The organism is Hyphomicrobium sp. 01T421, assembly GCF_056398805.1.
The window spans coordinates 1,437,701-1,552,244 of the sequence record NZ_JBFTQC010000001.1 but is presented as its reverse complement, the minus strand read 5'-3'; the positions used below and the strand labels follow the sequence as shown (position 1 = coordinate 1,552,244).

At 59.4% G+C, this 114,544-nt stretch carries 114 protein-coding genes and 1 tRNA gene (2 of these 115 cut by a window edge); 30 read left to right on the top strand and 85 right to left on the bottom strand.

From position 1 onward, the window contains the following. The 45 genes from AC1DK3_RS07030 to AC1DK3_RS06810 all read right to left on the bottom strand — a co-directional run. Positions 1-230: the 5' end (the start) of a cadherin-like domain-containing protein gene (locus AC1DK3_RS07030; RefSeq protein WP_477191527.1), read on the bottom strand. 424 nt of this gene lie to the left of the window's left edge; the window shows 230 of its 654 coding nt (coding positions 1-230); the start codon lies at positions 228-230; its stop codon lies beyond the left edge, outside the window. A gap of 171 nt (positions 231-401) precedes the next feature. Continuing rightward, positions 402-1,835 (bottom strand): Do family serine endopeptidase, encoded by a 1,434-nt coding sequence (locus tag AC1DK3_RS07025; protein ID WP_477191526.1) that lies wholly within the window; start codon positions 1,833-1,835, stop codon positions 402-404. Positions 1,836-1,929: 94 nt separating this feature from the next. Then, a complete protein-coding gene (locus AC1DK3_RS07020) occupies positions 1,930-2,958 on the bottom strand; it encodes an NAD-dependent epimerase/dehydratase family protein (RefSeq protein WP_477191525.1) in 1,029 nt (342 codons plus the stop codon). Between the two features lie 335 nt (positions 2,959-3,293). After that, positions 3,294-3,722, bottom strand: coding sequence for a 50S ribosomal protein L17 (gene rplQ / locus AC1DK3_RS07015; protein ID WP_339084476.1), 429 nt, complete (start codon positions 3,720-3,722; stop codon positions 3,294-3,296). Positions 3,723-4,023: 301 nt separating this feature from the next. Next, positions 4,024-5,046, bottom strand: coding sequence for a DNA-directed RNA polymerase subunit alpha (locus tag AC1DK3_RS07010; RefSeq protein ID WP_291166452.1), 1,023 nt, complete (start codon positions 5,044-5,046; stop codon positions 4,024-4,026). Between the two features lie 112 nt (positions 5,047-5,158). Then, positions 5,159-5,560 carry a 30S ribosomal protein S11 gene (rpsK, locus tag AC1DK3_RS07005; protein ID WP_045835898.1) on the bottom strand — a complete coding sequence of 134 codons (402 nt, stop codon included), beginning with the start codon at positions 5,558-5,560 and terminating at the stop codon, positions 5,159-5,161. A gap of 87 nt (positions 5,561-5,647) precedes the next feature. Next, positions 5,648-6,025 (bottom strand): 30S ribosomal protein S13, encoded by a 378-nt coding sequence (rpsM, locus tag AC1DK3_RS07000; RefSeq protein ID WP_477191524.1) that lies wholly within the window; start codon positions 6,023-6,025, stop codon positions 5,648-5,650. Between the two features lie 187 nt (positions 6,026-6,212). Then, the gene (locus AC1DK3_RS06995) at positions 6,213-6,806 is read right to left on the bottom strand and encodes an adenylate kinase (RefSeq protein WP_477191523.1); all 594 of its coding nucleotides are present in this window, start codon (positions 6,804-6,806) and stop codon (positions 6,213-6,215) included. Beyond that, positions 6,803-8,146, bottom strand: a complete 1,344-nt coding sequence (secY, locus tag AC1DK3_RS06990; RefSeq protein WP_477191522.1) for a preprotein translocase subunit SecY — start codon at positions 8,144-8,146, stop codon at positions 6,803-6,805. Before secY ends, AC1DK3_RS06995 begins: the two co-directional genes overlap by 4 nt. 137 nt (positions 8,147-8,283) lie before the next feature. After that, complete coding sequence (gene rplO, locus AC1DK3_RS06985; protein ID WP_477191521.1) at positions 8,284-8,841, bottom strand: 50S ribosomal protein L15; 558 nt, start codon at positions 8,839-8,841, stop codon at positions 8,284-8,286. A 5-nt stretch (positions 8,842-8,846) separates the two neighbouring features. Then, positions 8,847-9,038, bottom strand: coding sequence for a 50S ribosomal protein L30 (gene rpmD / locus AC1DK3_RS06980; RefSeq protein WP_339084480.1), 192 nt, complete (start codon positions 9,036-9,038; stop codon positions 8,847-8,849). 59 nt (positions 9,039-9,097) lie between these two features. Next, positions 9,098-9,673, bottom strand: a complete 576-nt coding sequence (rpsE, locus tag AC1DK3_RS06975; protein ID WP_477191520.1) for a 30S ribosomal protein S5 — start codon at positions 9,671-9,673, stop codon at positions 9,098-9,100. A 24-nt stretch (positions 9,674-9,697) separates the two neighbouring features. Next, the gene (gene rplR, locus AC1DK3_RS06970) at positions 9,698-10,060 is read right to left on the bottom strand and encodes a 50S ribosomal protein L18 (RefSeq protein WP_477191519.1); all 363 of its coding nucleotides are present in this window, start codon (positions 10,058-10,060) and stop codon (positions 9,698-9,700) included. Positions 10,061-10,071: 11 nt separating this feature from the next. Beyond that, positions 10,072-10,614, bottom strand: coding sequence for a 50S ribosomal protein L6 (gene rplF, locus AC1DK3_RS06965; protein ID WP_477191518.1), 543 nt, complete (start codon positions 10,612-10,614; stop codon positions 10,072-10,074). A gap of 42 nt (positions 10,615-10,656) precedes the next feature. Continuing rightward, a complete protein-coding gene (rpsH, locus tag AC1DK3_RS06960) occupies positions 10,657-11,055 on the bottom strand; it encodes a 30S ribosomal protein S8 (RefSeq protein ID WP_092866877.1) in 399 nt (132 codons plus the stop codon). A 12-nt stretch (positions 11,056-11,067) separates the two neighbouring features. Beyond that, a complete protein-coding gene (gene rpsN, locus AC1DK3_RS06955) occupies positions 11,068-11,373 on the bottom strand; it encodes a 30S ribosomal protein S14 (RefSeq protein WP_045835888.1) in 306 nt (101 codons plus the stop codon). A gap of 42 nt (positions 11,374-11,415) precedes the next feature. Further along, complete coding sequence (gene rplE / locus AC1DK3_RS06950) at positions 11,416-12,096, bottom strand: 50S ribosomal protein L5 (RefSeq protein ID WP_477191517.1); 681 nt, start codon at positions 12,094-12,096, stop codon at positions 11,416-11,418. 3 nt (positions 12,097-12,099) lie between these two features. Beyond that, a complete protein-coding gene (rplX, locus tag AC1DK3_RS06945) occupies positions 12,100-12,426 on the bottom strand; it encodes a 50S ribosomal protein L24 (RefSeq protein ID WP_477191516.1) in 327 nt (108 codons plus the stop codon). Continuing rightward, positions 12,426-12,794: a 50S ribosomal protein L14 gene (gene rplN, locus AC1DK3_RS06940; protein ID WP_013215056.1), complete on the bottom strand. Its 369-nt coding sequence runs from the start codon at positions 12,792-12,794 to the stop codon at positions 12,426-12,428. The genes rplX and rplN overlap by 1 nt, the downstream gene beginning before the upstream one ends. Positions 12,795-12,956: 162 nt before the next feature. After that, positions 12,957-13,187, bottom strand: a complete 231-nt coding sequence (gene rpsQ / locus AC1DK3_RS06935) for a 30S ribosomal protein S17 (RefSeq protein ID WP_092866881.1) — start codon at positions 13,185-13,187, stop codon at positions 12,957-12,959. Positions 13,188-13,201: 14 nt separating this feature from the next. Continuing rightward, positions 13,202-13,408, bottom strand: a complete 207-nt coding sequence (gene rpmC / locus AC1DK3_RS06930; RefSeq protein ID WP_477191515.1) for a 50S ribosomal protein L29 — start codon at positions 13,406-13,408, stop codon at positions 13,202-13,204. Between the two features lie 14 nt (positions 13,409-13,422). Then, the gene (gene rplP / locus AC1DK3_RS06925) at positions 13,423-13,833 is read right to left on the bottom strand and encodes a 50S ribosomal protein L16 (protein WP_045835883.1); all 411 of its coding nucleotides are present in this window, start codon (positions 13,831-13,833) and stop codon (positions 13,423-13,425) included. Positions 13,834-13,854: 21 nt separating this feature from the next. Continuing rightward, positions 13,855-14,697 carry a 30S ribosomal protein S3 gene (gene rpsC / locus AC1DK3_RS06920; protein ID WP_477191514.1) on the bottom strand — a complete coding sequence of 281 codons (843 nt, stop codon included), beginning with the start codon at positions 14,695-14,697 and terminating at the stop codon, positions 13,855-13,857. A gap of 1 nt (position 14,698) precedes the next feature. Continuing rightward, positions 14,699-15,142, bottom strand: a complete 444-nt coding sequence (gene rplV, locus AC1DK3_RS06915; RefSeq protein ID WP_477191513.1) for a 50S ribosomal protein L22 — start codon at positions 15,140-15,142, stop codon at positions 14,699-14,701. After that, entirely contained in the window at positions 15,142-15,420 is a 279-nt protein-coding gene (gene rpsS / locus AC1DK3_RS06910; RefSeq protein ID WP_045835880.1) for a 30S ribosomal protein S19, read from the bottom strand. The genes rplV and rpsS overlap by 1 nt, the downstream gene beginning before the upstream one ends. 23 nt (positions 15,421-15,443) lie before the next feature. After that, positions 15,444-16,268, bottom strand: a complete 825-nt coding sequence (gene rplB / locus AC1DK3_RS06905; RefSeq protein ID WP_477191512.1) for a 50S ribosomal protein L2 — start codon at positions 16,266-16,268, stop codon at positions 15,444-15,446. 12 nt (positions 16,269-16,280) lie between these two features. Then, positions 16,281-16,577: a 50S ribosomal protein L23 gene (locus AC1DK3_RS06900; RefSeq protein ID WP_339084486.1), complete on the bottom strand. Its 297-nt coding sequence runs from the start codon at positions 16,575-16,577 to the stop codon at positions 16,281-16,283. Beyond that, the gene (rplD, locus tag AC1DK3_RS06895) at positions 16,574-17,194 is read right to left on the bottom strand and encodes a 50S ribosomal protein L4 (protein ID WP_477191511.1); all 621 of its coding nucleotides are present in this window, start codon (positions 17,192-17,194) and stop codon (positions 16,574-16,576) included. The genes AC1DK3_RS06900 and rplD overlap by 4 nt, the downstream gene beginning before the upstream one ends. After that, a complete protein-coding gene (rplC, locus tag AC1DK3_RS06890; RefSeq protein WP_045837841.1) occupies positions 17,194-17,895 on the bottom strand; it encodes a 50S ribosomal protein L3 in 702 nt (233 codons plus the stop codon). The genes rplD and rplC overlap by 1 nt, the downstream gene beginning before the upstream one ends. 70 nt (positions 17,896-17,965) lie before the next feature. Continuing rightward, the gene (gene rpsJ, locus AC1DK3_RS06885; RefSeq protein ID WP_013215045.1) at positions 17,966-18,274 is read right to left on the bottom strand and encodes a 30S ribosomal protein S10; all 309 of its coding nucleotides are present in this window, start codon (positions 18,272-18,274) and stop codon (positions 17,966-17,968) included. Positions 18,275-18,349: 75 nt separating this feature from the next. Further along, positions 18,350-19,558 carry an elongation factor Tu gene (tuf, locus tag AC1DK3_RS06880; protein ID WP_477191510.1) on the bottom strand — a complete coding sequence of 403 codons (1,209 nt, stop codon included), beginning with the start codon at positions 19,556-19,558 and terminating at the stop codon, positions 18,350-18,352. Between the two features lie 115 nt (positions 19,559-19,673). After that, positions 19,674-21,764: an elongation factor G gene (fusA, locus tag AC1DK3_RS06875; RefSeq protein WP_477191509.1), complete on the bottom strand. Its 2,091-nt coding sequence runs from the start codon at positions 21,762-21,764 to the stop codon at positions 19,674-19,676. Between the two features lie 40 nt (positions 21,765-21,804). Further along, on the bottom strand, positions 21,805-22,275 hold the full coding sequence (gene rpsG / locus AC1DK3_RS06870; protein WP_092866899.1) for a 30S ribosomal protein S7: 471 nt from the start codon (positions 22,273-22,275) through the stop codon (positions 21,805-21,807). Positions 22,276-22,346: 71 nt separating this feature from the next. Continuing rightward, positions 22,347-22,718: a 30S ribosomal protein S12 gene (gene rpsL, locus AC1DK3_RS06865; protein WP_415069814.1), complete on the bottom strand. Its 372-nt coding sequence runs from the start codon at positions 22,716-22,718 to the stop codon at positions 22,347-22,349. A gap of 536 nt (positions 22,719-23,254) precedes the next feature. Then, positions 23,255-27,475 (bottom strand): DNA-directed RNA polymerase subunit beta', encoded by a 4,221-nt coding sequence (rpoC, locus tag AC1DK3_RS06860; protein ID WP_477191508.1) that lies wholly within the window; start codon positions 27,473-27,475, stop codon positions 23,255-23,257. Between the two features lie 108 nt (positions 27,476-27,583). Continuing rightward, positions 27,584-31,747 (bottom strand): DNA-directed RNA polymerase subunit beta, encoded by a 4,164-nt coding sequence (gene rpoB, locus AC1DK3_RS06855; protein WP_477191507.1) that lies wholly within the window; start codon positions 31,745-31,747, stop codon positions 27,584-27,586. A gap of 282 nt (positions 31,748-32,029) precedes the next feature. Then, entirely contained in the window at positions 32,030-32,401 is a 372-nt protein-coding gene (rplL, locus tag AC1DK3_RS06850) for a 50S ribosomal protein L7/L12 (protein WP_477191506.1), read from the bottom strand. A 107-nt stretch (positions 32,402-32,508) separates the two neighbouring features. Then, the gene (gene rplJ / locus AC1DK3_RS06845; protein ID WP_477191505.1) at positions 32,509-33,030 is read right to left on the bottom strand and encodes a 50S ribosomal protein L10; all 522 of its coding nucleotides are present in this window, start codon (positions 33,028-33,030) and stop codon (positions 32,509-32,511) included. Positions 33,031-33,358: 328 nt separating this feature from the next. After that, the gene (gene rplA, locus AC1DK3_RS06840; protein WP_477191504.1) at positions 33,359-34,108 is read right to left on the bottom strand and encodes a 50S ribosomal protein L1; all 750 of its coding nucleotides are present in this window, start codon (positions 34,106-34,108) and stop codon (positions 33,359-33,361) included. 4 nt (positions 34,109-34,112) lie between these two features. Further along, complete coding sequence (rplK, locus tag AC1DK3_RS06835; RefSeq protein WP_045835867.1) at positions 34,113-34,559, bottom strand: 50S ribosomal protein L11; 447 nt, start codon at positions 34,557-34,559, stop codon at positions 34,113-34,115. Between the two features lie 184 nt (positions 34,560-34,743). Next, the gene (gene nusG, locus AC1DK3_RS06830) at positions 34,744-35,319 is read right to left on the bottom strand and encodes a transcription termination/antitermination protein NusG (protein WP_477191503.1); all 576 of its coding nucleotides are present in this window, start codon (positions 35,317-35,319) and stop codon (positions 34,744-34,746) included. Positions 35,320-35,369: 50 nt separating this feature from the next. Then, a complete protein-coding gene (gene secE, locus AC1DK3_RS06825) occupies positions 35,370-35,567 on the bottom strand; it encodes a preprotein translocase subunit SecE (RefSeq protein WP_092866911.1) in 198 nt (65 codons plus the stop codon). Between the two features lie 92 nt (positions 35,568-35,659). Continuing rightward, positions 35,660-35,735 (bottom strand) — tRNA-Trp (locus AC1DK3_RS06820). A 101-nt stretch (positions 35,736-35,836) separates the two neighbouring features. Further along, positions 35,837-36,220 (bottom strand): YbjQ family protein, encoded by a 384-nt coding sequence (locus tag AC1DK3_RS06815; protein WP_477191502.1) that lies wholly within the window; start codon positions 36,218-36,220, stop codon positions 35,837-35,839. A gap of 135 nt (positions 36,221-36,355) precedes the next feature. Continuing rightward, a complete protein-coding gene (locus AC1DK3_RS06810; RefSeq protein WP_477191501.1) occupies positions 36,356-38,002 on the bottom strand; it encodes a putative bifunctional diguanylate cyclase/phosphodiesterase in 1,647 nt (548 codons plus the stop codon). Between AC1DK3_RS06810 and AC1DK3_RS06805 the strand changes: the two genes are divergently transcribed. Both AC1DK3_RS06805 and AC1DK3_RS06800 read left to right on the top strand, forming a co-directional pair. Continuing rightward, positions 37,992-38,315: a hypothetical protein gene (locus tag AC1DK3_RS06805; RefSeq protein ID WP_477191500.1), complete on the top strand. Its 324-nt coding sequence runs from the start codon at positions 37,992-37,994 to the stop codon at positions 38,313-38,315. The genes AC1DK3_RS06810 and AC1DK3_RS06805 overlap by 11 nt on opposite strands. 246 nt (positions 38,316-38,561) lie before the next feature. Next, positions 38,562-39,455: a TIGR01459 family HAD-type hydrolase gene (locus AC1DK3_RS06800; RefSeq protein WP_477191499.1), complete on the top strand. Its 894-nt coding sequence runs from the start codon at positions 38,562-38,564 to the stop codon at positions 39,453-39,455. A 9-nt stretch (positions 39,456-39,464) separates the two neighbouring features. On the opposite strand, the gene AC1DK3_RS06795 is transcribed toward AC1DK3_RS06800, so the two are convergent. The 3 genes from AC1DK3_RS06795 to mdoH all read right to left on the bottom strand — a co-directional run bounded on the left by AC1DK3_RS06795 (position 39,465) and on the right by mdoH (position 43,101). Then, the gene (locus AC1DK3_RS06795; RefSeq protein WP_477191498.1) at positions 39,465-40,478 is read right to left on the bottom strand and encodes a hypothetical protein; all 1,014 of its coding nucleotides are present in this window, start codon (positions 40,476-40,478) and stop codon (positions 39,465-39,467) included. A gap of 75 nt (positions 40,479-40,553) precedes the next feature. Next, positions 40,554-41,297 carry an FkbM family methyltransferase gene (locus AC1DK3_RS06790; RefSeq protein ID WP_477191497.1) on the bottom strand — a complete coding sequence of 248 codons (744 nt, stop codon included), beginning with the start codon at positions 41,295-41,297 and terminating at the stop codon, positions 40,554-40,556. Positions 41,298-41,301: 4 nt separating this feature from the next. After that, positions 41,302-43,101 (bottom strand): glucans biosynthesis glucosyltransferase MdoH, encoded by a 1,800-nt coding sequence (gene mdoH / locus AC1DK3_RS06785; RefSeq protein ID WP_477191496.1) that lies wholly within the window; start codon positions 43,099-43,101, stop codon positions 41,302-41,304. Positions 43,102-43,119: 18 nt separating this feature from the next. Between mdoH and AC1DK3_RS06780 the strand changes: the two genes are divergently transcribed. The 4 genes from AC1DK3_RS06780 to AC1DK3_RS06765 are packed head-to-tail and all read left to right on the top strand — an operon-like array spanning position 43,120 to position 46,441. Beyond that, positions 43,120-44,145 (top strand): zinc-dependent alcohol dehydrogenase, encoded by a 1,026-nt coding sequence (locus AC1DK3_RS06780; RefSeq protein ID WP_477191495.1) that lies wholly within the window; start codon positions 43,120-43,122, stop codon positions 44,143-44,145. 22 nt (positions 44,146-44,167) lie between these two features. Then, on the top strand, positions 44,168-44,572 hold the full coding sequence (locus AC1DK3_RS06775; RefSeq protein ID WP_477191494.1) for a 6-pyruvoyl trahydropterin synthase family protein: 405 nt from the start codon (positions 44,168-44,170) through the stop codon (positions 44,570-44,572). Beyond that, entirely contained in the window at positions 44,565-45,611 is a 1,047-nt protein-coding gene (locus AC1DK3_RS06770; RefSeq protein ID WP_477191493.1) for a glycosyltransferase family 4 protein, read from the top strand. The genes AC1DK3_RS06775 and AC1DK3_RS06770 overlap by 8 nt, the downstream gene beginning before the upstream one ends. Beyond that, positions 45,608-46,441: a class I SAM-dependent methyltransferase gene (locus AC1DK3_RS06765; RefSeq protein ID WP_477191492.1), complete on the top strand. Its 834-nt coding sequence runs from the start codon at positions 45,608-45,610 to the stop codon at positions 46,439-46,441. The genes AC1DK3_RS06770 and AC1DK3_RS06765 overlap by 4 nt, the downstream gene beginning before the upstream one ends. 15 nt (positions 46,442-46,456) lie before the next feature. Here the strand turns inward: AC1DK3_RS06765 and AC1DK3_RS06760 are convergent, their stop codons facing one another. Further along, complete coding sequence (locus tag AC1DK3_RS06760) at positions 46,457-47,056, bottom strand: cytochrome b (protein WP_477191491.1); 600 nt, start codon at positions 47,054-47,056, stop codon at positions 46,457-46,459. 3 nt (positions 47,057-47,059) lie between these two features. Further along, the gene (locus AC1DK3_RS06755; protein ID WP_477191490.1) at positions 47,060-47,815 is read right to left on the bottom strand and encodes a RibD family protein; all 756 of its coding nucleotides are present in this window, start codon (positions 47,813-47,815) and stop codon (positions 47,060-47,062) included. Between the two features lie 117 nt (positions 47,816-47,932). Here AC1DK3_RS06755 and AC1DK3_RS06750 point away from each other — a divergent pair, with 117 nt between their 5' ends. Beyond that, on the top strand, positions 47,933-49,708 hold the full coding sequence (locus AC1DK3_RS06750) for a glucan ABC transporter ATP-binding protein/ permease (RefSeq protein ID WP_477191489.1): 1,776 nt from the start codon (positions 47,933-47,935) through the stop codon (positions 49,706-49,708). Positions 49,709-49,733: 25 nt separating this feature from the next. Here the strand turns inward: AC1DK3_RS06750 and AC1DK3_RS06745 are convergent, their stop codons facing one another. The 5 genes from AC1DK3_RS06745 to AC1DK3_RS06725 form a co-directional block, all read right to left on the bottom strand. Further along, entirely contained in the window at positions 49,734-50,360 is a 627-nt protein-coding gene (locus tag AC1DK3_RS06745) for a GTP cyclohydrolase II (RefSeq protein ID WP_477191488.1), read from the bottom strand. Between the two features lie 286 nt (positions 50,361-50,646). Continuing rightward, positions 50,647-51,090: a CoA-binding protein gene (locus tag AC1DK3_RS06740; protein ID WP_477191487.1), complete on the bottom strand. Its 444-nt coding sequence runs from the start codon at positions 51,088-51,090 to the stop codon at positions 50,647-50,649. Continuing rightward, the gene (locus AC1DK3_RS06735) at positions 51,087-51,518 is read right to left on the bottom strand and encodes a VOC family protein (protein ID WP_477191486.1); all 432 of its coding nucleotides are present in this window, start codon (positions 51,516-51,518) and stop codon (positions 51,087-51,089) included. Before AC1DK3_RS06735 ends, AC1DK3_RS06740 begins: the two co-directional genes overlap by 4 nt. A gap of 1 nt (position 51,519) precedes the next feature. Next, positions 51,520-52,335, bottom strand: a complete 816-nt coding sequence (locus AC1DK3_RS06730) for an enoyl-CoA hydratase (RefSeq protein ID WP_477191485.1) — start codon at positions 52,333-52,335, stop codon at positions 51,520-51,522. 100 nt (positions 52,336-52,435) lie between these two features. Further along, entirely contained in the window at positions 52,436-53,035 is a 600-nt protein-coding gene (locus tag AC1DK3_RS06725; protein WP_477191484.1) for a hypothetical protein, read from the bottom strand. A gap of 398 nt (positions 53,036-53,433) precedes the next feature. Between AC1DK3_RS06725 and rplM the strand changes: the two genes are divergently transcribed. The 4 genes from rplM (at position 53,434) to argC (ending at position 56,267) form a co-directional block, all read left to right on the top strand. After that, positions 53,434-53,895 (top strand): 50S ribosomal protein L13, encoded by a 462-nt coding sequence (gene rplM / locus AC1DK3_RS06720; protein ID WP_339084520.1) that lies wholly within the window; start codon positions 53,434-53,436, stop codon positions 53,893-53,895. A gap of 5 nt (positions 53,896-53,900) precedes the next feature. Continuing rightward, entirely contained in the window at positions 53,901-54,383 is a 483-nt protein-coding gene (rpsI, locus tag AC1DK3_RS06715; protein WP_339084521.1) for a 30S ribosomal protein S9, read from the top strand. A 155-nt stretch (positions 54,384-54,538) separates the two neighbouring features. Beyond that, complete coding sequence (locus AC1DK3_RS06710) at positions 54,539-55,300, top strand: TerC family protein (RefSeq protein WP_477191483.1); 762 nt, start codon at positions 54,539-54,541, stop codon at positions 55,298-55,300. A gap of 1 nt (position 55,301) precedes the next feature. After that, positions 55,302-56,267, top strand: a complete 966-nt coding sequence (gene argC, locus AC1DK3_RS06705) for an N-acetyl-gamma-glutamyl-phosphate reductase (protein ID WP_477191482.1) — start codon at positions 55,302-55,304, stop codon at positions 56,265-56,267. Here argC and AC1DK3_RS06700 read toward each other — a convergent pair. Continuing rightward, entirely contained in the window at positions 56,242-57,360 is a 1,119-nt protein-coding gene (locus AC1DK3_RS06700) for a COX15/CtaA family protein (protein ID WP_477191481.1), read from the bottom strand. The two genes, argC and AC1DK3_RS06700, sit on opposite strands and share 26 nt — an antisense overlap. 123 nt (positions 57,361-57,483) lie before the next feature. Here AC1DK3_RS06700 and AC1DK3_RS06695 point away from each other — a divergent pair, with 123 nt between their 5' ends. Beyond that, a complete protein-coding gene (locus tag AC1DK3_RS06695) occupies positions 57,484-57,693 on the top strand; it encodes a DUF2842 domain-containing protein (protein WP_477191480.1) in 210 nt (69 codons plus the stop codon). Here AC1DK3_RS06695 and AC1DK3_RS06690 read toward each other — a convergent pair. Together AC1DK3_RS06690 and AC1DK3_RS06685 are read right to left on the bottom strand one after the other, a co-directional pair. Then, positions 57,646-58,773: a polysaccharide deacetylase family protein gene (locus AC1DK3_RS06690; RefSeq protein WP_477191479.1), complete on the bottom strand. Its 1,128-nt coding sequence runs from the start codon at positions 58,771-58,773 to the stop codon at positions 57,646-57,648. The genes AC1DK3_RS06695 and AC1DK3_RS06690 overlap by 48 nt on opposite strands. A 30-nt stretch (positions 58,774-58,803) precedes the next feature. Beyond that, complete coding sequence (locus tag AC1DK3_RS06685; protein ID WP_477191478.1) at positions 58,804-61,035, bottom strand: GumC family protein; 2,232 nt, start codon at positions 61,033-61,035, stop codon at positions 58,804-58,806. A gap of 194 nt (positions 61,036-61,229) precedes the next feature. Between AC1DK3_RS06685 and AC1DK3_RS06680 the strand changes: the two genes are divergently transcribed. Beyond that, positions 61,230-61,904: a polysaccharide biosynthesis/export family protein gene (locus tag AC1DK3_RS06680; RefSeq protein WP_477191477.1), complete on the top strand. Its 675-nt coding sequence runs from the start codon at positions 61,230-61,232 to the stop codon at positions 61,902-61,904. 52 nt (positions 61,905-61,956) lie between these two features. Then, positions 61,957-63,123, top strand: a complete 1,167-nt coding sequence (locus AC1DK3_RS06675; protein ID WP_477191476.1) for a glycosyltransferase family 4 protein — start codon at positions 61,957-61,959, stop codon at positions 63,121-63,123. On the opposite strand, the gene AC1DK3_RS06670 is transcribed toward AC1DK3_RS06675, so the two are convergent. Further along, complete coding sequence (locus AC1DK3_RS06670; protein WP_477191475.1) at positions 63,120-63,329, bottom strand: hypothetical protein; 210 nt, start codon at positions 63,327-63,329, stop codon at positions 63,120-63,122. The genes AC1DK3_RS06675 and AC1DK3_RS06670 overlap by 4 nt on opposite strands. A gap of 172 nt (positions 63,330-63,501) precedes the next feature. On the opposite strand from AC1DK3_RS06670, the gene AC1DK3_RS06665 reads away from it, so the two are divergent. Both AC1DK3_RS06665 and AC1DK3_RS06660 read left to right on the top strand, forming a co-directional pair. Further along, positions 63,502-64,866: a histidine kinase gene (locus tag AC1DK3_RS06665; RefSeq protein WP_477191474.1), complete on the top strand. Its 1,365-nt coding sequence runs from the start codon at positions 63,502-63,504 to the stop codon at positions 64,864-64,866. Further along, positions 64,863-65,480 (top strand): response regulator, encoded by a 618-nt coding sequence (locus AC1DK3_RS06660; RefSeq protein WP_477191473.1) that lies wholly within the window; start codon positions 64,863-64,865, stop codon positions 65,478-65,480. Before AC1DK3_RS06665 ends, AC1DK3_RS06660 begins: the two co-directional genes overlap by 4 nt. Positions 65,481-65,561: 81 nt before the next feature. Here AC1DK3_RS06660 and AC1DK3_RS06655 read toward each other — a convergent pair whose 3' ends face one another. After that, positions 65,562-66,092 (bottom strand): SRPBCC family protein, encoded by a 531-nt coding sequence (locus AC1DK3_RS06655; RefSeq protein WP_477191472.1) that lies wholly within the window; start codon positions 66,090-66,092, stop codon positions 65,562-65,564. 167 nt (positions 66,093-66,259) lie between these two features. After that, the gene (locus tag AC1DK3_RS06650; RefSeq protein ID WP_477191471.1) at positions 66,260-67,063 is read right to left on the bottom strand and encodes a response regulator; all 804 of its coding nucleotides are present in this window, start codon (positions 67,061-67,063) and stop codon (positions 66,260-66,262) included. Positions 67,064-67,311: 248 nt separating this feature from the next. On the opposite strand from AC1DK3_RS06650, the gene AC1DK3_RS06645 reads away from it, so the two are divergent. The 5 genes from AC1DK3_RS06645 (at position 67,312) to AC1DK3_RS06625 (ending at position 78,201) form a co-directional block, all read left to right on the top strand. After that, positions 67,312-67,551: a NepR family anti-sigma factor gene (locus tag AC1DK3_RS06645; protein WP_477191470.1), complete on the top strand. Its 240-nt coding sequence runs from the start codon at positions 67,312-67,314 to the stop codon at positions 67,549-67,551. Beyond that, positions 67,548-68,084 (top strand): sigma-70 family RNA polymerase sigma factor, encoded by a 537-nt coding sequence (locus tag AC1DK3_RS06640; protein WP_092866969.1) that lies wholly within the window; start codon positions 67,548-67,550, stop codon positions 68,082-68,084. The genes AC1DK3_RS06645 and AC1DK3_RS06640 overlap by 4 nt, the downstream gene beginning before the upstream one ends. Before the next feature lie 156 nt (positions 68,085-68,240). Next, on the top strand, positions 68,241-73,937 hold the full coding sequence (locus AC1DK3_RS06635) for a HAMP domain-containing protein (RefSeq protein ID WP_477191469.1): 5,697 nt from the start codon (positions 68,241-68,243) through the stop codon (positions 73,935-73,937). A 10-nt stretch (positions 73,938-73,947) separates the two neighbouring features. After that, positions 73,948-75,879 carry an HWE histidine kinase domain-containing protein gene (locus AC1DK3_RS06630; protein WP_477191468.1) on the top strand — a complete coding sequence of 644 codons (1,932 nt, stop codon included), beginning with the start codon at positions 73,948-73,950 and terminating at the stop codon, positions 75,877-75,879. A gap of 411 nt (positions 75,880-76,290) precedes the next feature. Beyond that, a complete protein-coding gene (locus tag AC1DK3_RS06625) occupies positions 76,291-78,201 on the top strand; it encodes a glycoside hydrolase family 15 protein (RefSeq protein WP_477191467.1) in 1,911 nt (636 codons plus the stop codon). Positions 78,202-78,210: 9 nt separating this feature from the next. On the opposite strand, the gene AC1DK3_RS06620 is transcribed toward AC1DK3_RS06625, so the two are convergent. Next, positions 78,211-79,308 carry an HWE histidine kinase domain-containing protein gene (locus tag AC1DK3_RS06620; RefSeq protein WP_477191466.1) on the bottom strand — a complete coding sequence of 366 codons (1,098 nt, stop codon included), beginning with the start codon at positions 79,306-79,308 and terminating at the stop codon, positions 78,211-78,213. Between the two features lie 290 nt (positions 79,309-79,598). Between AC1DK3_RS06620 and AC1DK3_RS06615 the strand changes: the two genes are divergently transcribed. The 4 genes from AC1DK3_RS06615 to otsB are packed head-to-tail and all read left to right on the top strand — an operon-like array spanning position 79,599 to position 83,801. After that, complete coding sequence (locus tag AC1DK3_RS06615; RefSeq protein WP_477191465.1) at positions 79,599-81,074, top strand: alpha,alpha-trehalose-phosphate synthase (UDP-forming); 1,476 nt, start codon at positions 79,599-79,601, stop codon at positions 81,072-81,074. Between the two features lie 11 nt (positions 81,075-81,085). Further along, positions 81,086-81,880: an ROK family protein gene (locus AC1DK3_RS06610; RefSeq protein WP_477191464.1), complete on the top strand. Its 795-nt coding sequence runs from the start codon at positions 81,086-81,088 to the stop codon at positions 81,878-81,880. Further along, positions 81,877-82,971 (top strand): carbohydrate kinase family protein, encoded by a 1,095-nt coding sequence (locus tag AC1DK3_RS06605; protein ID WP_477191463.1) that lies wholly within the window; start codon positions 81,877-81,879, stop codon positions 82,969-82,971. The genes AC1DK3_RS06610 and AC1DK3_RS06605 overlap by 4 nt, the downstream gene beginning before the upstream one ends. A gap of 14 nt (positions 82,972-82,985) precedes the next feature. Next, complete coding sequence (gene otsB, locus AC1DK3_RS06600; protein WP_477191462.1) at positions 82,986-83,801, top strand: trehalose-phosphatase; 816 nt, start codon at positions 82,986-82,988, stop codon at positions 83,799-83,801. Positions 83,802-83,811: 10 nt separating this feature from the next. Here otsB and AC1DK3_RS06595 read toward each other — a convergent pair whose 3' ends face one another. The 3 genes from AC1DK3_RS06595 to AC1DK3_RS06585 all read right to left on the bottom strand — a co-directional run bounded on the left by AC1DK3_RS06595 (position 83,812) and on the right by AC1DK3_RS06585 (position 88,523). Next, the gene (locus tag AC1DK3_RS06595) at positions 83,812-85,596 is read right to left on the bottom strand and encodes a hypothetical protein (protein ID WP_477191461.1); all 1,785 of its coding nucleotides are present in this window, start codon (positions 85,594-85,596) and stop codon (positions 83,812-83,814) included. Positions 85,597-85,730: 134 nt separating this feature from the next. Further along, positions 85,731-87,503, bottom strand: coding sequence for an ABC transporter ATP-binding protein (locus tag AC1DK3_RS06590; RefSeq protein WP_477191460.1), 1,773 nt, complete (start codon positions 87,501-87,503; stop codon positions 85,731-85,733). A gap of 150 nt (positions 87,504-87,653) precedes the next feature. Further along, positions 87,654-88,523 carry a glycosyltransferase family 2 protein gene (locus tag AC1DK3_RS06585; RefSeq protein ID WP_477191459.1) on the bottom strand — a complete coding sequence of 290 codons (870 nt, stop codon included), beginning with the start codon at positions 88,521-88,523 and terminating at the stop codon, positions 87,654-87,656. Between the two features lie 550 nt (positions 88,524-89,073). On the opposite strand from AC1DK3_RS06585, the gene AC1DK3_RS06580 reads away from it, so the two are divergent. Further along, positions 89,074-89,577, top strand: a complete 504-nt coding sequence (locus tag AC1DK3_RS06580) for a ferritin-like domain-containing protein (RefSeq protein WP_477191458.1) — start codon at positions 89,074-89,076, stop codon at positions 89,575-89,577. Positions 89,578-89,618: 41 nt separating this feature from the next. On the opposite strand, the gene AC1DK3_RS06575 is transcribed toward AC1DK3_RS06580, so the two are convergent. Both AC1DK3_RS06575 and AC1DK3_RS06570 read right to left on the bottom strand, forming a co-directional pair. Continuing rightward, positions 89,619-90,221 carry a YdcF family protein gene (locus tag AC1DK3_RS06575; RefSeq protein ID WP_477191457.1) on the bottom strand — a complete coding sequence of 201 codons (603 nt, stop codon included), beginning with the start codon at positions 90,219-90,221 and terminating at the stop codon, positions 89,619-89,621. Positions 90,222-90,252: 31 nt separating this feature from the next. Then, positions 90,253-91,482: a glycosyltransferase family 4 protein gene (locus tag AC1DK3_RS06570; RefSeq protein ID WP_477191456.1), complete on the bottom strand. Its 1,230-nt coding sequence runs from the start codon at positions 91,480-91,482 to the stop codon at positions 90,253-90,255. Between the two features lie 240 nt (positions 91,483-91,722). Between AC1DK3_RS06570 and nusG (AC1DK3_RS06565) the strand changes: the two genes are divergently transcribed. The 3 genes from nusG (AC1DK3_RS06565) to AC1DK3_RS06555 all read left to right on the top strand — a co-directional run bounded on the left by nusG (AC1DK3_RS06565) (position 91,723) and on the right by AC1DK3_RS06555 (position 94,593). Then, on the top strand, positions 91,723-92,238 hold the full coding sequence (nusG, locus tag AC1DK3_RS06565; RefSeq protein ID WP_477191455.1) for a transcription termination/antitermination protein NusG: 516 nt from the start codon (positions 91,723-91,725) through the stop codon (positions 92,236-92,238). A gap of 291 nt (positions 92,239-92,529) precedes the next feature. Continuing rightward, a complete protein-coding gene (locus AC1DK3_RS06560) occupies positions 92,530-93,333 on the top strand; it encodes a Hint domain-containing protein (RefSeq protein ID WP_477191454.1) in 804 nt (267 codons plus the stop codon). 597 nt (positions 93,334-93,930) lie between these two features. Next, positions 93,931-94,593 (top strand): class I SAM-dependent methyltransferase, encoded by a 663-nt coding sequence (locus AC1DK3_RS06555; RefSeq protein ID WP_477191453.1) that lies wholly within the window; start codon positions 93,931-93,933, stop codon positions 94,591-94,593. 74 nt (positions 94,594-94,667) lie between these two features. Here the strand turns inward: AC1DK3_RS06555 and AC1DK3_RS06550 are convergent, their stop codons facing one another. From AC1DK3_RS06550 to AC1DK3_RS06485, 14 genes are all read right to left on the bottom strand, one after another. Further along, positions 94,668-96,368: a hypothetical protein gene (locus AC1DK3_RS06550; RefSeq protein ID WP_477191452.1), complete on the bottom strand. Its 1,701-nt coding sequence runs from the start codon at positions 96,366-96,368 to the stop codon at positions 94,668-94,670. Between the two features lie 13 nt (positions 96,369-96,381). Continuing rightward, positions 96,382-97,131, bottom strand: coding sequence for a carbohydrate deacetylase (locus AC1DK3_RS06545; RefSeq protein ID WP_477191451.1), 750 nt, complete (start codon positions 97,129-97,131; stop codon positions 96,382-96,384). Positions 97,132-97,235: 104 nt separating this feature from the next. Further along, positions 97,236-98,456, bottom strand: coding sequence for a glycosyltransferase family 4 protein (locus AC1DK3_RS06540; protein WP_477191450.1), 1,221 nt, complete (start codon positions 98,454-98,456; stop codon positions 97,236-97,238). A 2-nt stretch (positions 98,457-98,458) separates the two neighbouring features. Further along, entirely contained in the window at positions 98,459-99,022 is a 564-nt protein-coding gene (locus tag AC1DK3_RS06535) for a WcaF family extracellular polysaccharide biosynthesis acetyltransferase (RefSeq protein WP_477191449.1), read from the bottom strand. A gap of 146 nt (positions 99,023-99,168) precedes the next feature. Continuing rightward, on the bottom strand, positions 99,169-99,969 hold the full coding sequence (locus tag AC1DK3_RS06530; RefSeq protein ID WP_477191448.1) for a glycosyltransferase family 2 protein: 801 nt from the start codon (positions 99,967-99,969) through the stop codon (positions 99,169-99,171). Further along, positions 99,966-101,138, bottom strand: a complete 1,173-nt coding sequence (locus AC1DK3_RS06525; protein WP_477191447.1) for a glycosyltransferase — start codon at positions 101,136-101,138, stop codon at positions 99,966-99,968. The genes AC1DK3_RS06530 and AC1DK3_RS06525 overlap by 4 nt, the downstream gene beginning before the upstream one ends. Before the next feature lie 9 nt (positions 101,139-101,147). Next, positions 101,148-102,545: a hypothetical protein gene (locus AC1DK3_RS06520; protein WP_477191446.1), complete on the bottom strand. Its 1,398-nt coding sequence runs from the start codon at positions 102,543-102,545 to the stop codon at positions 101,148-101,150. 189 nt (positions 102,546-102,734) lie between these two features. Next, positions 102,735-104,015 (bottom strand): glycosyltransferase, encoded by a 1,281-nt coding sequence (locus tag AC1DK3_RS06515; RefSeq protein WP_477191445.1) that lies wholly within the window; start codon positions 104,013-104,015, stop codon positions 102,735-102,737. A 59-nt stretch (positions 104,016-104,074) separates the two neighbouring features. Continuing rightward, the gene (locus AC1DK3_RS06510) at positions 104,075-104,824 is read right to left on the bottom strand and encodes an FkbM family methyltransferase (RefSeq protein ID WP_477191444.1); all 750 of its coding nucleotides are present in this window, start codon (positions 104,822-104,824) and stop codon (positions 104,075-104,077) included. Between the two features lie 49 nt (positions 104,825-104,873). Beyond that, entirely contained in the window at positions 104,874-105,866 is a 993-nt protein-coding gene (locus AC1DK3_RS06505) for a glycosyltransferase family 2 protein (RefSeq protein WP_477192884.1), read from the bottom strand. Positions 105,867-105,935: 69 nt separating this feature from the next. After that, positions 105,936-107,183: a glycosyltransferase gene (locus tag AC1DK3_RS06500; RefSeq protein WP_477191443.1), complete on the bottom strand. Its 1,248-nt coding sequence runs from the start codon at positions 107,181-107,183 to the stop codon at positions 105,936-105,938. Next, positions 107,180-108,232 carry a glycosyltransferase gene (locus AC1DK3_RS06495; protein ID WP_477191442.1) on the bottom strand — a complete coding sequence of 351 codons (1,053 nt, stop codon included), beginning with the start codon at positions 108,230-108,232 and terminating at the stop codon, positions 107,180-107,182. The genes AC1DK3_RS06500 and AC1DK3_RS06495 overlap by 4 nt, the downstream gene beginning before the upstream one ends. After that, on the bottom strand, positions 108,229-109,242 hold the full coding sequence (locus tag AC1DK3_RS06490; RefSeq protein ID WP_477192883.1) for a glycosyltransferase family 2 protein: 1,014 nt from the start codon (positions 109,240-109,242) through the stop codon (positions 108,229-108,231). The genes AC1DK3_RS06495 and AC1DK3_RS06490 overlap by 4 nt, the downstream gene beginning before the upstream one ends. Before the next feature lie 5 nt (positions 109,243-109,247). Then, positions 109,248-109,877 (bottom strand): hypothetical protein, encoded by a 630-nt coding sequence (locus tag AC1DK3_RS06485; RefSeq protein ID WP_477191441.1) that lies wholly within the window; start codon positions 109,875-109,877, stop codon positions 109,248-109,250. Between the two features lie 351 nt (positions 109,878-110,228). Here AC1DK3_RS06485 and AC1DK3_RS06480 point away from each other — a divergent pair, with 351 nt between their 5' ends. Then, positions 110,229-110,474, top strand: a complete 246-nt coding sequence (locus tag AC1DK3_RS06480) for a hypothetical protein (RefSeq protein ID WP_477191440.1) — start codon at positions 110,229-110,231, stop codon at positions 110,472-110,474. 46 nt (positions 110,475-110,520) lie between these two features. On the opposite strand, the gene AC1DK3_RS06475 is transcribed toward AC1DK3_RS06480, so the two are convergent. The 4 genes from AC1DK3_RS06475 to AC1DK3_RS06460 all read right to left on the bottom strand — a co-directional run. Continuing rightward, complete coding sequence (locus AC1DK3_RS06475) at positions 110,521-111,342, bottom strand: hypothetical protein (RefSeq protein ID WP_477191439.1); 822 nt, start codon at positions 111,340-111,342, stop codon at positions 110,521-110,523. 152 nt (positions 111,343-111,494) lie between these two features. Next, a complete protein-coding gene (locus AC1DK3_RS06470) occupies positions 111,495-112,454 on the bottom strand; it encodes a glycosyltransferase (RefSeq protein WP_477191438.1) in 960 nt (319 codons plus the stop codon). Positions 112,455-112,458: 4 nt separating this feature from the next. Further along, positions 112,459-113,679: a glycosyltransferase family 4 protein gene (locus AC1DK3_RS06465; protein ID WP_477191437.1), complete on the bottom strand. Its 1,221-nt coding sequence runs from the start codon at positions 113,677-113,679 to the stop codon at positions 112,459-112,461. Positions 113,680-113,796: 117 nt separating this feature from the next. Continuing rightward, positions 113,797-114,544: the 3' portion of an ABC transporter ATP-binding protein gene (locus tag AC1DK3_RS06460; RefSeq protein ID WP_477191436.1), read on the bottom strand. The gene runs 518 nt beyond the window's last position; 748 of the gene's 1,266 nt are visible here — the last part of the coding sequence; its start codon lies beyond the right edge, outside the window; the stop codon is at positions 113,797-113,799.

Sequence of the window (114,544 nt, the reverse complement as noted above, 5' to 3'; positions counted from 1 at the left end):
ATCTGGATGAGTTGCTGAACCCGCACATCGCCTTGGATGTGCCCGCGGATTTCGGCGGTGTCGGAATTGACGGTTCCGAAGAGCTGGCCGCCTTCCTGTACAACGACTTCGGACGCGGAAACCTTGCCCTCGACGTAGCCCCAGATTTCGACTTTCTGGCCGCCGCTCTTGACCTCACCCTTGAGGACAGCGCCCTCGCCGATGATCAGCACACCACGATTATCGGCCATCGGCGAACCCCCGTTACGCAAACTACTCTTTATCGCGGCATCGCCGCCCGGGCACCGTCGGCCATGAATTTGTCAGCTTATCGACGGACCGGGCCGTCGATAAGCCACACGGTTAACGAAACCTTACCGTGACGAGGGTTCTGTTCGGCACTTTCAGGCAGCGCACTTGTTTCAGCCGGGCACCTGGAGCTGCAGGACGCGCTCGCCGCGTTTGACCGAGATTTGCCATAGCCGTTTGCGGGTCGAGAGGGCCTTTTCCGCTTCGTCGACGTTGGCGATCTGATCCGTGCCGATTGCGGCGATGATGTCGCCCGGCTTGAAGCCGAACGTCTGGGCGGTCGATCCATCGCGCACGGAAGTGACGACAACGCCCTCCGACTGGTCGATCCCCAATTCGTCGGCGACCGACGGCAGGATATTCGAGATTCTCGCGCCATCGAGCGGATGATTGCCCGACAGGTTTTTCGCGTCGTCCTTGCCGGGCTTCGGCGCGCCGACGAGCGGCAGATTGACATCGACCGGCTTGTTGCTGCGCAGGACGGTCAGGCGGGCGCTCTGGCCAATGCCTTTCGTGGTGAGGCGATAGTAGACGCCGCGCGCGTCGACCACTTCGACGCCGTCGACGGCGGTGATGACGTCGCCCGCTTCCAGGCCGGCGTCGGCTGCAGGGCCCTTATCGTAAAGGCGGGTTACGACGGCGCCGGAAACGCGGTTGAGGCCGAGGCCTTGGGCGATGTCGTGGGACATGGCTTCGAGCTTCGCGCCGATCCACGGCCTTTCGACTTTCCGGCCTCCGGCTGCGCTGTCCGCGTAGAGGCGTACCAGGTTCGACGGGATCGCGAAGCCGATGCCGACGGAGCCACCCGATTGCGAATAGATCATCGTATTGATGCCGACGAGGCGGCCCGACATATCAACGAGCGCTCCGCCCGAGTTGCCCGGGTTGATGGCGGCGTCGGTCTGAATGAAGACTTGGCTATCGGATTGTCCAACCTCGGAGCGCGACAACGCCGATACGATGCCGCTCGTCACAGTCTGGCCGACGCCGAACGGGTTGCCGATCGCCAGCACCAGATCGCCGACCTCGAGGCTGTCGGAATCGTCGAAGCGAAGATAGGGGAAGCTTCCTTCAGCGCCGTCGATCTTCAGGACGGCAATGTCGGCTTTCTCGTCTTGAGCGATAACCTTTGCATCGAACTCGCGCTTGTCTGCCAGCGCGACGCGAATCGCCGTATCGCCGCCGCCCTTGATCACGTGGGTATTGGTTACGATCAGGCCCTCGGGACTGACGATGACGCCGGAGCCCAGAGAACTCATCACCCTTTCCGACGGACGGCCTAGCGCCCTGCCGAAGAACTGACGGAAAAAGGGATCGTTGGCGAACGGGGAGTCGAACGTCTGGACGCGGGTTCGGACATAGACGTTGACAACTGCGGGCGCCGCTTTTTTCACGATCGGTGAAAAAGAATACTGCGCGGCTTCGCGCGAGGGTGGCGGCAGCTTCTCCTGGGCAAAGGAGACCTCGGCCGGACTGAAGAGCTTCGGCGCGACACTCAGGCCCAAGATGGCTGCGGCGCAAACCAGAACGAGGTTTTTCATAGTCATCGATGAGTTCTTCCAGGTGGGAAACGTGGTGGTCAAATATCGCGCGGCCCTGATCTAGTTCAATCAGCCGGGAGAAATATGTCCGGGAGCCCGGCTAGATCAACTTGAGTTCTCGTAATGATCGGATCGCGGCCGTTGCGGCCTCGTCCGCAGGTCGCAGGTCGAGGCCAAGGCCCTTCCTTGCATTCTCGTTGCTGTAAGCCTTTTGCTCGCCGAGCTCGGGGAGAACTGTTCGCATCCTTTTGTCGACGGTGGAAAGGGCCCGCACGGCGAAATCGGGAAGCTCGAACTTCGGGACCTTGGAGGCGAGATCCGGCAACTCGCGCGCCACGATCCGGCCAAGCCCGTAAAGGCTCATCTGCCCTTCTCCGATCAGATAGCGGTTGCCCTCCGCCTCCGGCGTCAGTGCGCCTTTGACGTGCGCTGCGGCCACATCCCGCACGTCGGCAACCGGGAAACTGATCCTCGGGACGGCCGGATAGAGGCCCCGCGCCATGACGCGATAAAGCTCGTGCGACGTTGAAAGATCGCCGTCGAGCGCGGGCCCCTGCACGAAGCTCGGATTGATGACGACGAGCCCGGGGGCGCCAGGCTCGGATTCTGTGAAATCCCAAGCCGCTTTTTCGGCGATCGTCTTAGACTTTATGTAGGGCGTGAGATCGCGGCGCGTTTCATCCGTGACGTCGGCTTCCGAATAGATGTGCCCCTTGGGAACATCACTCGGATAGAAGATCGCAACCGTCGAAGAGGTCAGAACCACGCGCCGGACGGCGCCTCGCGTCGCGGCCTTCAACACGCGCAAGGTTCCGTCGACTGCCGGACGGATCACCTCTTCCGGATCGCTCGGCTGGGCGATCGGAAACGGCGACGCCGTATGAACGACGATTTCGCTGCCGGCGACGGCTTCATCCCAGCCGCCGTCCACTGAAAGGTCGGCAACGATAAATGACACCTTCTCGGGATCGCAGCCGAGCTTGGCCACCGCGCGACGGACTTCGTCCGCCTTCTCCATGCTCCGAAGCGTTCCCCGAACCGCGAAGCCGCGCCGCAGGAATTCGGCGATCGTATATTTGGCGATGAGGCCGCTTGCGCCGGTGACGACGACCGGAGGATTTGCTGCCATCCGCAAGACACCTATCGGCCGCCGGTGCGCCCCGTGCGCTCCGATCTATCGGATAATGTTGCAGAATGCGCCCGAATGGCAAGGGCAACAAAATGGCCCTGGAATTTCGGTTTCAGGCGCTGCCCTGCCCGGGACGCAACCCCGGCGGGAGCGCGTCACACGCCTGCAATAACAGGGGTCTTAGTGTGCGCCTCAGCTGAAGAGGGCACATCGTTGCGCGCATCGCCTGCAGACTAAATCCCGCGCCTGCGATCCGATCGCGCCAGAGCCCTCAAAGCAAAACCCCGGCGCTTTCCAGCGCCGGGGTTTTTAAAACTGGGACGAGCTTACGAAGCTCAGTTTGAAGCGGCCTGCTCGGCGAGCATCGCTTCGTGACGAGCCTTGTCCTCGGCGCCCTTCACGCTCTCGTCGCGATCGACGAGTTCTATGACGGCGCGGGGCGAGTTATCGCCGTAACGGAAACCGGCTTTCAGCACGCGCGTATAGCCGCCGTTGCGGTCTTTGTAACGCGGTCCGAGAATGTCGAAGAGCTTCTTGACCATGTCTTCATCGCGGAGACGGGCAATTGCCAAACGGCGCGAGTTCAAGTCGCCGCGCTTCGCGAGCGTGATGTACTTGTCGACGACGCGCTTCAGGTCTTTCGCCTTCGGCAGCGTGGTGACGATCTGCTCGTGCTTGATGAGAGCTGCGGCCATGTTCGAGAACATTGCCTGACGGTGACCGACGTGACGGCCGAAGCGGCGGCCAAGCTTCTTGTGTCGCATAGTGTCTTCTTCCTTACATTGTTGGCCCGCGGCACATGCCGCAAGGCTTGTATTGACCGTCGGCCTTCGCCATCCGGTTCGGCGCGGGAGGTTCTATGGCCTCACCTTCGCCTGTCTTTGATTGCGCTCGGCGACTCTCGTTCCGAGAGCCGGCCGCCGAGCGCAGCCATTCTTAGTTTGCGTTCGGCTTAGTTTGCGTTCGGTGTCTCTCGTTCCGAGAGTTAGCCGCCGAGCGCGGTAGTACTTAGTTTGCGGCTAGCGACTCTCCTCCGGAGAGCCGGCCGCTAGGCCCGGTAGTGCTTCAGTACTGGTCTTCGAAGCGCTTCGCCAGCTCGTCGATGTTGTCCGGCGGCCAGTTCGGCACTTCCATGCCGAGGTGAAGACCCATCGTCGCCAGGACTTCCTTGATCTCGTTCAGCGACTTCCGGCCGAAGTTCGGCGTGCGAAGCATCTCGGCTTCGGTCTTCTGAATGAGATCGCCGATGTAGACGATGTTGTCGTTCTTCAGGCAGTTCGCGGAGCGAACCGAAAGCTCGAGCTCGTCGACCTTCTTGAGCAGCGCGGCGTTGAACGCGAGCTCCGGATGACGCTGCTCTTCCTGTGCCTTCTTCGGCTCTTCAAAGTTAATGAAGACCGCGAGCTGATCCTGGAGAATACGGGCTGCGAGAGCGACCGCGTCCTCAGGACGGATCGAGCCATCCGTTTCAACAACCATCGTCAGCTTATCGTAGTCGAGGATCTGACCTTCGCGGGTGTTCTCGACCTTGTAGGAGACCTTCTTGACCGGCGAATAGAGGCTGTCGACCGGGATCAGGCCGATCGGCGCGTCCTCGGGACGATTGCGGTCGGAGGCAACGTAGCCCTTACCGATGTCGGACGTGAACTCCATGCGGATCGCTGCGCCCTGGTCGAGGTGGCAGATCACGTGCTCGGGGTTCAGAACTTCAACTTCGGATGATGCTTCGATGTCGCCGGCGGTGACGGGGCCTGCGCCTTCCTTCTTCAGGACCATGCGCTTCACGCCTTCCGAATGGATGCGGAGCGCAATTTCCTTGATGTTGAGGATGATGTTCGTCACGTCCTCGCGGACGCCCGGAACGGACGAGAACTCATGCAGCACGCCGTCGATCTGCACGGTCTTGATGGCGGCGCCCTGAAGCGACGACAGCAGCACGCGGCGCAGCGCGTTTCCGAGCGTCATGCCGAAGCCGCGCTCAAGGGGTTCTGCTACAACGGTCGCGATGCGTGAGCGGTCGCGGCCGGACTGAATTTCAAGCTTCGACGGCTTGATCAGATCTTGCCAGTTCTTCTGGAGAACATTCACGAGAAACCTCGTTAGTTTTGCGCGGACGGGGGAGCGGGCCGCGGAATCTCTTGGCGGTACTTATTCACAAGTGGCAGCGCGCCGAGCGGTCCCGGCGCGCGCAAAATTTCGTTTATACGCGGCGGCGCTTGCGCGGGCGGCAGCCGTTGTGCGGGATCGGCGTCACGTCGCGGATCGAGGTGATCTGGAAGCCGACAGCCTGGAGCGCGCGGAGTGCCGATTCACGACCCGAACCCGGACCGCAAACCTCGACCTCGAGTACCTTCATGCCGTGCTCCTGGGCCTTCTTGCCGGCATCTTCGGCGGCCATCTGAGCGGCATACGGCGTCGACTTGCGCGAGCCCTTGAAGCCCTTGGTGCCCGAAGACGACCATGCGATCGTGTTGCCCTGGGCGTCCGTGATGGTGATCATCGTGTTGTTGAACGACGCGTTGACGTGTGCGACGCCCGACGTGATGTTCTTCTTCTCGCGCTTCTTAACTTTGCCGCGTGCTGCCGCTGCTTCCTTGGCCATTACCGTCGTTGCTCCATGCCTCGTTCAAGCGGAGGCGTAAATCGTTGAGCGCGCCAGATGGCGCGCATGAAATCCGTTGGTGACGAACTACTTCGTCGCCTTCTTCTTGCCTGCAATCGGAACAGCCTTGCCCTTGCGGGTGCGAGCGTTCGTGTGGGTGCGCTGACCGCGTACGGGCAGGCCCTTGCGGTGACGGAGGCCGCGGTAGCAACCGAGGTCCATCAGACGCTTGATGTTCGTCTGGACTTCGCGGCGAAGGTCGCCCTCAACCGTGTAGTCGCGGTCGATCGCTTCACGGATCTGCAGAACCTCGGCGTCGGTCAGCTGGCTGACGCGGCGATCGGCCGGAATGCTGCACTTCTCGCAAATCTCTTTCGAGAATTTCGGGCCAATGCCGTGGATGTAACGAAGCGCGATCTCGACGCGCTTACCCGTTGGAATGTTGACGCCTGCGATGCGGGCCACTTTAGTCTCCTGCCTTTAAATCTCGAGCCGATTAACGATGCCGTTTTTGACGAATTCTCAAGTGCAAATAGGCGCAACGACCGCAGTACCGGGGTTTCGTTCCCTGGTCCGGATCAAGTTGAGCCCTAAAAGAAAGTTGTGTCTTCTACCTCGGGTCATCCCTTCCGTCAATCCGTGCTTCTTTGTGTCACGCATGCTGGAAATGATTCAAAACTTCGCCGATCTGCTGGCTGACTTCGGCGATCGGCGCCATGCCGTTCACCGTTTTCAGCAACCGATGAGCATAATAGAAGCCAATCAACGGCGCCGTTTCGCGGTAGTAGGCGATCAGGCGCGTTTTCAGGGCTTCGGGGTTGTCGTCGGCCCGAACGGTGCCGCCGGCCGCGATCGTCTCCCGGGCGCGACATTCTATCCGCTCGATGAGCTTGGTATCGTCAACCTTGAGTTCGATGACGCAATCGATGTGGCGGCCCTTGGATTTCAAAAGGTCGTCGAGCGCGTCGGCCTGGGCCAGCGTGCGCGGAAACCCGTCAAGAATGAATCCCTTGACGCAATCGGGCTCGGAAATCCGGTCGGCGATGATGCCGATGACGATCTCGTCGCTGACGAGACCGCCTTCAGCCATGATCTTCTTCGCCTTGAGGCCGACCGGCGAACCCGCCTTAACGGCGGCGCGCAGCATGTCGCCGGTTGAAAGCTGCGGCAGTCCGAGGCGCTCGGAGATCAGCTGAGACTGTGTACCCTTGCCCGCCCCCGGCGGTCCAAGCAGCATCAGGATCATCGACGCGCTCCGCGAAGCTTAGCCTTCTTGATCAAGCCCTCATACTGCTGAGCGATGAGGTGGCTTTGTACTTGGGCGACGGTGTCCATCGTGACGCTGACGGCGATAAGGAGCGAGGTGCCGCCGAAGTAGAGCGGAATACCGGCATACGACGTCAGGATCTCGGGCAGTACGCAGACCGCGGCCAGATAGAGAGCGCCGACGACGGTGATGCGGGTCAAGACATAGTCGATATACTCGGCCGTCTTTTCGCCCGGACGGATACCGGGAAGGAAGCCGCCGTACTTACGGAGATTATCCGCTGTCTCCTTGGGGTTGATCACAACCGCCGTGTAGAAGAACGCGAAGAACAGGATCAATAGCGCGTAGACGAGCATGTGGAGCGGCTGGCCGCTACCAAGTGCTGCGACCGCAGTGTTCAGCCATTCCGGTCCCTGCCCTGCCGTGAACTGCGCGGCCGTGATCGGCAGCAGGAGGAGCGAGGATGCGAAGATCGGCGGAATGACGCCCGAGGAGTTGAGCTTCAGCGGCAAATGCGAGGCTTCGCCCTGGAACATCTTGTTCCCGACTTGTCGCTTCGGATACTGGACCAACAGGCGTCTTTGCGCGCGCTCGAAGAACACGATCGCGGCGACGACGGCCAAAGCCAACGTCAGGAAGAACACGAGAATTCCAGGCGAGATCGAGCCGGTGCGCGACAGCTCAAAGAGCTGCACCAACGCTCCGGGAAGTCCCGCGACGATGCCGGCGAAGATGATCAGCGATGTGCCGTTGCCGACGCCGCGCTGCGTGATCTGCTCGCCGAGCCACATCAGGAAGACGGTGCCGCCGACGAGCGTGATGACCGTCGTCAAGCGGAAGAACATGCCCGGGTCCAGAACGACGGTGCCGGCCGCGTTTCGCGAACCTTCGAGACCGACGGCGATGCCATAAGCCTGGAGTGCCGCGAGAACGACCGTCAGATACCGCGTATACTGGTTGATCTGTTTGCGGCCGGCCTCGCCTTCCTTCTTCAAAGCTTCGAGCTTCGGCGAGATCGAGCTCATCAACTGCATGATGATCGACGCCGAGATGTACGGCATGATGTTCAGCGCGAAAATCGCCAAACGCTCGAGGGCGCCACCCGAGAACATGTTGAACATGCCCAGGATGCCGCCGGCTTGTGACTTGAAGGTTTCGGCGAATGCCGCCGGATTGATGCCGGGCAGCGGAATGAACGTGCCGAGACGGAAAACGATCAGCGCGCCAAGCGTGAACCATAGGCGCCGCTTCAAATCCTCCGCCTTGGCGAAGGCTGAGAAGTTCAGATTCGAAGCAAGCTGCTCAGCAGCGGAAGCCATTGGTCTCTTCTCCTAACCGTTGCGACCGCGCCAAAAAGCGCTATCGCAACCTGGGCCCGGATAGCGCCGTTTCCGGCGCCTTCCGGCCTCGAACGCCCGACTAGGCCGGTCCCCCAAGCCCGATCGACCGCCCGCTTTTATTCCTCTGACTTCGCGGCGCCGGCAGGCTTCTTGCCCTTCGCGGCCTTCTTGTCAGCCGACTTCTTGCGCTTTTCTTCGTCTGCGGCGAGAACTTTGCGCTCGATCACGGTGACGCTGCCGCCGGCCTTCTCGATCGCTTCCTTAGCCTTTGCAGACGCGTGATTGACGGTGATCGAGATCTTGGACTTGATCTCGCCGTCGCCGAGGAGGCGAAGGCCGTCTTTTGCACGGCGTACGATGCCAGCTTCGATCAGCGACGCCAGGTCGACAGGCTTCGAGCCATCGAGGCGCTTGTCCTCGATCGCCTGCTGCAGTGAGCCGACATTGATCTCGTTGAAATGCTCAGGGCGCCACTTGTTGAAGCCGCGCTTCGGCAGACGACGATGCAAGGGCATCTGACCGCCTTCGAAGCCGCCGATCGCGACGCCTGTACGAGCCGTCTGGCCCTTGCCGCCGCGGCCACCCATCTTGCCCATACCCGAGCCGATGCCGCGACCGATGCGGACGCGGGTCTTCTTGGCGCCTGGGTTATCTTTAATGCCGTTCAGCCGCATGGTGCTTATTTCCCTTCTTCGACCTGAACGAGATGCTGAACTTTTTTCAGCATGCCGCGTACGGCCGGCGTGTCTTCAAGCGTGGAGGTGCGACCGAGCTTGTTCAGCCCGAGGCCGATCAGCGTACCGGTCTGCCGCTCGGGGCGCCTGTTGGCACTCCGCACCTGCTTCAGCGTGATCGTCTTCTTCGTCGCCATATCGTAACCTCAGGTCCTTTGTGAAGCGGCAGGACGAGCCTGCGCTTCCATTATATTTTTCAGACGTCCGCACCAGCCTCGGCCGCGGCCGAGCCGTCGCGACGACGCGACACGATGTCGGAAACCTTCTTGTTGCGGCGAGCTGCGACGCCGCGCGGATTTTCCTGCGCCTTGAGGGCGTCGAACGTCGCGCGGACAACGTTGTAGGGGTTCGTCGAACCCATCGACTTCGCAACGATGTCATGCACGCCGACCATCTCGAACACGGCGCGCATTGCGCCGCCTGCGATGATGCCCGTACCGGCCGGAGCCGAGCGCAGGATGACCTTGCCGGCGCCGTGGCGGCCAACGCTGTCATGGTGCAGCGTGCGAGCGTCGCGGAGCGGTACGCGAAGAAGGTTGCGCTTTGCAGCTTCGGTCGCCTTGCGGATCGCCTCCGGAACCTCACGCGCCTTGCCGTGGCCGAAGCCGACGCGGCCTTTCAGGTCGCCGACGACGACGAGCGCAGCAAAGCCGAAGCGCTTACCGCCCTTGACGACCTTGGCGACACGATTGATATGAACGAGCTTATCGGAAAACTCGCTATCGCGCTCCTCGCGATCTCTGCCACGGTCTCTCTGGGGTCCACGTGCCACGTTTCGGTTCCTCTCGGGTATCTCTTAAAACTTCAGGCCGCCGTCGCGGGCGGCATCGGCGAGCGCCTTGACGCGCCCATGAAACAGGAAGCCGCCGCGGTCGAAAACGACCTCAGTGACGCCGGCTTTGACGGCGCGCTCGGCGACGAGCTTGCCGATAGCAGCAGCTGCTGCTTTGTCGGCACCCGTCTTGAGCGAGCCTTTGACGTCTTTTTCAAGCGTCGAAGCCGATGCGAGCGTTACGCCCTTCACGTCGTCGATCACCTGCGCGTAGATATTCTCCGACGAGCGGTGAATGGAAAGCCGGGGACGACCGTTCGAGGCGGCCCTGAGGCTTCTGCGAACACGCGCTTTGCGGTTCGTAAATTTGTAATTGATGTTGGCCATCGGTGCCGGTCCTACTTCTTCTTGCCTTCCTTGCGGAGGATGTATTCGCCCTTATAGCGTACGCCTTTGCCTTGGTAGGGCTCGGGCTTGCGCGAGGCACGGATGATGGATGCCACTTGGCCCACCGCCTGCTTATCGATGCCGGAGACCGACACCAGTTCGCTTTTGGCGCCGCCGACCTTTACGTCGATGCCCGCCGGGATCTTAAGCACGACGTCGTGGCTGTAGCCGACGGAAAGCGTCAGCGTGTCCTTGCCCTTCATCGAGGCCTTGAAGCCGACGCCGTGGATCTCGAGATCCTGGCTGTAACCGTCGGTCACGCCCTTTATGAGGTTCGCGATCTGAGTCCGCGACATCCCCCACTCGGAGCGTGCAACCTTCGTGTCTTCGAGAAGGCTGACGTCGATGCCTTCATCCGACCGCTGGACTTTCAAAGCGTCGGGAACCGTGAAGGCGAGCTCGCCCTTGGGACCCTTCATCTTGACGGTCTGACCGCTGATCGTCGCCGTCACGTTCGACGGGACCGGAACGGGTTTCTTACCGATGCGCGACATGGCTTATTCGAACCTTGTTTCGCCGAGGCCTGGGCCTCAGCCTTAGAATATGTTGCAGATGACTTCGCCGCCGACGTTGGCTTCGCGCGCCTTCGAGTCCGACATGACACCCTTCGGCGTCGACAGAATAGCAACGCCGAGGCCGTTGGCGACGATCGGAATTCCCTTTACTGCCGAGTAGACGCGACGGCCCGGCTTCGAAATGCGCTCGATCTCACGGATGGCCGGCTGGCCATTGTAATACTTGAGCTCGATTTCGAACTGGGGCAGTTCGCCCTTCAATTCGACGCGGCTGTAGCCACGGATGTAACCTTCCTCGGCGAGCACGTCGAGGACGCGGGCGCGGAGGCTAGAAGCGGGGGTGGCGACCTTCGGCCGGCGACGCATCTGCGCGTTCCGGATGCGGGTCAGCATATCGCCCAACGGATCATTCACGGACATTGATGCTTCCTCTTACCAGCTCGCCTTGACCATGCCCGGGATACGGCCCTGGCTCGCCAGCTCGCGGAGCTGGTTGCGGCACATCCTGAGCTTGCGGTAGTTGCCGCGGGGGCGGCCGGTGATCTCGCAACGATTGCGGATGCGAACCTTCGAGCCGTTGCGCGGCATCTCGGCAAGCTTAAGGCGCGCGGCGAAACGCTCTTCCGGCGTCTTCGTCCTGTCCTTGGCGAGTAGCTTCAAGCGCTTGCGCTTGGGAGCCTGCTCGGCCGTCATCTTGCGACGCCGGTTATTCTTTTCAATCGAACTGGTCTTAGCCATTTCATCTCCTCCAAAGGCCTTTCGGCTTTCTGCCGAGGTCCTCTAGCTACGGAACGGGAAGTTGAAGCCCTTGAGCAATTCACGGGCTTCTTCGTCAGTTTTGGCCGACGTGCAAACGATCACGTCGAGGCCCAATACGTTGTCGACCTTGTCGTAGTCGATCTCGGGGAACACGAGGTGCTCCTTGAGGCCGGTCGCGTAGTTGCCACGGCCGTCGAAGCTCTTCGGGTTCAGGCCCCGGAAGTCCTTCACCCGCGGCAGAGCGATCGTTACGAACCGATCAAGAAATTCGTACATGCGGTCGCCGCGCAGCGTCACCTTGGCGCCGATCGCCATGCCTTCGCGAAGCTTGTACGTGGCGATCGCCTTACGGGCCCGCGTGATAACCGGCTTCTGGCCGGCGATCAAAGCGAGATCCGATGCTGCGACGTCAACTTTCTTGCGGTCGTTGACGGCTTCGCCGACGCCCATGTTGATCACGATCTTCTCGAGACGCGGGATCTGCATCACGTTCGAGTAGCCGAACTTCTCTTTGAGAGCGTCGCGAACGACCTTCTCATAGTGAGACTTGAAGCGCGGCTTGTAGTCAGCGGGGCGCGGAGCCGCAGGCTCGCGCGGAGCTGCAGCAGCGGCCTTCTTGTCGGCCCGAGCCTTCTTTGCTTCGCCTGCGCCTTGCGGCGAGCCGCCCTGAGGCTTGGCGCCTTTTGCTGTATCTTTTGCCATGGCCTAGTTCTTCTCCGGGATCTGCTCGCCCGAACGCTTTGCGATGCGGACCTTCTTGCCGTCTTCAAGGAACTTGAATCCGACGCGCGACGGCTTGCCGTCCTTAGGGTCCTCGATCGCGAGGTTCGAGAGGTCGATCGGACCTTCCTTGGAAATGATGCCGCCTTCCTGCGACGCCGACTGGCGCTGGTGACGGCGCACCATGTTGACGCCGCGAACGAGTGCGCGGTGTTCCTTCGGGCGGATCTCAATCACTTCGCCCCGCTTGCCCTTGTCGCGGCCGGCGAGAACGACGACTTTGTCGCCCTTCTTGATTTTAAATGCCGACATCAGAGGACCTCCGGCGCAAGCGATACGATCTTCATATGGTTCTTCGCGCGAAGTTCACGCGTTACGGGTCCGAAAATACGCGTTCCGACAGGCTCGCCGTTGGCATTGATCAGAACGGCGGCGTTGCGGTCGAAGCGGATCAGCGAGCCATCGGCCCGGCGGATACCCTTCGCGACGCGAACGATCACGGCCTTCATCACCTGACCCTTCTTGACGCGGCCCTTCGGGATCGCCTCCTTGACGGAGACAACGATGGTGTCACCCACCGTCGCGTACTTGCGCTTCGAGCCGCCCAGCACTTTGATGCACTGAACGCGGCGCGCGCCCGAGTTGTCGGCGACGTCGAGATTGCTCTCCATCTGGATCATCGCGTCGTTCCTTCTTTCACGGCCTCAAGAGCCTTGCTCTCGAAGCCCATCTCTACATTTGCCGTTCTGGCTCGCGGGGTCTTGGGAAAATCTCCCAACTCTCCGACGGCTCGAAAGGCGGCTCCCGGCGTTCGATCGCTCGGCGAATCGAGGCTTATAACCTCAACTGGCTATCGCAATCCAACGTTTGTTCTTGGAAATCGGCCGCGTCTCTTCGATTGAGACCTGGTCGCCAACCTTGAACGAATTCTGTTCATCGTGTGCGTGATACTTCTTCGTACGGCGCACGGTCTTTTTAAGCAGCGGATGGGTGTAGCGACGCTCGACCTGAACGACGATGGTCTTGTCGTTCTTGTCGGATACCACGACTCCCTGCAGCACGCGCTTCGGCATAATCTCGTTCTCCCTTACGCGCCTTTTTTGACGCTGCCACCGCGCCGGGCAACGGCTGCGGTCTTCATGCGCGCGATATCTCGACGGACGAGCCGGATGCGCGCCGTGTTTTCAAGTTGGCCAGAAGCCCGCTGAAAGCGCAGGTTGAACTGCTCCTTCTTGAGCTTCGCCAGCTGTTCATCGAGCTGATCGAGCGACATGCCCTTTAAATTGTCGGCCATGACTATCACCTCGCCTATTCGATCCGCGTAACGACGCGGCATTTGATGGGCAGCTTGGCGGCTCCAAGAATGAGAGCTTCTTTCGCCACTTGCTGATTGACACCGCCGAGCTCGAAAATGATGCGGCCAGGCTTGACGCGCGCCACCCAAAGCTCGGGCGAACCCTTACCGGAGCCCATGCGGACTTCGGCTGGCTTCTTCGACACCGGCACGTCCGGGAAGATGCGGAGCCACATGCGGCCGGCACGCTTCGTGTGACGAGCGATGGCGCGACGCGCGGCTTCGATCTGGCGCGCCGACAGGCGCTCCGGCTCCATGGCCTTCAGACCCACTTCGCCGTAAGCGAGCGTGGTGCCCGACTTGGCGGCGCCGTGGATCCGGCCCTTAAACTGTTTGCGGAACTTCGTCCGTTTCGGTTGCAGCATGATGAGTTGCCTCTAGGATCCTTACGCTTCTGGCGTCGATGAGCCGGCATCCGAGGCCGCCGGCGCGTTACCGCCGCCGCCTGCACCACCGCCACCGCCTGGGCCACGTCCACCACCACGTCCGCCGCGTCCCGGACGACGGTCACGGCGATCGCCGCGGTCATCGTCACGACGGGGGCGCGGTGCGCCGGTCTCTTGCATTTCAGTGAGCTTCCGGTCGGAGGCCATCGGATCGTGCTCGATGATCTCGCCCTTGAAGACCCAAACCTTGATGCCGATGATGCCGTAGGCCGTACGCGCAACGCCGTAGCCGAAGTCGATGTCGGCGCGGAGCGTGTGTAGTGGCACGCGGCCTTCACGATACCACTCAGTACGAGCGATTTCAGCGCCGCCCAAGCGGCCGGCAACGTTGATACGAATACCGACCGCGCCAAGACGCAGCGCCGACTGAACGGCGCGCTTCATTGCACGGCGGAACGCGACGCGGCGTTCGAGCTGCTGGGCGATACCTTCGGCGATCAGCACAGCGTCGATCTCGGGCTTGCGGATCTCGAGGATGTTCAGGTGAACTTCCGAGCTCGTCAGCTTTGCGAGATCAGCGCGGAGGCGCTCGATCTTCTCACCCTTCTTGCCGATCAGAATGCCGGGACGGGCAGTCATGACCGTGACGCGGCACTTCTTGTGCGGGCGCTCGATGACGACCTTGGAGATGCCAGCTTCGCGCTGCTCTTTCATGATGTGAGCGCGGATCGCACGGTCCTCGTGCAACAGTCTGCCGTATTCACCGCGAGCGGCGAACCAGCGGCTGTCCCATGTCCGGTTGATACCGAGACGGAGGCCGACGGGATTGACTTTTTGACCCATATTACTTGGCCTCCTTGGCCGCCGCGGCGGGCTTCGACGCGGACTTCTTTCCGGCTTTCTTCTCGGTCTTTTCCTCTTCGACCTGGCGGACGATGACGGTCAGCTGCGAGAAAGGCTTCATGATCGAAGCGCCGCGGCCACGGCCACGAGCGTGGAAGCGCTTCATCACCAGGTTCTTGCCAACGAACGCTTCAGCAACGATCAGATCGTTGACGTCGAGCGAGTGGTTGTTCTCGGCGTTTGCAACGGCGCTCATCACGCATTTGCGGACGTCGCCGGCGATCCGCTTCTCGCTGAACTCGAGAACGGCCAACGCCTGATCAACCTTCTTACCACGGATCAAGCCCGCGACGAGGTTGAGCTTCTGCGGTGAAATGCGCAGCGACTTGAGAACTGCTTGGGCCTCGGTGTCGGGGAGGCGCCGCTCATGGCTTGGCTTGCCCATTATCTCTTCACCGCTTTCTTGTCGCCGCCATGCCCGTGGAAAATACGGGTTGGTGCGAATTCACCGAACTTGTGGCCGATCATGTCCTCCGTCACGTTGACGGGGATGTGCTTCTGGCCGTTGTGCACGCCGAAGGTCAGGCCGACGAACTGGGGCAGGATCGTAGAGCGGCGGCTCCAGATCTTGATAACTTCGTTGCGCCCCGATGCGCGCGACTTGTCCGCCTTCTTAAGGAGGTAGCCGTCAACGAACGGACCTTTCCAGACTGAACGTGTCAAAGTCGATCTCCTTCAGTTCGCCGCTACTTCTTCGCCTTTTGGCGCGAGCGTACGATGTATTTCGTGGTCGTCTTGTTCTTGCGAGTCTTGAAGCCCTTGGTCGGCTTGCCCCAAGGCGTCGCCCAGTGCTTGCCGCCCTTCGTACGACCACCGTTCGGGTGATCGACCGGGTTCATCGCGATCGAGCGAACCGTCGGACGGCGGCCCTGCCAGCGCGTGCGGCCAGCCTTGCCCGTGACGGTGTTCATGTGGTCGGGGTTCGAAACCGCGCCGACAGTCGCCATGCAATCGGCGCTGACCTTGCGTGTCTCGCCCGAGTTCAAGCGCAACACTGCATAACCAGAGTCGCGGCCGACGAGCTGAACGAACGAACCAGCGGAACGTGCGACCTGACCGCCCTTGCCGGGCTTCATCTCGACGTTATGCACGATCGTGCCGATCGGCATCGCCGAAAGCGGCATCGCGTTGCCGGGCTTCACGTCGACTTTCGGTCCCGCGACGACGCTGTCGCCAACGGCCAGGCGCTGCGGCGCCAGGATGTAGGCCTGCGTGCCGTCTTCGTACTTGATCAGAGCGATGAACGCGGTCCGGTTCGGATCGTACTCAAGGCGCTCGACACTTGCGGGCAAATCGAACTTCCGGCGACGGAAATCGATCCGGCGATAGGACTGCTTCGCGCCGCCGCCGATGTGGCGTGACGTGATGCGGCCATCGCTATTGCGACCGCCGGTCTTGGTCTTGCCCTCGACGAGCGTCTTGAGTGGACCGCCCTTCCAGAGCATCGAACGGTCGACCTGGATCAGGTGGCGACGTCCGGGCGATGTCGGGTTGTATGTCTTAAGCGCCATGGTGCGTTATCCTCAGAGCCCTGTCGTCACGTCGATGGAATGACCTTCCTCGAGCGTCACGATGGCCCTCTTCGTATCGCTCAAAAGCGCCTTGATGCCCTTGAACGTTCTCTGCTTGCCCTTGCGGACGATCGTATTGACGCCCTTCACCTTGACCTTGAACAAGCCTTCGATGGCCGACTTGATCTCGGGTTTCGTCGCGTCGCGCCTGACCTTGAAGATCACTTGGTTCGCCTCGGAGGCGAGCGTCGCCTTCTCGGTGATCACCGGCGCGACGATGACGTCGTAAGCGGATCGTTTGCTCGTCATTTGAAGCGCGCCTCCAGCGCTGCGACGGCGGCCCGGGTCAGCACCAGCTTCTTACGACGAAGAATGTCGTAGACGTTGATGCCCTGGATCGGGAGCACGTCGATGTTCGGGATGTTGCGAGCGGCGCGTGCGAAGGTCGGCTCGAGGTCGGCACCATCGATGATGAGCGCGTTCACGAGCGAGAGCTTGGCGAACTGAGCCTTCAGCGCAGCCGTCTTGCCTTCGGACGACGTAGCCTTATCGATGACGATGATCTCGCCGGCCTTGGCCTTCGAGGACAGCGCATGACGAAGAGCGAGTGCGCGCACCTTCTTCGGCATGTCGATCGCATGCGAGCGCGGCTTCGGGCCAAACGCCTTGCCGCCGCCGCGGAACTGCGGAGCCGACTTGTCGCCGTGACGGGCGCCGCCGGTGCCCTTCTGCTTGTACATCTTCTTGCCCGTGACCGCGACTTCCGAGCGGTCCTGAGCGTGATGCGTGCCGGCCATACGCTTCAGGGTCTGATAGCGCACCATGCGGTGGATGAGATCCTTACGAACCTCAAGACCGAAGATGTTGTCGGCAAGCTCAATATCGCCGGCGTTGCCGGACTCGAGGCTGGTGACTTCAGCTTTCATCACGCGCCTTCCTTCTTCGCTTCGCCGCGCGCCTTGAATGCGCCGGGCTTCGGAGCATCCGCGTGCGCGGCCTTCTTGACGGCGTCGCGAACGACGACCCAGCCGCCCTTGGAACCCGGGACCGCGCCTCGAACCATCACGAGACCACGTTCCTTATCGATCTTGGCAACGACGAGATTCTGCGTCGTGACGCGCTCGTCGCCCATGTGTCCGGCCATCTTCTTGCCTTTGAACACCTTGCCGGGATCCTGGCGCTGACCGGTCGAACCGTGGGCACGGTGCGTGACCGAGACGCCGTGAGTTGCCCGCAGACCGCCGAAGTTCCAGCGCTTCATGGCGCCCTGGAAACCCTTACCCTGGGTGGTGCCCGTCACGTCGACGAACTGGCCAGGCACGAAGTGGTCAGCGGTTATTTCCGCGCCAACATCGATGAGGTTCTCAGGACTGACACGAAACTCTGCCAACTTGCGCTTCGGCTCGACTTCAGCCTTCGCGAAAGTGCCGCGTTCGGACTTCGTCAGACGCGAGGGTTTCCTCGTGCCGCCGCCGACCTGGATTGCGGTATAGCCGTTCTTCTCCTCAGTGCGGTGCGCGAGAACCTGCAGGTTCTCCAGACGCAGCACCGTGACGGGAACGTGTTCGCCCGCGTCGGTGAAGATCCGGGTCATACCGATCTTCTGTGCTATCACTCCGGAACGCATTTGCATTCCTTCCTATCGTTGGGGCCGTTCGCGTTACCGCCAGAGGGCCCGTAAGTTCTGGTTCTGGTTTTTAGAGCTTGATCTCGACGTCGACACCGGCTGCGAGATCGAGCTTCATGAGGGCATCGACCGTCTGCGGCGTGGGATCGACGATGTCGAGCAAACGCTTGTGGGTCCGCATTTCGAACTGCTCGCGGCTCTTCTTGTCGATGTGCGGCGAACGGTTCACCGTGAAGCGCTCAATGCGCGTCGGCAGCGGAATGGGACCGCGAACCTCAGCACCAGTGCGCTTCGCCGTATTCACGATCTCGCGGGTCGACGCATCGAGTATTCGATGATCGAAGGCTTTGAGCCGGATGCGGATGTTTTGGCCGTGCATGGCTTTTTGCTTTCACTTCTCGCGAAAAAAGATTGGGGGAAGCGAACCGAAGGGACGCTTCCCCTGAAATGCCTGCTACTCGAGGATCTTCGTAACCACGCCGGCGCCGACGGTGCGGCCGCCTTCGCGAATGGCGAAGCGGACCTTCTCTTCCATTGCGATCGGCTGCACGAGCTCGACGGTTACCGAGACGTTGTCGCCCGGCATAACCATTTCCGTACCTTCGGCGAGCTTAACGGTGCCCGTGACGTCGGTCGTGCGGAAATAGAACTGCGGACGGTAGTTCGTGAAGAACGGCGTATGCCGGCCGCCCTCTTCCTTGTTCAGGATGTAGGCTTCGGCAGCGAACTTCTTGTGCGGCTTAACAGAGCCCGGCTTGCAGAGAACCTGGCCACGCTCGACAGCTTCCTTGTCGATGCCGCGAAGGAGGCAGCCGACGTTGTCGCCAGCTTCGCCAGAGTCGAGGAGCTTGCGGAACATTTCGACGCCGGTGACAACCGACTTCTGTGTGTCGCGAAGACCAACGATCTCGACTTCTTCGCCGACCTTGATGACGCCGCGCTCGATACGGCCGGTGACGACGGTGCCACGGCCAGAGATCGAAAACACGTCTTCGATCGGCATCAGGAACGGCTGATCCTTCGGACGCTCAGGGATCGGGATGAAGGTATCCATCGCCTCGTAAAGCTTGAGGATAGCTTCGTCCGCGAGCGGGCCCTTCTCACCGTTGAGGGCCTTGACGGCTGCGCCGCGGATGACCGGGGTGTCGTCGCCCGGGAACTGGTACTTCGAGAGCAGTTCGCGGACTTCCATTTCGACGAGATCAAGGAGTTCTTCGTCTTCGACGATATCGCACTTGTTCAGGAAGACGACGATCTTCGGCACGCCGACCTGGCGAGCGAGAAGGATGTGCTCGCGCGTCTGGGGCATCGGGCCGTCGACAGCGGAAACAACTAGGATCGCGCCGTCCATCTGAGCGGCACCGGTGATCATGTTCTTGACGTAGTCGGCGTGGCCGGGGCAGTCGACGTGTGCATAGTGACGGTTCGGCGTCGCGTATTCGACGTGCGACGTGGCGATCGTCAGAATCTTGGTCGGGTCGCGGCGGCCCTGGCTCTCGGAAGCCTTCGCAACTTCGTCATAAGCGATCGAAGTCGCTGTCCAGCCGCGGTCGGCTGAAACCTTCGTCAAGGCTGCGGTCAGCGTGGTCTTGCCGTGGTCGACGTGTCCGATCGTACCGACGTTGCAATGCGGCTTGTTCCGCTCGAATTTTGCCTTCGCCATCGTTGGCTCTCCTTAGTCCTACTATCAGGTCCCGCAATCTTCCGATCCGGGCATTCAGGCTTCGTTTCTTCGAGCTCGATGGCGAGTGATCTCGCCGGTCGGGCCCAACTTCTTATCAGGCGTACTTGGCCTTGACCTCTTCCGCCACATTGCGCGGAACTTCCGCATAATGCGCGAACTGCATCGTGTACTGCGCGCGACCTGTCGACATCGAGCGAAGCGTGTTGATGTAGCCGAACATGTTAGCGAGCGGCACGTAGGCACGAATGACGACCGCGTTACCGCGCATTTCCTGGTTACGGATCTGGCCGCGCCGGGAGTTGATGTCGCCGATGACGCCACCGACGAAATCCTGAGGCGAGACGACTTCGACATCCATGATCGGCTCGAGCAGCTTTACGCCAGCCTTCTCGCAGCCTTCCTTCATGGCGGAACGCGTCGCGATTTCGAAGGCGATTGCCGACGAGTCGACTTCGTGGAACGCGCCGTCATAAAGGGTGACCTTCATGTCGACCATCGGGAAGCCGATGAGCATGCCGCTGTCCCAAACCGAATTGACGCCCTTTTCGACGCCCGGAATGTATTCCTTCGGGATAGAACCGCCGACGATCGTCGTCGCGAACTCGTTGCCCTTGCCGGTTTCGTTCGGCTCGAGCTTCAGCTTGACGCGCGCGAACTGACCCGTGCCGCCCGTCTGCTTCTTATGCGTGTAGTCGATATCGGTCGGACGCGCGAGCGTCTCACGATAGGCAACCTGCGGAGCGCCCGTGTTGGCTTCGACGCCATAGGTGCGCTTCAGGATGTCGACCTTGATGTCGAGATGAAGCTCGCCCATGCCCTTGAGGATCGTCTCGCCCGATTCCGGATCGACCGAAACGCGGAAGGACGGATCTTCGAGAGCGAGCGTGTGAAGCGCGATCGCCATCTTTTCCTGATCGGCCTTCGTTTTCGGCTCGACCTTCATTTCGATAACCGGGTTCGGGAAGTCCATCTTCTCGAGAATGACCGGCTTCTGCGGATCGCAGAGCGTTTCGCCCGTGCGAGTATCCTTCAGGCCCTGAAGAGCGACGATGTCGCCAGCGAAAGCTTCCTTGATTTCTTCGCGGTCAGCGGCGTGCATGAGGTACATGCGGCCGGCGCGCTCTTTCTTGTCGCGTGTCGTGTTCGCGAGCGCCATGCCCTGCTCGAGCTTGCCCGAGTAGATGCGGCAGAACGTGATCGAACCAACGTGCTCGAAGCTCATGATCTTGAAGGCGATCATCGACAGCGGCTCGCTGTCCGACGGCTTGCGCAGAATTTCCAAGTCCGTCTTCGGATCGATGCCGGTGTAGGCTTCGCGATCGAGCGGCGACGGCAGGAAGTCGACGACGGCGTCGAGCAACGGCTGCACGCCCTTGTTCTTGAAGGCCGAGCCGCACATCATCGGATAGAAGGCGCGCGTCACCGTGGCCTTGCGGATCAACTTCCGCAAAGTGTCTTCGTCGGGCTCTTTGCCATCAAGGAAGGCTTCGAGAGCGGTATCGTCCATCTCGACGGCGGCTTCGATGAGCGCTGCGCGGAATTCGGCAGCCTTGTCGGCGAGGTCGGCCGGGATCGGCCCCTCGGTCATCACAGCTTCTTTGCCATCGCCATCCCAGGTGATCGCGACCATACGAATAAGGTCGACGACGCCGCGGAACTCGGATTCAGCACCGATCGGGATCTGCAGCGGCACTGCGCGTGCGCCGAGCTTGTCCTTGATGTCGGCGAGGCACATGTAGAAGTCAGCGCCCGTCTTATCCATCTTGTTGGAGAAGATAATGCGCGGAACGTTGTACTTGTCGCCCTGACGCCAGACGGTTTCCGTCTGCGGCTCGACGCCCTGGTTGGAGTCGAGAACGCACACGGCGCCATCGAGCACGCGCAGCGAACGCTCGACTTCGATCGTGAAGTCGACGTGGCCTGGAGTGTCGATGATGTTCAGGCGGCGCTTGCGACCGTCGCGACCGGGCCAGAAGCAGGTCGTTGCAGCGGACGTGATCGTGATGCCACGCTCAGCTTCCTGATCCATAAAGTCCATCGTCGCGGCGCCGTCATGGACTTCGCCGATCTTGTAGGACTTGCCGGTGAAATAGAGGACGCGCTCCGTAGTCGTGGTTTTCCCGGCATCAATGTGGGCCATGATGCCGAAATTGCGGTAGTCCTCGATTGCGTACTGTCGGGCCATCTGTGCCTCGAAATCCTTGTAACTTTGTCCTGCGTCCAGCCTACCAGCGGTAGTGCGAGAAGGCGCGGTTGGCTTCCGCCATCTTATGTGTGTCTTCGCGCTTCTTGACTGCCGTGCCGCGGTTGTTTGCGGCGTCGAGCAACTCGCCCGAAAGCTTGTCGATCAGCGTCGATTCATTCCGCGAACGAGCCGCGGCGATAAGCCAGCGAATAGCAAGCGCCTGACGGCGCTCGTTACGAACTTCGACCGGCACCTGGTACGTCGCACCACCAACGCGGCGCGAACGAACTTCAACCGACGGCATCACATTATCGAGCGCCTGACGGAAGAGGTCGATCGGATTCGCTTTGCCGCGCTGCTCCATCTTGTCGAACGCACCATAGACCATGCGCTCAGCAACCGACTTCTTCCCGTGCTCCATCACCGCGTTCATGAACTTGGTGACGACAATGTCGTTAAACTTCGGATCGGGGATCACTTCGCGCTTTTGCGCCGCGTGACGACGAGACATCCTGACTGACCCTTCGCTTCGAATTCTTCTTAAATCTTACAGGCCAGTTAAACCGGCCCAAACGAGACCGATTACTTCGGCCGCTTTGCACCGTATTTCGAACGACGCTGACGGCGGGCGGCAACGCCCTGCGTATCAAGCACGCCACGAATGATGTGATAGCGAACGCCCGGCAAGTCCTTGACGCGGCCGCCACGGATCAGGACCACGGAGTGTTCCTGAAGGTTGTGACCTTCGCCTGGAATGTAGCCGATAACCTCGTAGCCGTTGGTCAGCCGGATCTTGGCGACCTTACGCAAAGCGGAGTTCGGCTTCTTCGGCGTCGTCGTATAGACGCGCGTGCAGACGCCCCGCTTCTGCGGGCAAGCTTCCATATGGCGCGATTTCTCGCGGTAGACTGGCTTTACCCGGGGCTTCCGGATCAACTGTTGTATCGTCGGCATTCGCCCAATCCTGACTTCGCGACACATCTCCGAAGCGGAAATGCGCCAAGCAAACCTGCCAGGTGCGCGAAGTCCGCCCCTAGCAAGGAAAAAACCAGAGGATCGTGCTGCCCGGAGGGGAGCAGATCATGGCCCGTCGATGTGCTCTGCTTTATTGACGGGAGCGTTTAGGGCCAAAATTGGCGCTAAAAGCGCCGAGGGACCTACCACCAACCCGTGAGAGTGGGCGGAGCTATATACACACGCGCCATATTGGTCAACAGGCGCTCGAAGAGGTTGCGAAATTATTTTCGCCGAATGCGCTGCCACGGGGCAAAGTCGACCTGCGACCCGTTGTCGGGTTTCATGCTTAGCGCCTTTTCATGGCCGAGAAATAGCGTTCGGCGGCATTTCCCCAAGAATCAAATTCCCCAGGTGTCAAGCTGAGAATCAAACTTCGGAAGGCGCGCTCCGAGCTTAAAGACCAAAGCGGCCGCCCCCAGGTGGAGACGGCCGCTTTTCATTTCAACGCTGGATACCGAGAGGCAAGCGAAGTCTTACTCCGCAGCCTCCTCAGCAGGCCGCCGGCGGCGGCGAGCGGCAGGGCCGGCTCCCGCGTCGGGTGACGGCAGGTTGGTCGTCTTGGCCTTCTCCTTGGCGATCAGATCGTCACGCTGCGTCGCAATCTTACGGAGCTGGCGCAGCATGCCGCCGGTGCCCGCCGGGATGAGACGGCCGACGATGACGTTCTCTTTGAGGCCCTCGAGCGTATCCGACTTGCCGTTGACGGCCGCGTCGGTGAGCACGCGCGTGGTTTCCTGGAAGGACGCAGCCGAGATGAACGACCGGGTCTGCAGCGACGCCTTGGTGATGCCGAGCAGAACCGGTGTCGCCGATGCTGCGCGCTTGCCCGCCTTCTGAGCCAGCGCGTTGACCTCGTCGTACTCGATACGGTCGAGCTGCTCGCCCTTGATGAGCTCGGTCTCGCCCGCATCGGTGACTTCGACTTTCTGCAGCATCTGGCGAACGATCACTTCGATATGCTTGTCGTTGATCGTCACGCCCTGCAGACGGTAGACGTCCTGGATCTCGTTGATCAGGTAGTTCGCGAGTTCCTCGACGCCCTTGATGGCCAAGATGTCGTGCGGCGCTGGATTGCCGTCGTACACGAAGTCGCCACGCTCGACGCGATCGCCGTGCTGAACCGCAAGGCTCTTGCCGCGAGGGATCAAGTATTCGACCGCTTCCTGCGTCTCGTCATCAGGCTTGATCGTGATGCGCTGCTTGTTCTTGTAGTCCTTGCCGAACTCGACGGTGCCGGAGATTTCCGCGAGGATCGCGTGATCCTTCGGACGCCGGGCCTCGAACAGTTCCGCAACGCGCGGCAGACCGCCGGTGATGTCGCCCGACTTCGCGGACGCCGTCGGAATACGAGCAAGAACGTCGCCCGCCTTCACTTCCGTGCCGCGATCGACGGACAGAACGGCCTCGACCGAGAGCAGGTAGCGGGCATCGCCGCCACGCGCGACCTTGATCGGCTTGCCTTTCGAGTCCTTGATCACGATAGCGGGCTTCAACTCGTTGCCACGCGGTGACGTACGCCAGTCGACGATGACGCGGTTCGACGTGCCCTTCATCTCGTCCGTCTGCTCGCGGACCGATGAGCCTTCGATCAAGTCTTCGAAATCGACCGTACCGTTGGCTTCCGACAGGATCGGACGGGTGTAGGGATCCCACTGCGCGATCTTGGTGCCGCGCTTCACGGTATCGCCTTCGTCGACGAACATGCGCGAACCATAGCTGATCTTATGGGTCGCGAGTTCCTTGCCCGACGGGTCGACGATGATGACGGACATGATCCGGGTCATGGCGACGTTCTGGCCCTTGGAGTCCTTCGCAATGGCGCGATTCTTGAGCTTTACCGTGCCGTTGAAGTTACTCTCGATGAACGAACTGTCGACAAGGTTGGCCGTGCCGCCGATGTGGAACGTACGCATCGTCAGCTGCGTGCCGGGCTCACCGATCGACTGCGCAGCGATGACGCCGACAGCTTCACCGATGTTGACCGGCGTACCGCGAGCAAGGTCGCGGCCGTAGCACTTGGCGCATACGCCGTTGATCGTTTCGCACGTCAGCACCGAGCGGATGCGAATTTCCTGAATCTCGGACTTGCCGATCGCTTCGGACAGCTTCTCATCGATCAATTCGCCGTTCGGGACGATGACTTCGCCCGTGAGCGGATGCTTGATGTCTTCCTGAGCCGTACGGCCGAGTACGCGTGCCGCAAGCGACACGATAACCTGACCGGCGTCGACCACCGCCTGCACGTTGATGCCGGCGTCCGTTCCGCAATCGACCTCGGAAATGATGGCGTCCTGCGCGACGTCGACGAGACGGCGCGTCAAGTAGCCTGAGTTTGCCGTCTTCAAGGCGGTGTCGGCCAGACCCTTACGGGCGCCGTGCGTCGAGTTGAAGTACTCGAGAACGGAGAGGCCTTCCTTGAAGTTCGAGATGATCGGCGTCTCGATGATTTCGCCCGAAGGCTTCGTCATCAGGCCGCGCATACCGGCGAGCTGCTTCATCTGCGCCGGCGAACCGCGCGCACCCGAGTGGCTCATCATGTAGACCGAGTTGATCGGCTTGTCGCGACCCGTGACCGGGTCCTTATGAACAGCCGAGATCCGGTCCATCATCTCCTTGGCGATCAAATCCGTGCAGCGCGACCAGGCGTCCACGACCTTGTTGTACTTCTCGAGCTGCGTGATCAGACCGTCCTGATACTGCTGCTCGAAATCGCGCACTTCGACGTTGGTTGTCTCGACGATCTTTTCCTTCGTCTCCGGGATCAACATGTCGTCCTTACCGAACGAGATGCCCGCCTTGAACGCGTGATGGAAGCCGAGCGCCATGATGCGGTCGCAGAAGATCACCGTCTCCTTCTGACCGCAGTTACGGTACACGGCGTCGATCATGCCGGAGATGTTCTTCTTCGTCAGAAGCTGGTTGATCAGCGAGAACGTGACGTTGCCCGACTTCGGCAGATGCTCTGAGAGCAGCATGCGGCCCGGCGTCGTCTCGTGGACTTCAACGAGCTTCTCGCCGGCTGGCGTGTTGGATGTGAAGCGGCCTTTGACCTTGGCGTGCAGGGTCACCGACTTCGATTCAAGGGCGTGAAGCACCTCGTTGATCGAGCCGAGCAACATGCCTTCGCCGGGTTCGCCGTCGCGCATCATCGACAGGTAATAGAGACCCAACACGATGTCCTGCGACGGCACGATGATCGGCTGGCCGTTCGCCGGGTGCAGAATGTTGTTCGTCGACATCATCAGGACGCGCGCTTCGAGCTGCGCTTCGAGCGACAGCGGAACGTGCACGGCCATCTGGTCGCCGTCGAAGTCGGCGTTGAAGGCAGCACAGACCAGCGGGTGAAGCTGGATCGCCTTACCCTCGATCAGTTGTGGTTCGAACGCCTGGATGCCGAGGCGATGCAGCGTCGGCGCGCGGTTCAGCATCACCGGATGCTCGCGAATGACCTCGTCGAGAACGTCCCAAACTTCGGGCTTCTCTTTTTCGACGAGCTTCTTCGCCTGCTTGACGGTTGCTGCCTGGCCAAGCGTCTGCAGACGCGCGTAGATGAACGGCTTGAACAGTTCGAGCGCCATCTTCTTCGGCAAGCCGCACTGGTGGAGCTTGAGCTCCGGACCGACGACGATGACCGAACGGCCCGAATAGTCGACGCGCTTGCCGAGCAGGTTCTGACGGAAGCGGCCCTGCTTGCCCTTCAGCATGTCGGCGAGCGACTTCAGCGGACGCTTGTTGGCGCCCGTGATGACGCGGCCACGACGGCCGTTGTCGAACAGCGCGTCGACAGCTTCCTGCAGCATCCGCTTTTCGTTGCGGATGATGATGTCGGGCGCGCGCAGCTCCATCAGCCGCTTCAGGCGGTTGTTACGGTTGATGACGCGGCGATAAAGATCGTTCAGATCGGACGTCGCGAAACGGCCGCCATCGAGGGGAACGAGCGGACGCAGTTCCGGCGGGATGACCGGAACCTGCGTCAGGATCATCCACTCCGGACGGTTGCCGCTTTCCATGAAGGCTTCAATGACCTTCAGGCGCTTGCCGAGCTTCTTCGGCTTCAGCTCCGTCGTCGCTTCGGCGATTTCCTGGCGAAGATGGATCGCGATCTTCTGCAGGTCCATTGCGGACAAGAGTTCGCGGATCGCCTCCGCGCCGATACCGGCGGTGAAGGTGTCTGCGCCGTACTCATCGATCGCCTGGTTGTACGCCTCTTCCGAGAGGAGCTGTCTTTCGGCGAACGGCGTCGTGCCCGGCTCGATGACGATGTAGTTCTCGAAATAGAGAACGCGCTCGAGATCCTTGAGCGCCATGTCCATCAACAGGCCGATGCGCGAGGGCAGCGACTTCAGGAACCAGATGTGGGCAACGGGGGCTGCGAGCTCGATGTGGCCCATGCGCTCGCGCCGGACCTTTGCGAGCGTCACCTCGACGCCGCACTTTTCGCAGATCAGGCCCTTGTACTTCATGCGCTTGTACTTGCCGCACAARCATTCGTAATCCTTGATCGGTCCGAAAATGCGCGCGCAGAACAAACCGTCCCGCTCCGGCTTGAACGTGCGGTAGTTGATCGTTTCGGGCTTCTTGATCTCACCATATGACCAGGACAGGATGTCCTCGGGGGAAGCGATCGAGATCCGGATCTGGTCGAACACCGGAGCCGGAGCCTGCGACTTAAAGATGTTGGTGATTTCGTTCATCGGCTGTCTCCTCGGGGGCTCGGCGGGGGTAGCCGCGCCCGTGGAATCTAGTGGTCGAGTCGTGAAGACCTCCGCTCTCATCCGAGCGGAGGCCGTCTTGGATGTTCCTTATTCGGCCGCCGGCGGCAGCTGTGCCTGAGGTGGTTCCTCAGGCGCGACTTCGCGCTCGACCAGCTGAGGCGCTTCCGCCTCGCTATTGACGAGTTCGACGTTGAGGCCGAGTGCGCGCATCTCCTTGACGAGCACGTTGAAGCTTTCCGGAACGCCGGCCTCGAACGCGTCGTCACCCCTGACGATCGCCTCGTAAACCTTGGTTCGGCCCGCAACGTCGTCCGACTTGACGGTGAGCATTTCCTGAAGCGTGTAGGCGGCGCCGTAAGCTTCGAGTGCCCAGACCTCCATTTCGCCGAAACGCTGTCCGCCGAACTGCGCCTTACCACCCAGCGGCTGCTGGGTGACGAGCGAGTACGGACCAATCGAGCGAGCATGGATCTTGTCGTCGACAAGATGGTGCAGCTTCAGGACGTACTTGTAGCCAACCGTGACTTTGCGATCGAAGGGTTCGCCCGTGCGCCCGTCGAACAGCGTCGACTGGCCCGAGGTATCGAAGCCTGCGAGCTGCAACATCTCGACGATGTCCTTTTCGCGTGCGCCGTCGAACACGGGCGTCGCGATCGGAACGCCGGTCTTGAGGTTCTCCGAGATGCTGAGGAGTTCGTCGTCCTTCATGGACGGCTTGATCACTTCAGCGCCGTAAACCTTCGTCATCTGATCGCGGAGCGCCTTCGCCTGTCCACTCTCGTGGAACTGATGAATTGCGTCGTCGATCAGGCGGCCAAGGCCGCGGCACGCCCAACCAAGATGCGTTTCGAGAATCTGTCCGACGTTCATGCGCGACGGCACGCCGAGCGGGTTCAGAACGACGTCGACAGGCGTGCCGTCCTCCAGGAACGGCATGTCTTCCGACGGGACGATCATCGAGACGACGCCCTTGTTGCCGTGACGGCCGGCCATCTTATCGCCCGGCTGGATCTTGCGCTTCACGGCGACGAAGACCTTGACCATCTTCATCACGCCCGGCGGCAGCTCGTCGCCACGCTGAAGCTTGTCGACCTTGTCGGCAAAACGCAGACCCAAGCCCTTCTTGGCATCTTCGTACTGCTTCTGGATCGCTTCGACTTCGGCCTGCGCCTTCTCGTTCGCGAGTCCGATCTCCCACCACTGGCTGCGGGGGATATCGTCGAGGATCGCGGTGTCGATCACGGTGCCCTTGCGAGCGTTCTTCGGACCCTTGGCGACTTCCTTGCCCATCAGCGCATCTTTGAGGCGCGCGTAGACGTTACGGTCGAGGATCTGCAATTCGTCGTCGCGGTCCTTCGCGAGACGCTCGATCTCCTCGCGCTCGATCGCCATCGCACGTTCGTCTTTTTCGACGCCGTGACGGTTGAAGACGCGAACTTCGACGATCGTTCCGGAGACGCCCGGCGGCAGACGGAGCGAGGTATCGCGCACGTCGGACGCCTTCTCACCGAAGATGGCGCGGAGGAGTTTCTCTTCCGGCGTCATCGGGCTTTCGCCCTTCGGCGTAATCTTGCCGACGAGGATGTCGCCCGGGTGGACTTCGGCGCCGATGTAGACGATACCGGCTTCGTCGAGGTTCTTCAGCGCTTCTTCCGAGACGTTCGGAATATCGCGCGTGATTTCCTCGGGCCCGAGCTTCGTGTCTCGCGCCATGACCTCGAATTCCTCGATGTGGATCGAGGTGAACACGTCTTCAGAGACGACGCGCTCGTTCATCAAAATCGAGTCTTCGAAGTTGTAGCCCATCCACGGCATGAACGCGACGAGCACGTTCTTGCCGAGCGCGAGCTCGCCGAGTTCGGTCGACGGACCGTCCGCGATGATGTCGCCGGCCTTCACGATGTCGCCGACGTTGATCAGCGGCCGCTGGTTGATACAGGTGTTCTGGTTCGAACGCTGGAACTTGCGAAGACGATAGATGTCGACGCCCGGCTTCGAGGGATCCTGCTCTTCCGTTGCGCGAACGACGATACGGGTTGCATCGACCTGATCGACGATGCCGGTCCGGCGCGCGGCGATCGCGGCACCAGAGTCCTGCGCGACACGCTCTTCCATGCCGGTTCCGACCAGCGGCGCTTCCGCCTTGATCAGAGGAACGGCCTGACGCTGCATGTTCGAGCCCATCAGAGCGCGGTTGGCGTCATCGTTCTCGAGGAACGGAATGAGCGCGGCCGCGACCGACACGAGCTGCTTCGGCGAAACGTCGATGTAGTCGACCTTATCCGTCGGAACGAGCATCACGTCGCCGTTGTGGCGGACCGTGACGAGATCTTCCGTCAGCTTGCCCTTGGGGTCCATGACGGCATTGGCCTGCGCCACGTGATGGCGCATCTCTTCCATGGCCGAGAGGTAGGCGACCTCGTCGGTGACGCGCGCGTTGACGACCTTGCGATACGGGCTCTCGATGAAGCCGTACTTGTTGACGCGTGCGAAGGTCGCGAGCGAGTTGATCAGACCGATGTTCGGGCCTTCCGGCGTCTCAATCGGGCAGATACGGCCATAGTGCGTCGGATGCACGTCGCGGACTTCGAAGCCCGCACGCTCGCGCGTCAAGCCGCCCGGTCCAAGTGCCGAAAGACGGCGCTTGTGGGTGATCTCGGAGAGCGGGTTCGTCTGGTCCATGAACTGCGAGAGCTGCGAAGAACCGAAGAACTCGCGCACTGCAGCGGCTGCCGGCTTGGCGTTGATCAAGTCCTGCGGCATGACGGTGTCGATATCGACCGACGACATGCGCTCCTTGATGGCGCGCTCCATGCGGAGCAAACCAACGCGGTACTGGTTCTCCATCAGCTCGCCGACGGACCGAACGCGGCGGTTGCCGAGATGGTCGATGTCGTCGATCTCGCCCTTGCCGTCGCGCAAATCGACAAGCGTCTTCACGACCGCGAGGATGTCTTCCTTGCGGAGCACGCGCATCGTGTCGGGCGCGTCGAGTTCAAGACGCATGTTCATCTTCACGCGGCCGACGGCCGAGAGATCGAACCGCTCCGGATCGAAGAACAGGCCTTGGAACAGTGCGGTTGCCGCTTCGATGGTCGGCGGCTCGCCCGGGCGCATCACCCGGTAGACGTCCATCAGCGCTTCCTGCTGATTGGCGTTCTTATCGATATTTAGCGTGTTGCGGATGAACGCGCCGGTATTGATGTAGTCGATGTCAAGGATGTTGAATTCCTTGACCTTCTGTTCCTTGAACTCGGCCAGAAGTTCGGCGTCGAGCTCTTGGCCGGCTTCGGCGAAGATCTTGCCGGACTCGAGATCGACGATGTCTTCGGCGATGAAGCGGCCGGAGAGATCTTCCGCAGAGATCAGGATTTCCTTGACGCCGCTCTCGCCGATTTCACGCGAGCGACGCGCGGTAATCTTCTCGCCCGCACGTGCAATGACCTCGCCCGTCTTGGCGTCCGCAATATCCGACTGCGGAGTCACGCCGCGGAACTTCTCGGCGACATACGGCATTTTCCAGCCGCGCTTCGATTCCTTGATCGGGATGTGCTTATAGAAGTGCCCGAGGATTTCCTCGTCATCGAGGCCGAGCGCATACAGCATCGTCGTCACCGGCAACTTGCGCCGGCGGTCGATACGCACATAGACGTTGTCCTTCGCGTCGAACTCGAAATCGAGCCACGAACCGCGATAGGGAATGATGCGAGCCGCAAACAACAGCTTGCCGGACGAGTGGGTCTTGCCGCGATCGTGGTCGAAGAAGACGCCCGGAGAGCGGTGCATCTGCGAGACGATAACGCGTTCGGTGCCGTTGATGATGAAGGTGCCGTTCAACGTCATCAGGGGCATGTCGCCCATGTAGACGTCCTGCTCCTTGACGTCCTTGATCGACTTCGAGCCCGTCTCTTCGTTCACGTCGAACACGATCAGGCGCAGCTTGACCTTGAGCGGCGCTGCGTATGTCATATCGCGCTGCATGCACTCGTCGGTGTCGAATTTCGGCGGTTCGAACTCGTAGCTCACGAACTCCAGCGTCGACTTGCCGGCGAAGTCGGAGATCGGAAACACGCCACGAAAAACAGACTGCAGGCCGAAGTCGTCCAGCCTGCCGCCCGGAGGTTCCTTGACCATCAAGAAGTCGTCATAGGATGCTTTCTGAACCTCGATGAGGTTCGGCATTCTCGCGATCTCTCCGAGGTGTCCAAATTGCTTCCGGAGGCGTTTACGGCTGGTGAGGGTTTGAGCCATGTCGGTCCCTTCGTGCTCTCGTTTGCGGGGCAGACCCGCGATTCAAATTCGACGCGCTCAGGGTCCCTGGAAAACCGGGACCTCTTGAAACGGTTCACCGGAAGGTCCTTTTGAGGCTCTAGCGAACCCCGGGACCCTCCGGAAAACCGTCTTTTTTGCGCCTCCCGACTCCCCTGCGGGGAGCCGGCCGGAAGGCGCGGTATGTGTCAGTCACGCCCGGCCGCCGGGCGGGAAGCACGCATCGGCACCGGCCAGGAGGTCCTAGCCGGTGCCGATAGTCGATTACTTCACCTCGACGACTGCGCCCTGATCCTCAAGCTGCTTCTTGAGCTTCTGGGCTTCGTCCTTCGAGACGCCTTCCTTCACGGTCTTGCCGCCGGCCTCGACGAGGTCTTTGGCTTCCTTCAGGCCGAGGCCCGTGATGGCGCGAACTTCCTTGATGACGTTGATCTTCTTGTCGCCACCCGACTTCAGGATGACGGTGAATTCCGTCTGCTCTTCAGCGGGCGCTGCGGCAGCTGCTGCGGGTGCGGCAACTGCGACTGCTGCTGCAGCCGAGACGCCCCACTTCTCTTCCAGAGCCTTGGCAAGCTCTGCAGCTTCGAGCACGGTCAAGCTCGACAAGTCGTCAACGATTTTCTCGATCTTAGACATATATAGTGTCCTTACGGTTTGAACCTAGAGGTTGAATTGCAGCACCCCCGTTGGGCTGTGCTGCGTGTGGGTTTCGAGGGCTCAAAGGCCCCACAACTCGGCTTCGGCTAAGCAGCAGCCTCTTCCTTGGACGCCTTCGCCTGGATGACGCGTGCGAGCTGGGCACCGGGCTCCGCGATGGTCCGGACGATTTTCGTCGCCGGAGCATTCAAGAGGCCGATGATCTTCGCGCGCAGTTCGTCAAGCGACGGCAGATCGGCAAGGGCTTGCACGCCTTTTGCGTCAAGGATGGTTTTGCCCATCGCGCCGCCCAGGATCACGAGCTTGTCGTTACCCTTGGCATAAGCGACGGCCGCCTTAGCCGCGGCGATCGGGTCCTTCGAGAAGGCCAGAACGGTCGGCCCCTTCAAAAGATCTGAAAGCTTTTCGGCGTCGGTATCCTTGAGCGCGAGCTGTGCCAGCTTGTTCTTGGCCACTTTCACAGAGCCGCCTGCGTCTTTGACGCGCCTGCGGAACTCTGCGGATTGAGCAGCCACCATGCCGGTGTTGTGGGCGACCACAACCACGCCAGTGCTTTTCAGCTCTGTGTGGAGGCGATCTATGAGCTCACGTTTCGCGGCTCTATCCACGTCTCGTCTCCTTGCTGCGAAGCTTCATTACGAAGCTCCGCGGGTTGCACCTTTGCCGCCGTCTCCAAGTTAGGATCGGGCGACTCTAGTCTGTCCTCGTTCCCGTGGACCGCGAGTGATAAGCGGCACGGTGCTGACCCAGAAGGTTCAAACCGAACTCGGGGCTCTCGCCTCAAATCCGATCAACTTCTGTCTCATGCAGGCCTCTAGAAAGAGAGACTTAGGCTTCCCGGCGAACCGGAACGGCACCCGCAATCTCGGACAGTGCTGAACCGAAGCGCGAAGCCCCGGTTCAGGGTTTTCCGGGTTGCCCCGGAATGCTTCAAACTTAGACGACTGGTCCCGATGTGACGGTCGCCGCATCGAGCTTCAATCCCGGCCCCATCGTCGAAGACAGCGAAACCTTCTTGAGGTACGTGCCCTTCGAGCCCGTCGGCTTGGCCTTCACGACCGCATCGACGAACGCCTTGATGTTCTGGACCAGAGCTTCCTCGGTGAAGCTTGCCTTGCCGATGCCGGCGTGAACGATGCCAGCCTTCTCGACGCGGAACTCCACCGAACCACCCTTCGCACCCTTGACGGCGCTCACGACGTCCATCGTCACCGTGCCGACGCGCGGGTTCGGCATCAGGCCGCGCGGGCCCAACACTTTACCGAGGCGGCCGACGAGGCCCATCATGTCTGGCGTCGCGATGCAGCGATCGAAATTGATCGTGCCCTTCGAGACGATTTCAACGAGGTCCTCGGCTCCGACGATATCGGCTCCGGCGGCCTTGGCTTCTTCGGCCTTGGCGCCGCGCGCGAAGACGGCAACGCGAGCCGTACGGCCTGAACCGTTCGGCAGGTTGCAGACGCCGCGCACCATCTGATCGGCGTGCTTCGGATCGACGCCGAGGTTGACTGCAACCTCGATCGTTTCATCGAACTTCGCCTTGGCGCGATCCTTGATGATCTTCACGGCTTCGTCGACGCCATAAGACTTGCCGGCCGGAAGACCCTGCTTGATCGCTTCCATGCGCTTGCCACCGGCATCGCGCGTCTCTTTGATTTTCTCAGCGCTGATTTGAGCTTTTGCCATCGGACTACTCCACCACCTTCAGACCCATCGAACGCGCACTACCCGCAAGCGTGCGGGCGGCGGCGTCGAGGTCGTCGGTGTTCATGTCCTTGAGCTTGCCCTTGGCAATCTCTTTCAGCTGATCGATCGTCACCTGACCGGCGACGATACGGCCCGGCTCTTTCGAGCCCTGACCGCCTTTGCCCGTGGGGCGCAGGCCGGCTGCCTTCTTGATCAGATACGTCGCCGGAGGCTGGCGCATCTCGAACGTGAATGAACGATCGGAGTAGACCGTAATCTTCACGGGAATCGGTGTACCCTGCTCGAGGTCCTTCGTTTTCGCGTTGAAGGACTTGCAGAATTCCATGATGTTGACGCCGCGCTGACCAAGCGCGGGACCGATCGGAGGCGACGGATTGGCCGCCCCTGCCGGTACTTGAAGATTGATAAAGCCGTCTATTTTCTTCGCCATAGTTCCCCTTCAGCGTTAGAGCCCGCGCCGGATGGCCGGGCTCAGGGTTAGCGGTCAAACGGACCGGCCTCCGCAACGGATGGCTTGTCCTCCCGCACATCACCGCTCCGGAATTCAAATCCCGATGCGGTTTCCGGCGGCACAGCGCCGGAACACTTCTGCCTGCGGCACCGAAACGGCGACGTCAGGCAGCCACTTTCTCAACCTGCGTAAATTCGAGTTCGACCGGCGTTGGACGTCCGAAGATCGACACCGCGACCTTGACGCGCGAACGCTCCTCGTCGACCTCTTCGACGACGCCGGTGAACGAGGCAAACGGGCCGTCGGCCACCTTGACGTTCTCGCCGATCTCGAAGGTGATCGTCGGCTTTGGCCGCTCGACGCCCTCCTTGACCTGATTCAAGATGCGCATCGCCTCAGCTTCGGGGATCGGCATCGGCTTGTTGTCCGCGCCGAGGAAGCCCGTCACCTTGGGCGTGTTCTTGATCATGACGAACGCGGCGTCGGTCATCTTCATTTTGACGAGCACGTAGCCCGGCAGAAACTTCCGCTCGGTCGGGATCTTCCGGCCGCGCTTGATCTCGACGACTTCTTCCGTCGGCACGACGATCTCTTCGAAGAGATTATCGAGACCGCCCGCCTTGGCCCGCTCGCGTATAGCGTCGGCGACCTTGCGTTCGAAATTCGTGTAAGCATGCACGATGTACCAGCGCGTGCCGGCAACCGTAGCTTTATCTTCGCGTTCTTGCGCGACAACCATTCTTAAAGGCCCTCTGGCGCGTCACTCAAATCGAATATGCGAGCCGGTTTTCAGCTGGCCACCCCTAGGACGAAACGCACGATGTGGCTCAACGCTTGATCAACGAGCAAAAAGAAAACAGAGGCGAGCGCGACCATGATGAGCACCATCAAAGTCGTGATCCACACCTCTTTCCAAGTCGGCCAGGTAACCTTTGCGACTTCCTGCCGAACTTCCTGCATAAAGGTTATGGGATTGAACTTCGCCATCAAAACTGCTTTCCGTGCGCATAAGCGACAACATGCCGCACCCGACCGCGGTTTTTTACCGGGTCGGTCGGCAGATCAAACCGTCACGAGGCTGGCAGGGGCGGAGGGTCTCGAACCCCCGACCTTCGGTTTTGGAGACCGACGCTCTACCAATTGAGCTACACCCCTAACGCGATACGAGCGAAAACCCGATCGTCGAGCAGCCTCTTTCGGGGCGTGCACCCTTAACTGATGTTTTCGACCTTGTCAGCCCCGGCGACGCCTTTTTTCTATCGAACCGTCCGCGGGGCTGTCCAGGGTCCTCCTGTGTCGCTCGATGTCTCGCCCGAACCAGCGATCGGCTCGATGACGACGGCCGAGCCGTAGGCCAGAACTTCCGTCACCGCCGCGGCGATCTCGTTCGCATCATATCGCATAGCGATAACCGCGTTGGCGCCCATGCTTTGGGCGTGTTCGACCAGCAGGTCGAAAGCCTCCTGGCGCGTATGCTCGGCAAGGCGCGTATAGACCGAGATATTGCCGCCGAAGAAAATTTGGATCGCCGCGCCAATGTTGCCGACGACGCTGCGGGAGCGGACCGTCAGCCCGCGTACAAGCCCCAAATGACGGACAATGCGGTACCCTGGAATGTCGTTCGTTGTCACGACCAGCATGGCGCTCCCTTTCATCCCAGTCCGGCATGGCGCCGAACCTCCCCGATGAATCGCACGCTAACGCGAGATCCGCTTCCTTACGACCGCCGAAGCGATAATTCGGCGAATCTTCCCGCAAGCGTCGGACAGGATCCATCAGGCGCTCTTTTCGAGCGCCCGCGGGAAAATTTGCCAAACCCGGGTGATCGTCGCGGCGATTTCGCCGGCTGGGACCGGCCTGCCGAAAAGGAAACCCTGGACCTCTTCGCAACCCGCATTCGTGACCATGGCGAGCTGCTCTTTCGTCTCCACGCCCTCTGCGACCGTCGTCATGCGCAGGCGTTTTGCGAGTTCGGCGATGGATTGGACGATCGCTGCGCAATCGCGCTCGTTGGGCGTTCCAAAATCCCGCACGAAAGAGCGGTCGATCTTGAGCTTGTCGAACGGGAAGCTCCGCAGATAGCTGAGCGCCCCATATGCGGTCCCAAAATCGTCGAGCAGGATTTTGATACCCAGCGCGCGAAGCCGATGCAGAAGATCGTGCGTCTTCGGATGATCGCGCAGCAGGACAGATTCCGTCACCTCGAGCTCGAGCCGGTCTGCCGGCAAACCCGACGCGGAAAGTGCCGCGGCGACGGCGCCGTAGAGATCGCCTTTCTCAAATTGAACTGATGATAGATTGACGGCTACCTTTATCTCGGCCGGCCACGCTGCCGCATCTTTGCACGCGCGCGACAGCACCCAATTGCCAATCTCCACGATCCAGCCGCTCTCTTCCGCATACGGAATAAAATCGGCCGGCGAAACCATGCCGCGTTCTGGATGACGCCAGCGTATCAGCGCCTCGAAGCCGCTCACGCATTGAGCATGGATATCGACGATCGGCTGGTAATGAAGCTCGAATTGCTTCTTCTTCAAGGCGAGCTTCAAGTCGGCATCGAGCCGCTTCACGCGGCCGCTCTCATAATCGCGCTCCGGATCGTAAAATGCGTAGCTGCCGCGCCCCGATGTCTTCGCATAATGGAGCGCCAGATCCGCATTTTTCATGATCGTATCGGGCGTGCGGCCGTGCTCGGGGGCATGCGCGACGCTCAAGCATCCGGTGATATGTACCTTGCGACCCAGGAGCCTGTGTTCGGTGCCGATCGTTGCCAGCAGCCGCTGCGCTAAGCGTTCCAATTGTTCGTGCGTCGCTACGCCGAACCTTATCAGCGCGAATTCGTCGCCGCCGAGCCGTGCCAAAACATCGGTTTTGCGAACGACCCTGGTCAAGCGCCTTGCGACGCTCTTCAGCAACGCATCGCCGACCGGCTGACCGAACGTGTCATTGACACTATTGAAGCCGTCGAGATCGATCCAGAGAACAGCAATTTCGCTGCCGCCTGCGAGGGCGCCCTGAAGCTGTTGATGGAAGTAAGCACGATTATAGAGTTCAGTCAGCGTGTCATGGCACGCGAGCCATTCGATCCTTTTTTCTGTTTGCCGCTCCTCGGTGATGTCCTCGTGTATGCTGATCCAGCCGCCGTCCAACAAAGGCTGACTGGTGACGAGAACTATCCGGCCGTTCTTCAGATGTCTGACCTCGGAAAAAGTTTTGCCTTCCGCGAGTGCGGCCAGATGATCGTTGGTCCGTTGCTCTTGGATTGCGTGAGCTTCTTTCGCGGTATGACCGGCTTCATTCGACACGACATAGGCGACGATATCGGCAAATGCCGTCCCCTGCTCCGTCACCGCATCCGGCAAATCGTAAAGCTCGCGATAGAGGTTGTTGCAGACGACGAGCCGCTGTTCCTTGTCGAACATCGACAACCCGCGGATCATGGTATTGATGGCGCGAGCGAAGAGCCCGCTCGGTTTTTCGACGCGCTTTTTCCCCGACCTCGAGAACCCACGCGCCGCTCTAGCTTTGGAGGCTTTTGGACGGGAAGGGATGTTAGCGTTGCGTGGCGTAATAGGCTTAGAGGACGGACGGCCGCCGGGCTTCATCAAATTAATCCGAGAAATCGCGTCTTCGAAAATTCGTCAGTATGCAAATGAAGCAATAATTTTGCGTATGTTGTGTGTGTACGCGAGTCATGCAGCTACTGGCGCTTTAGCCAGTCACATCGCGGCATAAATGTTATGCTCAGCGTAGCGGGGCTTGCCTGCTTCACCAGACGGCTGCTTTCGAGCCTCAGGTTGAGCTGAAGCCATCCGGATACTGGGCAATATGCTGGGCAATCGGTTCATTTGGCTCATCCGAAATGAACTTGATTGCGAACTCGATGGCCTTTAACTCACCGGCTATCCCTTCGGCTCCAATCGAATCAATCAAAACCGCGTGTCTAGTTCACCTCACGCCAGCACATGAATGAGACAAAGCTTGTCAGCATCTTCGCCCCGCGTCGGGCCCAACGTTCCATCGATCTTGGCGCACGCCGGCCCGATCTTGACGCGTTACGACGTGATTTTCTGCGACGTCTGGGGCGTCGTCCATAACGGGCAAACGGCATTCGAGGGGGCCTGCCGGGCGCTCGAAAAATTTCGCGACGGCGGCGGCACCGTTATCTTCGTGACGAATGCGCCGGTTCCCAAGCGGCGCGTTGCCGATATGCTCGCGGCACGAAAGGTTCCGGCGAAAGCTTGGGACGATATCGTTTCATCAGGCGATCTTGCCCTCGACCATGTGACGGCACGCGGGTTTCAAGCGCTGCACTGCATCGGCCCTCAGGATCGCGACCAGGCTCTGTTCTCGGCGCTTCGCGCCCGTTCCGTTCCGCTTGCGGAGGCGGAGGCGATCATCTGCACCGGGCTCAATGACGACCGGAACGAGACGCCCAACGATTACCGGCCCCTTCTCGAGGATGCGCTCGCGAAGTGCCTGCCGTTCGTTTGCGCAAACCCGGATCTCGTCGTCGACGTCGGTGGAACGCTTTACTATTGCGCCGGCGCGATCGCAGACCTCTATGTCCACATGGGCGGCGAAGTCTTCTGGGCCGGAAAGCCGTATCTCAACACATACGAGACGGCGCATCAAAAGGCGGAAGCGCTTCGCAACGCCAACGTCGAGCGTGACAAGGTTCTGGTCATCGGCGATGCGCTACGAACGGACCTGAAGGGCGCGCAGAACTACGGTTGCGACGCGCTCTTCATTGCTTCCGGCATTCATCGCCATGAGACCGTCGAAGGGCTCGATCTCTCGGCAACGAAGCTTAGCGATTTGTTTGGACCGGGCGCGCCGCCGGCTCTCGGCGCCATGCTGGAACTCGCCTGGTAACTGTTCCGCTCACTCAGCCTTCGTTACGGGGAGCGGAGGCGGCGGCTCGCTTTTCGGGCGCTTCGGCGCCGGGCCATCCGAGAAGCTGTTGAACACGACATCGGGCGATGTCGTGTTGTGCTGGGACGGCACCAGCCGGCCGATCCAGATGTCGGTTGCGCGCGCGTGATCGAACTTCATGATGTTATCCTCGCGCCAGCCCTTGCCTCCGTGCTCGCGGACAGCGATGCGCGCCGTGTCGTTGTTGAATTCCGTGATGTACATCGATCTCAACATCGCGAACGGGCCGCCGCTGATCCCATGATCGAAGACGACGTCAATGGCTTGGCGATTGTCGTCGACGGAGACCATCCGTACGGACGCCGAGCCACCTTTCTCGAATTCGAGATTGAATGTGCGTGTTGCCGGATCGAACGACACTTCCTTGATTTTGACCAAGGGCCGGCCGTCATGCTCGATGGGGCCGACGATGAAGGACGAGCCATAGGCGGTATTGCGCATGGTTGACGGGGTCAGCGGGCGGGCGCGCCAGTAACCGTCCTGCGGATAGAGAACGAGCACTTCTTCGGCGCCATCGTCACGCTTCAACCAGACCTGCAACAGGTGGAGGCCGCTTTCAACGTGATCTCCAACGCGCACGGTCGTCACAGCAGGACGCCAGAAGGAGGGATACGTGAAACCGACGATCCAAAGCTTGGTGTCCTCATAAAGGGTCACCATTTTGGGCGGGTTAGGCGCCGCATAGCTCGGGTCCGACGCCATATCGCACGCAGTCCAGTCGGCTTCGACGTTTGCGCGCATGCTCGGGGTCAGATAAACCGGGTGGGCCGCTTCGACGCGAAATGCTCGTACGTTCTGGTTGGAGAACGAGACTGCGACGTTGTCCTTCTCGGCACAAAGCACCGGCTCGCTTTCGTTCACGACGTCGACGGCAAGACCGTCCAGCGACGCGGCGCGCGCGGGCATTAGTGGCGCCGCCATGAGCAGCAGCGCGGTGGCGATCAGACGAACGTACAAGGGCATTCCCCACTCCAATTTAATTCAACCAGATTTCGTGAAACGCGTTTGGCGTGACCCACTTCGTGCTTGCCCAGTCTATCACGGCTGAAGCACCGCATAGATGTCACCTGAGTTCGCGTCGTGCGGCAGATTGCTGAGATAGCCAGCCATCTCTTCATCAGAAAGCCAGCGATCGAATGACAAAGTCTGATTTTCGCCCAGCGCGACGTTGTAGCCATAGGTGCCAAGGGCCGACATCCGGTCGAAGCAGGCCATCGCGACATCGCGTGCAATCGTCGTGAACTCGAAGGACAGAGCCGTTATCGGCCGCGACAGGCCGCGCAGCACCGCGTCTTCGAAGCCTTCGACGTCGATCTTGACGAACGACGGCGATCCGTAACGCGCGACGAGGCCGTCGAGCGTCACGACTTCGATCGGGATTTGCCCGTCCCATATCTGGCCTTCCCAGCCCTTTGCGCCCTCTGCCTGGTGGACGAACTCTTCAGACAACGTGGAGACGGTCGGGTTTGCCGTGTTGATGAAAAGCTCGCGGGTGCCTGCTTCTGCGCCGACCGCACGGTCGATGATCTCGACCAAGGGGTCTCGCCCGTGGATGTGGGTTAGCGCGGAGAAGAGCAGCGGTTGCGGCTCGATCGCGATGACGCGGGCACCGAGCCGGCGAAATGAGGCTACGCGATCACCGACATGGGCGCCGATATCGAACACGAGATCGCCCGGTTCGACGAAACGGCGATAGAGCGCGTCCATGGCGCTGCGCGGAGCCTCAGGTCCGAGATAGATCCGCAGCGACCGGAATACGCCTTCGAGAGCCGGTGACGCCATCAGGTCAGTTCCCCGCCTGGATGGCTCGGATTTCGGCGGGCGGCGCGAAGTCCTCAGGGATTCCCGCTATGCCATGACGGCGGAAAAAGCGGCCGACTGCCGGGCTCGCGGTGAAAACGACGAAGGGAACCGCAAGCCCGTAACCCGCCGTCAGCGGCAAACTCCAAAGGAGGGCAGCGGGCGAAACGAGTGCGATGGCCGCGTAGAGCAGCACGCCGAAGAGGAGTTGCGGCCAAAGCCACCTTATGGCGTCGCCCCATGTCACGCCCCCGCCGTCGCGGCGCTGGCCGTTCCAGACGATCGTTCTGCCGAACAATAGCCCGACCATGAAAATCGACGTTCGTATCGTCGTCACCGCGCCAAGAATGAGCGAGAACAAAATCTCGATGATCGCGCTCGATGCAAATTTCAGGCGGCCACCGAAGCGGCTGATCTCGCCTGGCGTCAGGATGGCGTCCGCTATCCCCGCAAGCTTCGGTGCGAGATGCATCAACAAAAGGAGGCCGTATATCGTCTCGACGGCAAACCAGGGGAAATCGTTCTGGCGTTCCGCGCTCAGCATGGCGAGCGGCAGGATGGCGGCAAGCAGCGTCCATGCCGGAACGCCGAGAAACATCAGGACCGCCCATAAGAGTTGAAAGCGGCTCACCGGCTCGATGCCGGGCATTCCGATCAGACGCAGATACTGCATGTTGCCCTGACACCAGCGCGCGTCACGGCGCATGAATTCGAGCGCGTCGGGCGGATTGTCCTCGTAAGAGCCCGTTTCGACCGGCAGCACGCGCACCTCGTAGCCCGCCTTGCGCATGAGAACGGCTTCGACCTGATCGTGCGATAAGATCGTCTCGCTCTTCATCAGCCCCTTCAGGGCGCAATGCTCGACGTAGGGCGCGACGCGAAGAAGCGCGTTGTGGCCCCAGAACGGTCCGCAGTCTCCCACCCACCAGGCCTGGCCCATCGTGTAAGTCCGCATCCCGAGCCGCATGCCGAACTGGAAAATGCGCGCGAACGCCGACGACGACGGCGTGCCGACGACAAGGCTTTGCAGAATGCCGATGCGAGGATGCTTCTCCATGATGCGCACGAGCGTAACGATGGCTTCGCCCGTCATCAGACTATCCGCGTCGAGCGGCAACATGAACTCGTAATTGGAGCCCCAGCGCAGGGCGAACTCGCGGACGTTGCCGGCTTTGAAACCCGCATTGCCAATTCGCCGGCGATAGACGATCCGGTCGGGATCCTGGTCGGCTTGCTTCCACGCGGCGACTTCCGCCTCTTCGCGCTGGATGATCTCATCGCGATCGCTGTCGCTCAGCACGAAATAGGAGAAGCGACCTGCCTCCGCCATCCGATCGAGACTTGCCTTCACGGTTTTCAGACGCAGCAACGCCCGAGCCGGATCCTCGTTACGCAATGTCATCAAGACTGCGGTATTAACCGTAAGGGGCGACTGATCGCCCTTCGTTTCGTAATACGGCTCGGCGTGCGTTTTCCTTCTTGTCCCATGAAGCTGCCACAGGCCGATGACAGCATTCCAGAAACCAAGAACCGGCCAGGGGGCGCCGAGCGCCAAACAAATGACCATCGTGAGGCCGACGACAGTCCAGCCCCCGCTCGTGAAAATCGCGCCGGCGGCGAGCACGATGAGAAGCCACGTCGCAAGATTGAGAAAAAGGACGACGCGCCGCCGCTTGTTCAGCGTGGCTATTGCGTCCAGGCCTGCGGGAGTCGTAAGGCTTGGGACCTCGACGACAATCGTTCTGTTAATGTCCGACACCCCGTCGTGCTCGGCACCGATCGTCATTACGGACCATCCTTCGCAATGAGTGACCCGCAGAGCAGCTTCGACTCCAATGCCCAGCGCTTAAGGCGCAGCCAAGGCCAGATCGTGGTTGCCCGAGCCCTCTGGTACGTCAAACCCGGCATTGCGGAAGTTCGACCCGAACGCCTCTCTCCGCCTTCACCGGGTGAAGCACGCATCGCGACGGAGTATTCCGCAATCAGCCGCGGCACCGAACGTATGGTCGCGCTTGGCGAAATCCCTCGAAGCGAATGGGCACGAATGCGTGCCCCGCTGCAAGCCGGAGATTTCTCCTTTCCCGTTAAATACGGCTATTCCGCGACAGGGGTCGTGACGGCGGGTTCCGAGAGATTTGTCGGCAAGCGCGTCTTCGTGTTGCACCCACATCAGGATCATTTTCACGCTCCGGAAGCGCTGCTCGCAATCCTCCCGGACGACGTGCCATCGCGCCGCGCCGTGCTCGCGGCCAATATGGAGACAGCGCTCAATGCCCATTGGGACGCGGGCACGACGCTCGGCGACCGTGTTCTCGTCGTCGGCGCCGGCATCGTCGGATTGCTGACCGCCCATCTCGCGAGCCGAATTTCGGGAACGGATGTCACGATCACCGACATCAATCCGGCGCGGGCGAAATATGCCGAGAAGCTCGGGATCAAGTTTGTGTCCAACACGGACGTCCCCGCCGGCAACCGCATCGTGTTTCACGCGAGCGCCACGTCAGCTGGCCTCGAGACCGCGATCAACGCTTGCGCCTTCGAGGGCAGCGTGATCGAGATGAGCTGGTATGGGACAAACCCCGTGACCGTGAACCTCGGTGGCGCATTCCATAGCCGCCGCCTCAAGATCATTTCATCGCAGGTGGGGCACGTGGCGCCTCTCCACCGCAACCAACTGAAACACAAAGACCGCCTCGAACGGGCGATTGCCATGCTCGACGACGACCGTCTAGATGCGCTCGTCGCCGATGCCGTCAATTTCGAGGATCTGCCCTCCGCGCTTCCGAAAATCTGGTCGTCGTCCGACCTTCCGCCCATCGTCCGCTATTAATTCGCACAGGTTGAAGCCACCCATGTTCTCCGTCGAAGTTCGCGACCGCATCATGATCGCCCATTCGCTGCCCAATCCCTTTTTCGGACCGGCGCAGAACCTTCACGGCGCGACCTACGTCGTCGACGTTGCGTTCTTTCGTGAAAAGCTGACCGAGCAGAACGTCGTCGTCGATATCGGCGCGGCTTTGAGCGTGCTCGGCACGACGCTGCAACCGCTCGCCTATCAGAACCTCGACGTACTTCCGCAATTCAAGGGCGCCCTCACCACGACGGAATTTCTCTGCAAATATGTTTTCGACCGCATCGCGAAGGCCGCCGCTTCGGGGGCGCTTGGCGAGGATGGAAAATCGCTTTCACGAATTCGCGTGACGCTGTCGGAAACCGATTTGGCGCGCGCCAGCTACGAGGGATCGATCGGTGGCTGAAGCCGCTTTCGCCATCCCGGGAGATCTGAAAGCGACGACCGGAGGCTATGCCTACGATCGCCGCGTGATCGAGCTGTTGCCGGCGTTCGGCGTTCCCGTATCTGTTCTCTCGTTGCCCGGCTCGTTTCCAAATCCGGAGAAGACCGATCTCGACGTTACGCGCCGCATTCTCGAGACGCGGCATGCGGATTCGGTGCTCCTGGTGGACGGTCTCGCCTACGGCGCTTTTCCCGACACGATCCTCAGTAAAATTCCGGGACGCGTCATCGGCCTCGTCCATCATCCGCTGTTTCTTGAAACCGGGCTGCCGCACGCGCGCAAGGTCGAGCTCAAAGCCAGCGAAGAACGAGCGCTTCAGCGCGCCAACCACATCATCGTGACGAGCCGCGCGACGAAACGCATTCTGACTGAGAACATGTCGATTGCGCCCGACAAGATCACGATCGCGGAGCCTGGAACGGACCCAGCGCAGCGGGCAACCGGCACCGGCGCGCCATTGCAGATTCTGGCCGTCGGCGCCGTCATGCCGCGCAAAGGTTACGATCTGCTCGTCGAAGCTCTGGCGCCGCTCGACACAATCGATTGGCGATTGACGATCGCGGGCGCTCTCGACCGTCATCCGCAGGCCGTCGACGCCGTGCAAAGCGCAATAGCCAAGCACGGTCTTGAAGATCGCGTTACGCTCGCGGGCAAGGTCGTGCCGGCGACGCTCGAGCGGTTCTACGATTGTGCCGATCTCTTCGTCTCGGCGTCGCTGTTTGAAGGATACGGAATGGTCCTCGCCGAAGCGATGGCTCGCGGCCTGCCGATCGTGCTGGCTGCCGGGGGCGCTGCGGCCGATACGGCGGGCGAAGCCGCCGCGCTTCACGTCGAGGCGGGCAACGTCGGCCAGCTCACGTCGGCGCTGCAGCGCGCGTTGACCGATAAGAAACTTCGCGACCGACTTGCCGATGCGGCCTGGGAAGCGGGCCGCACCTTGCCGACCTGGCACGAAACTGCGCGGCGCATTGCAGCCGTCATTCTTGGATTACGCCCGTGAGCGATTTTTCAGCCGAATGGCTCGATTTGCGCGAAGCCGCCGACGCGCGCGCGCGCAACGCGAGCGTTGCCAATGCGGTGGCAGCACGCTTTGCGCTCAGAGGCGATCTCCGCATTCTCGATTTTGGAGCCGGGACCGGCGCCAATCTCAGGGCGACGTCGGCTTTGCTGCCGGAGCGGCAGACATGGACGCTCGTCGATCACGACCCGGCCTTATTGGACGTGGCGAAAGCAAAGCTCATCAGATGGGCGGACCGCCACGAGGAAACGGGTGAGACCTTACAGCTCGAAAAAGGGCGCCTCAGGATCACTGTCGCCTTCAAGACCGCCGATCTCGCTCGCGATACGCAAATGCTTCTCGATGAGAAGCCTCAGCTCGTCACGGCTTCGGCCTTCTTCGATCTGACGTCGGAAGACTACATACGGACGCTGGCGAAAGCCGTCGCTGCTGCGGGCGCGGCGTTCTACGCGACGCTGACTTACAACGGCCTGCAAAAGTGGACGCCACACCGGCCCGCCGACAATCAAATGACGGCGGCCTTTCAACGTCACCAGATGCGGGACAAAGGTTTTGGTCCGGCTGCGGGACCGCTCGCGGGTTCGCACCTTGTCGATCAATTCCGCATCAACGGGCACGTCGTCGTCGAGGGGGACAGCCCATGGCGGCTCGAGCGCAACGACCGGATGCTGATAGACGAATTGATCCGCGGACACGCGGTCGCCGTGACTGAAAGCGGTGGCGTCGACGCTAAGGCCGTTGTCGGTTGGTTGAACGTTACGCGGACTGCAGCGTTTGTCGGACACATCGACGTCTTCGCCGCACCACCCTGAAACCGGCGCCGCCGTCTAGGCTATTCGCTTCGGGATCATTCGCTCGACGACACGGTCCCTGCGAATGAACCGATGATAGACGGCAGCTGCGATATGTATCGTGGCGAACACGATGATCAGGATTGCGCCGGTCTCGTGCCACTCGAAGACATCCTTCGCGACGTTTTCGTTCTTTTCGGTAATAGCCGGAAGGTGGAACCCGAAGACCTCCAGATAGCCGCCGTAGGAAATGGCCGTGTAGCCGATGACCGGAACCGCGATCAGCAGCGCGTAAAGGCTCCAATGGACAAGATGGCTGACGCCCGTCAGTGCGGGTGGAACAGTCGAATCGGAACGCGGCGCTCCACGGGTCAAACGATAGAGCAGCCGCAGGATAACAAAGAGCAATATCGTCAGCCCAATGACTTTATGCGAACTGTACAGAACGCCGGTCAGCGCGTCCCAAACGCCTTTGACAGGTTCGCCCTTTTCATTGACGCCGGGCATTTCGTTGCCCCGGTAGGCCATGTAGAAGCCGAGGGGCAGCTGAATGAGAACGAGCAAGGCTATCAGCCAATGTAATCCGCGAGCAGTCGGCGTGTACGTCGGGAGATCGTACTTCGGATCTTGAGCCATGCGCTAGCCTCGCCGCTGATGCCTCAGATCACAATCGAACAGCACATCGCCGCCGTCAAGAACGTGCACTGCCGTTTCCGGCCGTATCGCCTCCTCGACGCTGCCGATCGGCATCAGTGACAATCCGGGAATTCCGGAGCCCAAGATCAGCGGAGCGGCGAGGATGTGAATCCTGTCCACCATTCCAGCGTTGATGAAATGCGAGATTGTCGTTCCCCCGCCCTCCACCAGGATTTTTTTAAGCCCTCGCTTGAAAAGCGCTTCGACGATGTCGGCAGGCTCGATCCGCTGCGCGGTGGCTTTTATTACGAGCCCTTCGGCGCCTTTCGGCACGAGCTGCTCGGCGCTCGTCACGACGAGACAGTCGCTTTCCCCCGTCGCGAGGCAGCGTGCGGACGCCTGGAGGCGTCCTCTCGGATCGATGATGACGCGGACCGGTTGCGGACCGTCGACGCGTCTGACGGTGAGTTGCGGATCGTCGGCTATGATCGTTCCAATCCCGACGACGACGGCATCGACCTTGGACCGCAGCCGATGCAGGTGGTCCAGGCCGGCTGCGCCGTTGATCCCGCGCGAGTCGCCGCTCGCCGTCGCAATTCGTCCGTCGAGGGATTGGCCCAGCTGCGCGATGATGAACGGCCGCTCCGCCGGCGCGTTGACGATAGGATCGAAAATCGACTGCGGCAGACCGCCCGTCCCGGCGGGCTTGCCGCTACCGCCCGGCGCAGAACCGTCATTACTAATTTTGCCGGGTGTCATGAGATCTCGGAGTGATATAACGCAGTCGAATGATCGTAACGCCCTCGGGCCGCCATCGGGATTTCGCACTCCTCGCTAAGGGCATTCGTTTCCTCTCATCTTACATAGCATCCAAACATGAATTCGAAGCCGCTTGGCCTTATTGCAATCTATACGCGCGCGCTCGCTCTTTTAGCTCCCGAAAAATACCTCGCCATGGGGCTCGCAGCAGCCGGCGTGGTGATCGCGGTTACCCAACTTGCCGAACCCATCCTGTTCGGGCGGGTTGTGGATGCCCTGAGCAAAGGCGAAAGCGCTTTCTTCTACATCGGACTCTGGGCGCTCCTCGGTCTTTTCGGGATCTTCGCCGGTGTCATCGTCGGGATAAACGCCGATCGCCTCGCGCATCGCCAGAAGATGGCTCACCTCGCAAGCATTTTCGAAAAATCGATTGCGTTGCCGCAAAGTTCGCATGCCACTCGCGGGTCGGGGGCGACCATACGGACGATCCTTTCCGGAATGAGTGCGCTGTTTTGGCTCTGGCTCGGCGTCATGCGCGAGCAGCTCGCGACGGTTTTCGGCATCATCCTGCTGGTGCCGACGGCGTTCGCAATGGACGTCCGGATGTCGGTCATTCTGGTGACGCTCGCGGCCGTTTACACGCTGATGCACGTGGTCGTCGTCAAGCGTACGGCCGTTGGCCAAGCGGCCGTCGAGGAGCACGAGACCGCGCTTTCCAGCCGCGTCGTCGATGTCATCGGAAACGTGACCGTCGTGCAAAGTTATGGGCGTCTCAAGGCCGAAGCCGATGCGCTCAGAGGATTGGCGAACGATCTTCTTGCCGCTCAATACCCGGTGCTGACGTGGTGGGGCGTGCTGACCGTCCTGCAGCGATCGGCCGCGACCTTGACGATGGTCATTATCTTCTCTGCTGGCGCCGTCCTCGCCGGGCGCGGCGAGCTGACCGTCGGCGAGATCGTCAGCTTCGTCGCCTTTGCGGCTCTCTTGATATCGAAGCTCGACGCGCTGTCGGGCTTTGCGGTGCGCATCGACCAGCAGGCTCCGACGCTTTCAGCGTTGTTCCGTCTCATCGATGAAGCGGGCGCGCCTGTCGATGCGCCCAGCGCCAAACCGCTTCGTACGGTCGAAGGCGCGGTCACGTTCGATGATGTGACCTTTCGCTACGAGGGCGCGTCGCAGGGCATCAGCGATCTTTCGTTCGCAGTCAAGGCTGGAGAAACGATTGCGTTCGTCGGCCCGACGGGATCGGGCAAGTCGACCACGATCGGCTTGCTGCAACGTTTCCTGAAGCCAAAATCCGGGCGTATCCTGATCGACGACCAGGATATCGCCGGAGTTACTCTGCAATCGCTCAGAGGCGCGATTGCCGTCGTTTTTCAGGACGCGGGGCTCTTCAATCGTTCCATCGGCGAAAACATTCGCATCGGCCGGCCCGGTGCGACGGATGCGGAAGTCGAGCACGCGAGCCGCCTCGCCGAAGCGCACGACTTCATCATGCGGAAGCCCGGTGGGTATGACTTCATGATCGGCGAACGCGGTTTGGCGCTGTCGGGCGGCGAACGTCAACGCATCGCAATTGCGCGCGCCATTCTGAAGGATGCGCCGATCCTCATTCTCGATGAGGCGACGAGCGCACTCGATTCAGAGACGGAAGCCAAGATCAAGCGAGCACTCGACACGCTGCGCGCGGGCCGCACGACGTTCGTCATCGCGCATCGGCTATCAACCGTTGCCGATGCCGATCAGATCCTGGTGCTCGATCAGGGGGAAATCGTGGAGCGCGGGCAGTTCGTCGAACTCGCCGAAAGCGGCGGCCTCTTCTCGCGTCTCGTCGCCGAGGGCGGGTTCACCGTTCCGAAGACGACAGAGAAACCACGCGAGCCGATCGCTTAGCACCGTTGCCCAGAGCGTGTGGGGCCTAGAGCTTATGAGCCATGCGGGCGCGCTTCGTTTCGAGATAGCGCTCATTGAACTTGTTCGGCAGGGCGACGATGGGCAGCCGCTCGACGACGCGGATGCCGTGCGATTTGAGCGCCTGCTCCTTTGCCGGGTTGTTCGACAGGAGTTTGATCTCCGGCATTTGGAGATCACTCAGCACGCGCGCGGTCAGGCCATAGTCGCGGCTATCGATCGGCGCGCCGACTTCGATGTTGGCTTCGACGGTATCGAGCCCCTGGTCCTGCAGCGCATAGGCCTGGATTTTCTTGAACAGGCCGATGCCGCGCCCTTCGTGGTACGGCACGTAAATAATCGCGCCATAGGGGACGCCGGAGATGATTTTCAAAGCGGCCTGAAGTTGCTGGTAGCAGTCGCAGCGCAGCGAGTGGAAGATATCGCCCGTCACGCAGCCGGAATGAACGCGAACGACGGGGATCGGCGCTGAACCGTTGAACTTGGCGGCATCGCGATGCACGAGCGCCAAGATCTGCTCTTCATCGGTCTCTCCGCGATAGGCATGGGCTTCGAGCATCAGCTCTTGTCCCTGGAACTCGATCGGGAGAATGGTTTCCACCGACCAGTCCGCTGGCAGTTTGATAGACGTCAAGGTACCCGACTTCATTGTTACCGTGGCTCCGGGGTCTTCAAAGGCATATGCCTCATTTGCCGAGGGAACGCAAAGTCTCGTACCTCTGCACGGCTGAGCAATGTTCCTAAGGGAACAGCCCAGCCGGATTGTGTCTGGTAACGGGTTTACTTAGGCATGCTCGCCCTGAAGATTTAGAATGTCAGGATGCCGCGGCCAAGAATGGCGCGCCGTCCGCTTTCTGAGAGGTTTCCGGCATCGCATCCGTGTCCGGTGTGTCAGTCTGTTCGACATTTGCCTTTCAGCATCAATCTGGCCGCATCAATCTGGCGATTTCTATTTTCGGGCAACGGTCCATCACGACGGTGAAGCCGGCTGCACGCGCCATCGCTGCGGCTTCTTCGTTAATGACGCCGAGCTGCATCCAAATCACGCTTGCGCCCGTGCTTCCCTTGACCGCGATCGCGTCGCGCACGACGTCCGTCACCGCCTCCGACGCTCGAAAGACGTCGACAACGTCAACGGGTGCCGGCACCTCGGCGAGGCGCGCGTACACCAACTGGTCGTGAATGGTTTTACCGGCGATGCCTGGATTGACGGGCTTAATGATGTAACCCTCGCCGATGAGGAAGCGCATGACGCCATTGCTCGGGCGTTCGGACTTTTGAGACGCACCAACGACTGCGAATGTTTTCACGCGCTTCAGGAGGCTGCGGATTTCGTCGTCGCTCAATCCGTCAATCGTCATCATGCGGGTGCCGGAATAGACACGCGGCCTTGTGCGTCGAGCCGCATGAAGGGGTTGTAGGCAACCTCCCAAAGGTGGCCGTCCGGGTCGGCGAAGTAGCCGGAATACCCGCCCCAAAAAACCTTCTGCCCGGGCTTCAACAGCTTTGCACCCGCGGAGACGGCTTCCTTCAGAACCTGGTCGACTTCGGCTTCCGAGTTGACGTTGTGGGCGAGAGAGATGCCGGAAAATCCAGGCTTGCTGGCGGGCACGCCTGCGTCATCGGCCAAGGCTTCGCGGCCGAACAGCGAAAGAACTATTCCGCCGAGGTCAAAGAACGCCACCTCAGCCTTGCTTGCGGCGGACGCACGAAGGCCTATCGCTTCGTAGAACTTGCGAGCCTTTGCGACGTCGGCGACGCCGAGCGTGACAAAAGAAAGCCGCGGCTCCAATTCAGCTGTCCTTCCATTCTGGCTTGCGCTTTTCGAGGAATGCACAGATGCCCTCACCCGCGTCTGCTTCCATCATATTTTTGACCATCACTTCGCTCGCGTACGCGTACGCTTCATCGAGCGGCAGCTCGGCTTGCCTGTAGAAAGCTGCCTTGCCGATCGCGACCGTTGCTTTCGATTTCGATGCTATCGCGCGCGCCATGTGCAGAGCCTCTCGCATCACATCGCCATCCGGGACGACGCGGTTCACGAGACCGTAGGCCATCGCGTCGGCCGCCGAGATCGCTTCGCCGAGAAGCAGCATTTCCATCGCGCGCTTCCGGGGAACATTTCGCGAGAGCGCCACCATGGGCGTCGAGCAGAACAGCCCGATGTTGACGCCCGGCGTGGCGAAGTCCGCCGACGCCGCGGCAACGGCCATATCGCAAGTGGCGACCAGCTGGCAGCCCGCTGCAGTCGCGCGTCCCTGGACGGCCGCAATGACCGGCTTCGGGCAGGCGACGATCGTGCGCATCATCGCCGAGCATGCGTTCATCGTGTCGCGGAAAAAGGCTTCGCCACCGTCCGGGTCCGTGCGGTGCGCGGTCAATTCCTTCAGGTCGTGACCGGATGAAAAGACCTTACCCGCCGCCGCAAGGATGATGATGGCGACCGACTTGTCCTGGCCCAGCTTAACGATCGCCGCATGCACGTCATCCAGCAGAGCGCGCGAAAGAGCGTTGCGCGCCTCGGGCCGGTTCACTGTCAGGCGGACAACGCCTGGCTCGACGACGTCGGTCAGGACGAATGGCGCGCCGGCTGGCGAAAGATCTTGCATGCGGACTTACCGATTCTCTGGCCGAATTCTCTGGCCGATTTTCTGGCCGGCTTTCTGGCCAATTTTCTGGGCAACTCACCGCTAGCCAGCGGGCGCTTTCCTACTGCTGCAACGCCTTCTCGATTTCGGCGCGATGCGCTTTCACCAAGTCGACGTTCTCCTTGAACTTGAGGTTCGGCGTCGTGCTGATCGCTTCGTTCAGCTCATCGAGAAGCTGCTTCTTGTCTGCTTCCGGAATGCTCGCGTCCTTCTGGACGTCGTCGCGCTCCTTCTTCAGCGCGTCAACGGGATCGACGAAATTTCCGGTCGTGGTGTCGAGCCCTGCCATGACGATCGAGATGTTTGCCGCCACGTCGTCGAGCTCGGCGAAATTGGTGAAGCCGTGCTTCGTCGCAATGCTTTCGAGTTCGGCCTGCAGCGCGGGGTCGGGCTTGTCGCCGGCCGACTGAATTTTCGAGGCGATGGATGCGAGATCGCTTTGAGCGGCGATGAAATGCGTCACCTGCTCGTCCGTCAGCTTGATCTGCTTCACGTCATCCTGCGAGGGCGGATTGGTGCCGGCCGCAGCCGACGCGCCTTGCTCGGCCGGCGTGCCTTGCGGCGCGGCCGCGTCCTGAGCTGCGGCCATCGCGATCGCCGCGCATAGGCCAAATGCTCCGATGATAACGCCAGCCGCCGTACGGGTCAGAGAGACCGCCATCGTGTTGCTCCACATTGCGCTCGCAGCCCGCGAGCGAGATTTACCGTTCGAACTGATACGCCGACTAAGACAAGAATAAGAAACGTTGCACACCTCTTGGTTCCCATTTCCGGGAGGGTGTCGCCTCGAATTCGTCCCGAGATCTATCGCATGCTGGATTTATCGCCGATGAACAAGCTGGATCTCTGCGCGGGGAGCGCCATTGGCGGTATAGTAATACCACATGGCGGTATTATGCTACCACACCACCTAATTCATTGATTCTGAATAATATTCCTGCCATATGGAAAATCCTCTTGCTACTCGCTCGTGTTTTCGCGTATGCACGCGCCTTCTCGGAATGCAGCGCGCAGTAGACGTTTGAAGCGTGCGCAGCCATCCGCCAAGGAGCTTCAATAATGTCTACCTATGTCGCCAAGCCGGCCACGGTGGAGAAGAAGTGGGTTCTCATCGACGCCGAAGGGCTCGTTGTCGGCCGACTTGCCGCTCTCATCGCGACGCGCCTCAAGGGCAAGCACAAACCGATTTACACGCCTCACGTTGACTGCGGCGACAACATCGTCGTCATCAACGCCGAGAAGGTCGTCTTCACCGGCGCCAAGCGTGAAGACAAAGTCTACTACCGGCACACCGGCTATCCGGGCGGCATCAAAGAGCGTACGCCGCGCCAGATCTTCGACAGCAAGCATCCCGAGCGGATCCTCGAAAAGGCCGTCGAGCGCATGCTCGCACGCGGTCCTTTGCACCGTGAGATCATGCGCAACCTCAGAGTTTATAAGGGCGGTGCGCATCCCCATGAGGCGCAGAACCCGGAAAAGCTCGATGTCGCGAAGCTCAACCGTAAGAATGTGAGGGTCTGAGATCCATGGCTACTGAAACAAAGACCCTGGCCGATCTTGCCACCGTCAAGGGCGCCGAGCCGCAGGCGGCAGCGCCTGTCCGGACGCAGAAGCTCGACAAGCTCGGCCGCGCTTACGCAACCGGCAAGCGGAAGAACGCTGTTGCCCGCGTTTGGCTGAAGCCCGGCAAGGGCCTCATCACGGTCAACAACAAGGACTTCAAGGCTTATTTCGCCCGTCCCGTGCTGCAGATGCTTTTGCAGCAGCCGCTCAACCTCGCCAACCGCTCGACGCAATACGACATTCGTATTTCTGTCGCAGGCGGTGGGCTTTCGGGTCAGGCCGGTGCGGTTCGTCACGGCATCTCGAAGGCGCTCACCTATTATGAGCCGGACCTTCGTGGTGCCCTGAAAAAGCAGGGCTTCCTGACCCGCGATAGCCGCGTCGTCGAACGTAAGAAGTACGGCAAGGTCAAGGCCCGCAAATCGTTCCAGTTCTCGAAGCGCTAAGCCGCTCCGGATACCTGAGACAAAAAACAGCCCGCCCAATCGGCGGGCTGTTTCATTTCGTGTTGCAGACGGGTTGCGGTCCTGCCGCCCCAGTGCCACATACCGCTCCATGTGCCAGCGCGGCTTGGCCGTGGCTATGAGGGATTTGGGATACGATGGATTGGCTTCTGAACGGCTTGCATGAGCTGTTTTCGACACTTGTGACCGACATTGGCCTGCTCCTATCCCCACAGTGGTGGTCTACGCATGCGGTCGCGCTCTTCAACATCCTGATGATCGACCTGACGCTCGCGGGCGACAACGCCATCGTCGTCGGCATGGCGGCATCGCGCGTTGAAAAGTCCATGCGGGCCAAGGTGATCTTCTGGGGTATTCTCGGAGCTGTCGTCCTCAGGATCATCTTCTCGAGCATCGCACAACAGATGCTGCAGGTGATCGGCCTGACGCTGGCCGGCGGCATTCTGCTGCTCTTCGTCTGCTGGAAGATGTACAAGCAGATCGTCGAGGCGGACACGCACTCGATCCATGAGGTGGAAAAGAACCTCGCCTCCAATGCCCCTCATCCCAACGAGACGACGTTCTGGAGTGCTCTTTGGACGATCATCCTTGCCGACCTCTCGATGTCGCTCGACAACGTACTGGCGGTTGCCGGTGCGGCGGGCGAATCCACGCTGGTCTTGGTCATTGGGCTCGCCTTCGCCATCATCCTGATGGCCGTCGCCTCTACGTTTATCGCCAAGCTCCTCGCGAAGTATCCTTGGATTGCCTGGATCGGCCTCCTTATCATTCTCTACGTGGCGGCCGATATGATCTATCGCGACAGCCATCGCATCTTCTGCGAGACCTACGGCGTCGGCTGTTCGGAAACGATCATCCAGGGCATCAAGCACCGGATTGGCCTCTTGTTCGGCGGTTAAAATGACGGCAACGGCAACTACGACAGTGACAGCGGGGAAAACCAAACTTGCGCGCGTCTTCATCGACGGCGAGGCGGGCACGACGGGCCTCGAAATCCGCGAGCGGCTCGCCGGCGTCGCTCCGATCGAGGTAAAGAGCATCGATCCGGCGAAGCGGAAGGACCGGGCCGCCCGCGCCGAAATGCTGAGCAATGTCGATCTCGTGGTGCTTTGTCTGCCGGACGACGCGGCGCGGGAGGCGGTGGCGCTTGCCAACGGGCTTGGCCCGAATGCTCCGAAGATCGTCGACGCTTCGACCGCCCATCGCGTTGCCGACGGCTGGGTCTATGGCTTCGCCGAAATGGCGCCCGGGCAGGCCGATGCCATTAGAACTGCGGCTCGCGTCGCCAACCCCGGATGTTATCCGACGGGCGGGATTGCGCTCATTCGGCCCCTCGTCGAAGCGGGGATCATCGCACCCGATCACCCCATCACCGTCAACGCCGTGTCGGGATATTCGGGCGGCGGACGCAGCATGATCGAGGCTTATGAGGCAGGAACGGCGCCGTCGTTCGAGCTTTATGGTCTGGGCCTTGAGCACAAGCACGTGCCGGAGTTGCAAACCTATTCAGGACTAACGCGGCGGCCCATCTTCGTGCCGAGTGTCGGCAACTTCAGGCAGGGTATGCTCGTGTCCGTACCGCTGCACCTCGATGCCCTGAGCGGCCGCCCGAGCCTCGCCGATATCGAAGCCGTGCTCGCCGATTACTATAAATCGGCGGAACTCGTGAGCGTCGTCACAGGAGCCGCGGCAAAAGCCGGCCGTCTCGAAGCGGAAGCCTTGAACGGCACCGACCAGCTCGAAATCTTCGTGTTCGGGAAGCCCGAACTCAATCAGACCGTGCTCGTCGCGCGGCTCGACAATCTCGGCAAGGGAGCCGCCGGCGCCGCGGTTCAGAACATCAAGCTGATGCTCGGCCTCGACTAGAGAAATCGCGCGGCACTATTCCCGCTCGCCGCGTCGCATAAAGGTGCACGACCGCTATCGCGAGCACGACCGCTCCGCCAGCCTGATGCAATAGGCCGAGATGCAGCGGAACGTGCGCGAGAAGCGTCGCGATGCCGAGCACGGCCTGGAGGATGACCGCGCCGCCGAGCCAAAGCGCGCTCAAGCGAATGCGGTCGTCGACCGGCGTCCGGTAGGTCAACCAGACTTGCACCAGCACGAGCGCGGTGACGATGTAGGCCACCAGACGGTGGTTGAACTGCGCGGCGGCGTGGCCTTCAAAAAAGCTCAGGTATGCGGGGTTGATCCAATAGTCGCTCGGGAACCACTGGCCGTCCATTGTCGGCCACGTATTGTAGATGAGCCCGGCTCTGAGGCCCGCGACGAACGCTCCGAGAACCACTTGCACGAGAACAGAGGCGACGATGATCGTCGCCATCCGCTTTATGAGCGGCGTCGCAATTTCACCGGTGACGTGCGGCTCGGCCGGCCACTCATCGAGCGCCAGCCAGACAAGCAGGCCCAGGATCATGAAGGCCGTCGTGAGATGCAAGGCGAGACGATACTGACTGACTTCGATGCGGTCGCTCAGACCCGACTTCACCATGTACCAGCCGATGGCGCCTTGAAGCGCGCCGAGCGCGAGGATGCCAAGGAACTTCATTCCGGTCCCGCGATCGAGCCGGCCGGTCCACCAGAAGAATACGAGCGGCAAAGCGAAAACGACGCCGATGAGGCGGCCAAGAAGCCTGTGACCCCACTCCCACCAATAAATGAATTTGAACTCCTCGAGCGACATGCCGTGGTTCAAGGCCGTGTACTGAGGGATCAGCTTATATTTCTCGAAGGCCGTCATCCAATCGGCTTCCGTGAGCGGCGGGAATGCGCCGAGAAGCGGCTGCCATTCCGTGATCGACAATCCGCTTTCCGTCAGCCGCGTCGCGCCGCCGACGACGACCATCGCGAAAACGAGCAAAGCGACGAACCACAGCCAAAGCGACACAGCGCGATTGCCGGAATTCTTTCCGAGCGTTGCAGCGGCTTCTCGTTTTACAGAAAGTTGCGCAGTCGTCATTGCTCGGACATATCCTCGGGCCGTCTTGAAGGGCGTGTGATACTCCTTCATGCGCACAGGGCAAATGCGCCCATGAGGCGCGGCAGAATGGAAATCTAGGGTTCAGGGGCTATTTCAAAACAGATGACGCAACGCAAAAGGAAACTCGTGGGTACGGTTGCGCTTTTGGTGCTGATTACCGCCTATGCGGTCTTGGCAGTCGCAGTCGCGGTCGTCTTACAAGTCCGCAATGTCAGCACGACCGTAGAACTCATTTACTACGTCATCGCCGGGCTTCTCTGGGTTCTACCCGCCGGCTGGCTCATCGCCTGGATGCAGCGCCCCGACGCGTGACGTTGCGGGGCCGCCGCGCCGCAGCGGTGACAGCGCGCGCTTAACGCCGTTGCGGAGCGCGAAGGGCAGGCCCGAAAGCAACACCTTGACCGAGCGCTGATCCTGAAAATCTCCGTTGAGGGAAAGACGCGGCAGCGCCGTCATCGTCGAAGCATTGGATTTGCCAACGAGGCCCTTGCGTGTCGTGACGGCGGTTTCGATCCCAAGATTCCGGGCGATTTCGAATTCTCTCTCGCCCGCGCTTCCTTCGTCGCCGTAGGGATAACTGAAGTGCCGGCAAGGTTGGCCGAGTTCTTCGCTTACGCGCGCCACGCTGTCGGCAATTTCACGCGTCGCCTCGGACAAGGGCAATTTGGCGAGCGCGAAGTGGTTGCAAGTGTGGGCGGCGATCGTGACCAGCGGATCGCGTGCGAGTGCGCGGATCTCGTCCCAGTTCATGACCAGTTTTCGGCAGAGCGCCAGCGGATCGAAGCCCGCTTGCGAAGCGAGGTTGCGGGTAATGGCGCGAGCACGCGCCTCCGGCATCCGGCGAAGCCACCAGTAAATGTCTTCGAACGCGGCCGTCTTTTCAGCATCCGTCCCGAGCGCGTAAATCTGTGGCCGGCCGTCGCGATCGACTTTCAGGCTCGGAAGCCGCCTCAGCGCTTCCTCGAGCACCAGCCACCAGAGATCGCCGTCACCATCCGCATAGGCCGTCGGCACATAGATGGTGAATGGCGCGTGGTGGCGCTTGAAGATGGGGTAGGCGAAATCCAGATTATCCCTGTAGCCGTCGTCAAGCGTGAAAACAGCAAACGGCTTTCGAGCCGATCGACCGTTCTCGAGCCGCGCCTTGACATCATCGAGCCCGATAATCTCGAAGCCCTCGCCGCGTACGGTATCGATCACCGCATCGAGGAATTCCGGCGTGACTTTCAGGATGCCGTTCGGCTCGAAGCCTGGCGGCTTCTCCGGCGTCACGTGATGAAGCATCAGAATGACGCCGGCTTTGGGAATATTACGGGCTGCGAGATTGGCCGCCCCGGAATAGTGAAGAGCAGCAAGGGTCGCTTTCAAAAACTCGTTTGTTCTGCGCCCCATACGCCCCTACTCAAACTCGATTGACTAACGCTACGCCTGACGCGCGACTGCTGCTTGGTTCTGCGTGACACGCGCCAAGCGTTGCATGAGCGCCGGCGCCACGGCCTCGCGCCGCTCGTAACGAATGACGTCAATTTCGGCGACTTCGAAGCCGAGGAACGTGCCGTCGCGATCTTCGGGTTCCGCCGGTCTCCGCAAGGACGACGCGACGGCAATTCCAGCATCGAAGCGGCCTTCTATGCCTTCAAAAAGTCTGCGCGCCTCATCGTGACGTCCGACTACGACGATGTGATCGTAAGCCTCGTCGAGCGCGTCCAGCACGAGGTTCAAGCGATCGACGTCGAATTCGCTTTCGTCTTCGCTCACGGCTCGACCGCTCGCGACGACGTGCGCGGTCGTTCCCGGAAGACGTTGAATGATGTCCTCAAACCCAGCGCGGCCGGTCAGCAAATCATTGAAGCCGGCGTTCATGTCGAGGCCCGCATCACGAGCAAAGCCTTCGCCGCTCGGACTCCAGTCAACGAGGATCGGCTGAACGCCGCTCTTCCCCAGCGCCTTCACGAGCTCGGTCGCTTCGGCATAGGGAACGATGTCGTCTGTCTCGCCAGTGATCAGCGTGCGGAAGCCGCCTCCGACGCTCCGTCGCGCTTTGAGACGCCCGGCCAATTCTTCCATCTCGCCGTCGTTGAAAGCCGCGAACGATGCTTCCTTTGCAGCGGGCTCGGACGCCGTACCGGCAATTGCAGCATGAGCTGGCGCGGCGACGAATGCGGGCTGAGGCTCGGGCTCGGGCTCAGGCTGGGGCTCCGGCATTTCGCTGACGAGCGGTTCTTCCCGCAACAGCGGGGGTTCGGAATGGCGGCGATCCGAAGCGTTACGCTTCCGGTATCCCTGCGGCGGCACGCCGTGGAACAGCGCTCCCATGACGATCCAGGCCGTTCCGAACATGAGGGACGCGAACGCCACCAAGGCGGAAAGCTGGAACTTTTTCGGGAAGATCGGGACGCTCTCGGCCTGCGCCTTGGAGATGATCTGCGCTTCGACCGGCTGAGCGCGCGTATCGAGTTTCTTGCGATTGGCCTCGAGTTGGGCCTGGAGATTTTCGAGCTCGGTTCTCTTGGCTTTCGCGTTGGCTTCGAGTTGCCGTAGCTGAGCCTCTTCCGGCGCATTCGTTACAACGCGATTTTTGATGTCCGCGAGGCTCTGCGCAATGCTGCTTTCGCGGCCCTGCGCGACCTTCGCTTCCTTTTCCAGGCTCGAGACGATCTTGGAAATTTCGGAATCGATCTGAAGCTTCAGCCCTGCGAGATCGGCATTGAGCTGGCGCATCCGCGGATGGGCCGGAAGCAACGTCGCAGAAAGTTCAGAGATCTGGCGCTCGATGCGGACGCGCTGCTGCACGAGATTCTGGATCAGCGGCGACTTCTGCACATCGGCCAGGGCGTCGGCCGTACCTGCCTTCATCATCTCGCGTGCGGATGCGGCGCGGGCCTCAGCCTCGCCACGCGCCGCCTTGGCGCGCGACAGTTCGGCGGTGAGGTCCGACATCTGCTGTTCGTTAAGGCCGGTGTTCTGCGCTCCACCGCGGAAGCCGTCGATCTTGCCGCGATAGCGATCGATCTCAGTCTCGGCCGTCGCCAATTCGGCTGCGAGCTTATCGATCTTGCCTTTCAGGACAGTCTGAAGATCATCGATTTCGGTCACGCCCTGCTCGGCGAGGGAGGCGCGGTAATTCTCGGCCATCGCATTGGCGATTTTCGACGCGAGGTCCGCATCGATCGACGTCATGCGAATGCCGATGAAACGGCTTTCTTTCGCGGTGTAGACTTCGAGGCGGCTGCGGAAAGCCGACATGACGCGATCTCGTTCGCTTTCGCCGCCGCGCGGACCGCCGATGCCGATCATGCGGAGCGCGGCGTCGAGCTGATCGACGGGCCCCAGCGCGCTGTTGAATTCGCGCCGCTCGGCGAGTTTCAGGTCGTTGGCAATCTGCAGCATCAGATCGGATGATTGCAATGCGCGGACGTGGGTGTTGATGGCTTCCTTATCCATTCGCGTCGTGACCAGATCGGGGCCTGAGGACGCACTGCGCGGATCGGAAAATGTGCTCGATGCGCCTTTTGCGACGATGGCAAGCTCAGCTTCGCTTTGATAGCGCGGCGCCATCATCATCAGCACGACAAACGTAACGCCGCCGAGCGCGAGAGACAGCGGCACGAGCCATCGGCCTTTCCGCTTCAAGGCGTCGAAGACTGTCGACATTTGAATTTCGTCGGGCGAAGCGGGGGCTCGCGGCGGCATATGTGGTGCTCGGTCAAGGGTTTCAGCGCAGCTAGAGTAAGCGGTCGCCGAGGTTAGCAACTGCTTAAGCGCACCGAAAAAATACACCTTCTTAGGTTTTGTTAACCTCACAGACCTAATGTTCCGGGTGTTCAATTGTCTCGGAAAAGTTGCTGATGTCCGTCCGCCTGATCTCGTTTTGTGCCGCCGCTCTGTCGGTCTTTGCCGGGGCGTGTGCGCCGGATCAGGACCTCGCGCATCTCAACACCCGGATTGGCGGCGATAGCGGTCCCGTGGCGGACGGATATCCGGTTCCGGTCGTGCCGGCTTCGGCCGAGTCTGTCGCCTGGGGCAGGCCAGCTGTCTTTACGGTTGCTGCCGAGGACAACGAGGGGTCGTACCGGCTCGATACCGGCGACCGGCTTCGCATCTTCGTTTATGGCCAGCCAAATCTCTCGCGCATTTACATCGTCGATCAAGAGGGCAAGATTTCCGTGCCGTTGATCGGCAATATCAGCGCTCGCGGAAAAACAACCTACGAACTTCAAAAGCTCATACGCTCACGGCTCGGCACCGAGTTCGTCAAAGATCCGCAAGTCAACGTCGATATTCAGCAGAACCGGCCGTTTTTCATTCTCGGAGAAGTCAAGAGCGCGGGTCAGTATCCCTACGTTTCCGGGATGACTGTCGAAACTGCCGTCGCGATCGCAGGCGGCTACACCGAACGCGCCAGCGATCGCAGCTTCCGCATCAAGCGGCGGCAGAACGGTTTCGTTCAGGAACTCGACGTTCCGGCCGACTATCTCGTGAAGCCGAGCGACACCGTTTACGTGTTCGAGAGGTTCTTCTGATCTGTACTTTTCTTCACCCGCCGTTCCCCACAAATCGTCGAGTTGAGAAAAGATGCGGATCCTTCATTGTCTCCGGGCGCCCGTCGGCGGCCTCTTTCGCCATGTTCTCGACCTCTCCGAGGAACAGGCGAACCGCGGTCACGATGTCGGCATTCTCGCCGGCAACACAGCTGAAGACCGTCTGACGTCGGGAAGGTTCGCCGCTCTTGCTCCGAAGCTCACGCTCGGGATTTCGCGCATTCCGATGAAGCGCATGCCGGGTCTCGGAGACTTCGCGGCAGTCCACGCCGCTTTCCGGCATGCGGGCTCACTCGATCTCGACATCGTGCACGGTCATGGCGCAAAGGGTGGCGCCTATGCGCGCCTTGCTTGCTACGGCCTTTCCGTTACCGGGCGCGATGTGAAGTCGTTCTACACACCGCACGGCGGTAGCTTGAATTTCAAACCCAGCACGCTCGAAAGCCGGGTTTTCCTCTCCGTCGAGCGCAGCCTTGATGCCATGACGACCGGTCTCATCTTCGAAAGCCAGTACGCCGCCGACAAATATGCCGCCCACGTCGGAACGGCGGGCGCACCCCGGCGCGTCATTCCGAACGGTTTGGGAAGTGGGGACTTCGAACGCGCCGCGACGCGCGCTGATGCGACGGACGTGCTTTTCATCGGCGAGCTGCGTCAGATCAAGGGCGTCGACATTCTTCTCAAGGCGATCGCGAAGCTCAGGCCTTCACGGGCCGTCACAACGACAATCGTCGGCTCGGGGCCGGATGGCCAGACGCTTCGCAGCTTGGCGTCGAGCCTTGGACTTGATGACATCGTGCATTTCGCCGGCGCCATGCCCGCGCGCGATGCGTTCGAACTCGGTCGCGTCATGGTCGTCCCTTCGCTGGCGGAGAGCTTTCCCTACGTCGTGCTTGAGGCGTCGGCGGCTGGGCTTCCTCTGATCGCGACAAACGTCGGCGGCATTCCCGAAATCGTCGCCGGCACGGATACGGGACTCATCGAACCGGGGAACGTCGACGCGCTTGCGATCGCTCTCACCGATACGCTCGGCGATCTCGACGCGGCGGCAGAACGCGCCGGCCGCGTCAGAGCAAAGGTCGAGCAGACGTTCACGGTTGCTGCGATGACCGAGGCGGTACTCGACTTTTATGAAGAGGCCTCGTTCCGCCGGACACGGCTGCCGCTTCGGATTCCGAAGCTGCTCGGACAGCGCGGTTAAGGGAACGTCCTTAACGACGCCTGCGTGCCGGTTTCGGTAGCTGTTGTTTCGCAATCGTTGCCGGCGCGCGGCAGGTTGATCGGGGGATTGTTCACGATCGAGAGCCGTACCTTGGCATGGCGAATGCGAGCTGCATGATGATCGATCAGCTCTGCGAAGCGCACGCGGTTCAAATTCGAGACATAAGATTTAAAATGCATTGACATAAAACGGTACGTTCCCGGTCTCGGATGCGCTTTCGCGTGCCTGTCCTCGCAACGGATGCACGTTCTCTGCCAGCGAGCCGGTTCGGGAATTTTTCCCTATATATGTGTGGCTTGACGGCAAATGCCGCGTGGCTCAAAGTTATAATGTTACACAGGCTCTAGCGATTTTCGGATGCATCTCAGACGTCGCCTTCTCGCGCTTGTCGCCCTCGTCCTGGCGTTTTGCCTTATCGCCGGAGGAGCGCTCACCTATTGGCACGGGCTGCGGAAGGTCGATCTCGAGATGTCGTCGGCGATCGACGTCGGCTCGAGCAACGTCAGCGATGCGTTGTCCACGATCGGCTCCAGCGCGGACGCTCTCTATCAAGTGCAGAGGCTCATTTCGTCGTTTGACGGCGATCGTCACCTCTCCGCGCGCCTTGTCTCTCCTGACGGAAAGGTCACCAGCGCTTCGCGCCTTCGGCCACCGTTAGATCCTCCACCGAGATGGCTCTATTCGCTGCTTTCCGGCTCACCGCGCGCGCGCTTGTTCGACATGCCCGGTGAACTGAAGCAATTCGGAACGATCACGATCGCTTCGGACTCTCACAACGAGGTGGGCGAGGTTTGGGAAGATCTCAAACTCAAGTTCACAATCATCGGGGGCTTTTGCCTTGTCGTGCTGGCCCTCATCTACGCCTCTCTGGGGCGGGCGCTCAGGCCTCTGGAGCAGCTTTCCTCAGCGCTCGACCGCGTGGGCGAGGGAGATTATACGGCGCACGTCTCGGAAGACGGCCCCGAGGATCTGAAGCTCATCTATCGCGCCTTCAACCGCATGGCCGGACAGCTGCAGGAGTCAGAGCAGCAAAACCAACGGCTCAACGAACAGCTGTCGACAGTCCAGGAAGAAGAGCGCTCGGAGATCGCCCGCGATCTTCACGACGAGATCGGGCCATTTCTGTTCGCGGCCGACGTCGACGCGCAGGCGATACCTCTTCTCGTATCGCGGGGCGACGCGGATGAGGCCATGGATCGCAGCAAGGCTATCCGGCAATCCGTCCAGCATATGCAGGTGCATTTGCGGGGTGTCCTCAGCCGTCTGAGGCCGGCGCTCCTGATCGATCAGGGACTGACGCATGCGGTGGAGAACCTCGTCGCCTTTTGGAAGGCGCGGCGTCCTCAAATCGAATTTCGCATGGATATTGAAGACGCGCGATATCCGACTGCCATCGAGGACGTGGCATTCCGCATTCTGCAAGAAGGTACGAGCAATGCCGTTCGCCACGGGCAACCGGCGTCGATCGGGCTCGCCGCGCGTCGAACGGACAACGGAATGCTTCGCATCGTCGTCACCGATGACGGCTCTGGAATTACTGCAAAAGGAACACGAGGCTTCGGGCTCCCCGGGATGCGAGAGCGCGTTGCTTCGCTCGATGGGCGGCTCAGCATTGCCGATCGTGAAGAAGGCAAAGGTGTCATGTTGATTGTTGAACTCCCCCTCCCCGCCTCGACCGGCAGTGCCGCGCGGCAAGAACCCCTATCTGAGAGCGCGGCATGAAAATCCTCATCGTTGACGATCACGGCGTTGTTCGCGAAGGCTTGAGGAAGCTCTTCGTCGTCCATTTCGAAGCAACCGTCATCGAAACGGCAGGCCTCGAGGATGCGCTCGCGGTTTACGCGGCCGAGCGTCCGGACGTCGTCGTGCTCGATCTCAATCTTGAAGGTGCAGGCGGGCTCGAAGTCCTGAGGCGGATCGTGGCGGCGGACAGTGCGGCGCGCGTCGTCGTTTTCAGCATGCATCACGAACCGATCTACGCCGTCCGGGCGCTTCGCGGCGGGGCACGTGGCTATGTCAGCAAGAGCGCGCCTGTCGAGGAACTGATCACAGGCATTCGCAAGATCCGCGCGGGCGAGCAATACATCGACCGCGATCTCGCATCTCGCATTGCGGTCAGCCAAATTTCATCCGACGATCCATTGCAATCGCTTTCAACACGCGAAGTCGAAATCCTGAGAATGCTCGGGCAAGGCAAGAGCATGACGGCGATTTCCGACAATCTGGGCATCGCGTACAAGACGGTCGCCAACATTTGCACGCAGATGAAGGTGAAGCTCGGCGTCGACCGCACCGCCGATCTCATCCGCCTCGCAATCGAGACGCTGAAGACGTGAACAAAAAAGGCGCCGGATCGACCGGCGCCTTTTTGCGTGCTCTCTGCGTCAGCACGATAGCTTCGAGATTGCTTCCGGCGATCAGTCGTCGTGCTTGGCGCCGGCCGTCGCTTTGATGTTGTCCAATCCGGCCTTGAAGATGCCCTCGATGACACCCTTGGCTTCCACATCGGGCTTGCCGTCGGCGTCGAACACCGCGGACCAGGCGAAGTTGATCTCGTCCTCGTCGTCATCGTCGGGCGTCAGCGCGAACTGCGCCTGATAGTTTTTGACGGGCAACGGACTCTCGATGATCTCGTAGCGATAGAAGTTCGGCTTCTCGTCCAGAAGCTTTTCCTTGATCTTGCCGCCGTCCTTGAGAGTCAAAATACGGAATTTCGCGTCACCTTCGGTGACTTCCTCGCAGCTCGCAATTGCCGGATGCCAATCCTTGATCCCGCACCAGCCGCCGAACTGAGCCCAGAGCCTCGTCCGCTCTTCGTTCATTTTCGCGGCGTCGACTTTGAGTTCGAGTTTCTTGCCCACAGCGAGGCTTGCGGCGTCGGCATGCGGCGCAGCGGCTAGCATTCCCGCAACCGCGCCAGCGATCACAAGGCCCTGTGCGAATTTCATTTGACGTAACTCCCTTCTCTTTTTTGCCCTACGCTCATACCGAAAAAACGCAGGTGGCTGCATTCACAACCGTGTTACTTTATTACAAGGAAGTTTTCCACGCCGACGCGGGAGACACATCTCCCGAACGGGCGCGGCACGGGCCCAGCGTGGGTCGCCCAAACATTCTAAGCGGCCGCAGTTCTCGGGTGGGCTTTGGTGTCAAAAAACAGCGCCTGGCTGATGATGGCCATGACCGTGTCGCGCTGGAAGGGCTTTGAAATCAGAAAGGTCGGCTCGGGCCGTTCGCCCGTCAGAACCTTCTCGGGGTAGGCCGTAATGAAAATAATCGGGACTTCGCGCTCGGCGACGATCTCTTTGGCAGCCTCGAGTCCGCTGCTACCGTCAGCAAGTTTGACGTCGGCCAGGATCAGTCCCGGCATCTGGCGTTTGACCGCGTCGAGCGCCTCATTCTTCGTCGTCGCGACGTCCTGCACGGTGTGACCGAGGCTCGTCACGATCGTTTCGAGGTCCATCGCGATCAGCAGCTCATCCTCGATGATCAGGACGTTTGTCGCCACCTGGTGAGCGATTTCCTGCCCCGCGATCTCGAGCAGCTTTTCAACTTCCGGCTCGCCGACTTCCAGTATTCCAGCCGTCTCAGAGGACGTGAAACCCTCGACCGCGACCAGCAGGAAGGCCTGCCGCGGCAGCGAGCTTATGGAATTTATGCGCCTCTGGGCGGCGCCGAGAGAATTCGGGCCGTCCTCCGAGCCTTGTCCGTCCAAACGGACAGAATTCCACACCCGCAAAAACATATGGTAGAGTGCCATGCGCGGCGGCATGTTCGTCGGAAAATCGGACGGCGTGGAAACCAAGCTTTCAAGCAGCGTGGCAACGTAAGCGTCGCCCGCTTGCTGAGCGCCTGTCAGCGTGCGCGCGAACCGCCGGAGATACGGCAAATGCACGCGGATCGTCTGGGCAATCGACATAATTCCTGAGCCTCCCGAATTAGCCAGCCGAGCTTTTTTCAACTCTCTGGAACCGCCAGCTCCACCGCGGGTTTCTGTATGGCGGCCAATATGCACCGTAACACTAACGCAGGGCCAATCGGGATGGTTCCCCCCCAGGAACAAATTCTCTCGCACCACGTTCGCCACACGAGCCCCACATCAGAACTTTCTTCAAGGAGTTTGTCCCAATCGGGGCCAATCATGAAATTGAAGGGCAAATAGCTATCATGCAGCAGCGCCTCGACTCGCCTGATGATAGCGCGCGGACCGAAGAGGAATTTCCGAATTCCGAGCGCCATCCGGAACTCGATGTTGCACGGCCCGCGGTTCCGCGGCTTCCAGGCTTCGCGGCGCAGCTGATTGGGCAGCGCATGCGAGCCATGTACGACATCATCGCTCAGGAACCTGTGCCAGACGACCTTCTCGATCTCGTTCGCCAGCTCGAGGGCAAGGAGCAGTCAACGTGACAGAAACTCCAAGCTTCGGCGACGCCCTTATACAGGCGATCCCAAATCTCCGGGCATTCGCTCATTCGCTCAGCGGCGATGCGCAGCTCTCGAACGACCTAGTGCAGGAAACGCTTTTGAAGGCCTGGACGCACAAAGACTCGTTCGTGCCCGATTCTAACCTGAAGGCTTGGCTCTTCACCATCCTTCGCAACACATACTTCACGCATTACCGCAAATCGCAACGCGAAGAACTCGATGAGGATCACGCGGCCATGAACGCCAGCGTTCCGGCCACGCAACTTACCCACCTCGAGTTCGACGATATGCAGAAAGCCCTGATGCGATTGACGGCCGATCATCGCGAGGCATTACTGCTCATCACGGCGGAAGGATTTTCCTATGAAGACGCTGCGAGGGTCTGCGGTTGCGCGGTCGGTACGATGAAGAGCCGCGTCAATCGGGCTCGCAGCCGGTTGCTCGAGGAGATGACAGGGCGGCCGGCAACGGAAGATCACGGCCACGAGCCGTTCAAAACTTCGACCAGTCGCTGAGACCGCGTCACTCGGGCCCAAACGGGGCGGCGCCGAATAAAAAAAGACGGAAAACGAGCCTCAACAGCCCGAACTCGTGCTGACCGGGGAGCCGGGGAACTATTTCTCGGCGCCGGGCGTTGTCTGGGGTTAATTGCGACGTGAGGGGAGTTGTGTATGTCGGAGCAGATCGTCGCCGTTGGGTCCGACCGCTTAACTTCGGGGCCGGGCAGCATTCTGTTCGAGATGCTCCAGACACTTCAAGCGGTTAAAGCTGGCGACTTCAGCGTCCGCATGCGCGGCGATTGGGACGGTCTCCCCGGTAAAATCGCCGACACGGTCAACGACATTATTATTACCAACCAGCGCATGGCCAACCAGCTTCAGCGCGTCGGCCAAGTCGTCGGCAAGGACGGCCTGACGAACGAGCGCGTGAGGCTCGGACTCGCGCATGGCGCCTGGGGCGAGATGGAGCAGTCGGTCAACTCGCTCATCGACGACCTGCTGCAGCCGACGACCGAAGTGACGCGCACGATCGAAGCCGTGGCGCAAGGCAATCTCTTGCAGCCGATGCGTCTCGACGTGGACGGGCGTCCTCTCAGGGGTGAGTTCCTGCGTTCGGCGACCATCGTCAATACGATGATCAAGCAGCTCTCGGTCTTCACATCCGAAGTGACGCGCGTTGCGCGCGAGGTCGGCACCGAAGGCAAGCTCGGCGGACAGGCGCAGATCCGTGAGGTCACCGGCGTCTGGAAAGACCTGACGGAGAGCGTCAACTCGATGGCCTCGAACCTGACCGCTCAGGTCCGCAACATCGCAGACGTTACGATCGCGGTTGCGAACGGCGACTTGTCGAAGAAAATCACGGTCGACGTGCGCGGCGAGATCCTGCAGCTGAAGGAAGCCATCAACACGATGGTGGAGCAGCTTCGCTCGTTCGCGGCCGAGGTGACGCGCGTCGCCCGCGAAGTCGGCACCGAAGGGCGTCTCGGCGGCCAAGCCGTCGTGCCCGGCGTCGGCGGTACGTGGAAAGACCTCACCGACAACGTCAACCTGCTCGCTGCAAACCTGACGACACAGGTTCGAAATATCGCCGAAGTGACAACGGCCGTCGCGCGCGGCGACCTTTCGCGCAAGATCACGGTCGACGTTAAAGGCGAAATTCTCGAACTCAAGAACACCATCAACACGATGGTCGATCAGCTCAACGGCTTTGCTTCAGAAGTGACGCGCGTTGCGCGCGAAGTCGGCACGGAAGGCCGCCTTGGCGGTCAAGCCACGGTGCCCGGCGTCGCCGGTACGTGGAAGGACCTGACGGACAACGTCAACTCGATGGCCGGCAACCTGACCGGACAGGTTCGCAACATCGCCGAGGTCGCGACGGCAATCGCGCGCGGCGACTTGTCGAAGAAGATCACCGTCAACGTGTCGGGTGAAATCCGACAGTTGAAGGAAACCATCAACACGATGGTCGACCAGCTCAATGCGTTTGCTTCCGAAGTGACGCGCGTTGCGCGTGAGGTCGGCACGGAAGGCAAGCTCGGCGGACAGGCGCAGGTGTCGGGCGTTGCGGGAACTTGGAAAGATTTGACCGACAGCGTCAACTCCATGGCTTCGAACCTCACGACGCAGGTTCGCAATATCGCCGAGGTTTCGACGGCCATTGCGAGCGGCGACTTGTCGAAGAAGATCGATGTCGACGTTCGCGGCGAGGTGCTGGAACTGAAAGAGACCATCAACACGATGGTCGATCAGCTCAATGGTTTCGCCTCGGAAGTGACGCGCGTTGCGCGCGAAGTCGGCACGGAAGGAAAGCTCGGCGGACAGGCGACCGTGCCGGGCGTCGCGGGAACGTGGAAAGACTTGACCGACAACGTCAACTCGATGGCCGGCAACCTGACGGGTCAGGTTCGCAATATCGCCGAGGTGACGACGGCCGTCGCGCGCGGCGACCTTTCGCGCAAGATCACCGTCGACGTCAAAGGCGAAATTCTCGAACTCAAAAACACCATCAACACGATGGTCGATCAGCTCAATGCCTTTGCTTCCGAAGTGACACGCGTTGCGCGCGAGGTCGGCACCGAAGGCAAGCTCGGCGGACAGGCACAAGTGTCGGGCGTCGCCGGTACGTGGAAGGACCTTACCGACAACGTCAACTTCATGGCCGGCAACCTGACGGCCCAGGTCCGCAACATCGCGGAAGTGGCAACGGCTATCGCGAGCGGCGACCTTTCGAAAAAGATCACTGTCGACGTGCGCGGCGAGATTTTGCTGCTCAAAGAAACGTTGAACACGATGGTCGAGCAGCTTCGCTCGTTCGCGGCCGAGGTGACGCGCGTTGCCCGCGAGGTCGGCACCGAAGGGCGTCTCGGCGGCCAAGCCGTCGTGCCGGGCGTCGGCGGGACGTGGAAAGACCTTACCGACAACGTCAACCTGCTTGCTGCAAACCTGACGACGCAGGTTCGCAACATCGCCGAAGTGACGACGGCCGTCGCGCGCGGCGACCTTTCGCGCAAGATCACCGTCGACGTCAAAGGCGAAATTCTCGAACTCAAAAACACCATCAACACGATGGTCGATCAGCTCAACGGCTTCGCCTCGGAAGTGACGCGCGTTGCGCGCGAAGTTGGCACGGAAGGCCGTCTCGGCGGTCAAGCCACCGTGCCCGGCGTCGGCGGCACGTGGAAGGACTTGACCGACACCGTCAACGTCATGGCGGCGAACTTGACGGAGCAGGTTCGGGGCATCGTGAAAGTCGTGACCGCGGTTGCCAACGGCGACCTCAAGCCGAAGCTGACGGTCAAGTCCAAGGGCGAAGTCGCGGCACTCGCCGAGACAATCAACGACATGACGGACACTCTGGCGCTCTTCGCGGATCAGGTGACGACGGTCGCGCGCGAAGTCGGCGTCGAAGGCCGGCTCGGCGGCCAGGCGAACGTTCCGGGCGCCGCCGGTACGTGGAAAGATCTCACCGGCAACGTCAACCTGCTCGCAGCAAACCTCACGACGCAGGTCCGCGCGATCGCGGAAGTGACGACGGCGGTGACGAAAGGCGACTTGACGCGCTCCATTCAGGTCGACGCGCGCGGCGAGGTGGCCGAACTCAAAGACTACATCAATACGATGATCGGAAATCTGCGGTTGACCACGCAGCTCAACACCGAACAGGACTGGCTAAACACAAACCTCGCCCGCTTCACGAGCATGCTGCAGGGGCAGCGTGACGTCATCACCGTCGCGAGAAAGCTGCTGTCGGAGCTTGTGCCCCTGATAAATGCGCATCAGGGCGTGATCTACCAGTTCGATGCTACGCGAAGCGAGCTCAAGATTCTCGCGAAGTATGCCGACGATGTGGACGTTCGATATCCCGAGAGGCTCGAGCTTGGTTCGAGCCTTATCGGACAATGCGCGATCGAAAAGAAACGCCGCGTCCTAACGGACATTCCGGAGCCGACGGCCAGCATCGACGCTGTCGTGTTCAAGGCTCCTCCCCGCAGCGTCATCGTACATCCGATCACGTTCGAAGATCAGATCAAGGCCGTCATTTCGCTGAGTTCGCTGCAGAATTTCGAGCCGGCGCAGTTGACGTTCCTCGAACAGCTATCGGTCAGCATCGGCGTCGTTCTAAACAGTATCGAAGCGACGATGCAGACGGAAAGCCTGCTCATGCAGTCGCAACAGCTCGCGGCCGAGCTTCAAGACCAGCAGAAGGCGATGCAGAAAACGAACGAGGAGCTGGCGCAGAAGGCGCAGCAGCTCGCTGAACGCAACGTCGAAGTCGAACGTAAGAACGAAGAAATCGATCAGGCCCGCCGCGCCGTCGAGGAGAAGGCTGCAGAGCTCGCGCTCACATCGCGGTACAAATCCGAGTTCCTCGCGAACATGTCTCACGAGCTTCGGACGCCACTCAACAGCATTCTTATTCTTGGGCAGCAACTGACGGACAATCCCGACGGCAACCTCTCCGACAGGCAGGTCGAGTTCGCGCGGACAATTCATGGCGCGGGCACGGATCTTCTGAATTTGATCAGCGACATTCTCGATCTTTCGAAGATCGAATCCGGAACGGTGTCGGTCGACGCCGAAGAGATCTCGTTCAACGGCCTGATCGAAGCCGTCGCCCGGCCGTTCCGTCACGAGGCGGAGCGCCGCGCGCTCGAATTCCAGGTCATCTTCAACGCCGATCTCGGGAAATCAATTTTTACGGACTCGAAGCGCCTACAGCAGGTTCTGAAAAACCTGCTGTCGAACGCGTTCAAGTTCACGCGCGAGGGCCACGTTCGGCTGACAGTCAAGCCTGCGACCGGAAAGTGGGGGCCCGATCATCCCATCCTCTCGGCCGCGCAGACCATCGTGGCGTTCGAGGTGCAAGACTCAGGGATCGGCATTCCTGCCGACAAACAGAAGCTCATCTTTGAAGCGTTTCAACAGGCCGATGCGAGTACGAGCCGAAAGTACGGCGGTACCGGGCTTGGTCTCGCGATCAGCCGCGAACTCGCCCATCTTCTCGGCGGCGAGATCCAGCTCCGAAGCGAACCCGGAGTCGGCAGCGTGTTCACGCTTTATTTGCCGCTCCGCTACGCGATGCTGGCGAGCGAGGTTCGGACCAAGCCCGATTCGGTTGCTCCAGTGCCGGTCCCAATGTCACTCGCGGGTCCGCTGCCGCCGCCGATCGAAGACGATCGCGACAACATCGCGGCCGGAGATCAGGTTCTTCTTATTGTCGAGGACGATCCGAACTTCGCGCGGATACTGCTCGACGCGGCGCACGAGACGGGATTCAAGGGCATCGTTTCCCAACGCGGCATCGATGCCATGGCGCTCGCGACCGATTTCAATCCGACCGCCATTTCCCTCGATATCCATCTTCCGGACGTGCTCGGCTGGTCGGTTCTCAGTCAGCTCAAGCACAACCCGCTCACCCGGCACATTCCGGTTCAGGTCCTCACGCTCGACGACGATCGTCATCACGGATTGGCGCGCGGCGCATATTCGTTCCTCACGAAGCCTCTGCAGACCGAGCAACTCAAAACGGCGTTACGCAAGATCGGTACCTTCTCAGCTTCCAGAACCAAGAAATTGCTGATCATCGAAGACGACGCTTCCGAGTTGTTGAGCGTCTCGGTGCTGCTCGAAGACAGCGACGTCGAAATCTTGACGGCATCGAGCGGGAATTCCGCCATCGAAATTCTGAAAAACGAGAACGTGGATTGCGTCGTTCTCGACCTCAAACTGCCCGACATGTCGGGCTTCGAAATCCTCGAACACATGAGCCGTCAAGATGCGATGCGGGATATCCCCGTCATTGTGTTCACGGGGCGCGAGCTGTCGAGCGAGGAGAACTTGCAGATCCGGCAATACGCCCGTACGATCGTGGTCAAGGGCGTGGAATCCCCCGAGCGTCTTCTCGACGAAACCGCGCTATTCCTGCACCGTGTCGTTACCGAACTTCCGGCCGAGAAGCAGGAACTATTGTCTCGGCTGCACGATACAGACGACTATCTGATCGGACGCAAGGTTCTTCTGGTTGACGACGACGCGCGAAATATATTCGCGTTGAGCAGTCTCCTCGAACGTCGCGGCATGGAAGTCCTGACGGCGACTACCGGATTGGAAGCGATCGAAACCTTGAGCACGACCGATGTTTCGATCGTCTTGATGGATATCATGATGCCGGAGATGGACGGTTATCAGACGATGCAGAAAATTCGGAGCAGCGAGAAAAACCAACGGCTGCCCATCATTGCGCTCACTGCCAAAGCGATGAAGGGTGATCGCGAGAAATGTCTCGAAGCCGGCGCATCCGATTATCTGGCGAAGCCTGTCGATACGGAGCAGTTGATTTCCGCGTTGCGTATGTGGCTGCACCGTTAACGGGGAAACCATGACAGGCGAATCCGCTTCGACAGAACCCGTGAACATTCTTCTCGTCGACGATCAGCCGGGAAAGCTGATGACGTACGAGGCCGTTCTCGATGGCCTCGATGCTAACCTCATCAAGGCGACGACCGCAGAAGAAGCGCTGACTGCGCTGCTCAAAACGGACATCGCTGTTATCCTGATGGACGTTTGCATGCCGGATCTCGATGGCTTCGAGCTGGCCGCGATGATCCGCGACCACCCGCGGCATGAGAAGACCGCCGTCATTTTCATCTCCGCGGTTCGCCTTGAAATCGATGACCTGCTCAAAGGTTACCGGACGGGCGCGGTCGATTACGTGTCGGTTCCGGTCGTGCCGGAAATCCTCAAGGCGAAAGTCCAGATTTTCGTCGAGCTCTATAGAAAGAGCCGGCAACTCGATACACTCAACGCCGAGCTCGAGGAGCGCGTGCGCCAACGCGCGCTGCAGCTCGAAGAATCGCACGCCCGCCTGCAAGAGAGCGAGGAACGGCTTCGCCTTGCGAGTGAGGCCGCGAACCTCGCGACCTTCGAATTCGACCAGAAGGCGCAGACCCTGCAGTGGTCAGCCAATATCTCCGAGGTTCTTCACAGCAACCTGCCGGAACATCAAACCTTCGAGTCGTTCGTTCAGTTCGTGCACGAAGACGACCGCGAAATGGTCCGCAGCTATGTTCGCACCGCAAATTACGCGGAAACGACCGCCGAATTGGAATTTCGCGTAACGGGTGCGCGCGGCGTTGCTTGGATTCTCGCCCGCGCTCGCGCGTTCAGCACCGGCAACGCCGAGACGCCGCGCGTGCTTGGTACTCTGCTCGACATCACCGATCGCAAGTCCGCCGAGAGCCATCAGCAGCTTCTCATGGCCGAACTCGATCACAGGGTGAAGAACATTCTCGCCAACGTTGCGGCGATTGCCCGGCTCTCGAGTTCCAACGCGGTTTCAGTCGGATCATTCGCGTCGGCGCTCGACGGGCGCATTCATGCAATGTCGGCTGCGCATGACCTTTTGCGGCAGAGCAGCTGGACGGGCGTCGATCTCCACGAACTCGTGCAGGGTGCGCTGGCGCCGTTCCGCTCGCGATCGGACAACGACATCGTCGTCGACGGCGAGCGCGTCCGGCTGACATCGAAGTTCGGTCAGTCCATGGCTCTCGTGCTGCACGAACTCGTGACGAACGCGGTAAAACACGGGGCGCTTTCGGCGCCCGGCGGAAGGGTCGCCATCAACTGGTCACGGATCGGGACGCCGGACGGCGACAAGATCGGCTTCTCGTGGCGGGAGAGCGGAGGACCGCTTTGCGCCAAACCAGAGCGCAACGGATTTGGGCTCGCGGTCATTCGCAGCGCTGCATCGGAATGCGGCGGTGTTGCAGAAATGACTTTCGCGCCGGAAGGTTTTCAATTCGACTTCCAGGGCGAGCTGTCGACACGGACACACATGGTGGGGACCCGCCACATCGCGATTGTTCCGAAAGCGCGTGGGCCGCTGATGGCGGCCAACATACCGGCGCCCCATCGTCCCTGTCGCATCCTGCTCGTCGAAGATGAAGCCCTCATCGCCATGCAGCTGAAGCTCGATCTCGAGGCGGAAGGTCATACCGTGCTTGGGCCGATCGGGCGGCTGTCCGACGGCCTCAAGGCTGCCGCCGATTCCAATTTCGACATTGCGTTAATCGACATAAATCTCGGTGCGGACAACAGCGCGCCGATAGCTGAAATCCTCGACCGGCGCCGGATCCCGTTTGCTTTCACGACGGGATACAACGATCTCGTGTTTCTACCGCCGCGGCTGCGGGATTACCCGCATCTGACGAAGCCCTACAATCCGGCTGATGTGAAGGATCTTGTAAACATGCTTGCCCACGGCGCCGAGGAGCGCCGCTCAGCCGATAGTGCCTCCAATCAAGTCGCGTAGAAACCGCCGCCCTCGCCCGTTATTCCAATTTGCGCGCGTCGACGACGGGATTGTTGAATTAAGCGTTGCGCCGCTCAGTTCCGGCGAGYCGTCATCGTTGCTTAAAATTGCCCGTCAAAAGCAAGACATCCGGTTTGGATTTGGGTGGAGGGCCAACGTCGTATAATACGGCGAGCGGATCTTCTGGCCCGATCTCGTTCGAAGCCATCGCCTTCGCGGCGCATACTATTATAAATTGAGCCGGACGCCCTGAGGCAGGCTCGTCCCGTGAAGCACGCCTCCGAGCTTCAAGGCCTGCGGGAATTCGCTCGGCGGTCCGGACGTCGGTCCTGCCATTGTGCGCCGAAGGCAACCAACGCCGTCGCTTCGGAGTTGTTCCCGTTTGCAAGTTTCACTCCCTAGGGGGACCTGATGACTCTGTCGACTTCCCTTCCTTATCGCTCGTCACTCGACGTCGCGGCGATTGGCAACGGGCGCATCGCTGCGCTCATTGATCAAGGCGCGCGCATCGTCTGGTGGTGCTTTCCGCGGCTGGATGGCGATCCGATCTTTTGCCGGTTGCTTGCCGGTGACGAGGAGAAGGGCTTCTGCGATGTCGTGCTTGAGGGACAGGTCTCTGCGACATCGTATTACATTCGCAACACGAGCATTCTCGAGACGATCCTGATTGCCGAGAATGGCGCAAGCGTCAAAGTGACGGACTTCTGCCCGCGTTTCTGGCGCTACGATCGCCCCTTCCATCCTGCACAGCTCGTTCGCCGGATCGAGCCGCTGAGAGGACGGCCGCGAATTTCCGTGCGCGTCAGGCCAACGTACAATTACGGGCAGCCTGTGACCAACTCGTCGTACGGATCGAACCACGTTCGCTATCTCTGCGGTTCCTCGTCCATTCGCGTCACGACCGATCTTCCCGTATCTTATATCGCGCACGAGACATCGTTTTCGCTGACGCATCCGGCGACACTCGTTATCGGCGCGGACGAACCGATCGAAAGCTCGATCGATTCCATGTCGCGAGAGTTTCTGGAACGCACGCGCGATTTCTGGGTGACGTGGGTGCGCGGACTTGCCGTCAGCTACGAATGGCAGCCCGAGATCATACGCGCCGCAATTTCGCTGAAGCTCTGCACCTATGAGGAAACGGGCGCAATCACAGCGGCCTTGACGACGTCGATACCGGAAGCGCCGAATACTCCCAGAACGTGGGACTACCGGTTCTGCTGGCTGCGTGACGCTTATTTCGTCATCCGCGCGCTCAATCGTTTGGGCGCCACGCAGTCGATGGAAAACTATCTCGACTACATCACGACCGTCGTCTCCGACACGCAGAGCCCTTTGAAGCCGGTGTACGGCATCGTCCACAATGATGCGGCTCAAGAGAGTATTGCCCCTCACCTGCAGGGCTTTCTCGGCATGGGTCCGGTGCGCGTCGGCAACCTCGCGTCCGACCAATTGCAGCATGATGCTTATGGCAGCGTCATACTCGGCGTCGCGCAGATGTTCATCGATCAGCGGCTGCCGCGGATGGGCGACGTCAGCCTTTTCCGCGAGCTTGAATATCTCGGCGAGCATGCCCGTCGTCTCTATCTGGAACCCGATGCGGGCATTTGGGAGTATCGCGGCCGGATGCGCATTCATACGCATTCGGCGGTGTTGTGCTGGGTCGCTTGCGACCGCCTGGCCCGGATAGCCACGCTTTTGGGATTGGGCGAACGTGCCGTCTACTGGAAAGAATCCGCCGACAAAATCCGAGCAGAAATTCTGAGCCGGGCATGGAGCGATAAGCGCGGCTCGTTCACCGGCGCGTTCGATCACGAAGAACTCGACGCCAGTGTCTTGTTGTTGGCCGATCTTGGCTTTCTGCCACCGAGCGATCCCCGGTTCGTCAAGACGGTCAATGCCGTTGGCCGGGAATTGATGCGTAACGGTTTGATGTTGCGCTATGCGGCCGAGGACGATTTCGGCTTACCGGAATCGGCGTTTCTCGCCTGCCAATTCTGGTACATTGACGCGCTCGAATCCGTCGGGCGTAAAGAGGAAGCGCGCGGACTATTCTGCGAACTTCTCAAGAAGCGCAACGCGTTTGGCCTCATGAGCGAAGATCTCAATCCCGCGACGGGGCAACTCTGGGGCAACCTCCCGCAGACCTATTCCATGGCAGGGATGATCAATTCGGCGATGACATTATCGAAGACGTGGGAAGAGGCTTGGTCGGGGTCGGCGCCAAAACACGATATGACTTCCATCGAACAGGAGCGGACCGAGCGTGAACCTTCGGCCACCGGTCTGCATCTGCCGCGCCGATCGCTGAACGTCAGCTGAGCTTCGACGTCAGTAGAGCGAGGCTGCCCGGCCGCGCGTGCGCCGCGTCGTCGTCTGTTTCACGATGGCGGCGATGCGGCAGCGAACCCCGTTTTCGTTGAACTCTCGCTCCACCTGCGCGCTCGGAAATCCGCTATCGATCAACGTGGTTCCGAGCCCGCGCCGTTCCGGGGCCGAGACCCGCGGGCCGCCCTTCTCGTCCCAGACAAGCTCGAAGGACAATTCGTCTTCATCGATTTTGCTCAGGGTCCATTTCACGCTTACCGATCCGCGTGCATCCGACCAAGCGCCGTATTTGATCGCGTTCGTTCCGAGTTCGTGAAGCGTCAGCGCGAGCGCACTCGCGACGTCGCCGGGGATGATCGTATCTGGCCCACCCATGTCAAACCGTTGCGCGCCGGGCGGCACCAGAGGCTTCAACGTTTCGGCGATCAGCTCATGCAGTGAGGCGCCGACAAAACTGCGCGTCGCGATCAGGTCCATCGCATTACCCATCGCCGAGAGACGCCCTGCGAGTGATTTGGCAAAGGCATCTACGTCGCGGCTATACCGCGCCGATTGGCTGACGAGACCGGCGATGACCGCGAAGGTGTTTTTCAGGCGGTGGCGAAGCTCGATGTTGAGCTGCTCGAGTTGGAGTTCTCCCAGCGCGCTGTCTTGAAACAAGGCTTCGTTGCGCGCCCGCTCATTCATCAGACTCTCGACCTTTCGATTGAGGAGATGAACGACTGCGATGATGAAGAACGAGAGGACGGCGAAGCTTCCAAGAGCAACGATCGTGGAGGGGGTGATCTCGCCCCATCCGGGACCCGGAAGGAAAAAATACCAGCTAAAGAAAAAGGACGCCGCGGCGACCAGCAAGGCGGGTCCGGTTCCGGCGACCAGAGCCGCGACGAGGATCGCCAAAAAGAACGTCAAGAAAGGGACGGTGTCCTGTAACCATCTCGACAGTCCCAACCGCGTCAACGCGGCAAGGGCAAAAATCGCGATGCCTATCGGATAAGCGTAGCGTGCCCTGCGCCGCAATCGCGGAAACACACGTTCGATCAGATTGTCGACGAGTTGAACCATTCGCCCCACGAACGGCACAGCGCCTCCGTCCAGCATTCCGGCGGCGCTCAAGAGCCGTCGCCGTCCCCCATTTGCGTTAAACCCTGTAGCTATCATGGTTTGCACGCGCTTGCGAGGGCTGGACTGCCTGTTGTGGCAAAGAATGGCGTCAACGCCGACATCTTCGCGACGGCGCCCCCGGCAGAACATGCCTGGAACGCTACGTCCGGCGGAACGAGGGAACCCATAGCAATCCCGGGGGTTTACACCCAGGTGCAATGCCACGCGGGGGTCTGGCTTTTACCAAGCTTTTACCAAGCTCGCGCGTCGGATCAGAAGGAGCTATCGTGGCTAGGCTTGTCATGGTTTCGAACCGGGTCATCGACTTCAACGTGGCTCAGCAGGCAGGTGGAGTCGCGGTTGCGATTTATAACACTCTCGCGCGTCAGAGCGGTTTTTGGTTCGGTTGGGACGGACAAATCGTCGATGCCGATTGCGCTGAGATAAAAGTCTCCCGCGCAGACGGCCATACGACGGTAACGGAGCCGCTGACGCCAGCGGATTATGCCGAATATTATCTCGGCTATTCGAACTCGGTGTTGTGGCCGGTGTTTCACAACCGTCTCGATCTCGCGCAGTTCGAGGCCGGCTATTATTCCCGTTATGTGGCGGTGAACGAGCGTTTCGCGACCCATCTGGCACCGCTCATCGAGCCCGAGGACGTGATCTGGGTGCACGACTATCACCTGTTGCCGATGGCGCTCGAATTGCGCAAGCTCGGCATTGAAAATCCTATCGGCTATTTCCTGCACATTCCCGTCGGGCCAGCCCAGGCGTTACTCGCCATTCCGGAAAACAAGGAGATCGCCCGGGCGCTCAGCGCCTACGATCTCATTGGTTTGCAGACGCAGTCAGATGTGCGCAATTTGATCGACTTTCTTCAGCAAAGCGTCTTCGGGAGGCTCTTGCCCTCCGGCCGCATTCGCGTGTTCGAGGCAGAACTCGATATCGGATGTTTCCCTGTCGGCATCGATCCTGCCGATTTCGCCTTCAACCCCGGCGAGGCCGAAGCATTGAAGGCGGCCGACACATCCGAGACAAATCGGATCATCGGCATCGACCGGTTGGATTACACCAAGGGTCTTCCGCAGAAATTCCGCGCATACGGAAAATTCCTCGACGAATATCCAGACTATCGCCGTCGTATCGTGCTGTCGCAATTCGCGCCGCCGACGCGTGAAAGCGTCGAAGCCTATGCCGACATCAAGGCCGAGCTCGAATCTCTCGCCGGCTCGATCAACGGCCGCTTCGGCGAACTCGACTGGGTGCCGATCAATTACATCCACAGGACCATTCCCCGTGCGGAGCTTCGCGATGTTTATCGCTCATCTCGAATCGGGTGGGTGACGCCGCTTATGGACGGCATGAACCTCGTCGCGAAAGAGTTCATCGCATGCCAAGATCCGGATGATCCCGGCGTCCTCATTCTGTCGAAGTTTGCGGGCGCCGCGGCGCAGCTCGAGGACGCGGTCCTCGTCAATCCGTACGACGTCAACGACATGGTGGAGGGCCTGCGGATTGCTCTCGAAATGCCGCTCGACGAACGACGCGCCCGGCACGACCGGTTACTCACCGGCATCCGGAAGAACGATTCAAACGAATGGAGCCGCAGCTATTTCTCCGCGCTCATGAAGGCCGGGCAACGCCGCCTCGCCCGGTCGCCGAAGTCATCGCCCGAGATGGGGCAAGCTCTCGAACGATTGCAGAGTTCAGCCAAAAAAAACCTCCCGCCGAGCCGGCTAACGGCCAACGTGGTGACATAATGGGTGTCATCATGGATAGAATAAGCATTCCCAACCGGGATGAAGCCATGTCCAATCCGAACATTCTGTGCGTGGACATCGGCGGCACGCTGGTCAAAACGGCGACGGTGAACGCCTCCGGTACTTTGATATCGGATTTTATAACAACGCAGACGCCCAAACCGAGCACGCCGGAAGCACTCGTCAGCCTGATTACCGATATCGTGAAGACGTTACCGACGTTCGGGCGCGTTTCGGTCGGCTTTCCCGGCGTGGTTGGACGAGAGCACATCAAGACGGCGCCTAATCTCGGCACGCATCATTGGAACGGCTTCGACCTCGAGAACGAACTCGGGCGGGCGTTCGGCGTGCCGGTTCGCGTGCTGAATGATGCCATCGTCTATGGCTTGGGCGTTGCGAAGGGGCCGGGCCGCGAATGCGTGCTGACGTTCGGGACCGGCATGGGTTGTGCACTTTTCTGCAATGGGACAGCGTTCTTCGGTCTCGAGCTTGGCCAGCACCATGCGAACGACGAACTCAACTACGACCAATATATCGGTCACGCCGCGTATCTGGAACTTGGCGACGAGGCTTGGAATGAGCGGGCGAAGCGTGTGCTCGCCGCTGTGCAGGCTCTGACCAACGTCGATCATCTCTACATCGGCGGCGGCAATTCGAGGCGCATCACATTCGCGCTGCCGCCATGGGCCAGCGTCGTTCCGCCAGCGAGCGGAATTGCAGGCGGTGCGCGCCTCTGGCGGTCTGAAATGGATCAGTGGTTCAGGCAGTCGAGCAATCTCGTCGGGGAACGTACGGAGTCGAGATGAACGTCCTCACCATTGGCGGCGCAATGGTTGATACGATCGTCACGATTGCGAGCGACAAGATCGAACAAGTCAAGATGCGCAATGCCGAGAGCTCGTTCCTTCTTCTGGAAGAAGGACACAAGACGGAGGCGGAAGAAATCGCATCAAGCTGCGGCGGCGGCGCGGTGAACGCGGCCGTCACCGCATCCCGCCTCGGACACAATACATCCATCATTGCCAAGATCGGGCGAGACGATAAAGGGAAGACGATACTCGGCCTGCTCCGCGCCGAGGGCGTCGACGTTTCGTGGATTGCCGTCGACGAGCGCGAGCCGACGGGATCGTCCGTCATCATTTCATCGCATGACAGGAACGCGGCGGTCTTTACTTACCGCGGCGCGAACACGAGAGTCGAAGCCAACGATCTGCCGCACCAGGCATTCGCAGGCCGCGACTTGGTTTACGTCGCCAATCTCAGCAATCAGTCGGCGAATTGTTATCCGCTTGTCGTCGAGCACGCGAAGGCCGCAGGCGCGCTTCTTGCCGTCAATCCCGGAGTGCGCCAACTCACCGCCCGTTTCGACGACTTTTGGCATAGCCTGAAATATATCGATATCCTTTGCGTAAACCGTGCCGAAGCACAGACCTTGATGCCGCGGCTCCTGCAGTCGTTCGGAGACGGCGGCGCTCCGTTAATTGCGAAAAACGACGAGCCCATTCCGCCTCTTGCCAAGCGCGGCTTGCGCAGCGGCGGCTACGAAATGTCATTGGTTAAGTTCCTCGGCACACTGATAGAACTCGGCGTCGGCGTGATCGTGCTCACCGACGGTGCGAATGGCGCATTCATCGCGCGAGCTCAGGAACTTCATTACCGCACTGCGGAGCATGTCGTCGCAGCGGCAACGACGGGCGCCGGCGACGCTTTTTCCTCAACATTCGCGTGCTATCTTGCAGACACTCAAGACCCAGGGCGAGCACTCAGTGCTGCAGCAATCAATGCAGCCAGCGTCGTGAAATTTATCGACACCCAAACTGGCCTCCTCACCAGGGCGGCATTAGAGCGAGAGATCGAACGCGCGAGCGAGGCGCCGTTATTCAGCTTTTCCATCTAAGCAGGGGAAATTTCTTGACGCAGCAACCGAAGAAAAGCGCCACGCACAGCGAAAACGCCGTGTTGAGCGAGGAGCGTGCGATCGCTGCGCGCAAATCGGTCGAGCGTCTCATCGCCAACGGCGAGCCTGTCGCGCTCTTTCTCGACGTCGATGGAACTCTTCTCGACGTTGCGCTTACGCCCTCGACGGTGCACGTGCCCGCTTACCTTCCGAAGCTGCTCGATGAGATCGCCGAACGGTTGCACGGCGCTTTGGCAATCGTGACCGGGCGGCCGTTGGAAGAAGTTGACCGCCTGCTCCATCCTGCGAAATTCGTGGCGGCAGGCGTTCACGGCGGACAGATGCGATTTGCGGATAGGGGCAAGATTGAAACGCTCACCCCGGCATTCAATCCGGCGCTGACGATGGATCTTAAAAAGATCGCCGAGGATTTGCCCGGAATCGTCTACGAGGATAAGGGCAGCGGGATCGCCCTGCATTATCGCCTCGCTCCGGAGCTTCAATCATCCTTGTTGATGATGCTCGGCACACTCGTGCCGAAATATCCGAATGAATTTTCGATTTGCGAAGGCCGCAAGGTCGTCGAGGTTTTGCCTGTCGGTTTCTCGAAGGGACGCGGGCTCAGAAAACTCGCGACGCTGCCCGCGTTTGCCAACAAAATTCCCGTGATGGTCGGCGACGATATCGCCGATGTGGACGCGTTTCGAGCGGCCGAAGATCTCGGCGGATTTGGCCTCAAGGTTGCGGGCGAAAATTTCTCCGAGTCCGAGTCTTCGTTCTACGGACCCCCGGAAGTTCTCGACTGGCTCCAAAAAATCGCAAACATCTGACGCCCGCTAGCTAGGCCGCTTCGGCTTGCGCCGGAGCTTCGTTCCGAGCGCCGCTCGGTTCATTCAGGACCATCAGAAGCGGTGTCAGTCCATCGGTATCGACGAGCTTGAAGATTTCGATGTCACTCCGGGCCTTTTCGCTCCAGCCGGCGATCTCGAGCGCGCGTTCGGCTTTCGAGAAGAGCCCGTGATTTCGAACGGCTCTCTTATCGACATACTGCTTTAGATCCTCGCCCGTCAGCCCCTGCTCTTCCGCCCATTTTTTGCGGATCGCGGTCAGGTCGGTATCGCTTCCCTGCGATTCCTCCTTCTTCAATTTCTGCAATTCGTTCTCCTGGAAGAGCCACCACTTGCCCCCCTTCGGCCAGCGAACGAGATCGAGGTCGCTCAGCACGCCGGCCAATTGATTGACGGCCATTCCTTTCGCGGCTTCGTCCTCATTATCGGGATCGCAGCTGTAGAGATTTGGAATCACCAGATACGACGCCTTGTTGTGATGAACGAAGTGCCGCCGCACCCATTCGAGATCGGCGCCGGGCGCCCGATTGATTGCGGTGTCGATCGCATCGCGAATTTGCCGGGCGAGCGTGCCGGATGGGCGGACGGACGGCGGCTCGCGCGGCGGGTTGATGATCGCCAACGCGAGAAGGCCCATGTCGATGCCGATCGTCGCCAGAAGCGCGATGACATCGCGGCCGGTTATCGGCTCGCCTGCATCGGTGTGCCCGGCCGTTATGACTTTACCGCCCGAGACGATGTAACGGAACGCGCTCGCCGTGTAGGCGCCGATATTGCTCCAAAGATTTTTGACGGCATTCGCAACGCCGGCTGGCCCTTCGTTGAACACGGCCTCGCGCAGTTTCAGCTCGGCGGGTTGGTCAGCTTGTGCCGCGGCATCGCGCAGCCGCTCGGCGAGCGTGGGATCGAAACACGATGACCCGGATTTTCCTGGCGGCTGCGATACGGAATCGGCGAGCGCGCGCATCTCCGACGCCGTCGATTGACCGAGCTGGTTGCTGCGGACTGCAATGTTGCGCGCGAGGCCGCGAATTTCGGACGCCTTGTTCTCGAAGTTGCGCTGGCGTTCCTCGATCGTCGCGCCGCCGAGCACATCCGCTGCCTGGCGCAGAGACTGAACATCGGCCTGCACCGGTTCGAGCCACGATTTCGTCATGCCGTCGCGCAGCGCGCTGACGGCGTCGCGCACACTTCTGCGTGCGTTGTAGAGCGGCCCCTTCCCCGCCCCGGATGCAACGCCGCAACTGCCGCCGCTCGTCTCCTCACGCGTCATTTGGCTGTCTGACCAAGTGACGACGTTGTCGAGCTGGCCGCGTACGGCGTCGAGCCGTGCTGCGACGGCGGCGCTGGCGTCGCGTGCGTCCTCCTGGAGGCCGGCAAGGCCCGTCTTCGTTGCTTCTTCGCCCGAGATCAAGCTCCACCAGAACCCGTAGCCGAAGCCGATCGACCAGATGGCGAGGAATACGTAAAGCACGCCGGTGACCAGCCGCTGGCCGAATGGCCGCTTGGCGCCGAATGTCTCGCGCAGCGTGAGCCATAGCAGAAACGTGAGTGCGACGACGACCGCGGCGACGAGAACGTCATTCGAGATCGAAATGCCGCCGGTGGGCGCGGCGGGCGTCGAGGAGACACCGACGATGAAGTCGCGCATGCCGTGCCAAGTCGCGTATCCGGAGATGATCAGCAGCATGAACGAGGCGACGCCGATCAGCGTGTTTCGGCCGAGGATGTAATCGATCGTTCTGCTGATCAGGTTTGGCTGCGCTTGATCCGGCATACTCAATCCCCACGCTGACTCTCAGGTATTGAGATAGCGGAATTGCGGGGGATCTTCCGTTGCACTAGAGCAACAGTCGGCGCAATCGCGTGCGCCGGGCGGGCGTCAGCCGTCAGGACACGCGCGAGAAGAAATCAGACCGCTTCGGCCAGCGGCTGTTTGTTTTCGAGGTATTTCGCGAATTGAAGCTTGAAGAGGCGATTGTATGCGCCTCCGCTCGCGATCAACTGATCATGCGATCCGCTCTCGATGACGCGTCCAGCTTCGATCACATGGATGAGATCAGCGTGCAGGATGGTCGACAGGCGGTGAGCGATGACGAGCGTGGTTTTTCCCTTCGTCAGGTTGCGTAGCTCGCGCTGAATTGCATCCTCGGTTTCGCTATCGAGCGCGGACGTCGGCTCGTCGAGGAGAATGATCGGCGCACTCTTCAGGTAGGCTCGCGCAAGAGCGATGCGCTGGCGCTGGCCGCCGGAGACCTGGGCTCCGAGCTCACCGACCGGGTTTTCATATCCGCGCGGCAACGACATGATGAATTCATGAGCGCTGGCCGATTTGGCCGCCTCGATGCACTGTTCGTCGGAAGCGTTGTCGAGACCGGCTCTGATATTATCGATGATCGAACCTTCAAACAGAAATGCATCCTGGCCCACAACCGAGATGTTGTGGCGAAGCGATTTGAGAGAGACATCCGCGATCACCTGGCCGTCGATCTCGATAACGCCCGAATCCGGCTCCCGAAGCCTTTGCAGCAACGCGAATACGGTTGATTTTCCGCCACCGGAATGGCCGACCAGCGCCGTCACCTTGCCGGCCGGAACCGAGAATGACATTCCATTGATGACGGGCTTGTTCTCGACGTATCTGAACGAGACATCGCGCAGCGCGATCTGGCCGCTCTTGATCACAAGCTCGGGCCGCCCCGGAGGTTCGTCCTCGCGTGCGGGGCTGTCCATCAATTCATACATCATGCGAACGCCGACGGCGGCTGTTGCGAGCTGCAATTGAACGCGCGAGAGCCTGCGGCCGGGATCTGCGCACATCAGAAGAGCCGTGATGAAGGCGAAGAACTGCCCGGGGCTTTCTCCGTGATAGAGATTTCGCCAGCCGGCATAGAAAACAACAGCCGCTACTGCGCAGCCGCCGATCGTTTCCATGAGCGGGTTCACACCGGCGCCGATGCGGAGCATTTTGTTGGACAGGCGCTGGACAGCTTCGATCGCATCGAACATTCGCGCTCGCATCTTATTTTCGAGCTGGAATGATTTTACGACCTGCGCCCCTTGGCTGACTTCTCGCGTAATCTGAACGATGCCGCTTAGCGAATGAACCTCGCTGCGCGTCGCCTTCTTGATACGTTCGACCATCTTGCGCGACGACAGGGCAGCCACCGGGCCGCCGATCAGCGCAATGGCCGCCAGAATCGGATCCAGCGCAATCATCGTGATGACGAGACCGATGATCGTGAAGAGATCGCGCCCGAGATTCAGAGACACCATGTTCAGCATGTCTCGAACGGCGTTCGCGTTATACGACATCTTGGTGACGAGTTCACTCGAGCTGTATTGCTGAAAGAACGCGACGTCGACTTTCATCATATGCTCGAACATGCGCTTTTGCGTCTGCGCGACAAGACGATTGCCGATCGTGCCCAGAACAACTTCGGAGAAGTAGGCGGCGAACCCCTTCGCCACGAATATCGCGACAATACCGAATGTGATGCCGACGAGCGCTGCACGATTCTGATGCACGAAAATCGTGTCGATCACGTACTTCAGCACGTACGCGCTCAGCGATGTCATGGCCGCGACCAGCAACATACAAACGACCACCAGCGCATACTGCGGGGCATACTCCCGGCCGTTTTCATTCATTAGCCGCTTCAGGAGATCAAAGGTCGTCGGCATAAGTTTCTCTATGTCGCCCGTCGATGAATTTGTGAGTTTTCCGCCCGTTACACGTACGTTGATTTGCGCCCCGGCTAAAGTCAACGGTTGCGGCTCTCCGCATCATACATGGATGCCCCCGCGCGCCGCCCGTTAGTACGGCGAAGGCTGCTACCCGTACAGTGGCATTTCTGCCGCCGGAGAAACCGCTGCGCCATTGGTGTCGGCCTGACCTTCGACACTTCCTTGGCCATCGGCATTACTATCGGCCTCGGCCCGAGACTTAGTGCTTCTGTCCCGCCACATGTGGAAAATTTTCAACAGCCGATAGTCTGCCTGAACCCATGAATACCGGAGGCCGTTCATGCCTCCCGTGAAATGCCGTCTGCCAATATAGTACTTGAAAAAATTGACTGGAAACTCGATGGCCATGCGCACCAGGAGCTTTGGTGAAGTCGAGGTGGCGTGCTTCGCTGAGAGGAGCATCCTTTCGGCGAGCTTTCGCTTCAGGTCCTCGTAGCTCCGGAACGAGTAATGGTAGGCGGGTGCGCGAAGTATGCCCACGGCGTGGCCGTCGGTTACGACGAGATCGTGCACTATGGAATCGCGGAACCTTACTTTCCGGCGATCATACAATCGCACGTACCAGTGATCACGCGCCCACCGCCTCGGCCGGGAGGTGTTCGGATAGACGAGTTCGATTGGCATGCCATAGGCGACGAAACGCGGAGCGACGTGCGCAAAGAGCGAGACGATTTCTCTCCTCAATGCCGAGGTGACCACCTCGTCAGCATCAAGGTTCAGCACCCAGTCATTACGGCACTGATCTTCCGCAAAACGCTTTTGTCCGCCGAAGCCCAACCATCGCTGGGTGATCACGCGGCACCCTTCGGATGCCGCTACGCGGACCGTGTCGTCAGTGCTTTCGCTGTCGACGACGACAATCTCATCGACCCACGGGCGAACGGATCGGATGGTACGGGCAATGCGATCGGCTTCATTTTTTGCGATGATGAAACAGGAGATCGGCAATTTATCCATAAAAAATGCCTTTCAGAGGCTTCGTTAAACTCACCTAACGCATAACACATGTCCGTATACGCCTGATCTCGTAAAATCGAGTAGCCCCGCTTTGCACACACTTATCATTTTCTTCCCGTGCGGGCCCGGTGCCCTGCCCACTCTAGCGAATTGAATTTGATTCAGCCTCGACCTAACGGCCGATGTCGTTCGAACTAAACTCAATTTTTTCGGGTCGCGACCCGTCCGATTTTTGAAATAAAGTTAGATATGAGCCAATAAGTCCGCATACACCCCAGAGAGAGCGATTGACAGATCTGGCACGAGTATTTGCACGATTATTATTTCGGAAGTTGCGACTTTGCCCGCATCTGTGGTTGCCGACGCTGACAAGGGCTGGCGACAACATATCGAACTTCCGGCCCGTTCCGAAACTCCCCTGTCCTCAATGCGTTTAGAACAAACACTGTTCGGTTTCATTTTCACGGGCTCTTAACGCGCGGTCTCCACCTTAAAGTTGCAGCAACCCAACGCCCCGCCGCGCATCAGATCCGAATGAAGGAATGTTGCCATGGCCACCAGCGGAGATTCTGAAAGACCTATCACGAGAAGCGAACTGGCAGATCTCCTGAACGAGGATCTTGCTCGCGAGTATCAAGCGATCATCTCCTACACAGTGTACTCGCAGGTTCTCAAAGGCGCGCAGTACATGAACATTGCGGATCAGTTGGAAACGCATGCCCATGAAGAACTGAAGCACGCTCTGATTATCTCGCGGCAGGTGGACTATCTTGGAAAAATGCCGGTCGCTAACCCCAAGCCGGTACGGATCTCGGATGATCCCAAGACCATGTTGAGATACGATCTCGACAACGAAAACCAAACCATCATGAATTACCGTCAGCGTGTGCGGCAGTGCGAGGCCTTAGGTGAATACGCCATGGCGGAACAAATCCGCGAAATCCTCGTCGACGAGCAAGATCACCAGATCGATCTTGCAACCGCGCTTGGAGAAGATCCTCCCGATCTGACGAAGCGCAGCCCGGAAGATGTTCGCCCGAGCGCGCACCACTGAAATTGGCTGCTTAAGGGACCTATCGAGAGCGCGGCCTTGGATCAGGAGCCGGCTACGACGTTCGGTCCCGGAAATGATGCGTCGATCCTTCCGAGTAGCCGATAGAAGAGTAGCCCTGCCCATTCATGAAGGGCCATGCGATCGGTCCATCTGTTTGCCGAGGCTGCTCGAATAACCGGCCAAGCCAAAACGGTAAATCCCGCCTTCCGAAAGCAGCCTACGGCGCGCGGCATGTGGGACTGCGAGGTGACGAGGACCCACTGCTGGGACGGCCGAGGTTTCAGAAGCGCAGCTGAGAAGGTCGCATTCTCAAACGTGTTCGAGGCGTAGGGCTCCATCGTAAGCCTCGCCGCAGAGACCCCGTGCCCCAACATGATGTTGCGGGATTTTCCGGGGTCTTCTCCGGTGACCACGACCCTTGCATCGGGATAAAGCCGCGCAAGCTCTGCAGCGGCGCTAATTCTTGCGTCGTCGCCGCCGAGCGCAATAATTCCATCGATCGGCTGGCCCGGCGCCAACCTGCCTGGAGGGAAGCGCGCTTCGAGGGGACGAATGAGAATTTCGCCGATCGGCAACAGCGAGAGTGCACCGGCGGCGGCTATCGCGGCCACCACCGATATCAATAGGCGTTGAAGCCCGAGCATTCGTGACTGCATCATAGCTTAGGGACGTCGATCAAGAAGCTGACGAGTCTATCATACTCGGCGATTCTTGATAATTCTTCTTTACTCGCAATTCTTTCAGCAGGGCGTCCCACGCCAAAGTCGCTTGCTTCCTGTCGAAGTGCTGTTCGCAATATTCTCGGGCTCGCCGGCCCATCTCCTTGGCCGCTTCCCCGTTCTCAGCCAGTTCCAGGATCCYTTTCGCCAGGCTCTCTCCGTCTCCGATGTCGACGACGAAACCGCAGCCAATTCGTGAAAGATACCGGGCGATCTCTCCATCCCTATCGCCGATAAATATCGTCGGACGTCCGGCTGCCGCGACACCGTAAAATTTACTGGGCACGATGAGGCCCTCGAGCTCCGCTTTGAGGGAGACCAAGTGGACGTTGGCAACCGACAGCGCTTCGGCGAGTTTTTCGCGCGGCTGGTAAGTCTCGAATTGCAAAGACGTGAGCTTGCGGGCCTGGGCTCCCCGTTTCAAGGGTTCAAACAACGCCCCTCCCCCAACGAACAGCCAGACGATATGGGAAGCTTCTTCGGATCGGCCGCGCTTTTGCTCGATCGATGCCGCTGCGGCAAGAATGGTATCGATTTCATGGGCCCGCCCCAAATTTCCCGAATAACCCACCACGAATGCCGAGCCCAATTCCCATTTGGAACGCAGACCATTTGAATCGTGATCAATTGGCCGTATATCACCGCAATTCGTCCAATTCGGAATTATGCGCAAGCGCGAGTTATCGACGCCCAACGACATCACCCTCTCAGCCATTAGATCGCCGATGACGATATTCATATCGGCAGCCCGCAGCGACGCGTTCCGCAGAGATTGCAAAGGACGGTACGTCCATCCCGTCAACGCGCCGCCGACTTCGACGGCCTTGGCGACCTCCGGGAAGATATCTTGAAGCCAGTTCACGAAGAACGCGCCACGAAGTTTCGCTATGGGCGCCGCCAAGACGGATATCATTGGGGGATCCGTCTTGGCGACGACAACGTCGCCTCTGCGCACTCGAAAGAGCAATTCCCAGCTCGCGGACAAATAGAAGGTTAGATAATCGATCGCGCGAAGTGCGAGGTTGGAACGGCCAAATCTCGACGTCCAAACCCGGAAAACGTCAACGCCTTCAATCTGCTCGTGCGCGGCAAGCTGATCGCGGGGCGCATCGTAAAGCTGGCGACTGGTGATGACGGCTACCGAATGGCCGGCACGCGCAAGCCCGAAGGCCAGGTCGGAAAGCATCTGGCTTGTTGCCGAGTGGTCCGGATAAAAAAATCGATTTAGGAAGACTACTCGCATGCCTACTCGCCTAAAAATCAGGCTCTACAAAACTTCTAAGTAGCGGTAGGCCCTAACTTGTGCCCGAAAAACGTGGACCGGGTGCTCGTCTGCTTTTTGCCTTCGTCAGTCGACACCGTAATTTAAAAGTGCACAATTGTCTCGACGTGAACTAACGTCGCGTGGTGCGTAGGGAAAAATTCGATGAGTGAGGTCCGTTTGACCGATACGAGGAACAAGGCTTGGCTAGCCGTCAATACGCAGCCACACCGGGAATCTCTAGCGATGGAGAACCTCAAACGGCAAGACTATCTCAGCTACTGCCCAATGGTCCGCAAGCGGATGGTTCGGCGCGAAGTGCTCCGCCCGATGTTTTCCGGATATATATTTGTGGGGCTCGACCCATCGCAACGCTGGCACCCTGTTCATTCGACGTTAGGCGTGAGACGTATTTTGAGTTTTGGCGGAGCACCTAGTCTAGTCGCGGATGAGTTCATCCAGGCTCTCAAAGCACGTGAAATCGATGGAGCTGTGATCCGTCCGGCCAATCCGTATGAAATCGGACAAAAAGTTCGCGTTACCGCTGGTCCTTTCGATGGAATCATCGCAAGCATCGTCGGTATGAATGAAGCAGATCGGATCGTCGTACTATTCGAATTGCTCGGCAGAAATGCCAAAGCCAATATTGATATTCGTTCATTAGCGTCGTTAGATATGTGAACAATGTTTTTCGGAAGATCCGGGGTATATTTTTCGAATTTTCACAAATTGGCTATTTCGTGGCAATGCCGCAACATTTGATTCGTCATATTGCATAGACACAGCGAGTCCGCTTGACGGAAACGCGGTTAATCGAGCTTCTGACAGAGACTATTTCAAATCAATTTATAGCGGGGAGTTGATATGCGTACTCATTCTTCTGATGACGATTCTGCGCAATTGAGCAGCAATAAATTGAGATCACGCCGGAGTGTCATTCGCAATTTGGTGGGTGGGGCGGCCGTTCTCAGCTTGGCAGTTGGTTCACGAGCAAGCCCCGCGAAGGCCGACGGCGGTCGCGGTGGCGATGGCCGCGGTGGCGACGGCGGCCGCGGCGGCGATGGCCGCGGTGGCGGCTGGGACGGCCCAGGCGGTGACCACGACCCCCATGATCCCGGTGATCGTTGGGGCCATTGTTTCCTGCGCGGGACGCGCATAAGCACGCCGACAGGCGATATTCCCATTGAATCACTAAAAATAGGCGACCCCATCCTGACAATTTCCGGAGACGTGCAACCGATCCGCTGGATCGGACGCATGAGCTTCAGCCGCCGACAGGACAAGTCCTGGGGGAAAGGTGTCGCGCCGATCAGGATCTCCCGATCGGCGATCGCGGATGGCGTCCCGCATACCGACGTTTTGCTGTCGCCGGCGCATATGCTCTTATTGGACGGTTATCTTGTCCCGTGCGGGCAGCTCGTGAACGGCATCACTATCAGACAAGAGCGGATGAGTTCTGAAACGCAGCTCGACTACTTCCACATCGAACTTGCAACCCATGACGTCCTATTTGCCGAAGGACTGCCTGCGGAGACGCTCTTGGGCGATGCGCGCCGAATTCAATTCGACAACCATCATGAGTACGAACTTCTCTATCCGACCGAAACGCACCTATCGCTTGCCCCGTTCGCGCCGATACTTAGCCTCAACGGCGGCCGCGCAGAATTGCGTTCAAGGATGCGGAGCGCGTTCGCGCCATTAGTTGATCGCCGCGAGCCATTCGATGTCGCTCGAGACCGGCTGGAAGAGCGCGCTGAAGGGATGATCCTGGGCTAAGTCTGATTAGACTGGTATGCAGGACTAGGAGATGCGTTCTCTCCGTACTTGGTAGAGTACGGAGAGAACGCAAAATTATTTGCAAAGTCCCGCATTTAGACGAGCTTATTCGTCATCAGTTTGTGGTTGCACATTTCGGCCCGATCTATTTCAGATGAGCAGTCAATCCGCAGCCCATCCCAAAAGGCTAACCCAACGCCACCTCAACTACATAGTAAGCCTAGCATCATCGATTGCTGCACGGTGATGTCGTAGGCCGACGGTTCGTCGCCAACACGATGCGAAGTACGTCGTCGAGCATCCGCTGGAGAACGACGGCGAATATAACTGTTAGGCCCAGAGTTAGCGCTGCGAGCAGGAGGTCTGTGAGCTTGCCTATCGGCGCCAAGAGAGGCTGCGTGTGCTCCAGTGGACATAAGATAACGCCGTGAGGGCGTTGATGACAAGTTCATGAAACAGGAGACCGCCAGCACCGCGGAAATACTTTCCGCATTGCTAGATATTGCTCGACACCTTTACGACCTTGGACCGAATAAGTGGATTTGCTACCCTGCATTTTCCGATTGGTTGGAGCTTCTTGAGTGAAGGAGGAGGGAAATGCCTTCATTATATGTGCAGTATGGAAGTGGATTTTCCCCGGGAAGCGGTTGGCGCAATTTTGATGCTTCCCCTACTCTTCGAATTGAGCGTCTTCCTATAGTAGGATCGGTGTTGGGAAGCATATCGGGAAATCCTCAAACATTTCCCAGCTCCGTAGAATATGGCGACATTTGCAAGGGGCTGCCCATTGCGGACGGGACGGTTCGCGGGGTTTACGCATCTCATGTTCTTAATATGCTGAGCTATGATGAGTTTCGCGATGCGATTAAAAATACGTTTCGGATGTTAAGTTCTCGCGGCCTTTTTCGCCTTGTCGTGCCCGATCTCGAAGAGCGGGCGCGCCGTTATGTTCAAGCTGTTTCCAATGGCAACTCCGATGCTAATGCCGCTTTTATGAAAGCGACGCATCTTGGAATAGAGGAAAGAGCTAAAGGATTTTTAGGCCGGGCTCGCACCGTCTATGGACGGACTTCATCTTTGTGGATTTGGGATGAACCGTCCATGAAGTTTCATCTCGAGCGGACGGGTTTTGTTGATGTTAGACGCTGTGATTTTGGCGACTCCGATGATCCGATGTTTGCACGAGTTGAAGAGACAGGCCGCTTTTTTGATCCAGCGATTGGAATGAGAGAACTAGCGATTTCTGCCCGGAAGCCTTAGCGCTTCTGTACGCAGCTCAAAAAGGCAGCGACGCGGCGCTGATTCCGCTCGGAAGCGTTAGAAGAGATGCGGCCTCATCGACAAGTTTTTTTCGGGGAAGTAGATCGCGCAACCCTGAGGAGCGTGGAAAACGCCGAATCGGCCTCAATTTCTGCTCCTTCGATCTGTTGAGGGACAGTTCCTTTACTCCCAGAGACGAGAATAAAATCGAATGTACGCGCGAATGGGGTGAGCCTCTGTCGCCCCCCTTCGCCAACCGCTTCCAGCAGGACCTTGAACGGAAGTGCCCCCAATGACGCAGCACGATCCGTCGTAGCGTAAGTCGGCCTCAGCACTAACGGCTGCTGACCCCGGTAAGCAAAAAGCGCTGGCCAGTATGCATCCTCGTCGATAACGGCCCACGCACCCAAATGGCCGTAAATTCCATACCGAACGAACGCCAACTCACGGTATCTCGGCACCGCATTGCCATCAGTTCTAAGTGCGCTGATTACGCGCCCACCAGCAGGCACACATCCGAGCACATGTCGTGTATCTGCGATATCATGCCCTGCCTGGTTCCACGCTATTGTCACAGCAAAAATTTTGACGGTGGCCGCGCCGGCGAGTAGCGCTGCTGATCTCACCAACAAGCCACCATCGAACGCCGGGATAAAGCCAGCGAAAATCAGCATCCAGGCCATGACTGCAAATCGGACGTCGACCCAATATCCCGACTTCACAGCTAGCGGCGAGGCCGCAAATAGTAGACAGCACACAGCGCAAGCCCCAACTGATGCAGGATCGAATTGCAGACGCTTTCGCGCCGCCGCCAATGCAAGTACCCCCAATGAACATAGAGCCACCACAAAATCCACGGACGGATAATAGCTTGCGATTGGGAGAAAGAGCCGACGCCACTTTTCTGACCAGCCCCATATTACACCTGTGTCTACGGCGCTGATGTCTGAAATGAAGTAAAGGGCGAGTGGAATGACAACCAATACGAGAGCTGGGGGCAGTCGTGTCGCCATCAAACGGACCAGCGCTGAAGGGCCTGTCGCATTGCGCACAACGACCGTCGTTTCTTGCGCGCCGATCAGCAGCAATGCGAGGATCGCGCCGTCCAGATGGGTAAACCAGATCGCGACCATGGCGTGACCGACAACTATTGCCGCGGTCAAAGGGTGGGACTCGCGAAGAGCTCGCCAGGCGGCGGCCGCCAAAAATGCTAACCCACAGGCTAGGCTGAAATTGACGAAGCCAAAGAGGAACAGGCCGTTGTACGCCGTTAGTACAGCGCCGAGAGACCACCAGCTCCAACGACCAAAAACGACGCGCGAATACAGTACTGTTCCGAGGATATCGACCGCGATAACAATCGCAAGAAGGATGCGTCCGGCGACAGCTGGCTCGAACAGGCGAAGCAACCCGATGAGTAAGATATCTCCGCCGAGATTTGGCACAATCGTCCAGTTCGCAGAGTAGAAGCGACTGACTCGAAGTAGCTCGCCGCCATTGAGGACCACATCTCGCGCCAGATGATTGGGGTAATCGACGAGGGGCGGAATCTCATTGAAAAGTAGCGGAAGCAATCCTAGGAAGAGTGAGCCGACGATCAGCAAAGCGCCGATCGGTGCCCAATCTTCCCTTCTCAAAATATCGAGCAAGCTATCGGATTTTCTCGGAATGGCCGAGGACGTTTTTACTGCGCGCAAGGAACTTTGATTGCTGTCGCCGAGTAGGACCGGTTGACTGATGCTAACCTGAGGATTGCTGTTGCGTTGCTCCGACATCTACGCAATCAACTCAGAGTTCATTATAGCTGATGAACTCCGTGGGAAATCCGAGGTATCGCCACCATTCTCCAGTCAGCAGACGAGTTTCGTCGACATACCCATCGTTACCCGGATGCACCATCAGTTCGACCACCGTAAACTTCCCTGCTAACCGCTCACCGTTGTTGTGGAAGCAGGCGAGTGATGTGAACCCCTCTGTCGTTCGCGTCGGGATGTATTTTTGTAGGGCGACGTTCCAGATAAATTTCCTGGCGAGGAGCAAGGGCGGGGCAGGTAAATCCGGGGGATAGATATTCATCGTCTGGCGCACCTTGCGCAGCCCGTATCTCCGTTGGAGGCGCTTTAAAACCATAAACACGCCTGGCACTGTATGCATGTGATGATGGCTGTCGATGTGACTTACATGCACGGATGCGGACTGAACCCTCTCGATCTGCGCAGACCATTCATTCAACAGCGCTGTTCTTAGCGAGCCATCAATTCTAACTTCGCGGAGCCTGTTCCCAGCGAAGCAGCCGTCTGCATTGAGAATTGGTCGCAATCCGACGTCATTTGTAATTGGGCGCCACTGCGAGGCATTTAAGTGCACGCCGAATGAACAGCGCGGAAACGCGCGCGCACGCTCTATGGCATCTTCGAAAGCTTCTCCGTTCGCCAGGAGAGTGGCCGAGGTCACGCGTCCCGCCGCCATGTGCGCAAAAATGGCATCATTTACTTGCCGGCTCATGCCGAGGTCGTCGGCGTTGACAATTATTTTCATATCGGCGTCCTGTAGAAGCCTTCGCTGCTACAGCATCGCTGTCGACAACAGTCGCGTCGATGGTCGCCATCAAGGCGCACAATGCGACCCGCAGAAGATTCCATTCAAGCCGAGCAGCAATATTCGATACCGGTCACAATGCCATCAGCGGCAGCCGTGATGCTAAATTTCTTTGACAGCGCGCTGATTGCCTCCTGCGAGGGCGGATCCGCAAACGTCATTTTGATTGCAGCGGCCAAATCATGGACATTGCCCCGTTGGTAGGTTCTTCCGACCCAACCGTCCGACGCGAGATCCGGCGCACATCCGCAAGCATCAGAAATTATAATTGGGCGGTTACAAGCAAGCGCCTCGTTGGCAACGAGGCCCCATGTTTCGTGTTCTGAAGGCAAAACAAGGACGTCCGAAGCGGCATAGGCTGCAGGCATATCCTGCTGATTGCAGAATCCCAAGAGGTGAATCGGAACACTGGCCGACCGCGCCGCCAGTTTGATCTCCTCCTTGAGATTACCGTCGCCGGCCACTAAGATTTCTACGTCCGAACCGTCGGCTCTAATGATCGCAATCGCAGCGATAAGATCGAGCGGTCGCTTTAATGATACGAGCTTTCCGGCAAGTAGTGCGACCTTGGTCTGGGTTGGAATGCCAAGCTTCGTGCGCAATTTGGCGCGCGCTTGACCACTTGCTCTGGCGGCAAACCAAGTGGCATCAATGCAATGGGGCGAGAAAAAGAGGCGGCTCGAAGGATAACCGTAACTCTCGTAATACTGGCGGGAGCGCTGTCCGACATAAAGCGCCGCATCGTATTGGCGCAGAAACGGGGGATATAGGAGCGCCTTGCAGGCCCGCTTTATCCATGATCGTGGAATGTGCAAATGGCTATCGCCCCGTACCAGGACGGGCAATCTGATCCGCTTAGCCCAACAGAGCGCCTGCAGGAAGCTCTTCAAATGCCACCCCATAATGAGCAGTGCATCGAAACGCCCTTCGCGCAACCGACAGCCAACCTCAGGCGTATCGCAGCCCGAGAAATGGTCCGTGCCGGGCGTGCTGGAAACATTGGTCAGAAAATCGTTGGCATAGCCTCCGATGAGGTCAACGTCCCATTCAAACGGAATGCCGAAACCTGCGTTTGCCTGCTGTTGGGACGTCGCCTTGTGCGCGAAATACACATGGAGATCGACCCGGCGCGCCAACTCTCGAAATAGGGGAGCATAGTACTGGATCGGGTGCGACGTCAGAACAGCAAGGCGTTTCTGCCCTTTGCATTTGCCTTGCTCTCGCAAATCTCTGGTCGTTGCTCCGCGCGGCGAAAGTCTATCCATTGTTAAATTTGGGTGGGCATAGTTATGAGATCACGTCGCTTAGTCAGCTTTGCCGGCACTCCCTGATAGACGCTCCAGGGCTCGAGATTGATTGTTCCTACACTTCCCATGGATAGAACTGCTCCCTCGCCTACAACCACGCCCGGAGCGACGGATGCGCGTGCCGCGATCCATGCGCCGTCCCTAATCGAAATCGATTGGGTGATGAGATCGAACGATGGCGAATTCCAGTTATGACTTCCGGTGCAGATATATGCGCCCTGCGAAAGGCAGCAATTATCGCCTATGACGACATGATCGAGGTTATCGATCCAGACGTCTTCGCCAATCCAGCTATCGCTGCCAATGCATAGCCTCCAGGGAAATTTGACCCGTACGCCCGGTTTGATCGCAACTCGCTTTCCGACGCGTGCTCCAAAAAGTCGCAAAAACAAACGCCTGTGGGCGCTTCCTGGCAGCTTCGATTCTATAAAGAGAGCGCTCGTAATCAGCCAAAGCAACTCCACCAGTCTCGGGCGTCCGCGACAGAACTGTGAGTTGTCAAAACGGCGGAGGCATATTTTCATAAGCGTTCATTCAGTGATTCAGAATTGCCAATTTTGCAGTCATTCCACATCGGAATACGCCAAAGAAGATGTCCGGCGGCGTGAATTGAACAAGGTCCGCCTTCAGGTCCCTCTCTCTCCCAGATGTTCGGCAACCTCAGACGGTGTCACTTCGCGCGGGGATGGTCCGCTGCTCTACGCACGCGTGCGTGCGTAATTTCTAAAGCGATCAGTGCTTCGGCTATGGTGCGCTGCAGAACGTAGAACCAACCGTGCCACCCATCGAAAATGCAGCGCTTGATTAGCAGTGTATAAAGAAAAACGAATATCGGTGCAGGCCAGGCCAACCGTCGAATTTTATCTGAGAGACGAAGGCTTGACCGCGGAGCATCTAGAAGGAAGTCCGCCTCCAGCTTTGCATACTTCTGCTGCGAAGTGATCCAGCGCGACAGCGATTTCCGGTCGTCGTGGTAGGCTCGGTTGCGCAAATCTGCAACCCTGCCATTAATATGAAGGCGCTGTGTGTGCCCTGATTGCGCATATTTCGCACCATCCCGGCGAAACAGAATACTCACCGCTGGATAGAGTGTGCCCGATAACAGGCGCCCGAATACGCAGTATTTGAAGTGAGCGCGATAAGCAACAACGTCCGATTTCGGACTCAAGCCGGCGATTTCATCAACTAATTCCACCGGAAAGACATAGTCGGCATCTAGCGCCAAAACCCACGACGTGGAAATCCCGCACTGGGTGAGGCCAAAGTTCCATTGTGATGCATGAGAATCGAACTCCCTAATCAAGAGCCGTGCATTGCTGAAAGTGCCTATCATTTTTATAGTCTGATCGTTACTCTCGCTATCGAGCACGACGACGGACGGAAACCGGGAAAGTGCGCCTAGCGATCGGCCGATATTGGCCTCTTCATTGTATGTCAGAACCAAAACAGTAATTTCATCAAGAAAACTCAATCGCCAACTCCATAAGTGGAAATGGCGACGTTTGAATAAAGCTGCTTGAGGGCCGTGGCCATGGCCTCCGTTGAATAATTGCGTAACGCGTGATCGCGTGCTTGCATTCCCATCTCTCGGCGAAGCGCGTCATCCGCCAAAAGACGCATTATACCGTCCGCTATATCATTTTGTCTGGCCGCCACCACAAATGCGGCGCCATCGTCCGCGGCGCCATTGGCGATCGCGACACCCTCCCCCAAAACACAAGCGATTCCCGCGAGCATTGCTTCAACTGCAGCGATACCGAAATTTTCCGATGCCGATGGCAGAACGAAAACATCTGCCCTGGCAAAAGCTTCATCCTTCCGCTGTCCCATTACGTGCCCCAGCCACAACACGCGATCACGCACACCAAGAGAGGATGCGCGGCTTTTTAGGCTATCAACGTAAGCTTGCTTTCCCGAACCAGCGATGACCAACACCACCGAGGCATTCTTCCGAAAAATAGCAGCAAACGCGTCAAGCAACATTTCGACGTTTTTCTTCGAGTCTAGTCTGGACAAGAATAGGATCACTTTTTGCTCTTCAAGAAGCGGGTACTCGCTTTCAAGCCGACAGGGATTGCCTTGTTCCGCATCCTCTACCCCCAACGGGATAACGACACCGTGCATCTCAATCTCAAGCTCTCTCGCTTCCTCCAATTCTTTATCGCTCGTGAAATGGACGGCGGCCGCCCTTCGCAACAGCGGTGCTTCGATGAGCGCCAGAGACACCGGCTTTAACAATGCACGTTGCGTCAAACCATAGTTCGTGAGAGTTCCAAGCGGGCGCACAATAAAAGGCACTCCGCGTAGGCAGGCGATCACCCCTGCCGCGACACTCGAAAATGAAAACAGCGCATGAATATGTACTGCATCGAAACTTCTAATATTGCTCCATAACCACGGCACAATTCCGGGAGCGAATTTATATAGGTTAGCGCGCTTACGAGCGTAAAAGCGAATGATCTTTCCGCCGCCGCTTGCAATTTCTTCGTATTTCGGCCCTCGATTATTTTGTCCATCGTCTGTTGTCGCGGTCACCACGGTGACGCCGACTGCAGTTAATGCGCGCTCCATAATGGCAATTGCTCGACTGGGTCCGCCCTCGCTGGCTGCTATCGAAGGAATAACGTGAAGAATTTTCACGTGCGCGCCCTATCTCTGGGGCAGAACCTGAAGCCAAGGGAAAAATCTGGGGGCGATAAATCTCACCAAGAGATAGCTCACTAATACGGAGACAATAACGCCCCCAAACACCTTGGTAATACTTGTCTCTGCGAACAATCCTCCCAGGAGAGTTGCCGAAGCTAATCCCATACCCAGCACTCCGCGAGAATAAATCATAGTCAGCATCCACCGGTAATATTTCCCATAGAAAATGCCTAAAGCCAGTATCGGCGCCATCATACCGATTTGGCCAAAGTCGATATAAGCTTCGCCGAAATAGCCGATGCTGATCGACGTCCCCCTGTCAGCTCCAGAAACGCCAAGGCCGGTGTATTTATTTGTGCGCGCCGAGTCGTCGATGATCGCTTTATCGGGAAAAAAAAGCCTCGGCATAAACGGCCGAACAATCGCATCGCCCCATAACGCGCCATTTTCATGGGGCGCAACTCTCGGCACATATTCGAGTACGGCGCCAAAAAAACCAACGTAAGTGAGCCGCTCGACGAGATCATTCGAAGCAGCCGTTAGCGCCTGCATATCCAAAGAACCAATTAACTCCGCGAGTTTGGACATCCTTTCTCCATAGCCCACCGTTACAATTTGGGCATTTTGGCCGCCGTTGACAAAAGAGCGATAGCTTGGCTTCACGGCTGTCCAAACGAGACCGAAGAACAGCAGAGTTATAAAAATCAGTCCGATAGCGAATGCAGAAGCAAGAGAAAGTCGGACCTTCGCAGCCGCGGCTGCCAAAATCGTCACAATGAATACTGTTTTAAAATCTGAAAAGAAGCCTCCTATTCCCCACACCAATTCGAGCGCAAACGCAACCAGGAAAAAATACTTTGGGCTGTTCCTCTGACAAAAAGTCGAGAAACCAAGCAGCAAAAAAAATGCCCATTTGATAACAGCCATCGCCAGCAACGGTTGCGCAAGACCAGGGAGTTCGTAAGCAAAAGCTTCGCAGATTGCGGCCGCTGCGAACGCAAGCGCATACAATCGAAAAAAAGCTATGACTTTGTTAGCCGATGCCATATGGCGCGCTAAAGCACCATACTTTGGCAGCCATCGACCTGCCCCGAGACGCATGCCAATCACGAGTGACAACAAACCTAGTTGCGATAAAAAGACTGCCTGCTCAACGTCGGAATTGAAGCCGACGGTCCGATTGACATCGATCCCTAGTATGTTCGCCTGAAACGTTGCTATAGATATTTGAATCCACTGGACCGCAAAAATCAGAAGAAGAATAGGCGGCTCCCCGGGTCGCCAGAGCAGAGCTGTTCCGAGAAGTAGAACTGCCAAAGCAAGCGAAGCCAACAGAAGATTTGGGCCAATTCCACAAAATGCAAAAATTACCGCCGCTATAGGCAAGATGACTTTTGGCATCCCGGCCCGAGCGCCTAGCGCAGTCACGTGCGTTGAATTCATCTAATGCTTTCGCTCCCGATGCGATCAGCATGTACGCCAACTACAAGATCCGGGCTCCAATTTTGCGCCGGCTCCGCCGATTCCCTTCTGCTGCGAATGGAATTCGGAGATACTCCCCCATAAGCTGGATTGGGCCATCTGTAGAATTTACCGCCTTTCATTTGTGACCGCTCGAAAAACGTCAGCGAAGCGCTTTGCGATCGCGGGAGCTTCGAAAACCGCGTATGCGCCCTTGTTGGCGGGCTCAAAAGCAACACGCGGGCTTGTCAATTTTATCAGCGCTTCCTCAATGCGAGGCACAAGGCTGGAAAGATCGGCCCCACCTTCAAAAGCTAAAGCTATTCCCCCACCAGCCTTAGCAAGAACTGCGTGGCCACTGCTCTCGCTGTGGAAGATCGATAGATACGGCCTTCCCGACATAAGCGCAGGGTAGATTTTTGACGCTGTATAGTGGGGCTCGTCGGACCCTATCAAGAGCACGCCATCGGACAGCGCCAGCACGGCGAGAGCCTGCAGGTAGGGCAGCCGCTCAGGAATCTCCTTCACGGCGTCACCTACACCGAGTTCGTATGCGAGGGGCATTACGCCAAACTTGGCACTTGCCCTCGGTTGATTGCTCGTCCCGACGAAATTCAATCGAATAACATTGCCGATACTCGGCTGTTCGCGACGCAAGGAAGCAAAAGCTTCGAACAGAGCACGAACCAAAGCGCCAGATCTGGGCATATAGGTCCCAACAAAACTGAGATTGATTTTGGTGGGGTCTAGAATTCCATCAGGCAGGGGTTGCTGCCTGGAGCGAATAAACTCGAAGTCGTCTGGATCACCGCCAATGGGAATTGCCGCCATTCGCGATGACTCGAACCAAGGATATCGCGTCGCCATCTCAGCATTCTGAACCGCAGATACCGAAGTTACGAACGCGGCTGCCCGAAGTGCGCGCGGTTCAAGAATTTTAGCAAGACGATGCGAAATTCCGGCTTTAGACGCCAACGGCTGCCGCGAACCCCAGTTCGACACCCATGGATCTTGGAAATCCAGGACCACCGGCAGATGAAATTGCCGGCTGATTGCCGGAGCGAACATCATGGGATAGAAGGGCGCGCCGGTTATGAGGACCAACTTTATATCCCTTCGCCTCATCAATTGGAATATGGCGCGTCTGATCGAGATCCAAGCGCGTAGGGTGATATCGCCCAGCCCAAAAAGACGCGAGAAATTCGCCGGAAGCGCTGCGCACTTCAATATTTCAGTGGACGATGGCACTAGTTCAGCGAGTTCGGGATCGAGCCGATGTTCGTGTTGCATCTCATCGACGCACATCACAATTGGTGTCCATCCGGTTGCAGGCAGATGCTTAGCAAGGTGCCGCGCTCGATGGACGCCTGCCACCGTACTTGGAGGAAAATAGGGAGATAGGATCAGCATCTCCCGCATCGACGGCGGCAAAGCCGCCGGAGCTCTTTCGTGCACAATCGTTGAGCCCGCTAGCTCCACGCGGTGTCGCTCATCAACGAGCTATCACGCCTGACGAACACAAAATCACCCTGCCGAGGCCGGTTGTCGCGAGGGCGCGCGTACAGGGATGCAATGTCGTAGAGGTCAAATCCATGTTCGTTCAGAAAATCCACCAGCTCAACGATGGAAGGTTCAAACGACTGAGCGTAGAATGACACTTCCGTTAATACGACATCGGAGCACCGCAGCGTTGCGATCGCACCCCGCAGTGCCTCCATCTCAAATCCCTGCAGATCCAGTTTAATGAGGATCTTGTCGTCTGCAGAGATGGTCCCCTCCAAAAGATGATCCAGGGTATCCGCCGGTACTGCCTCTGAATCGATGCTCTTCACATTCTCTTGGTTGTCGATATGGGCTCCCGTCGAGACGGAATTGCCATCCGTAGCAAGACGCAAACTCTCACCGGCATCTGCCGGCGAGCAGAGCGCAACCGGATGCAGAACGAACCCGGGTTGAGCCGCCAAGCTGCGCAATGCGGGTTGGCACGCACCCTGCGGTTCAACGAGGTGAATTACGGCATCGGGAAAAACCCGTCGCATATCCTGGGCAAACGAACCCACATTTGCTCCGCCGTCGACCACCTGCTTGGGCCTGTATCCCCGCCGATGGAGGGATTCCAATGCTTCGGCTATCGCTTGAAACCGGTTTATCGAATGACCTCGGACAATTCGATAAGGCGTTTGACGCAACAAGGACCCGACCAACCGCTTCAGCTCCACTCAGTGCTGCTCCTGCTTTGCCTGTGTGATACGGCCCGGAAACAGTTTGCTAGGCGTTGTAGTGCTCGCGAAATCGCTCGCCGGTATGATCGTCGAGACATTTCCACCAATCCGAATGCATTTTTCGCGACCTCAGCACGGTCCAAGGCACTTCAGGTCTCCGGAGGCTGCTCTTGGCTAGCCGCAGCCAATCGACTGGTCGCGCAAAGCGGAGCAGATGACGGCACTTCGGCTCTACAAGTGCCGCGAAAAGGAGAGCCGCGGTTGTCGGCGGCCGGTTTACACGACATTCGGAGAACAGCGCCGACAGATTTATGTCAGCGCGTTTCGCATGCTTCAAATACGTGGCGGCAAGGATCGTCTGCGTGAGTATCCAATCGGCGTGTCCCTTTGAGCGCGCGGTGTCTAACGTTCTCGAAAACGTGGCGTAGGGAGTCGGCACATAAAGAATTGGGAAGGGTATCATGCGCTCGCGAAATGGTTCTATTGCCGCGATTGGCCAATCGGCAGGGGTGATATAATTTTGGTTCGTGCGGGTCCGCAGCAGCATTGCCCCGATTGAGTGGAGCGCGCCAAAGATTTGGCGTCGGTCGGCGAACGCATAGAGTCGAGGTAAATCTGAGCTGCTGCCGGGGCCTACAAAAGTGCCGGTGTCACGCCAAGAACCGTCGAGCTGCTCTTCCCACACATATTGATTGCACCAGGCCATCGTGACGTCTGGGTGTCGCTCCATCTCGGCGAGCATCGCCGATAGGAATTGCGGTTCCCACCAGTTGTCATCTTCGAGCAAGCTGTAGAACGCCTCCTTCTTCGGCCCAAAAAATAAGTTGAAGGTCCGCGTCGGCCCGAGATTATTGTTATGACTGACGATATCGATGCGAGGGTCGTTGAACTGCCTCACCAGTTCTGCGGGGTGGGAGTCGGCGGGGTCATCGTTGTGAACCTCGCAGCTCCAGTCGGTAAACGTCTGAGCGCGTAGGCTGTCCAGCGCTCGGCGCAAAAGAGCGGGTCGGCGATAAGTCGGGACGAAGACTCGAACCACGGCAGACGGTGCAACAGCGTCACTAGCCACGGGCGCTCTGAACGGCGTGCGAGGAGAAGCTTGTCTTGTTCACTGAGCGAATTGCCCTGCGACGGACTCCAGCAAGGTTTTTTGCTCCACTTCCCAATTAAACCTCGTTTTTCCGAGGCCCCAGGATCTGGACCGCGCCTCCGTCAGCTTATCTTGGTTGAGCAGTAGGTTATCCAGAACCGTCGCCAGAGCAGAGGCATCATTTGTTTCGTAGAGAAATACTGCGCCTTCAGTGTCGCCTGAAAGCTCAGCATGAGCTGCAATCTTCGACGCCACCACGGGCAGACCAGCCAATAGGTAGCTGAAGAGCTTGTTGGTAAGCGCTATCCGCCTATTTTTTGTCTCTCCTACCTCGCTCACCAAGCCGACATCGTAAGCGGCTGCTAATCGCTCCATGTCTCGCGGTGAAGCTGGCGCGAGAAAATGGATACGCTCACTTACGCCAGCCTCCCTTGCCAGTTTTTGCAGGCATTCGAGATAACCCGGCATCATATTTCCGCGCAGGTAGAGGTGCGGCCGCGACTGTGCGAGTGCGATTGCCTGCACCGCGCATTCCAATCCGCGGTTCGGCCCGATCGTTTGTGAAAACCAATAGAGGGAGGGTCCCGGCGTCGCGGTGCCGCGTGGTGTCGGAGCCGGTGGGGCGTGGCTTCGCGGGAATACGTTTAGAATAACGGTCGGTCTTCGACTCCCGTAACGCTCCGCGTAAGCGTCGGCGATTCCCGGCGACGCAGCGGTCAAGTGTTGGCAGAACGGCAGATAGCGACGTTCAATTTGACCAACCAATTCGCGGTCGAGAGCGTTCCGTGCGTCATCTGGATAATCGCCACAATGAAAATCCTCGGCATCGAAGCCAAGCTTTGCGCCGTGGCGTGCGGCTGCGCGAGCGGCCGCCGGCAATGCAGCAACGTAATGGGCGATGTAGAGTTCAGCCGGAACGCGAAAAGCTGCAGATGTTAGTTCCGGTGTTATGGAATGTATGGCGCGTTCGAGAACCGATCCTCTCGGTCCAAACTGGGCTACGTATTTTCGCGCTGCGTGGCGGCGCAATGTTTGCCAGACATAGGTGGATCTAGGTGATCGCGGACCGAATGGAATTTTATGAACCGGCTGCCAAGGCCTGTCGGCAAATTCCTCGTCCGCCTTGGAGGCCCAATCCAGGTAGTCGGCGGCGATCACGGATACGCGATATCCGGCCGCCGACAATGCGTCCGCCTCCTTCACGATACGCGGGTTCGTCGCCAGGTGACCGGGCGTGATGAGGCAAATGCGGTCACGCTTTTTCATTGATAGACGTATTTGGTCCGCAGCGGCGCCTTTTCCCGCATTTGCTGATACAGGGCCGTGTATCCGCCGACTAAGGCGTCGCCGCTGAAAAGTCGCTCGGCACGAGCGCGGCATGCGCGCCGGTCAATTTCCGTTAAACGTCCGACGGCGGCCACGAGTCCTGCAAGCTCGCCTCGGACAAAGCCTGCGACGCCGTCGTCGACGACTTCCGGGACCGCCCCCCTATCGAAGCCAAGCACGGGCGTTCCACAGGCGAGCGCTTCCGCCATAACGATTCCGAACGGCTCCTCCCATAGGATTGGCATCAGCAGCGCCCTCGCCGAACCAAGCAGAGCGTTTTTCTGAAGATCGTCGACCGGCCCAATATACCGCACGCGTTCGGCATCGATGTTAGGTGCAATCTCGCGATCAAAGAAGGCGCTATGCTCGTCTGGAATGTTACCGGCGATGACGAGCGAAGCGCCTGCTCGCTTTGCAAGCTCGATGGCAAGGTGGGGACCTTTAATGGGCTCGATCCGACCAAGAAACACGAGTGGAGCGTCAGGAGGAACTGCGGACACGAATTTGTAAGTATCCATGTCGACCCCGTTATAGACGACGTGCCAGCGACCGATGCGGCCCGCGTCTCCCTCAATCATCCGATGACTGATTGCACAAAAGTCCATGCTGCCTCTCGAAAGTGCATGGCCGAGACGTACCGAACGAGATGAAATAGGGCGCTGGTAGGTCATCAACTTAGGAACCGATAACGGCAATATCGGCATCAGGTAGGCAACGCGCGAAAAGCTATGAACGATATCGTAGCGGCCGCCCACGATGTGCCGCGTCAGGAGCAACGTGTTTTTGGCCGCATCCGCAACCGATCCGCTGATCCGTCCCAGCCATGGTACCAGTCGCCCAGCGCTAGATGACTCCGGGTGCGCGAAGAGCGTGACATCGTGCCCGCGCGAGACGAGGCCGCGAACGAGCAGGTCGACAATCCGTTCGATACCCCCGTAGAGCCGAGGGGGAACGGGAAGCTCGGGATCGGCAGTTATTGCAATTTTCATAAGAGTATTGCGCCAGCCGCCGAGGTCGCAGGAGAGGCCCGGCGTGACGCTGCGTTGAGCTTCAGCCGTTCGGCTAGCCGTTGCGCGCGACGCGCCGCGCGCCAACCGATCCACTTGCGAAGACGGTGAAAACCTGGTGGACCGCTGGGTAAGAGGTTGGCGCCGCCGAGTTCGGCGGCACGCACGCGAACCTTAGCACGAAGATCCGGATGTGCAGGATAGTAGGTATACTCAAAATCGTGCAGCAGGTTTGCGCAGGCAAGACGCGTACGCGCGCTGTTCTCTGCATCAAGCAGGTGCTGCGTTCCAAGCATGAGTGACAGAAATGCCGATTCTACAGCCTTGCGGCTTCGACGACCTGAGAGACTGCCCGCTAAGCCAGAGCGATAGTATAGACGCGCACCTGGGGTGAAAAGAATGTCAGCTACGTTCAGTATCACGCGAGTGAAAAACTCGAAATCGTTGACGAGTGAGAGCCGTTCATCCCAAAGGCCACTCCGATCCAAGACCTCACGGGGGATGAGCCAGAGAGCACACTGCATCATCGGTTGTGCCGAAACCCATTCCTGAACAAGCCAGTCCACTGGCGTCGCATCGCGGTACATCGGATGCATCTCGAACTGGGCTGCTAAAAGTTCGCCGTCGTAGAAGCGCGCCCATTCACCTAGGGCGACGGCGTCTGGGCGCCCAGCGAGCCGCATCACCTGCCGCTCAATCATGTCCGGCGATATTATGTCGTCCGCATCGAGAAACTTCACTAACTCGCCGCTTGACACCTCGAACCCTCGATTTGCCGCTGCACATTGCCCTCGATTGCTCTGACTGATTACTTGGACACCTCGCGGCTCGAAGCTGCGAAGTATTTCGAGGGTTGTGTCAGTCGAACCGTCATCGACTGCAATGATTTCGATTTCACGCCAAGTCTGCGCCAACACGCTCTCCAGCGCAGCCCCGACATAAGGAGCGGCGTTATAGCAGGGGATTAAAACGGAGACCTTCGGCACCGGCATCTGCTTCACTGCACATACGCCGGAGCGGCGCGACTGTTGCGCACCACTTCACTGGCGTCACTCAGCGCTGCATGAATGAAATACTCCGCAACTTTTTCCGGCGTCATCACATCGTCGAAGGCCGCCTGATTGTGCGCTTTGATGCGCGCGCGCTCGGCAGCAGTGATAGCCCGCAGTTCACCAGCGACGCCGTCCCAGTCGCATTCCTCGTTCCAACGGATTTGGAACCGGACCATGTCGAACCACGGTTCGAGCAAAAGACGGTCCGCAAAGATCGGTACGCCCAGCATGAGCGCCAACGTCATGATGTTTCGCCAGCCCCAGTGAAAGCCGGTAGCGGAGACTGCCAGCCGGCTCGCGGCCAACATGGCCTCGTAGTCATCGATCTCTCCTGTCTCGACCGGAAAGTCGGCCGAGGACCAGGGGAAACGATCCCCGCCGTCGACATCGGACGGCTCACTCCAACGCAATCGAGAGTGAATGTTCTTGCCGGCGTCAGCCAATTCCCTCAGCCGCATGTGGAGCGCATGCCTGTGCCGGGGCCAACCCCACATGGTGTCGAGCAAAACGATGTCATACAGAATCGCCGAGCGACGTAATTTTTCAAGCTGCCGATAGCGCAGCTCGAGTTCCAAGTACGTGACAAGCCAGGGCTCCGAGGACTTCATGCGTGAAGCGATTTTGTGGTGTGCATTCAGCAGTCGTTGAATGGCGCGCGCCCGCTGTGTCCTCGGACCCATTTCCGGACCGATTGGGACGAACGGTCGAACACGATCGAATGCAGAGCCGAATTGGCGCACGAGATCTTCCGCTCGCCTCACATAGGACTCCACCTCGAACGGCTGTTGCCAGCTGTAAGGCGGAACGAAGATCTTTTCCCTGAAGAATTTTCGATTGTAACCCGAGCAGAAATATACGTCGGCATATTCGATCAGGGGCGACATACAGAAAAACGAGTCTTCACTGTCGACGATGCACCGCCGCGAATGGCCGTTCGAATCCACGAGGATCGCACTGGTATGACGGTGCCGATGTGCCGCGACAGTGGGATCGAAACCAGCCGCGACGCACCCGTCGAGGCGATGTTCCTCGTATCGAACCTTCCCAGCGCGGTGCAGCCGCATCAGGCCAAAGCGAAGCCAATCGTTGCGCTGCTCGTGACTGTTCCGGAACCATCGGACGAGAGCAATCTCGCGCTCCGCGCCCGGCCCGGGGAAACCGCTACGGCCTAGCTTCACATAGCCCCCCAGATCGACGCCCTTCGCCAATTTTTCGCTGTCACCCGTCGAGGTGCGACGAGACGTGCCGCCACCCGCACTGAAAATAGGAGCGCTTCGAATTAGCAACATAGTGATGAAGTACGGCCGTCGGTTCGCGCCCCTCCTCAAGACTTGGCAGCACGACATAATCCCTTTTTGGAAGCGGCTCTGAGTTCGCCTCTGCCAGGAGCAAGGCGGTCAGCGCCTGCTCCTGAAGATAGTGTGTGCCACAGAGTTCGAGTTGTTGACGGCAGCAGAATTCCAATCGACCCCAGTCGATATCCGGACTGTACAAGGAGTAAAGTCCGACATTCACCAATTGAGGCAACGGACCGCGCGAAAGTTTCCGCATGAGTTCATCCGGATATCCGTACATCGGTTCGATGTCCTGTATGTAAATCGCCCTCGGCGATGCAAACCAGTCGAGCACCGCGACCGGCTTGCGGAAGAAGAGGACATCTGAATCGAGAACGAGGGTCCATCCTGTGCCGCGCGTATGAATGTCCGTCAGCTTGCGCAGATGTGGATACTCTAAGCGGCGGCGGCGAAGATACGGATAGGACGCCTCCGGCAATTTTTCATCGAGTTGGCTCGCAATCTCGTTGTAATCAACGATTTCTGCCCACGGCACGACGCGCTGCATGATCGACCGTGTCTCGCCATTCAGCGTGCCGTCATCGAAAATCACAGGCGTTATCTTGAGAGAGCTCAAGCGCTGCAGAGACGCATAGCAAAAGAGTGTTTGATACCAGAATTGCGCGCCACTGAGGAAAGCAACGCGTGCACCGATCTCTTGTGCCGGCGCAACGATGGACGGCATCGCCTTCGCCGCAGCGATCATTTCTTGACGCCCGCGCTCAGTGCGACGCTGTTCAAATGGGCCGCCCTCAGCGAAGGATTTGCGAATGCGTCCCACTGGCCGATGATAAAGATGCAGGAGCACACGACCGAGCCCAAGCGTTCGGGCCGTTTCGCGAGTGGACGCAGCCACGCTCACCGGGACGCCGAAATGAGCGTCTGCCCATCAATCGTTCCGCAAGCACCACACCAGCGGATGCGATTTGCGGGCGCGGCCCATGCACGATTGCGCACGTACGCCCGGGCTTTGCGAAGAGGTGCTGTCCAACCTCGCGCGGCTGGCCACGGCCTGATCCCATGAACGTCGAGGACCTGGACCCAAGTGCGGTTCGAGCTGTAGGCGTAGCGTGCAAGATAATCTGCAGTCAGCCGGCGCACCGGTATGAGATGCTCGAGTTGCAATTCGGGAAGGTAGGCGACGGTCGATCCCTGCTCCAACAGAGACATGACGATGTCGTTATCCTCGCCGGATGCCAAGTCGATACCGCGCCTCCCTAAGGCGGCGCGCACTGGGTCCTTTGCGGCCGCGGTGACGTATGCTGCATAGGCCGAACGACGAACCGCCATTCCCGCGCCAATTGGTGCACAACTCGGGTAGCAGCGCTCTCCGGCGTTCTGATTGCACCAGGAAGCTGTAATCATCTTGTTTCCGAGATCGCGACAGGCGAGCGACATATCGAGTTTGCCAAACCAGGCTGGCGGAGTGGTTTCATAGCGAGGGATAACTTTACCCCCGGCAGCCCCAAGTTTAGCGTCACCTCGAAAGGCCGCGAAGACCGATGCCAGATAGGAGGCATCGAGTACGTTGTCGTCGTCGATAAAGACAAGAATCTCACCCTTGGATTCGACGAAACTTCGCAACCGCGCCCACGTGAGGCCGAGCTTTTCTTCGCGCACCACACGCGCATTCGGATGCCAGCTGAGGTCGAGCCGACCGTCGAGCGACTCCGTGCTCGCGTTGTCGATGACAATGAGTTCCCAGTGCCTGGCGTCGGGTAGGCGCGTCTGACCGCGAATAGAATCCAAAGTCTGCTCAAGATAATCCATTCGCGGATTATGCGTGCAGACGATAGCGGTGAGGGCTAGATGGGTCATCCCGTCAGGCGGCAGTCGATTGCTTCCCCGCCCGATTCATGGCGCGGAGATAGGACGCTTCCTGGAGCGGTGCGATAACATCGGGCGAATACGCGGATAGCACATGCTCGCGGGCCGCACGGCCCATGGCTATGCGGCGCTCGGGATCGCGCATGAGTGTAAGAATGGCCTCGGCTATGGCTCTCGGATTTCGCGGCGGCACGAGAAGGCCGGTGCGACCGTGGTCGATGATCTCCGCCATACCACCAGCGCTCGAACCTATCACGCCGCGCGCTGCGGCCATGGCTTCGAGGCACACAAAGCCGGAAGCTTCCCAGTCACTCGGGAACACGCATAGGTCAGCTTTTGCCAGTTCGAGAGGCACCTTCTCGTATGGAATTCCATCGACGATCTCTACGGGCGCGCGAGGACCAACCGTACGTCTAATGTGTTCCGACATCGGGGCGCCATCGGCCGGATGCGGAAGTGAGCGGCCTACGAAACGAAAGCGTACGTCCGCTATACGACGCACCGCATGGGATACCGCCTTCGCCAGTTCCAGAACGCCTTTCCGGACCTCAAGTCGCCCCAGGAACAGAACAACATTCGTCTTGCTCTCCGGATCAATAGCCAACAGTTGCCGGGGCGGCTCAAAGACCAGCGGAACCACGGATACTCTCTGTTTGGGCAAGCCCCATATTCTTCCGACCAGCTCTGCCGTGGCATGCGAGTTGGCGACGATCTCGTTGGCATCCAAGACATGAGTTCGCTCGCTATCGGTCTCGATGCGATATCGCCACGGATTGTCGGGCAAACGTCCACGGCGCAATGCTCCAAGAAAATATCTGCTGCGGCGTCGCCAATCGACATAGTGGGCATTGCTTGCATCGATGGTGAAACGGGGGGCGTGCAGCTTCACCACCAAAGCGATTTCTGGAAATGCTGATGCGATCGCGGCGGCATCCGCGCCGAATTCCGGTCCTTCGATGACATCGAAAGCCGCGACGGCATTGCGCTTTGCGAAAACAGGAACGATCGCCTGCGGAAATTCCACGCGGCTTGTACAAACGCTATGAACAAGCAATCCAGGCGAAACGAACTCGCTCGCAGGACTGTCGCCAGAGGTAAAAACCTCGACGTCGTGTCCTCGACCAGCCAGCATCGCGGCGGCGCCACGCACATACGTGCCGATGCCGCCGCCGTTGGCGTGCCCGGCGTATTCGTAGGAGACTAGGGCGATACGCATGTCACTGTGCGGATGTTGCCGTCGACAATTTCCGTTGCCGAGGCTTGTGCACGAGCGAACCGGTCCCGCGTCACCCGACGTTGAAGTCCGTTGACACGATGATGCGATTGCAAGCGCCTAAGCACCCTGCAGGCTCCTCTCCAGCCGTCCCGATAGGTTGAAAACGCCAACATCGTCCTGATCATATAGCGTTCCCCACTTCGGAATGACTTCGATTGTCGCCAAGTCCGTAGCCCAAAACCATTCGTCGCCCGCAACTCGCCTCCCGCCGGCAGCAATCGAATACTCGCCGGGTCTTAATAACTGAGAGGGAATGTTGAGGCGAACGCAGAACCTCCCAGCTGGCAAGCTTGACGGTCCGTCGTGAAAGGAGACGATGCGAGATCCTTGACAAAATAGTGCGACGGAAAATCGAAATTGGGGAACCGTTACGGAGGCGGTTCCTTTTAGCTCGATAGCCAATTCTTCATCAGAATTTACAATCGAATGGCCCGTCAGCGGCCTCTCGTTCAAGCTGAGCCATTCGACTTTAACTGACTCCAGAGGTCCGTTGAAGCGTAGTCGCTCGCCCGACCCACTCCCTGATGAAGTCTTGCTTCGATAAGCTCGCAGAACGGCTTCTATTTCGCCGCTCATTCTGACATTTCCACCTTCAAGAAGAAGACCCGTTCCACATATTGAGGAAAGGGTTCCCATGTTATGACTTACGAGGAGCACAGTCCGCCCATGCCCAGCCACGTCTTGCATCTTGCCAAGACACTTCTTCTGAAACTCTGCGTCGCCGACGGCCAGGACTTCGTCGATGATGAGTATTTCCGGTTCCAGATGAGCAGCAACAGCGAATGCAAGACGGACGTACATTCCG

Coding starts and splice junctions, on each gene's coding strand:
- AC1DK3_RS07020 (WP_477191525.1), bottom strand. CDS start 2,958: ATGGCAGCAAATCCTCCGGTCGTCGTCACCGGCGCAAGCGGCCTCATC.
- argC (WP_477191482.1), top strand. CDS start 55,302: ATGACGGCAACGGCAACTACGACAGTGACAGCGGGGAAAACCAAACTT.
- AC1DK3_RS06575 (WP_477191457.1), bottom strand. CDS start 90,221: ATGCTCGGGCTTCAACGCCTATTGATATCGGTGGTGGCCGCGATAGCC.
- AC1DK3_RS06490 (WP_477192883.1), bottom strand. CDS start 109,242: ATGCCGGTGCCGAAGGTCTCCGTTTTAATCCCCTGCTATAACGCCGCT.
- mdoH (WP_477191496.1), bottom strand. CDS start 43,101: ATGACGATCGGTGCCGAGCACGACGGGGTGTCGGACATTAACAGAACG.
- rplP (WP_045835883.1), bottom strand. CDS start 13,833: ATGCTGCAACCGAAACGGACGAAGTTCCGCAAACAGTTTAAGGGCCGG.
- nusG (WP_477191503.1), bottom strand. CDS start 35,319: ATGGTTGTCGCGCAAGAACGCGAAGATAAAGCTACGGTTGCCGGCACG.
- AC1DK3_RS06605 (WP_477191463.1), top strand. CDS start 81,877: ATGAACGTCCTCACCATTGGCGGCGCAATGGTTGATACGATCGTCACG.
- AC1DK3_RS06550 (WP_477191452.1), bottom strand. CDS start 96,368: ATGTCGGAGCAACGCAACAGCAATCCTCAGGTTAGCATCAGTCAACCG.
- AC1DK3_RS06760 (WP_477191491.1), bottom strand. CDS start 47,056: ATGGCTCAAGATCCGAAGTACGATCTCCCGACGTACACGCCGACTGCT.
- AC1DK3_RS06620 (WP_477191466.1), bottom strand. CDS start 79,308: ATGCTGGACGGAGGCGCTGTGCCGTTCGTGGGGCGAATGGTTCAACTC.
- secE (WP_092866911.1), bottom strand. CDS start 35,567: ATGGCGAAGTTCAATCCCATAACCTTTATGCAGGAAGTTCGGCAGGAA.
- rplO (WP_477191521.1), bottom strand. CDS start 8,841: ATGCGGCTGAACGGCATTAAAGATAACCCAGGCGCCAAGAAGACCCGC.
- AC1DK3_RS06815 (WP_477191502.1), bottom strand. CDS start 36,220: ATGCTGGTCGTGACAACGAACGACATTCCAGGGTACCGCATTGTCCGT.
- tuf (WP_477191510.1), bottom strand. CDS start 19,558: ATGGCGAAGGCAAAATTCGAGCGGAACAAGCCGCATTGCAACGTCGGT.
- rpsG (WP_092866899.1), bottom strand. CDS start 22,275: ATGTCTCGTCGTCACGCGGCGCAAAAGCGCGAAGTGATCCCCGATCCG.
- AC1DK3_RS06495 (WP_477191442.1), bottom strand. CDS start 108,232: ATGAAAATTGCAATAACTGCCGATCCCGAGCTTCCCGTTCCCCCTCGG.
- AC1DK3_RS06995 (WP_477191523.1), bottom strand. CDS start 6,806: ATGATCCTGATGCTGCTTGGACCGCCGGGGGCGGGCAAGGGTACACAG.
- AC1DK3_RS06755 (WP_477191490.1), bottom strand. CDS start 47,815: ATGACACCCGGCAAAATTAGTAATGACGGTTCTGCGCCGGGCGGTAGC.
- rplB (WP_477191512.1), bottom strand. CDS start 16,268: ATGGCGCTTAAGACATACAACCCGACATCGCCCGGACGTCGCCACCTG.
- AC1DK3_RS06695 (WP_477191480.1), top strand. CDS start 57,484: ATGACGCAACGCAAAAGGAAACTCGTGGGTACGGTTGCGCTTTTGGTG.
- AC1DK3_RS06780 (WP_477191495.1), top strand. CDS start 43,120: ATGAGTGACCCGCAGAGCAGCTTCGACTCCAATGCCCAGCGCTTAAGG.
- rplC (WP_045837841.1), bottom strand. CDS start 17,895: ATGCGTTCCGGAGTGATAGCACAGAAGATCGGTATGACCCGGATCTTC.
- rplR (WP_477191519.1), bottom strand. CDS start 10,060: ATGGCCAACATCAATTACAAATTTACGAACCGCAAAGCGCGTGTTCGC.
- AC1DK3_RS06680 (WP_477191477.1), top strand. CDS start 61,230: ATGTCCGTCCGCCTGATCTCGTTTTGTGCCGCCGCTCTGTCGGTCTTT.
- AC1DK3_RS06790 (WP_477191497.1), bottom strand. CDS start 41,297: ATGGCGTCACCGGCTCTCGAAGGCGTATTCCGGTCGCTGCGGATCTAT.
- rpsQ (WP_092866881.1), bottom strand. CDS start 13,187: ATGCCGAAGCGCGTGCTGCAGGGAGTCGTGGTATCCGACAAGAACGAC.
- rpsC (WP_477191514.1), bottom strand. CDS start 14,697: ATGGGTCAAAAAGTCAATCCCGTCGGCCTCCGTCTCGGTATCAACCGG.
- AC1DK3_RS06700 (WP_477191481.1), bottom strand. CDS start 57,360: ATGACGACTGCGCAACTTTCTGTAAAACGAGAAGCCGCTGCAACGCTC.
- AC1DK3_RS06635 (WP_477191469.1), top strand. CDS start 68,241: ATGTCGGAGCAGATCGTCGCCGTTGGGTCCGACCGCTTAACTTCGGGG.
- rpsN (WP_045835888.1), bottom strand. CDS start 11,373: ATGGCTAAGACCAGTTCGATTGAAAAGAATAACCGGCGTCGCAAGATG.
- rplX (WP_477191516.1), bottom strand. CDS start 12,426: ATGTCGGCATTTAAAATCAAGAAGGGCGACAAAGTCGTCGTTCTCGCC.
- rpsK (WP_045835898.1), bottom strand. CDS start 5,560: ATGGCCAAGGAAGCAGCGGCAGCACGCGGCAAAGTTAAGAAGCGCGAG.
- AC1DK3_RS06595 (WP_477191461.1), bottom strand. CDS start 85,596: ATGCCGGATCAAGCGCAGCCAAACCTGATCAGCAGAACGATCGATTAC.
- rpmC (WP_477191515.1), bottom strand. CDS start 13,408: ATGGCCGACAATTTAAAGGGCATGTCGCTCGATCAGCTCGATGAACAG.
- rplE (WP_477191517.1), bottom strand. CDS start 12,096: ATGGCAAAAGATACAGCAAAAGGCGCCAAGCCTCAGGGCGGCTCGCCG.
- AC1DK3_RS06900 (WP_339084486.1), bottom strand. CDS start 16,577: ATGACGAGCAAACGATCCGCTTACGACGTCATCGTCGCGCCGGTGATC.
- AC1DK3_RS06520 (WP_477191446.1), bottom strand. CDS start 102,545: ATGCCAAAAGTCATCTTGCCTATAGCGGCGGTAATTTTTGCATTTTGT.
- AC1DK3_RS06535 (WP_477191449.1), bottom strand. CDS start 99,022: ATGAAAATATGCCTCCGCCGTTTTGACAACTCACAGTTCTGTCGCGGA.
- AC1DK3_RS06675 (WP_477191476.1), top strand. CDS start 61,957: ATGCGGATCCTTCATTGTCTCCGGGCGCCCGTCGGCGGCCTCTTTCGC.
- AC1DK3_RS06625 (WP_477191467.1), top strand. CDS start 76,291: ATGACTCTGTCGACTTCCCTTCCTTATCGCTCGTCACTCGACGTCGCG.
- rplK (WP_045835867.1), bottom strand. CDS start 34,559: ATGGCGAAGAAAATAGACGGCTTTATCAATCTTCAAGTACCGGCAGGG.
- rplA (WP_477191504.1), bottom strand. CDS start 34,108: ATGGCAAAAGCTCAAATCAGCGCTGAGAAAATCAAAGAGACGCGCGAT.
- AC1DK3_RS06795 (WP_477191498.1), bottom strand. CDS start 40,478: ATGCCCTTGTACGTTCGTCTGATCGCCACCGCGCTGCTGCTCATGGCG.
- AC1DK3_RS06750 (WP_477191489.1), top strand. CDS start 47,933: ATGAATTCGAAGCCGCTTGGCCTTATTGCAATCTATACGCGCGCGCTC.
- AC1DK3_RS06585 (WP_477191459.1), bottom strand. CDS start 88,523: ATGGATAAATTGCCGATCTCCTGTTTCATCATCGCAAAAAATGAAGCC.
- rplM (WP_339084520.1), top strand. CDS start 53,434: ATGTCTACCTATGTCGCCAAGCCGGCCACGGTGGAGAAGAAGTGGGTT.
- rplV (WP_477191513.1), bottom strand. CDS start 15,142: ATGGGCAAGCCAAGCCATGAGCGGCGCCTCCCCGACACCGAGGCCCAA.
- AC1DK3_RS06590 (WP_477191460.1), bottom strand. CDS start 87,503: ATGCCGACGACCTTTGATCTCCTGAAGCGGCTAATGAATGAAAACGGC.
- AC1DK3_RS06710 (WP_477191483.1), top strand. CDS start 54,539: ATGGATTGGCTTCTGAACGGCTTGCATGAGCTGTTTTCGACACTTGTG.
- AC1DK3_RS06665 (WP_477191474.1), top strand. CDS start 63,502: ATGCATCTCAGACGTCGCCTTCTCGCGCTTGTCGCCCTCGTCCTGGCG.
- rpsL (WP_415069814.1), bottom strand. CDS start 22,718: ATGCCGACGATACAACAGTTGATCCGGAAGCCCCGGGTAAAGCCAGTC.
- rpoB (WP_477191507.1), bottom strand. CDS start 31,747: ATGGCTCAAACCCTCACCAGCCGTAAACGCCTCCGGAAGCAATTTGGA.
- AC1DK3_RS06740 (WP_477191487.1), bottom strand. CDS start 51,090: ATGATGACGATTGACGGATTGAGCGACGACGAAATCCGCAGCCTCCTG.
- rpsH (WP_092866877.1), bottom strand. CDS start 11,055: ATGTCCGTGAATGATCCGTTGGGCGATATGCTGACCCGCATCCGGAAC.
- AC1DK3_RS06660 (WP_477191473.1), top strand. CDS start 64,863: ATGAAAATCCTCATCGTTGACGATCACGGCGTTGTTCGCGAAGGCTTG.
- AC1DK3_RS06775 (WP_477191494.1), top strand. CDS start 44,168: ATGTTCTCCGTCGAAGTTCGCGACCGCATCATGATCGCCCATTCGCTG.
- rplQ (WP_339084476.1), bottom strand. CDS start 3,722: ATGCGACACAAGAAGCTTGGCCGCCGCTTCGGCCGTCACGTCGGTCAC.
- nusG (WP_477191455.1), top strand. CDS start 91,723: ATGAGTGAGGTCCGTTTGACCGATACGAGGAACAAGGCTTGGCTAGCC.
- rpmD (WP_339084480.1), bottom strand. CDS start 9,038: ATGGCGACGAAGAAGACGATCACGCTGAAGCAGGTGCGGAGTGCCAAC.
- AC1DK3_RS06690 (WP_477191479.1), bottom strand. CDS start 58,773: ATGGGGCGCAGAACAAACGAGTTTTTGAAAGCGACCCTTGCTGCTCTT.
- AC1DK3_RS06470 (WP_477191438.1), bottom strand. CDS start 112,454: ATGACCCATCTAGCCCTCACCGCTATCGTCTGCACGCATAATCCGCGA.
- AC1DK3_RS06580 (WP_477191458.1), top strand. CDS start 89,074: ATGGCCACCAGCGGAGATTCTGAAAGACCTATCACGAGAAGCGAACTG.
- AC1DK3_RS06475 (WP_477191439.1), bottom strand. CDS start 111,342: ATGATCGCTGCGGCGAAGGCGATGCCGTCCATCGTTGCGCCGGCACAA.
- rplL (WP_477191506.1), bottom strand. CDS start 32,401: ATGTCTAAGATCGAGAAAATCGTTGACGACTTGTCGAGCTTGACCGTG.
- AC1DK3_RS06810 (WP_477191501.1), bottom strand. CDS start 38,002: ATGTTCGACAAGGAACAGCGGCTCGTCGTCTGCAACAACCTCTATCGC.
- rpsJ (WP_013215045.1), bottom strand. CDS start 18,274: ATGCACGGCCAAAACATCCGCATCCGGCTCAAAGCCTTCGATCATCGA.
- AC1DK3_RS06545 (WP_477191451.1), bottom strand. CDS start 97,131: ATGAAAATAATTGTCAACGCCGACGACCTCGGCATGAGCCGGCAAGTA.
- secY (WP_477191522.1), bottom strand. CDS start 8,146: ATGGCTTCCGCTGCTGAGCAGCTTGCTTCGAATCTGAACTTCTCAGCC.
- AC1DK3_RS06645 (WP_477191470.1), top strand. CDS start 67,312: ATGCAGCAGCGCCTCGACTCGCCTGATGATAGCGCGCGGACCGAAGAG.
- AC1DK3_RS07025 (WP_477191526.1), bottom strand. CDS start 1,835: ATGACTATGAAAAACCTCGTTCTGGTTTGCGCCGCAGCCATCTTGGGC.
- rpsI (WP_339084521.1), top strand. CDS start 53,901: ATGGCTACTGAAACAAAGACCCTGGCCGATCTTGCCACCGTCAAGGGC.
- AC1DK3_RS06540 (WP_477191450.1), bottom strand. CDS start 98,456: ATGGATAGACTTTCGCCGCGCGGAGCAACGACCAGAGATTTGCGAGAG.
- rplD (WP_477191511.1), bottom strand. CDS start 17,194: ATGAAAGCTGAAGTCACCAGCCTCGAGTCCGGCAACGCCGGCGATATT.
- AC1DK3_RS06480 (WP_477191440.1), top strand. CDS start 110,229: ATGGCCGTTCGAATCCACGAGGATCGCACTGGTATGACGGTGCCGATG.
- AC1DK3_RS06730 (WP_477191485.1), bottom strand. CDS start 52,335: ATGCAAGATCTTTCGCCAGCCGGCGCGCCATTCGTCCTGACCGACGTC.
- AC1DK3_RS06555 (WP_477191453.1), top strand. CDS start 93,931: ATGCCTTCATTATATGTGCAGTATGGAAGTGGATTTTCCCCGGGAAGC.
- AC1DK3_RS06650 (WP_477191471.1), bottom strand. CDS start 67,063: ATGTCGATTGCCCAGACGATCCGCGTGCATTTGCCGTATCTCCGGCGG.
- AC1DK3_RS06655 (WP_477191472.1), bottom strand. CDS start 66,092: ATGAAATTCGCACAGGGCCTTGTGATCGCTGGCGCGGTTGCGGGAATG.
- AC1DK3_RS06630 (WP_477191468.1), top strand. CDS start 73,948: ATGACAGGCGAATCCGCTTCGACAGAACCCGTGAACATTCTTCTCGTC.
- AC1DK3_RS06725 (WP_477191484.1), bottom strand. CDS start 53,035: ATGGCGGTCTCTCTGACCCGTACGGCGGCTGGCGTTATCATCGGAGCA.
- AC1DK3_RS06685 (WP_477191478.1), bottom strand. CDS start 61,035: ATGTCGACAGTCTTCGACGCCTTGAAGCGGAAAGGCCGATGGCTCGTG.
- AC1DK3_RS06500 (WP_477191443.1), bottom strand. CDS start 107,183: ATGAAAAAGCGTGACCGCATTTGCCTCATCACGCCCGGTCACCTGGCG.
- rplF (WP_477191518.1), bottom strand. CDS start 10,614: ATGTCGCGCATCGGTAAGAAACCCGTTCCGGTCCCGTCGAACGTGACG.
- AC1DK3_RS06610 (WP_477191464.1), top strand. CDS start 81,086: ATGGATAGAATAAGCATTCCCAACCGGGATGAAGCCATGTCCAATCCG.
- AC1DK3_RS06465 (WP_477191437.1), bottom strand. CDS start 113,679: ATGCGTATCGCCCTAGTCTCCTACGAATACGCCGGGCACGCCAACGGC.
- AC1DK3_RS06670 (WP_477191475.1), bottom strand. CDS start 63,329: ATGTCAATGCATTTTAAATCTTATGTCTCGAATTTGAACCGCGTGCGC.
- AC1DK3_RS06515 (WP_477191445.1), bottom strand. CDS start 104,015: ATGCTGATCCTATCTCCCTATTTTCCTCCAAGTACGGTGGCAGGCGTC.
- rplN (WP_013215056.1), bottom strand. CDS start 12,794: ATGATCCAGATGGAGAGCAATCTCGACGTCGCCGACAACTCGGGCGCG.
- fusA (WP_477191509.1), bottom strand. CDS start 21,764: ATGGCCCGACAGTACGCAATCGAGGACTACCGCAATTTCGGCATCATG.